The following is a 115,343-nucleotide window of genomic DNA, read 5'->3' as shown; positions in this document are numbered from 1 at the left end:
TCCGCTAAACTTTATCTGCTAGGTTATTTTGATGGTGGAGGCGGCGTTCGATAATTCGCAACAGGTATGGCCAATTGATATGTTGTCGATGCGTTTGGCTGGCTAAAGCTGTCTTCTTTATTGTTGGATTATTTTCATTATCGGGGCAATCCTGGTATCTCGTCCTTATCCAACAACGGTTTGTCACATCGCTTAACCGCTGGGCTGGCTACTGGTTATACAGTCCGGGAGGCCATTTCGTGGTGGGAGCGCTGAACCAACTCCTTCCGATCGTCTCCGTTTTAATTGGCATTTGGTTTTTACTGCGGGGTGCAAACTTGGATATTCCGTATCTGAGTCCGTTGATTTACCCGGAAGGAGCGATTGTATGCGGGTAATTTAAAATACCCTGTACAGGGTATTTTCTTGCTTTTTGCCAACCCATAAATTTGTCTTGCTGTTATATTAATACTTATCCGATGAAAATGAACAATTGGACTGCGCTGGTCGGCCGTGCTATGAAGACTGTGCTCTTGGTTGCTAGCCTTTCTATATACGGTTGTGAAAAGAAACCCAATGGATCTTTGGACGGTCCCGATGATGGTCCTTCCGGTGCCAGTAAGGGGTTGTTCGTTAGTTTCAAAACTCCTGATTGGAGTGAAAAGGTGGATTGTAGCCAACTCAGTTTTCGTCCCAACAGTTGTGATCCGCCACCGGATAACTCCGTATATTACGTCTATGCAACCTCTGCATCTACTAAGATGACTTTTCAGATATCCTACCCGGTAGACAGCGCGGCATTGGGTACACTTGCCACCAACCAGCGATTCCCGCTTCGGTTCAACGCCTGTGGGGCGAGGGAAGCTATGCAGAAAGCTATTTCGTTTATGGTGGTCATTCCGGCGTCTAAAGGCAATACTGATCGATGGATGCCTATACAGGAGTTGAATGAAGAAAGTTACGCCACAATCAAATCAATTACTTATGTGAAGTCGGACGAACACTACGCGTACTACCGTGTGGCCGGTTCTTACAATCAATTGTCGGCACTGGCTGATGCCGATAGGTTTCGCATATCCGATGAAGATAGGGTCATTAGCGGTGAATTTCAGTTGCTATTGCTCACCGACAGGTAATTACGCAAGGGACAGCGATGTAATTGCATAAGAATATGTCACCAAAGTTTCGTATACTTACATCATGATTACGCTGGCGGTTGATGTGTAGGGTGTCTACTTTCGTTACTTTTGTCGCGCGATGATGACTCGATTGATACAATTCCTGTTTCTGATGCTTCCTTACGTTTGTGTATACGCGCAGGAGCTTTCGGCGGAAGCCGCTGTTACACTAGCTGATAGCCTGATTGCCGCAGAGCGATCGCAATACCGCCAACAGGCAGAACGGCAGTGGATGCAAAAACAAATTATCCATCCGGGTGGGGCTGTCATGAAGTTCGAATATAAGGTGTTCGGGGAAAAGCCCGCCACTGGACGAAGCCTATTTATTTCGATGCATGGCGGAGGGAATGCTACACAAGAAATAAATGATAATCAGTGGGCCAACCAAATTGATCTTTATTCGCCCAAAGAAGGCGTGTATGTGGCGCCTAGAGCACCGACAAACAGTTGGATGCTCTGGCATGAGGATTTTATAGATGACCTGTTTGATGGGCTTATCAAAACGGCTGTCATTATGGAAGGTGTGGATCCCGCTAAAGTTTATCTGATGGGTTATTCTGCGGGTGGAGACGGCGTGTACCAGTTGGCTACCCGTATGGCCGACCGTTGGGCGGCAGCAGCCATGATGGCTGGGCACCCGAATGACGCGCGTGTTGATAACCTGAGGAACCTTCCGTTTGCGCTGTTCATGGGTGGGTTAGACTCGGCTTATCATCGTAATCGCGTAGCCGAGGGATGGGCAGGTAAATTGGATAGTCTGCAACAAGCTGACAATGGTGGTTATATCCACACATCCCATATTTACCCGCAATACGGGCACTGGATGGAACAGGCCGATACCATGGCGGTTGACTGGATGGCACGATATACTAATCAACCCAATCCGGATAAGATTGTGTGGATCCAAGACGACCGGCCGCATCAGCGTTTTTATTGGTTAGGCGTGCCGCCCGAAGAGGCCGAGCACGGGAAAGGGAAAAAAATCGTTGCAACCATTAGTGGCCAAACGATTTCCATACTGGAAAACGACTATAAGGCATTTTATATCTACTTCAACGACGCGTTGGTTGATCTTGACCAACCACTTACAGTCCTTTATAAAGGTATGCAAGTGATGCATGGCCGGTTTTACCGTGACAGGTTGGTTATCGAAGAAACCGTTGATCGCTGGGACAACCGGCAGGTTGCGTCGGTTCGCCTCAACATGTCTTCGGGAAATTAGCAACAGCGTATCGCTATTTCCACCCTCCACCCAACGCCTTATATAGCGTTACCTTCGCATTAAGCTGCTGTTGCTTGATGCTAACCAGATCTAACTCGCTATTCAAGGCATTACCTTGTGCCGTGATGACCTCCAGGTAAGTCGCTTCGCCGCTTTTGAACAACAGGTTGGCGTTTTTGACGCCGAGTTGCGCGGTAGCTACCCGTTGCTGGGCAATGGCAAGTTGTTCGTTGAGTTTTTCGATCATAACCAGCGCGTTGGTCACCTCATGCACAGCGTCCATCACGGTATGCTGGAAACCAATCTCGGCTTTGTCACGTTCCAGCTTGGCAACCTCATGCTGTGTTTTGAGCCGCCTGCCGCTGAATATCGGCTGCGTAACACCGCTGATGAGTCCGCCAAACAATGCCCCCGGTATGTTGAACCAATTTTGTGGCAGCATGGCATTGAGTCCGCCTTCGGCCTCGATGGTCAGTGTGGGGTAACGGTATGCCTGCGCCACGCCCACTTCGGCATTGGCGGCACGCAGCTCAAGCTCGGCTTCTCGCACGTCGGGACGGTTGGTGAGCAGTTGCAAAGGTACACCGGCATCGTAGATTTCCTGCATATGCCAGTCGGTTAATGCAGAGGAGCGGTATACACCGCCTGGCATGCGCCCTGTTAGTGCCATTAGTGCATTTTCCTGTATAGCAATCTGTTGCTCTAATTCGGGTATGAGCGAGGCGGCCACAAGCATCTGTGATTCCGTCTGCTGGATGGCCAGCGAGCTTACTTCACCTGCATCGCGTTGGAGCTTCACAATCTGGAGCGTACTGTCGTTGAGTCTCAGGTTACGCCGGGCTACCTCCAGCTGGGCATCCAGTGTGAGTAGGTTGTAATATCCTTCGGCAATGGCGGCCACCACACCCGTTTGGATGACCTTTTGAGCCTCGAATGTTTGCAGGTATTCGGCCAACGCGCCTTCCTTTTGTCGGCGTAGCTTACCCCAGATGTCCACTTCCCAGCTCATGCTGATCGAAGAGAAATATTGGGAGCTGAGCATGTAAAGGTCTTCCGGGGGCGTACCCTTGCCGCCACGCTCATACCAACCCGAAGAGGGAGAAGAATAATAATCGCTCGACCGCCACTGGTGGTTAGTGCCTGCCACCTCCGCACCGATTTGAGGGAAGAACGCCGCCCGGGATTGTCGTACCGATTGGTTGGCAATCTCGATGTTTTTCAGGGCGGTCTGCATATCGAAGTTGTTGGCAATAGCACTATCAATAAGCATGGTAAGCATGCTATCGGTAAAAAAGTCGGACCATGGAATGTCGGCGATGTTCATCGTATCGGCGATACTGTCAGGGCCACTAGCCCTACGGAATGTGTCGGTGAGGCCGGTTTCCGGACGGACGTAATCACGCCCCACTTTGCACGATGATATCAGCAACGAACAAATCGCCGCCACCAGACCGGGTTGCCAAGTTATTTTGTTCATTCTTCTTCTTCTTTCGTGGTCAACTTATTTTTAACAACTTCATCCAAGTGCTTGAAAACGATGTATAACACCGGGATGATGAAAATCCCCAGTGTCACGCCGAAGAACATCCCTCCCGCAGCACCGAAACTGATCGAATGGTTGCCCTGGGCAGATGGCCCTACCGTCCACATCAGCGGCACCAAGCCGGCTATAAACGCCAGCGAGGTCATCAGGATGGGGCGCAGGCGCATGCGCGAACCTTCTAGGGCCGACTCGATGATGCTCAACCCTGCCCGCCGTTGCTGCACCGCAAATTCAACGATGAGTATCGCATTTTTAGCTAGCAAGCCAATGAGCATGATCAATCCTACCTGTACATAGATGTTGTTTTCCAACCCCACTAAATTCACAACAGCAAAAACACCAATAAGTCCTACAGGTACCGAAAGCATAACGGCCAAGGGCAGGATGTAGCTTTCGTATTGCGCGGCTAAGAGGAAGTAGACGAAAACGATGCTGAGCGCAAAAATCAGGAAAGTCTCGTTGCCCGATTGCCTTTCTTCCAGGCTCATGCCCGTCCACTCATAGCCATAATTGCCGGGCAGGTACTCCGCGGCGGTTGCTTCCATGGCTTGCATGGCTTCGCCCGTACTGTAACCTTCGGCCGGGATGGCATTCACCGCGATGGCGTTGTAGAGGTTGTAGCGGTTTACGATTTCGGGCCCCATGGCTTTCCGTAGCTTGATGATCGTGTTGGCCGGGACCATTTCGCCGTTGTTGTTGCGTACGAAGATCGAATTGAACGATTCGGGATCGTTGCGGTAGGTGAAGTCCGCTTGCATATACAAGCGGTATTGCCGCCCGAAGCGGTTAAAATCGCTCACCCGCACGCGGCCGTAATACCCTTGTATGGTGCGCATCATACTGTTTATGCTCACGCCTAGGGCCTTGGCCTTTACCGGGTCGACCTCCAGGACGTACTGGGGGAAGTTGGCGTTGAATGTTGTATACGCCGACGCGATTTCGGGACGCTTTTCCAATTCCATGATGAAGGTATCGGCCACGGTACCAAAATCCCACATAGACCCTCCCATGCGATCCTGCAGCACGAACTCCAGTCCCGAGAAATCACCGAACCCTTGGATGGTCGGCCTAGGAAAGACACTGAACGATGCGTCAGTGACCTGCGCAAGGTCGCTGCGTATGGTGTCCATGATGGCATGGATATTCCGGACTTCACCGCGTTCGCCGGCAGGTTTAAGTTGGATGTAACCCACGGCGAAAGCCGAGCTGGCACTGGCGTCTATGGCATTATAGCCCGATACGGTGGTCATGCCGGCAATCGCTTCCCGTTTTGCCAATATGCTGTCTGCTTTTGTAAGCGCTTCGGTGGTACGGGCAAGCGATGCGCCGGGGGGCATAGACATGGAGTAAGTCACAAAGCTATCGTCTTCGGAAGGGATGAAGCTCGTGGGCGTCCGATTCATCAGCCATACGCCAATCGCGGTTACCACTGCGAGACCCGCCAGTGCCAGGACCTTGCGGCCGATGAGGAAACGTATAGCGTGTATGTATTTATGGGTCATCGTGTCAAATGCCGTATTGAAGGCACTGAAAAGTCGCGACGTGAAACCGCTGATTCCTTTTTTGCCTGCTGCCGGCGGATTGTGGTCCGCCGATACCGCCGATTCATGTTCGGGCGGTCTTTTGAGCAACAGTGCACACAGCGCAGGAGTGAGTGTTAATGCATTCAGTGCGGAAATCAGGATGGCGGTAGCCAAGGTGTAGGCAAACTGCTGGAAGAATACACCCGAAGGCCCCTGCATAAAGCCTACCGGAAAGAATACGGCTGCCATCACCAGGGTAATGGAAATGATGGCTCCCGTGATTTCGCCCATGGCAGCGTGTGTGGCTTTACGCGGACTTAATTTCGTGGCGTGCATTTTCTGGTGTACGGCTTCCACCACCACAATAGCATCGTCAACTACAATACCGATGGCCAGTACCAGCGCAAACATGGTCAGCACGTTGATCGAGAACCCGAATAGCTGCAGGAAAAAGAAGGTGCCGATGAGCGACACGGGGATAGCAATGGCCGGTATCAGTGTAGAACGGAGGTTTTGCAAGAAAATGAATACAATGATGAATACGAGGACAACGGCCTCGAATATGGTGTGCTTTACCTGGTCTATGGACTCGTCAATTTGGTCGCGTACGCTATAAGATACATTGTAATGGATGTTGTCGGGGAAGTCTTTGGCGAGTTGCTCCATTACCTCGCGGATATGGATGTCGATTTCCCGGGCGTTGGATCCGCTGGTCTGGAGGATGTTGAGCGTAAGGCCGGGGTATCCATTGACTTTATTGTCACTGCCGAGGTTGGTGGCCCCGAGTTCGATGCGGGCAATGTCTTTAAGGTACAGTACCGAGCCATCGGGATTGGTTTTGATAACGATCTGTTCGAACTCTTCCGGAAGCGTAAACCTCCCTTGGTGGCGGAGAATGGTTTCGAAGGCCTCGTTGGAGGTTTCGCCGAATTTGCCGGGGGCAATTTCAAAATTCTGGTCGCGGATCGCATCGCGGACGTCTTGGGGTACTAACCCATAGGCCGCCATTTTTTCGGGGTTCAGCCACGTCCGGATGGAGTAGTCGCGTGCCCCTACACGGCGTACCTCACCTACACCGTCTACACGGGATAACTCACGCATGAGGTTAATCTGCGCGTAAGCCTGCAGGAACGTTTCGTCATACAACGTATCGGGGTGGTCGCTGAAGATATCGATGGTCATGATGATACCGCTTTGCCGGGGTTCCACGGTAATACCCGACTCGATAACTTCCGCCGGGATGTTCGAGCTGGCTTTGGATACGCGCGTCTGCACGTTGACCGATGCCTGGTCCGGATTGGTGCCGGTTTTGAAAAATACCGTGATTTTTCCAGATCCCGAATTGGTGGCCGACGACCGGATGTACGTCATGTTGGGTACCCCGTTGATTGCCTCTTCAATGGGAAGGAGCACGGCCCCGGCCACGGTTTCAGCGTTTGCACCCGGGTAAGAGGTCGAAACGGTCACACTCGGCGGTGCGATTTCGGGGAACCGAGTGATGGGTAACTGCCACATGGATACCAATCCGAGGATGACAAGCAGCGTGGAGATGACGGTGGCCAATACAGGCCTGTTGATGAATGTTTTGAGCATTGCAGTTGTTCTGTAGATAGCACGCGGCAATCAGACGCAAAGCGCGCCCACCGTACGGTGCTATAAAGTCAAAGGATCGTATTGAATGGGATTTATTCCGCTGTGGCAGCCGTGGGAACATTCAATGGTCTGATCTCCATCCCGTCCGAGAGCTTATCTACCCCCGAAAGGACAATCCGGTCGCCCGCCGCGACCCCGCTTTTTACAATGTAGTTATTCCCACTTTTGCCCGATACCTCGATGGCCTGCTTCTTCACCTGGTTGTCTGCGGTAAGGGTATACACAAAAACCTTGTCTTGCAATTCGGTGGTGGCCACTTGGGGCACGGTAAGTACGCCGGGTTGGCGCTCCTCCATTTTAAGGGTGCCCGTATTGCCCGAGCGGAGTGCGTGATCCGGATTGGGGAAGGTAGCACGGAGACTGATGGCTCCCGTGGTGCGGTTTACCTGCCCATTGATGGCGTCTACCACCCCCTGTTCGGCATATACCGACCCATCGGCCATGACCAACGATACATTTGGGATGAGCTGTGTGGTATCGGCCGGTTGCTTGGTCGAGTCTTGCTTCCCGTATTTTTTACGGAAGTAAAGGAAATCAGATTCGCTCATCGCAAAGTAGACGTACACTTCGCTGATGTCGGACAGCTCGGTCAAAGGGTCGCTCTTGCTGACAAGGTTGCCGACGCGCCTGGGTATGAGGCCAATGAACCCGCTTACGGGTGCCTTGATGGTGGTAAATTCGAGATTAATGCGGGCACTGGCCACGGCTGCCGACGCTTGGTCGAGCGAGGCTTTCGCCACATCGTAATCTGACTTTGCAGTGCGTAGTCTTACTTCGGAGATTACATCGTTTTCAACCAACGGCTTTAGCCGCTCCACTTCCAGCTTGGCATTTTCCAGTTTGGCTTTCTCTACATTCTCGTTGGCCAGCGCATTGTTCAGCTCTTCTTGATAGGGCTGCGGATTGATCTTGAAAAGTTTTTGACCTTCTGTTACAAACGCACCTTCATCCACATATATTTCTTCCAGAATGCCCTCAACCTGTGGACGTATTTCTACATTGACCTTGCCTTCGATGGTGCCCAGATAGTCTTTTACCGTTACGGCGGTTGTGGTATCGATGGGTTGAACGGGGAGCGCAATCGCGTTGTTTTCGCCATTGGTTGTCTTGGACGAGCCCGTGGAACAGCTAAAAATAGCAAGTAGCGGCAACGCCATTAAAACGATGGCTATAAGTGTTTTAGTGTTTAATCTGATGGATGTGTTCATGTTTTCTTATTTTGTTGTCCTAGTATCTATTTCGTTACTTGTTTCTTGACAACGGCTGCCGCTTTCGTGGCGGTAGCCGTATATGCAATGAATTTCAGAATGCATGCCAAAAGTCGCATAACCGTGGGGCGCAAACATTTCATTGGATACTGGTGTTATTGATTTCGACATGGATTTGGTATATCACGTACATAAAGCGCGCAGCCCCATTATTGCGGCCGCTATCCACGATGGGCACCGGATGGACACGTCGTTGCTCAGTTATATGCATTTGCAAGAGCATGAGCGTTTCCGTGAAGAAGACCCCTATACCGCATACATGGCCAATCTACGGGTGAGCCGCATCGCCGTAGAGACCTCGAGATTCCAGACCGACCTAAATCGCAGGCGCGAAGAGGCGGTGTATCGGAAGCCCTCGGATGCGTGGGGACTGACAGTATGGGAGCCCATGCTGCCGGAGTTCGTAATAAACGAGCTATTGGTAGGGTACGATCGGTTCTATGCTGAGGTAGCACAGTTAATCCAACAGACAATTGACTTGTTCGGCAAGTTTGTGGTGCTGGATGTACATAGCTACAACCATCGCCGCGAAACCCCGTTGGCGACAGCTGGCATCGGGGAGAATCCGGAGGTCAATGTGGGGACGGGGCATAACCACGAGAAGTGGAAAAGCCTGGGACAACAACTCACCCGTTTCCTCGCACACCATCAGATTGACGGCTTATTCATCGATGTACGCGAGAACGTGAAATTCAAAGGCGGCGGTTTTTCGGAATGGATCAACCGTAACTATGGTGAGTATGGCTGTGTGCTTTCGCTGGAGTTCAAAAAGACCTTTATGGACGAATGGACGGGTAGGGTAGACATCGGGCATCTCCGCCAATTGAAGGCCATGCTTGCCGGGTGCATACCGTTCCTGTTGGATAAACTTGGAGACACCGTTAAACCTGGTTATCCGTATGGACGTTGATACCAAGAAACATATAAGCCGTATACGCGCAAGGCTAAAGAACGGACAACCTGTGCGGATGGCGCTTCCATGCGGCGGTGAACTCCATATCGACCGGCCGGTACCCTATCTATTGGTGTACCGCGTACCACCGAACGGCGAGGACACGTTTACCTCGACCTTGGGAAAGACCGAATCGGCCTACTTGGTGGCCCCGGATACCGAAGCATGCCCCACAACGACGATTGTACGCGAAATAGCCAGTACGCTGGCCGACCGGTTCGGAGGGTTCATGCTGCTGGAAGTCTGGCTTTCCGAACAGGCAGGTTCGCCTACCTTCACCATCCATCTGGGCCAAAAGAGCGCACTGGAGGTAGCCGAGAAACTCCGGTCGGAATTGCAGGGGATGCACCTAGGGCAATTGCCAGGTATGGAAGTGGAACTGGCAAAGGGCAAGAGGCTACCTGCACCGACCTATTATGGCCAGTTTTTCAATGCAGAGGAGGCGCGCAAAAGCGAAATTATCGTCATCGGCCTGGCTATTGCGCCCGTATATATCAATGAACAGACAGGCACACCCTACCCGTTGTTCCTAAGGGCGCTACGCGAAGGCTTCGGCAAGGCACTACGGAAGAGCTTCTTCGAATTTGTACGGATGAAAACGTCGTATAGCGCGGCGCATTTCGAAATGCTGGGCACCACGGAATTGCACCAAGGTGTATGGGATATCGATGAGAAGCTGGCCGAATACAGTAACCTGTTCGATTTCTTGCTATTGGTGACTCCTATCAATACACAGGATGCCTGGCATAGTTTTGCCAAAAGCAAATATCACAACAACCCCGTGTTCCACTACCGGCCGATGCCGATAGATCCGGAATTGATTAAGCGTAAATTGTATAACCTCCCCATCGAGGACATCGCCGACCCCACCATCGCCTATCTTTTCCGCGACAAACGGAAAGAGGTGGACCGCATGCTCAACATGTTGAATGACCGCGAAAAGCCTGACTTCGTTTATAGCAGCCAACAGCTTTTCGGCAATATCGAGGAAGATTTACTGGAGACCGCGCAGGCGATATTGGTGGCATCCGGACAAATGCCGCCGTCGGCCGAGGAACGCGATATGCTGGATGCCGATGCATTTGCGGAGTTGGCCAAGGTTGAGTTGAACTACCTCAAACAGCAGTACGATGCGGTATCAACGGCCGTGCGCGTGCGCGACGACGTGGAGGGGGTCATGGTCTCGCGCGGCACACTCAATATCAGTAGTCGTTACCGTATATCCAAGGCACGTGCCTTTGCCTTGCTCCAGCATGAAGTAGGAACGCACGTGGCTACCTACTACAATGGCAAGGCACAGCCGTTCAGGCTTTTCTACGTGGGTGTGCCGGGCTATGAACAGCTGCAGGAAGGACTGGCGGTACTCAGCGAATATATAACCGGGGGACTAACCAACCAACGCATGCGGATACTGGCAGCCCGGGTCGTAGCGGTACATCACATGGTCGCCGGAAACCCCTTTGCCGATACGTTTGATATGCTCACCGAAAAATACGGATTCAAGCATGAAGCTGCCTTCTATATAACCATGCGCGTATACCGTGGAGGTGGGTTAACAAAGGATGCGGTCTATCTCAAGGGGCTGTTGAATGTGATCGAGTACATCAAGCAAGGTAGGGACATCACCCAGTTGCTTGTCGGAAAGATCAGGCAGGACTACCTGCCTATCGTAGATGAGCTCATGCACAGGCAGTTGCTAAAGCCATCGCCTTTGCGGCCCAAGTACTTAGAAGAGCCGTACATCGCCAAAATCGCAGAAATTAAAAAGGAGGGGAGCGTGTTTAAAATGATTAGGTAACGCACTTTTGCTCCTCGCCTTTTGCACATCGCCGAGCTTCGGTTACGTGTGCGGAAAGCAAACAAGCAAATAGCGAACAAGCAAATAGCAAACAAGCAAAAATATGACCATCACATTCGTTGTCAATCAAGTAAGGAAGGAGCTGGCGGGGTACACCACCACGGCACTGGCGTATGAGGCCCATAAACGGGGGCATACTGTTTTTTATGCGGGTGTTGGGGATCTGGTATATTTGCCCAACGGTAAAATAGGTGCGCATTGCCGCCAAGTACCCGATCGGGAATTTCGTTCGCTGAATACATTCCTGGAAGCCGTGGTTGCTGAGGAAAAGGTATTGAAAAGTTCCAAGACTTGGGACGTGCTATGGCTGCGGAACGACCCTGCGGCCGATATGGAAAACCGCCCTTGGGCCCAGGATGCCGGCGTACTCTTTGGCCAGCTGGCCAGCCAGCAGGGCGTGTTGGTATTGAACAACCCGGAGGGGCTGATAAAAGCCTCCAATAAAATGTACCTGCAATATTTCCCGGAGTCCGTGCGCCCGTTGGCCCTGATTACCCGCAACATGGCCGATGTGGAAGCATTTTACCGCGACCAGCGCCACCGGATCATCCTCAAGCCACTCAAAGGATCCGGTGGTAAAAATGTGTTCCTTGTAGATAAAAAGGACGACAAAAACCGTAAGCAAATCGTAGAAGCGATATGCCGTGATGGATTTGTCATTGCACAGGAATACCTGCCAGCGGCAAAAAAGGGAGATATACGCCTCTTCTTGATGGACGGGGAGCCGATCGTAAAAGATGGCAAGGTAGCCGCGATCCACCGCGTTCAGCAGGCGGGGGAAATAAGAAGCAATATCCACCAGGGGGCCAAAGCGAAGCGCGCTTCCATGAATAAAGAGATGAAGGCCATTGTGGATACCGTGGGGCCCTTGTTGCGGAAAGATGGGATGTTTTTGGTGGGATTGGATATCGTGGGCTACAAACTAATGGAAATCAATGTGTTCAGCCCGGGTGGGCTGATTCATGCCAGCGAGTTCCACGGGGTGGATTTCATGGAAATGGTTATCACGGCGGTGGAGAAAAAAATCGCGGATATTGCCCGAAATGCCTAAATTTGGGTATGTTCGTATTGGGTAATGCCACCATCGATATACTTCACCAAATCGGCGCCTTCATCTATCAATGGTATTGGGTGCCGCTTTTGTTGGTGTACGTGGCCGTTATCCTAACCATCCTGATTGAGAACCGGAACCCGTCGAAGACGATTGCGTGGGTGCTGGTTATTGTTTTTATCCCCATCGTGGGAATTATCACCTATTACCTCTTTGGCCAGAAATTCCGGAAAGTCAAGGTATTCAGGGTGCAGGGTAGGGAGCGGTATACCCGGTTAATCCGTTTCTGGGAGCAGCTTAGCCCGTTGATGGATGATAACCTGGTTGTCATCAAACAGTCCGTTGGCCAGCTAAGCAGGGTGTTCACCTTCCTCAAAAACCAGCGGGTGGCACCTCCCACGCTCCACAACGAAGTAAGGCTACTGATAAACGGCGAGCAGAAATTTCCGGCACTGATGGAGGCCATTGCCTGCGCGCAGCACCACATCCACCTGGAGTACTACATTTTCGATACGGATGGTATCGGCAATCGGATTATTGACCTATTGGCTGAAAGAGTGTCTGCTGGCGTAACAGTACGGATCATAGCGGATGATTTTGGCTCTCCCGGACTCAACCGGCAACGGAAGCGCCTTGCTAAGGCCGGTATCGAGTTGGTCGCTTTTCTGCCCGTTACATTTACATCGCTGGCCAACAGCAATTACCGAAACCACCGCAAAATCGCCATTATTGATGGCCATACGGCCTTTGTGGGAGGTATCAACATCAGCGATCGGTATATCAACGATCAGCGGAAGGGGTTGTTTTGGCGGGATAGCGCTGTACGGATCCGCGGCGAGGCGGTGAATGTGTTGCAGACCCAATTTTGGATCAATTGGTACCTCGCCGAGGGGAGTTCCTTCAGTTTGCGCGATGGCTATTTTTACACCGCGCCCATGGTGCCGATGGGCAGAGCGGCAGTGAGTTTCGCCTTTTGCGATCCCGGCTCCGTTGCGCCGTTCAATATGGAGGCACTGTTGATCGGGATTGCCGAAGCGGAAAAATCGATCCAGTTGTGCACACCTTATTTTATCCCCAGCGATGAACTGAGCACGGCGCTCCAGTTGGCGGCGGGCTCGGGGGTGAACGTAGAATTGATGCTGCCGGCGCGATCCGACTCCTTTTTCGTGCAGCATGCCTCCTTTTCGTTCTTGAAACCGCTGTTGGCCCGCGGCGTATCGGTATACCTTTACGAGAAGGGGTTCCTGCATGCGAAGACGGCCTGCATCGATGGTAAGCTTGCCTACGTGGGTACGGTAAACTTGGACATCCGTAGCTTCTATATCAATTTCGAGGTGAGCGCTGTCATCCATGACGATGCATTGTGCCACCAACTGAACGGGCAGTTTGAACGCGACAAGCAGGATAGTACGCTCCTTACGATGGACGGCTGGCTCATGCGGCCACGATGGAAAAGAGGCCTGGATTCCGTATGCCGGCTACTGGCCCCTTTGCTTTGAACTCCGCGTTATTAAATGTTAAAATTGGCTGCCCATTTGGCATAAGCGCCCAAAAAAGATATCTTAGCGGCTTATTGACTCGAAATATGATGGGAATGAACCGTATTGCCAAACTACTGTGCTGCGCGCTTTTTATCTGTTGCCAATCCATCCAGCTACATGCTCAACAAGATACGATCAGTATCAATACCGTTGTTGAAAAAACACAAAAATTGCTGGAAGCGTATCCCATTGAGAAAGTACATGTGCATTTCGATAAGCCTTACTATGCCGTAGGCGACACGATGTGGTTTAAGGTCTACCTTACCAGCAACATGTACAACTACGAGCTGAGCAAAGTGGCGTACGTGGAAGTGATGAACGGCAAGGACTCGTTGATGCAAACCATGCGGATTCCGCTTACTGACCAAGGCGGCGATGGGCACCTCGTGCTCGACCAGGAATGGTATACCCAAGGGAATTACCGCTTCAGGGCATATACAAAATGGATGGTCAATTTCGATCCTGCGTATTTCTTCAATAAGATTGTTCCTATCGGCGATGTGCTCAACAATAACCTGCACTATACCGTTTCATTCAACGATGTGAGTAATGGGAAGAACGCCCGTACCCAAGCGGTCATCCAGTTCAAAGATCGGGAGGGCAAGCCGTTGGGCGACCGCAAACTTACTTGGGCGGCGGTGGCGGGCTGGGAACCGATTGACGATGGGAAGGGGAAGACCGATGCGGTGGGCAACGTGGTCATCAACATCAATGGAAAAGACAGGGATGTGCTCCGCGAAGGGAGCCTTCATGTTTCCTTGGAAACGACGGGAAGCGCACCGCCCATGTTAGGCCGTTTCCCACTGCGCAGCGCAGTGTGGGATGCTGACGTCCAGTTTTTCCCGGAGGGTGGCGATTTCATCGCGGGCGTGGCCAAGAAAGTGGCTTTCAAGGCTGTTGGAAGTGACGGGCGCGGGCTCCCCGTTACCGGAAATATTGTTGACCAAGGCGGTGCTGAAGTGGCATCGATCGCCGGGGCACACTTCGGTATGGGGTACTTCACGATGACCCCCGAACCGGGAAAGAACTATACAGCAAAGCTGACATTTGAAAGCGGTGAAAATCGGGAATACCCGCTGCCGCCGGTAGTTGACCAGGGAATCAATGTGACGGTGTTGAAGTCGGATACCGCCCAATTGCAGCTGGGTATCGTAGCCAACGACCAATACTACAGCGCCAATAGCGGCAGTGCCTATTACCTGGTGGCCCAAGCCAATGGCGTTCTCTGCTACGCGGCGCAGGCGGTGCTACGTAATGCAACCATAACGGTGAGTTTGCCGAAGGATCGCTTCCCAACAGGCGTCGCTCAAATTACCTTGTTCAACTCAGCGGGGAAGCCACTCAGCGAGCGGTTGGTTTTTGTAGAGAACATCCGGCCACTTGACATCGCCGTGACCAGCAACAAACCAGCGTATGCGGCGAAAGAGCTGGTGAACCTCGGGTTGACTGTCGACAATAACGGCACACCCACCGCCGGGAACTATTCGGTGTCGGTGGTTGACGAAACAAAAGTGCCGTTCGATGGAAATCGGGAAATTACCATCTTGAGCAATCTCTTGCTCACGTCCGACCTCAAAGGTTATGTGGAAGCACCCAATTACTATTTTACAGATCCGGATACCGAAAAGCGCAACGCGTTGGATGCGTTACTGCTTACACAAGGGTACCGCCGGTTTTCTTATGCCGATATTTTAGCGGACAAGTATCCCCCGGTGCATTTTTTTCCCGAGCAGGGTATCGAAATCGCCGGTATCTTGCGCCTCAATAACGGTAAGCCTGTGGTCAATGGCGGACTGCTGCTTTCTATCCCCGACAGGAGCTTTAGAAAGGATGTGTATACCGATGAACGGGGGCGCTTTGTATTTGAAGACCTACAGTTTACGGATTCGTCGCGGGTAACCATCAACGCACGGGGGAACGATAATTACCGTAACATGGTAATCAATGTGGACCCCACGCAGTTTCCGGGGATTGATACCACCGCCTACCGCGCCGATGATGTGTTGAATATAGACCAACAGTTTGTTAACTACCTCGACAATAGCCGTAATGAATACCGCACATCCATCCTGCTGGAAGAAGTGGAGGTTACCGCCTCCTCACGGCCGAGTTTTTCGCACAAAGATTATTCGGCGCTGTCGGGATTGGGTATGGCCGACCACCAAATCAATGCCGATCGGTTAAAGGGATGCAATAACCTCGTCATGTGTCTGCAAACGGCCCTTACGGGCGTTACCTACGATGCGCAAAGCCAGCTCTTTTTCATTACACGCGACTACAATGCGGGTGGGCGCATCCCCGTGCAGTTTTTTGTGAACGGGATGGCCATGGATGTAGCCGGGTTGCACGGCATCATGCCCACGGAAGTAGAAGGTATCGAGATTTTTCTCAAGGACGAGTTGGGTACCGTGAGCCGCATGTACCAAAATAACGGTGTGGTGTCTATCTATACCAAAAAGGTGGAAAAAGCGCCACGTATGTCGCTCAGCCAGATAGAAAGCCTACTGCCAAAAAGCAATATCATTGACCTCACCCCACTGGGGTACGTTAAAGAGCGTAAGTTCTATGTGCCCAAGTACGACACCCCCGAGCGCCGCGCCGTGAATGATATCCGTACGACCATTTACTGGAACCCTGACGTAAAGGCAGGGGAGGATGGCAAAGCGCAGCTGGAATATTACAATGCCGACGGAAAAGGAAGTTATCGGGTGGTGGTGGAAGGCGTCGATGCACATGGCAATATCGGGCGGGCGGTGTACCGGTATACCGTCAACTAATGTAGGAAAGGAACAAAGGATATGCGGAAAATCATCCATATTGATATGGATGCGTTTTATGCCTCGGTAGAACAACGTGATTTTCCGGAATATCGAGGTAAGCCGCTGGTGGTTGGGGGGGCGCCGACAAGCCGTGGCGTGGTGGCCACGGCGAGCTACGAAGCCCGTAGCTATGGCATCCATTCAGCAATGCCCTGCAGCAGGGCAGTTAAACTATGTCCCCACGCGCTGTTCGTGCCGCCCCGGTTTGACGCGTATAAAGCCGTTTCCGCGCAAATCCGCACCATTTTCAGGCGCTATACCGATCTGATTGAGCCGCTATCGCTCGATGAGGCTTATCTCGACGTGACCACCGATAAGCTGGGGATAGGGTCTGCCATCGATATTGCCACCTACATCAAGGACGCCATCAGCAACGAGCTCGGGCTTACCGCATCGGCCGGTGTGTCCATCAATAAGTTTGTTGCCAAAATCGCCTCCGATATGGACAAGCCGGATGGCCTCACGTTCATCGGCCCCTCGCGCGTAGAACGGTTTATGGAGCAACTGCCGGTTGAAAAGTTTTTCGGGGTAGGGAAGGTAACCGCTGCCAAGATGCGCCAGTTGCAATTATTCACGGGTGCGGACCTCAAACGGATGGCCGAAGCAGACTTGGTGCGGCTATTTGGAAAGAGTGGCCACTTCTATTACCGGATTGTGCGGGGCATAGACGACCGGGTGGTACAACCCAATCGCGAACTGAAATCGCTCGCGGTAGAAGACACCTTCTCCACCGACCTAGACCGTTTGGATAGCATGGAGGAGGAACTGGGTAAGATTGCTACGAAGCTGACCACGCGCTTGCAGGCACGTAGCCTGAAGGGGCGCACGTTTACGCTGAAAGTGAGGTTCGCCGATTTCCGGTTGATGACCCGGAGCCACTCCCTACCATATTATACTGATGCGTTTGAAGAGGTGCTAGGGCTGGCTTGCCAGTCGCTCCGTACAGTGGTGGCTGAAGATTCGATGCCCATACGGCTATTGGGAATCACAGCAAGCAATTTCGACCGGGTGAAGCTGGCGTCTGCTCAACTTTCGTTGTTTTGACTGTCGGATATCCGGAGAGGCTCGTCTTCTACCTCCTTTTCCGTCGTTACGATCTTCACGGCATACGACGAAGGCCAGACACCTTTGCCATATTTCAGCGCATAGACTTTCGTAAATTCAGCACCAAAATAAAGGATGGCTGCGGAATAGTATACCCATAACAGCAGCACGATGATGGCGCCGGCGGCGCCATAAGCAGATGCCGGCGCACTGAATTGCATGTAGAGGGCGATGAGATACCTGCCCAGCATAAACAGGGCGCCGGTAAACAATGCACCCCCCATCACGTCCCTGAATCGCATGCGCGCATCGGGGAGGAAACGGAAGATGAACGCAAAGAGCACCGTTATCACCACCAATGTGAGGGCAACGTTGGCCCATTCAACAACGAGAACCGAAATATCGGGAAAGTAATTAGTGATCTGCGAACTGAGTGCAACGACCAGGCCGTTCGCAATCAACGATACAATCAATAGGAATCCGAGGCCGAGCACCATGGAGAGCGACAAAACACGGTTGAGCAGCATTTTTAGCCACCCTTTTTTCGGTTTTGGCCGTACCCCCCAAATCCGGTTCAACGAGTCTTGTATTTCGACGAAGATGGTGGTCGATCCCACAACCAGTGTGCCGATACCGATGGCAATGCCCAAGCCCGATTTGTTCGATACGCTGATGTTGGCGATGATCTGCTGTATCTGGGCCGCCGTTTCCGGCCCGAAAATGTTGGCGAACTCATCGAAGACCTCGGTTTGTGCGTCTTCAGGCCCGGCTAATAATTCGCCGTAAAAGAAGCCAACGGTCCAGATAACGATAAGGAGCAATGGCGCGATCGAGAAGATGGTATAATATGCCAATGAGGCACTCATTTTCATTCCATTGTCATTTGAAAAGCCACTGGCGGTATCGCTAAGCAGTTTGAAAATGTCTTTGTAGAATTGGGTGCGGAAAAATTTCATGTCGTTAGCTGTAAGTCCAGTAAAGAAACCAATGAACGACCAATTAGTTTTCTTGGTACATGCTGTTTATCGCTTCTTCGTGCCGCTGGAGGATGACTTTACGCTTCAGGCTGAGCTTGGGGGTGAGTTCGCCGGCATCAATGGTCCACTGGTTGGGGAGCAGGACGAATTTCTTCACCTTTTCCCACTGGCCGAACCCCTGGTTGAGCCGATCGACTTCCCGTTGGTATTTCTCGATCACCGCCGGGTCTTTGACCGCCTCTTCGTTGGAGCGGAAGGGGATGCCCTTGATCTTGCACCATTGTGCCAACACGTCGAATGCGGGCACAATAAGGGCAGCGGGGAATTTCCGGTTTTCACCGATGACCATGACCTGTGCGACCAGGGTAGATTCCATGAATTTGTTTTCCAGCACTTGGGGTGCTACGTATTTGCCTCCCGCCGTTTTGAACATTTCCTTTTTGCGGTCCGTGATCCGCAAGAAGCCTTCGGTGTCCAGCTCGCCGATATCACCGGTATGCAGGTAACCTTCGTCATCGATCACTTCGGCCGTGGCAGCGTCGTTTTTATAGTAGCTGCGGAATATACTGGGGCCCTTGCACAATATTTCACCGTCGGTGGCAATTTTCACGTCCACATGCTTGAGCACCTTGCCCACTGTGCCGAACTTGACGCCGCCCTTTTCCAGTGTATTTACTGCAATCACCGGCGAGGTTTCGGTGAGACCATACCCCTCCATCACGGGTATATCGGCGGCCCAGAACACTCGCGCAAGGCGGGGCTGCAACGCGGCACCCCCGGAAACGATCAGCTTGATGTTGCCGCCAAGCGCCGCTTGCCATTTCTTGAATACCAATTTGCGGGCAATGCCTAGTTGGAAATCGACCCAGCTACCGTTCTTGCCCGGTTCTTTGTTGTTGAGTCCGAGGTTGAGTGCCCAGAAAAAGATGTGCTTCTTAATCCCTTTGAGTTCTTTGCCTTTGGAGACGATTTTGTCATATACTTTTTCCAAAACCCGCGGTACCGTGGTAAATCCATCGGGCTTCACGTCGTTGATGTCTGCTACGATGGTATCCAGGCTTTCGGCATAGTGTACCTCTACGCCCTTGGCAAAATAGAGATATACGACCATGCGTTCGAAAATATGGCATAGTGGCAGGAAACTCAGCGCTTTTTTAAAGTAATCCGGTAGGAGATTGAAACAATCGTATACGTTGGTCAATACATTTTTATGGGAAAGGCATACCCCTTTTGGCTTGCCGGTGGTGCCCGATGTGTAAATCAATGTAAGGAGGTCATCTTCACCAACGGCGTTGCGGTACGGGGCCAGGTCTACATCGTGCTGCTTGCCTTCATCCACCAGCGATTGCCACGAGGGTTTGGCCACTACCGGATCGAATGTGTAAATTGGGATATCAAGGTTGTTTTCCGCCAACGCGCCCGCAATCTTTTCACAGAGCTCGGCGTCGCTTAGGAAAATGATCTTTACTTCCGCGTCATGGATGATAAACGAGAGGTCCTGCTTGGAAAGCGTTGGGTATAGGGGCACTACGGCAGCACCCAGTTGATTGATGGCGAAGTCACAGAAATTCCACTCGGGCCGGTTGTGCGACATGAGTGCGATTTTATCGCCCTTGCCGATGCCCTTGGCCACTAACCCTTTGCTGAGGTTATCCACGGTCGACAAAAAGTCATCCGTGGAGTGATTCGTCCATTTGCCCGCTGTTTTTCCGGCCACCATGATCGGTTTGGCAAAATGGTTTTTGTAATACGTTAATATATCGAAAATACGGGTGGGTGTTTCCATAACCATTTATCTGACTGGTTTATAACATCGCCGGGAAATCCATGCCGACGCATCTAAAGTTAATAACAATTTCAAGGATATCATAGTTTTCAAAAAAATAGCCGGAATCGTCGCCGTCAAGTAGCATATTGGCATCTGTTTTGCGCGGATAGCCGCATGGAAACAAAACGATTGACCTTATTCATAGCCGTTATTTTTTTAGGGATTGGTAGTCACGGTGCTTTTGCCCAAGAAGCGGACGATAGCTATACGCGGGCGATAGGCGGTCGTTTTGGTGTAGCAAACGGGATTACCTATAAGCATTTCCTTAATGAGAGCCACGCCATCGACGGGATTGTGAACTTTCAGGGGAATAGGAGTTTTACTATTTTCAAGCTATTGGGCCTATACGAAATCCACCAGCCGATCAACTTTGTCGATGTGGAAGGGCTGCGTTGGTATTACGGGTTCGGCGGCGGCCTGGGCCACTATCGTTATAAAGATACCGATTCAAGCGGCTTGGCATGGAGTTTCGACGGCGTTGTGGGTGCCGACTACAAAATCCCCGAGGCTCCCATCAACCTGTCGCTTGATTGGAAGCCCACCATGGAACTGACGCCCGAGTCGGGCGTACGGTTCGACGGAATCGGGCTGTCTATACGGTTTGTTTTTTAATTGACAATTAACCATTGACCATTAATTCAACGACAGCCAAGTTTGTCCCAACCGTTTTTGCTGCTGCGAAGCATTCTGTAGCGGCACAATGCGGAAAGACCCTTTCGTGTCTTCGCTGAGGGTGATGGTTAGTTCCCTTATCTTTCCATCCCTTGCGATGAGGACGTCGAGTTGATCGCCGATAACGGACGATTGCACCAGCCGGTTCAATTCACGGCCATTGGCATCCAAGCGTTCACCATTGATGGCAAGTACCTCATCCTTCACATTGATGCCGCCGTTCCAGGCACCTGTGCCACGGGTTACGCCGGTAACCACCACACGGCCGTCGGTCATGGCCGTTGTGAATCCGAGATCCGGCCGTTCCTGCCCTTCATTGTAGTCGATCAATTCGTAGCCCACGGCGTTGAGGTAGCCGTTGTAGTCCAACGGGCCGATTGCATGGGCCGCATCGAAGATAGCTGCTACAGACGTGCCCGTGACCTCTTCGATCAGTGTTTGCAGCTCCTGCTCTCTAAATCCACGTCGCTCACGGACATAGAACTTTTCATAGGCAGCTTTTAATACATCGTCAAGCCTTTTTTCGCCCTGTGTAGCGGTCAGGATCTTAAGATCGAGTAGCATCGCCAACAACGCTCCTTTGTTGTAGTAGGATACACTCGTGTTGGCCGAGTTTTCGTCGGGCCGGTAGTATTTGATCCACGCATCGAAACTGGCGAGTGCGGCGGATTGCACCTTATTGCCGGGGCGGTTTTCAATCGTGTTTACATCGTTGGCGATGGCTTGCAGGTATCCGCTCTCATCAAGAAAGCCGCAACGGCGGAGCAACAGGTTGTCATAGTAGGCGGTGAAGCCTTCCATGATCCACAAGGCTGAGGTATAGTTTTCGTTGTCATAGTCGAACGGGCCAAGCTCGAAGGGGCGGAGCCGCTTCACATGCCATAGGTGGAAGTACTCGTGGGCTACCAGGCCGAGGAAACCCACGTACGAGCGTTCACTCTGGTAGCCGTTTCTGCTGGCACCCAATACGGTTGAATTGAGGTGTTCCAGGCCCCCGCCGCCCGACTGGTAGTTGTGCACAATGAATACGTACCGCTTGTTGGGGTTTACGCCGAATATGGCCGTTGCTTCTTCCACGATAGCGGCACAATCGGCCTTCAGCCGCTCTTTATCGTAGTTCCCACCGCCTACCATGGCGATTTCGTGGTGCACGCCCGCAGCATCGAAGGTGAATACGTCTTGATTTCCCACTTCGATCGGCGAGTCAAACAGGATGTCGAAGTCCGCTGCATGGAACGTGTTTGGTTTGCCCGCAACAGTCTCCAAGCCGGTGGATATGTTGGCCCAGTTGGCATGCGGGATAACGGTTACCTCCACCGGCTGGTCGAGCATCCCATCTACATACATGAACGTAGCCGCAGGTGAGAGGAACGCATGGCTATCATCGATAAAGTTGGTGCGTACCGATACTTCAAACCCATATATGCGATAGCTGAACGTCACTTTTTTTGCCTTGGCCGATTGGATGCGCCAGGTGTTTTTGTTAACCTTTTCCACCGCGAGGTAGGCACCGTCAGCATCGCACGCTTCTACACTTTCGACATGGCGCGCATATTCACGCACCAGATATGACCCCGGAGTCCATACAGGCATCTTCACATCGATATGGTCTTTGCGAAGGTCTGATATTTCCATTTTTATCTCGGCGTAATGTGCCTGCGGTTCCTTGAAGGATACTTCGAATCGGATGGATGGCGCAGCGAGTGCGGATGTGGTAACTACAGTCATAAGTGCAAGCAAATTGGTACGGATATATTTCATCACGGTGCAAATTAGGGAAATGCGAAAATACAAGTATCGGCCAAAGCGACAAAAGAATAATCGTTTTAATTGAAAAAGGTCACTCCCGGATAGCAATAGTGGCGGTGGCCTGCATGGTAGGCATGATCACCATGTCGTTCACATTGACATGTTTGGGCCGGGAGGCAGCAAACCAGGCAGCCTCGGCGATGTCCTCGGCCAAGAGTGGCGCAATGCGGTCGTACACGGCGGCTGCCCGTTCCGTGTCGCCCTTGAAGCGTACTTCCGAAAACTCGGTTTCAACCATGCCCGGGTGGATGGCGGTTACCTTAATATGTTTGTCGAGCAGGTCGATACGCATACCTTGGGTAAGTGCATCGACAGCGTGCTTGGTGGCGCAGTACACATTGCCTTTAGGGTACACCTCCTTGGCGGCAATGGAGCCGATATTGATGATATGTCCCTGCTTCCTTGCCACCATACCGGGGACCACCGTACGCGTAATGTACAGCAACCCCTTGATGTTAGTGTCTATCATCCGGTCCCAATCGCCAATGTCTCCCTCGTATATCGGGTCGAGCCCCTGGCTCAGGCCAGCGTTATTCACCAGCACGTCCACCTGCCGCCAGTGCTCAGGAATGTTGTTGAACGCCGTTGACACCTCATCTGCGTCGCGGACATCGAGCGCCAACGTATAGGCCGATGTGCCGAAATCATGCATTAGCTGTGCCGCCAATGCTTCCAAACGGTCGATGCGGCGGGCTGCCAACAGCAGGTCGTAACCTTCGCGGGCGAACGTCCGTGCGCACGCTTCGCCGATACCGGCACTGGCTCCCGTGATGAATACTGTTTTTTTAGACATTAGACATTAGATATTAGATATGAGACATTAGACATGAGACACTAGACATCAACTCCACAACCTCACAACCCTCACTCAAAATACAAGCTCACCTGGAAACTCCGCATATAAAGTCGATCCAGCGGCGAATCATTGGTGAACGTATGTTGGGGCCGGTCGTCCAGTAGGTTCCCGATACTTTGCACCCACCGGATTTCCGGCGACATTTTAAAAAATTCGAAATAGATGTCAAAACCGATCCCGGCGGTATACGCAAGGTAACTGCGATTGGTCATGATATCTACATTGCCGTCGTATCTTTTACTTGGGGAAACATTGAAAGCCACTTCCCCGCCACCGACCAGGTAGCCCCGCATATTCGTCTTCCGGTCAGACTTGAATTTCAACAACAAAGGGATACCGATGTCGGAACGGTGGATCGTATGCACCTCTTGGTCGAAGTTCACGTCAATATTCATGAACCGTAAATTGGGCTGGAGGCGGAGATTGAGGTTATCCGTTAGTTTCGCATCGGCCAGTAAGCCTAAGCCGATATTGTGTGAAAAAGGAGAAGTCACACTTGCGTAGCCCTTGTCTAGCCATGAATCCTTTAGGTCAAATTTATAGTCGGCATTGATATAGTGGAAACTGAAACCGAAATGCAGGCGCTCGTCGTCCACGCCACCACCCCACCGTTGGTACCGTTGCTGGGCGTTTGCGGCAAATGCGCCCATCAGCAGGCAGACCAAGCAGCAAAGGGCGATTTGGCTCCGCTGTTTCATTTCGTTGCGATATAGATAGTGCAAATGCCGAATGTCTGCGGGCGGGCCAACGCCTTGCCGAACCCCACACGTTGGAGGATGTCCGTGAATTGCTTGCCATCCGGGAATTGTGCAACGGATTCGGGGAGGTAGCTGTATGCACGGTAGTCTTTGGAGAAGACTTTGCCGATAAGGGGGGTAACATGGTTGAAGTAAAAGTGGTACAGCTGTTTGATTGGGAAGCCCTTGGGTTTCGAAAATTCAAGGATGACTGCCTTGCCGCCTGGCTTGAGTACCCGATGGATATCGGTGAGGCCTTTCTCGAGGTTTTCGAAATTGCGCACGCCGAACGCGACCGTCACGGCGTCGAATGTGCCGTCCATGAAAGGCAGGTTTTCCGAATCGGCAAGGGCAACCTCAAACTGGTCGCTGAGGCCTTTCTTGGTTATCTTTTCGCGGGCTATGGCGAGCATCCCTGCCGAGATATCAACCCCGATAACTTTTTGGGGTTGGAGTATCTTAATCGCTTCCAGCGCAAAATCACCTGTACCGGTAGCCACATCGAGGAGTCGCCGGGGCTTACTCGCTTTGAGTGCGCGGATGGCTTTTTTCCGCCAGATTATGTCGATACCCAACGACATGAAATGGTTGAGGAAGTCATAAGTGCCCGAGATGTTGTCGAACATATCGGCCACCTGCTGTTTTTTATCTGCGTCTGTATCTTTGTAAGGCTTTACCGTTTGCGATGCTGTCATGGTAGACAAAGATACGGTTTTACCGCGTACACAGGCCACACGCTTCAAACTTAATAACTTATTGTGTACCTTTGCATCGAGGCAAACCTGTTCTATCGCCCTGCTGCCACGGGCAGGAGGGAGGAAAGTCCGGACAACGCAGGGCACCCCGCTTCCTAACGGGAAGGGTCACGCTGAGAGGCGTGATACGGAAAGTGCCACAGAAAATAAACCGTCTCGCCTCAGGCGAGATAAGGGTGAAAACGTGGGGTAAGAGCCCACGGCTTTGCATGGCGACATGCATCGCGGTAAACCCCGGGGGTTGAAAGGTCAAATAGGTTGCGGATACCAGGAGGCTGCTCGTCTCCATTCTATCTCGTCTTAGACGAGATGGAGACCGCAACGGGTAGACCGCTTGAGCCTGCCAGTGATGGCAGGCCTAGATAAATGATAGAAGTCCCTCGCCTTGGGCGAGGGGTACAGAATCCGGCTTATAGGGTTTGCCTTTTTTACGTAGGAATAGAATATGACCAAAATACTAATTATCGACGACGAGCGTGCCATCCGGAGTACGCTGCGTGAAATTCTGGAGTACGAAGACTATAAGGTGCTCGATACCGACAATGGTACCGAGGGCTTGGCTATCATCAAGAAGGAAAACATAGACCTGGTACTTTGCGATATCAAAATGAGCAAGATGGACGGCATGGAAGTGCTTACTGAAGCGCTGGCCATCAAGCCGGATTTGCCCTTTATCATGATATCGGGGCATGGTACCATAGAAACAGCGGTCGAAGCCAGCAAAAAGGGCGCATATGACTTTATTTCCAAGCCGCCCGACCTGAATCGGTTGTTGATAACCGTACGCAACGCGCTCGAACGGGGTACGTTGGTTACGGAAACCAAGGTGCTGAAGCGTAAAGTTAGTAAAACACGCGATATATTGGGCGATTCGGAAGCCATCCAGCGCATCAAGGAGACCATCGAGCGGGTGGCGCCCACGGATGCCCGTGTACTGGTAACCGGGGCGAACGGTAGTGGCAAGGAGCTGGTGGCCCGGTGGCTCCATGAAAAGTCGTCGCGGGCGGATGCACCCCTCATCGAGGTAAACTGTGCCGCTATACCGTCCGAGTTGATCGAAAGTGAACTTTTCGGACATGAAAAAGGTTCTTTCACGTCGGCCATAAAACAACGCATCGGTAAGTTCGAACAGGCTGATAATGGTACATTGTTTCTGGACGAGATCGGTGATATGAGCCTTTCGGCGCAGGCCAAGGTGCTTCGGGCGCTGCAGGAAAATAAGGTGACCCGGGTGGGCGGAGAGAAGGAAATCAGTGTGAATGTCCGTGTCATCGCAGCGACCAATAAGGATTTGCTTAAGGAAATCGATGCCGGTAATTTCCGCATGGACCTCTACCACCGGTTGAGCGTGATCATCATCCATGTGCCACCATTGACTGAACGGAAAGAGGATATCCCTGTGTTGGCGGAGCAATTTTGCGACGAGGTTTGCGGGGAATACAATATGCCTGTGAAGAAAATCACAGCAGCGGCAATGGAGGCGTTGAAAGCATTGCCATGGACCGGTAATATCCGTGAATTGCGTAACATGGTGGAGCGATTGATTATCCTGAGCGATAAAGAAATAACCGATAAAGACGTGTGCGCTTTTGCCAACCCTAGTGCGGTAACGGCTATGGTGGAGCGTGTCGTAACAAACGAGGAGGATGCGGATTGCGTTGCACCCGAAAATAGCGCCATTAACTACGATGATTTTCCATCGTTCCAGGATTTCAAAGACCATACGGAAATGGAATTTATCAAGTATAAGTTGGAAAAGAACGGATGGAACGTGTCTAAAACGGCCGATGAAATCGATATCCAACGGAGCCATCTATACAGTAAAATCGAGAAGTTCGGTTTGAAAAGGGAGTCGTAACAACGCCAATCCGCCCGCCAAGGGCGGATTGGCTTACTCGTTGAATTTGCGGTGCTGTTTCTTGATGAGAACCGCCACGACAATAATCAACACAATCGCGGCCAATGCAATATAACCATAGGCCCGCCAAGGGCTCTCTGCGGCTGTCGTCTCGTGCTGCTGCTGCTGCACAAAGGCCGGAACGCCAAACAATGCAATAAAAGACACAACGGTGCTCTGCATGACGCAATATATTTTTAACGTGTTACAATCTGTACAAGATATTAATTAAAGTGCACAAACGTGTCTTATGTTTGGCGTACAGTCGTTTTGTTACAAACAAATGATTTATTAGTCGATTTCGGCGATAAATACACCGTCGCGATCGATGTCGGCCTTGTTTTCCAAAATCTGCCGTAAACTTATCCTGCCAATGACATATTTGAAATCTTGGGCATAATACCGTTCACTGATGGAGGTAAACCCGAGCTTTTCGACGAGTCGTTCATCTTCGTAACGGAGATACACCGAGATTTCCCAATCGGTGCTATACCGCAATCCACCGGCATCGATGTGTTTCTTGTATTCGTATCGGTAGCCATACCGTAAGGCGGCGATATCCGAAAGTACGGCCGATCCGGTAGGGTGGCCCCCGGCGCCTTTGCCATAGAAAAATTGCTCATCGGCAAAAGCGGCTTTGACCAATACGCCATTGTATTCATTTTCTACATTATAGAGGATATTATCGGGCCTAACCAACTTGGGTAACACGTATAGGATAACCGCTTTGTCATTGATTTCACGCGCCGTGGGCACGAGCTTTAGCCGAACGTTCTTCTCGTTCGCAAAGCGGATGTCGGCCGTACGCAGTTTATCGATGCCAATATTGAGGATGGTATCCGGGGAAATATAAAGCCCATATGCGTGCGAAGCGACAATGGCGAGTTTAAACTTGGGGTCAAAGCCCCCCACATCGAGCGTTGGGTCCGTCTCGGCAAACCCCAGCTCTTGTGCCTGCCGCAGCGCCGTGTCGTAGGCGAGGTTTTCATTGAATATCTTGGAGAGTATATAGTTGGACGAACCATTGAAGATGCCCGAGATGGAGTGCAGCAACTCATTGTCGTAATATTCTTCCAAGTTCCTGATGATGGGAATGCTTCCGCATACCGCACCTTCGTATAGCAAGCTCGTGCCGTGCTGGTTTTGGATTTCCACCAGTTCTTGGAGATGTGTGGCAATCATCTTCTTATTTGCCGATACCACATTCTTGCCCGATCGGAGTGCACGTGCCACAATGTCGAAGGCGGCATCGGCGTCGTCAATCAACTCCACGACCGTGTTGATTGCTGGATCGTCCAATACCAAGGCTGCATCGGTCGTAAATAATTCGGCCGGAAGGGTGCGTTCCTTTTCGGGGTGTTTGATAACAAATTTTTTGATGGCGAGGTTGAGGTGTTTGGTACTGATGATGTCGTATAGCCCTTGTCCCACCACACCGAATCCGAAAATACCCAGGGTTAGTTTGTTGTCCATGTTTGCAGTCAATGTTGTTGTTTTGATATAAAAGATAAAAATAGTTTAACCCACACGGCGGTAACTGGTCGTGATAGGTTGGTCTCCACCCATGTTTAAGAAGTCGGCAAGTACTTCGGCAATGCGCTTTGTCTCGATGAGAAATCCATCGTGCCCGTAGAAGGAATTGATTTCCGCGTATTTCGCGCCGGCAATATGCTTAGCCAGGAACTTCTGCTCTTCCACCGGAAACAATAGGTCTGTGTCAATGCCAATAACGAGCGTTTTCGCCTGTACCAGGCGAAGGGCATCGGGTACGCTTTGGCGTCCGCGGCCCACGTTATGTCCGTCCATCGCTTTGCTGAGGAGCCAATAGCTGTAGGCATTGAAACGTTTAACCAATTTCTCACCCTGGTAATTCTGGTACGAAGAGGCCCTGAAATCATCCTGCTTGTCGTCGGATGTTTCCAATTGCGTGGCACCATAGGTATCGTAGCCGCGGTAAGAGAGGAGCGCGATGCTACGGGCCGCTTTCAATCCCTTGGCGCCGCCATTGGGTATGTTTGCATAAAACGTCCGGTCGGTGCTGATGGCCAGTCGCTGGCTTTCGTTAAAGGCAATGCCCCAGGGAGAGTGTGCTGCGTTTGTCGCTACCAATACCAGGTTACGAATCCGATCGGGGTCGGCGATAGCCCATTCCAATGCTTGCTGGCCGCCCAACGACCCGCCGATGACCACAGCTATTTTTCCGATGCCGAGATGGTCGGCCAGCAACGCATGGGCGGCAGCCATGTCCCGGATCGAAAACTGCGGGAACGATAGGTAGTAAGGATAGCCAGTGACCGGGTTGGTACTCAGTGGGTTGGTGCTGCCGTACGGCGACCCGATGATATTGGCGCAGACGATGAAATGCTCCGCCGGGTTAAAAAAGTCCTTTTCACCGAACAATCCAGGCCACCATCCAAACACATCGGCATTTGCCGTAAGCGCATGGCAAACCCATATCACATTGTCCTTCCGTTCATTGAGTTGGCCATAGGTATGGTACCCAATGCTGAGGTTCCTGATTCGCTTCCCGTTTTCGAGTTTGAATGTTTTCGGATAGTTGAATGTCGATATGCCCATGGTTGGTTGGATTGCTCGGTGATGGGAAGCTATTTCACTTGGTCAAACGCCTGTTGCAGATCGCCCTTGATATCGTCGATGTGTTCGATACCCACGGCCAACCGCAGTTCGCCCGGATACACGCCCGCTTCTGCTTGTTCCTGTGCCGACAATTGCTGGTGCGTAGTGGCGGCCGGGTGGATGACAAGCGTCTTGGTGTCGCCCACGTTAGCCAAATGGCTGATGAGTTTCAAGTTATCTATGAATGCATTTGCTTTTTCAGCGCCGCCCTTGATGGTGAACGAAAGTACCGCGCCGAAGCCATTCTTGAGGTATTTCTGTGCATTGGCGTGGTTCGGGTCGCTTTTCAATCCGGGGTACTTCACTTTTTCTACCTGCGGATGCTGCTCCAACCACTTGGCCACTTCCAATGTGTTGTCTACGTGTCGTTGTACACGCAGCGAAAGCGTTTCCAGCCCCTGCAGTAATAGGAACGAGTTGAAAGGCGACAACGCCGGTCCGAAATCACGCAGTCCTTCTACCCGTGCGCGGATAGCGAACTGGATGTTGCCAAAAGGGCCGTCCACACCGAAAACATCGCTGAATACGAGCCCGTGGTAACCTTCGGAGGGTTCACTGAACTGCTTGAATTTACCATTTCCCCAATTGTAATTGCCGCCGTCTACAATGATGCCGGCGATGCTATTGCCATGCCCACCGATCCACTTTGTCGCCGCAGCTACCACCACATGCGCGCCGTGCTCCAATGGTTTGAATAGATAACCACCGCACCCGAACGTATTGTCGACAATGAGGGGGAGGTCATATTTTTTGGCTATTGCGGCGATGCGGTCGAAATCGGGGATGCTGAAACTGGGGTTGCCTATGGTTTCCACATAAATGGCCTTGGTTTTATCATCGATTGCAGCCTCGATGTTTTCCGGCTTTTCGTTTTTCGCAAACCGGGCCTCGATGCCCAATCGCTTGAACGATACCTTGAATTGGTTATACGTGCCGCCATACAGACTGGACCCCGTAACGAAATTGTCACCGCTTTCCAGAATATTGGTCAGAGCGATAAACTGTGCCGATTGGCCCGAAGCGACTGCGAGACCCGCTACACCGCCCTCGAGCGCTGCCATCCGTTTTTCAAACACATCGGTGGTCGGATTCATGATCCGGGTATAGATATTTCCAAACTCCTTCAACGCAAAGAGGTTTGCCCCATGTTCCGCGCTGTTGAATACGAAAGAAGTGGTTTGGTAAATCGGTACGGCACGTGAACCCGTGGTGGGGTCGGCCTCTTGTCCGGCGTGTACTTGCAGCGTTTCAAATTTCAGATTTTCATTAGCCATGATTCAACTTTTTTAATAAACTTACTTATGTTGGATTAACTTGTGTGCTCAATGGATAAGCGCTGTCCGGTACATACCCGCCTCGTTGGGCAGCGGCATGTATGGTGGACGGTGTGTGTGCGTGGGGTCAACAGCAGGTACGGCACCGCATCATCCCGCTGCACATTCGGGATGGCATAGCGGCAATAGGCTGAATGCGGCTTCCTCCGGGTTTTCCGGAAGTTGGGCTAAGGATACTACTTGTTGGGTACGTGTTCATTTGTCTTATCATTTATATGCTCCCAGCCAATCTTTGCAGGGACAGGAATTGGCACCTTTTCCACCGTTTGCGGATGGTTGCCAGTGGGTCATTGAGCCAGTCTCTCGCCACTTCTTTATAAACCAAGACCTACTTTTGAAGAGGAATTGATTTGTGCGTGTATCCACGCAACGGTTGCAAATATACGCGGTATGGTTGGGTTGTGCAACCCTTTTTTGATTTTTTTGAGCAGGTGCCTTAACAAATAACACGAGGCCTCCCGTATAAGGAGGCCTCGTGTTATTTGTGCGATATGGATTCGTATTACCTTACCGTACGAACAGGAGTTCGCGCAGTTTCGGCAACGGCCACTGCCGGTCGTCCACAATCTGCTCCAACTTATTCAGATGGTATCGGATTTTGTCGAAATACGGTTTCACCTTCGTGTCGTAAGCGATCGCTTTTTCGCGTGCATCTTCAAGGACGTTTGCTTTCTTGCGTTCCTGGCGCATCGCTTCGGCATCGACCAAGATGGTATTGATGTGGTTGGAAATACGTTCTACCAAATTGGCTTGCGATCCGTATGCTTCCGCTTTCAGTCCCAAATCCTTCAGTCCCTTTATATTCTCAATGAGAACGTTCTGGTAGTTGAATGCTGCGGGAGCCACCAGGCTGGTTACGATCTCTCCGATAACGCGGGCCTCGATCTGGATTTTCTTGAAGTAGTTTTCCAGTAGGATTTCATGGCGGGCTTCGCTCTCCCGCTTGGTGAATATGGCTAGGTTCTCGAACATATCCAACGACCGTTCACTCACATACACGTCCAGTGCTTTCGGTGTGGTCTTGATGTTCGACAGTCCACGTTTGTGGGCTTCCTCTTCCCATTCTTTGCTGTAGCCGTTGCCCTCAAACCGGATCGCTTTCGATTCTTTGATGTATTTGCGTACAACGTTGAGCAGAGCAAGATCTTTTTTCGTGCCTTTCTTGATCTGTTTGTCGACCTCCGTTTTAAACTCGATGAGTTGGTTGGCTACGATGGCGCTGAGTACGGTCATCGGACTGGCGCTGTTGGAGGCCGAACCTACCGCCCGGAACTCGAATTTATTGCCGGTGAAGGCAAAGGGGGATGTCCGGTTGCGATCGGTGTTATCGAGTTGCAATTGCGGGATTTTGGGGATGCCGTGCCATAGCAATGCCTCATTTTTCACCTTCTTGGCTACCCGGGCGGTTTCCACTTCATCGAGCACCGCATTGAGTTGACTGCCGAGGAAGATGGAAATAATGGCCGGAGGTGCCTCGTTGGCACCCAAGCGGTGGTCGTTGCCTGCGCTGGCGATCGATGCCCGCATCAGGTCCGCATGTTCATGGACGGCTTTGATTACGTTGACGAAAAACGTCAGGAACATCAGGTTGGTCTTCGGTGTTTTCCCCGGCGACAGCAAATTCACACCGGTATTGGTAATCATCGACCAGTTGTTGTGCTTGCCTGAGCCATTGATGTCTGCATACGGCTTCTCGTGGATCAGCACTTTGAATTTGTGCCGGAGCGCCACTTGCTCCATCAAATTGAGCAATAATTGATTATGGTCTATCGCCAAGTTGATTTCTTCGAACATGGGCGCACACTCAAATTGGGAAGGGGCCACTTCGTTATGGCGTGTTTTTAATGGGATGCCCAATTTGAGCGCTTCCTGCTCGAGGTCGACCATAAATGCCAGTACCCGCTCGGGGATGGCACCGAAATAGTGGTCTTCCAGCTGTTGCCCCTTGGCAGACATGTGGCCGAATAGCGTGCGGCCGGTGAGCTGCAAGTCAGGGCGTGCATTAAATAAGGCGAGGTCTACCAAAAAATATTCCTGCTCAATACCCAATGATGCTGTTATCTTGGTGATCGATTTATCGAAGAAATTGGCTACGTCTACCGCGGCTTTGTCGAGGGCATTGATGGCTTTCAGCAACGGGGCCTTGTAATCGAGCGCCTCGCCGGTATAGGAAACGAAAATCGTGGGGATGCAAAGCGTTTTGCTGCCACCGGTCTCATAAATAAAAGCCGGCGACGATGGGTCCCATCCGGTGTAACCGCGGGCCTCGAAGGTGTTGCGTATGCCGCCGTTGGGGAAGCTGGATGCGTCGGGTTCCTGCTGTACCAACGCGCTGGCGGTGAACTTGTCGATGGCCGAACCATCGGGCAGGGGTTCGAAGAACGCATCGTGTTTCTCTGCGGTGGCGCCGGTCAATGGCTGGAACCAGTGGGTGTAATGCGTTACACCATTGGTGATAGCCCAGCTTTTCATTGCCTGGGAGATATGCTCGGCAAGATCGTGGGTGATGGGCCTGCCGCTGTCTATGGTTTCCGTCAGTTCTTCATAGGCATTCTTAGGAAGGTATTCCTTCATCTTTGCTGTTGTGAACACATTCTTTCCGAAAAACAGGGAGGGTTTAGTTGTTTCGTGGGTATCGGTTCGATTTAATCGCGAAACCGCGGTCTCTACCGCCTTGAATCTTAATCCTGACATTGAATTTTTATTAGTTTTGCCTGTATGTTGTGTTGTTTTTTAATTTTCGGTTCAATATTCGAAAAAAAAAATGACATTTCATTGATTTCGTTGGAAAAATTTCAATATTATTTAAAAATAAATGCGAAATAATCGATTTTGTGGCGACTTGACTATGCTTTTGTGAAAAATAGACGGCAAGGGGGCAAATGCATACAGTTAATCCCTGTAGTTTAATCATTCGCCGAAGCCCCAGTCAATGCCTTTGAGCGTGGCGGGTACACCATGTTCAATCCATGGAGCTGCCGGTTTCCCTTTCAGAAAATGATCGAAAAACTCGAGTTCGCGACGCTGGATATCCTTTCGGTTTTGACGATGGACGAGGTTGTGTGCCTCGCCGTTGTAATTTAACAACCAAACAGGCTTTTGCAACCGGCGTAGCGCAGTGAACATTTCGATGCCTTGGTACCACGGCACCGCGCCATCCTCATCGTTGTGCATGATGACCACCGGGGTTGTTACATTGGGCAAATGGAATAACGGGGAGTTCTCAATGTATAACTCGGGTTTTTCCCATAGGGTGGCCCCGATGCGGCTTTGCGTCCGTTCATACTGGAATTGTCGGTTCATCCCGCTCTGCCATCGGATGCCACCGTACGCGGAGGTCATGTTTACCACGGGTGCCCCCGCCCATGCTGCTGCATACCTGTCGGTACGTGTAATCAGATGGGCTACCTGGTAACCACCCCAACTTTGGCCCTGGATGCCCATCCTATCGCCATCAACCCAAGGGTATTTTTGTAATTCCTCCATTCCCGAATTGACGTATTCCTCGGCCGACCGGCCGGGGTGCCCCGTTTCGTAGTGGATATCGGGAGCAAAAACAAGGTAACCGTTGCTCACAAAGAAACTGATGTTGAGCCGTGAAGGCGTTGGGGTAGGGGGAATGTAGTTGTACAGGCCATCCGACAGTTCTTCATAGAAATAGGCAATGATGGGGTATTTTTTATCAGGGTTGAAGTCTTGGGGCTTGTAGAGGATCCCCTCGGCCTCATGGCCCATCGGGGTGGTCCATTTAACCAGTTCGGCCGTACCCCAGTTATATTGCTGTTGCTGCGGGTTGATGCCGCTCAGTTTGGTTTCTTTCACAAAATCTGCCGATACGTAAACATCCGGCGAGGAAACGTAATTCTCCTTGGTGTAGATATAGGTGTCGGCATCCAGGGCACGTTTCGCCTGGTTGTAACGATAGGGGCCTACCGCCATTTCCTTCGGGTCCCGGTTATTGTCGCCGTTGGCCCGGTACCAACCGCTTTCTTTCGTGATATGGTTGAAAGCCGATAAAACCAATGGCTTCCTGGTGTCAATGACGGTTGCATCGGCCGTTGCACCCCGTCTTTGCCGATACCGATCCAAGCGGCTTTCTTCCATTTCATGGTATCGGAACGTTGTTTGGCTGCTCCTTCCAGCCCCATTGGTAACCAGCCTGCGCTTAGATCCGTCCGGGCGGAACGCCCATATATCGTATTTGTCGTAAATGAAGATTTCCTCGTCGTCCTTGCTCCAGCCCGCCACGCCGTAGTCGCTCGGGTCGTCGGGAACATCGTTGTCTTCATCTGCAAAGCTGACAGGCAAGTCTGTGTTTAGCTGTATCGTATTGCCCGCTTGGATGTCGTGGCTGTACCAATTTCCGTCTGACCGGTTGAACCAGGTGATGTAGTTGCCCGTCGGCGACATATGGATACGGCCACGGACGTGCTCCGCGATTTTTTTCCGGGCACCATCCACGGTGGAAACGGTGTATATATCTTCAAAGGCACCGGTGCGCCATTGGGTCTCGATGCGCCGACCTACATCGGTGGTGGCCAGGATGTACATATTGTCGGCATCGTCGGTCAGCCGGATGTCTGGAAGTTGCTCATCGGCCAAAGCTATCACCTTGCGCCCCTGTTTGGGGTAGGTGACGGCCAGGTAGCTCCTGTTTTGTTCGCGGCTCAGGTTGACCAGCTGCTGCGTTTGCAAATAATCGTCTTTCCAGTGCCAGATGTCGACGTTTGCATGTTCAAAGTCCACCAGCGTGGTGTCTTTCACCCGTGGGATAGGCGCGATGCCAAAGAAGAGCTTCTCGCCGTTTTTGCTGAACCGCACATCCCCCTCGCCGCTTACATACCATCCGTTGGGCATGCCATTGGCGGCGCGGGATGCGATGATGATGGCACTGTCTTGCCCGGGGGCGTAATAATAGAGATCGAATGCCTTTTGGAGCGATTTTTCAGGCGACTTGTCTGCTGTGAAGGCCAATTGTAGGGATGCATCGTCAAAGGTAATATTTTTGTAGCTGCCTTTCCCCCGACTGATATGCCGGGATTGCTTCGTTGCGAAATCGTAATAATATAGTCCGGCATCCGCGCCGATGCTATCTTTTTCTTCGGCCTTTCTAACATATACCAGCACCTTCCCGTCGATGCTAAATTCATAGGTCTCCACGCGGTCAATGGTGGTATCTGTACCATTGGAAAGGTGTCGTATATGTAATGTCGGTTGCGGTTTCTTGCGATCCGTTTTTTTGTTGCCGACGTTCTCGGCGTTCGTGGTGTCTTCCGGTACCAGCGGCCGTTCAGTGATGTAAGCAACATAATCACCCGGTTCCACGGGTAGCTTGTACGATTTTACGAAGGGTATCTTCTGTAGCGCTGCCGTTTCCAGGGAGAAGATGGCTAACGAATCTTTCGGCATTTCGTCCGCTTTTTTCTTTTTTATCTTGGCCGCCCGTGTTTCTTCGTAGAATGGCTCGATGTGCGCAAGGAGATAATTGCCGTTGGGAGAAAAATTGGCCTTGGAAGCCCGGTCGATACGGCCTACCTGTTGGTTGTGCGGATTGGTGATTACCAGCCTGCCATCGCCTGCCTGTGGGTTTACGATGTAATAGATAAAGTGCCCATCGTCAGTGATCGCGGATGAAGAGATGGTTTCCCAGCCATCGTAGGCATCGTGATCCAAAGGTTTATTTTGTGCCCATGCGGTATGTATGCCGCAAATAAGTGCTAAAAGGGCAAAGACTTGCTGTTTGATGGTCATCGTCTGGAAATTCATGGTGCGATATAGGGTGCAATATTGAAATAAAAATAGTGACTGCCCGAAGCTGTAATATTATTTTTACAATCATGTTCCCGTTTTACAGTCATGTTCCCGCTATTTCATCCAGCAGGCGTTTATGGTGTAACAAGACAGTCAGACCAAAGTCAAAACTACCTATTTATTGTTTTATTTGGTTGGTGGCTCCTTGTATGGGAGCCGAATAAATTTATTTTTACGGAAAAGGAGATAAATGGATACGATATTAAGTGTGCGGGAAGTCGGCAAGACTTATCAAAGCGCGGGCAAATCGCTCACGGTGCTCCACCAGATCAACTTTGAGGTGGCGGTAGCGTCGACGGTTTCGATCGTGGGTCCCTCGGGCAGTGGTAAGACTACGTTGTTGGGGCTCTGCGCCGGATTGGACCGGGCCAGTGTGGGCAGTATCGTGCTGAATGGGGTGTCGCTGGATACGCTCACCGAAGACGAGCGGGCGCGGGTACGCAACCAATATGTTGGTTTCGTTTTCCAGAATTTCCAATTATTGCCTACACTGACGGCATTGGAGAATGTAATGGTGCCGCTCGAACTGCGTGGCGCAGGCAACAGCCGGCAGGTAGCACTTGACCTACTGGATAAGGTAGGTTTGGCCGACCGTGGGCATCACTATCCATTGCAGTTGTCGGGGGGCGAACAGCAACGGGTATCCATCGCCCGGGCATTTTCCAATGCGCCGCGCATCCTCTTTGCCGACGAGCCCACGGGAAACCTCGATGCCGAAACGAGCGAGAACGTTGAAAAGCTACTATTTGATCTCAACCACGATATGGGTACCACATTGGTATTGGTAACCCATGATTTGGAGTTGGCGTCAAAGACACAGCGGATTATCCGCATGAAAGGCGGCCAAGTGGTGTCAGATTCGATGATAGACAAAACGAACCGATGATGCCCGATCGCGAAAAGACTGCATTCCGTTGGATAGCCCGCATGGCGTGGCGCGACAGCCGTCGCAACCGCTCCAGGCTGTTCCTCTTCATCTCATCCATCATCATCGGTATCGCGGCGTTGGTAGCCATCTTTTCCTTTGGAGACAATCTTGCAAAGGATATCGACAAGCAGGCTGCCGGCCTGATCGGAGCGGATTTGGTGCTCCATAGCAACCGCGAGCTTTCGGTAGAGGGGCAGGCTATCGTAGATTCGGTACAACGATTAAGCACAGGTTATTCTGCGGAGCAAAGTTTCGCATCGATGGTGCTTTTTGTCCATAATGGCGGTACCCGCTTGGTGGAGGTAAGGGCCCTGGGCGGTGAGTTCCCTTATTACGGGCAGTTGGAAACCGTGCCGGAAGCGGCCGGGGCCACGTTCAGGAGACAGCGGCAGGCATTGGTAGACAAGACGCTCATGCTCCAATTCGATGCCGAGGTAGGTGATTCGGTGAAAATCGGGGAGGTGACGTTCGAAATAGCCGGCCGTCTTGAACGGGCTCCCGGGCAAAGTGGCCTTTCCACTACGGTAGCCCCAGCGGTGTTCATCCCGCTGGAGTACCTGCCGGCGACGGGTTTGAACCAGAAGGGCAGCCGCATCAATTACAGTTACTATTTCCAGTTGGCGAAGGGTTCGGATGCCGATGCGCTTGCCAGTGGGCTCGATTCGTTGCTGGAAGTGCAGCGCATGGGGTATGATACCATTGCTTCGCGGAAGCGTGAAACGGGGCGGTCATTTGCCGACTTGAACAAGTTCCTGTCGTTAGTGGGATTTGTGGCGTTGCTGTTGGGATGCATCGGTGTATCGAGCGCCATACACATCTATATCAAAGAAAAACTCAATAGCATCGCCATATTACGTTGTTTGGGGGCGAGTTCGCGGCAGGCATTTTTGATTTTCCTTGTCCAAGTGTTGGGCGTCGGGTTGGCCGGTTCGGTCATCGGCGCGTTGTTGGGTACGTTCATCCAGCAACTGTTGCCGTTGGTGCTCCGCGATTTCGTGCCGGTAACCATCAGCAGTGATATCTCGTGGTGGGCCATTGCCCAAGGTATTGGGCTGGGGGTCTGTATATCGGCGCTATTCGCATTGCTGCCGCTGATCGGCATCCGCAATATTGCTCCATTGAACACCTTGCGGCTGTCGCTGGATGCGCCAAGCCCGGTGAGGGACCGTTGGAGTTGGCTGATATATGGTCTCATCGGACTGTTTGTTTTCGGCTACGCCTATCTGCAATTGGATGGCGTGGGGCAGACACTGGCATTTACAGTGGGTGTGGCACTGTCATTCCTGGTGCTGTATGCCGCGGCGAGCCTCCTCGTATGGCTGGTTAAGCGTTTTTTCCCGTCGTCATGGAGTTACCTATGGCGGCAGGGACTCTCCAACCTATTCAGGCCCAATAACCAGACCGTCATCTTGATTGTCGCGATTGGACTGGGTACGGCATTTATTGCGACCTTATTTTCCGTACAGGGGATGCTGATAACCCGCGTCTCCCTGTCGTCTAGCGAGAACCAGCCCAATATGGTATTGTTTGATATCCAATCGTCGCAGAAAGCCGAAGTGGCCCAATTGGTTGCCGCCCAAGGTTTGCCCGTATTGGATGAGGTACCGATCGTAACGGTGCAATTGGAAGCCATCAACGGCATTACTGCCGACGCCGCCAGACGCGATAGTACCCTTGATGTTTCCCGCCGCGCGCTGGGGGGTGAGTTGCGGTCGACATACCGGTCGGAACTGACAGATTCGGAAAAGATTACCGCGGGTAAATGGCTGGGGGAAACGATCGGGGGAGATACCGCAAGGGTATCGCTTGAAGAAGGGTATGCCCGCCGTATCCGGGTAGAAATCGGAGACGAGTTGCTATTCAATGTGCAAGGTGTCCGCATACCCACGATTGTCGGTAGCTTCAGGGAGGTCGATTGGAACAGGGTGCAGACCAATTTCCGGCTGATTTTTCCGGAGGGTGTCATTAACGATGCTCCACAATTCCATGTATTGATGACCCGTGTGCCCGACGAGGCGACCTCAGCCCGTATGCAGCAGGCAATGGTGCAGCAGTTCCCCAATGTTTCCATTATTGACTTGGGGCTGATCTTGTCAGTGCTGGATGCCATACTTGACAAGATCGGTTTCGTGATCCGGTTTATGGGTGGGTTCAGCATCCTTACCGGCTTTGTCGTATTGATAGCATCGGTTATGATCAGCAAGTACCAACGCATCAGGGAAGGTGTATTGTTGCGTACCATGGGAGCTACGAGGAAGCAGATTTTGGTAATTACGGCCCTTGAGTATTTCTTTTTAGGGCTTATCGCTTCGTTTACCGGGGTGCTGCTGGGGATGGGGGGCAGTTGGGCATTGGCCGTATTCAGCTTTGAAATCCCATTCACACCCGATATCCCAGTGTTGTTGCTGCTGATGCTGGTTGTCGCATCGCTGACCGTACTGATCGGGCTGGTGAATAGCCGGGGCGTAACCTCACGGCCACCGTTGGAGATTCTGCGGAAGGAAATTTAGTGGTCACTTACTTGCCAAGATGGAGTTTAAAATCGCACTGCCGACGCTATCGACGGGCTCGGCGGTATTCGATAGCACAATAACCGCCATCTTCCGGTCGGGCGAAAAAGCCATATAGCTGCTGCTTCCGAACGTGCCGCCGTTGTGCCAGTAGATAAGTTCGTCGCCCATCAAGTTCATATGCCACGCCAGTCCAATGTCAGTGTCTGGCGGATTGAAAAAAGTAAATTGGCGGGTGCCGGCCAAGGCGTGCTCAAGGTCCGTTTCGGGCATCTTGAAATGGGCCTTTGCGTAGGTTAGCAAATCTTTTACCGTAGATTTAAGCGATCCATGCGCCGTGAACGCATCAAATGTCCACAAAGGCGTTTCTTTGCCGTCCTTGTTATACACTTTGGCCACATATTGCGAATCTGGAGCGGGAAACTCCGTGGTGTTTTTCAGGCCGAGCGGGTGGCAGATGATTTCCTGTACCATCTCATTGTACGGTTTACCATATACGGTCGAGAGGATATCGCCCAATAACCCGTATCCCAGGTTGCTGTACACGTAGCTATCATCGGGGGGGGTAGTCGCTTTATACGTTGCCAAGAAGCCATACAACGCTGCTTGGGTATAGCCTTTATAGGGATCGAGTGGATGGGATGCGGCCGTGGCGTCGATGTTTGCAGGCATGCGTGGTAAGCCCGATGTATGGTTGGCCAAGTGTTTCAGCGTGATTTGCTGTAGATCCGGATTGGTAGCCACCGAATCAGGCAAGTAGTCGGTAATCGGATCGTCGAGGTTGAGCTGACCGGTTTGTACCAGGTAAGCGAGCAGCGTCGCTGTAAATGTCTTGCTGATTGATCCGATTTCAAACAGCGTGTTTTCATCGGGCAGTTGCTTGTTTCCCTTTTCGGTCTCCCCATAGTAATAACTGCTTGTTTTGCCATCGTTGACCACGCCAATGGCCAACGCGTGTGTATGGCCCTTGCGGCTATAGGAAAGTGCGATGGAGTCGATATAGCCATCGAGTTTAGAGGTGGCGGGACTGCGCGAGGTAAGAACTTCGGTCTTTTCGGGAACAGGGTCGCCGGCAAACGGTTGGAAGAGGAATGTCTCGATCCGATTCGAGCTGTCCAGCGCCAGCACAACCTGCAGCGGCGTGCTGAGGAAATTGAGCTTGTAGATGCCCGTTCCCTTATCATAGCTCTTCAATTCGGCCGATTGAATTTGCCCGAGCGGATATAATTGCTGGGCCATTACGGTTTGGAATGCCTGTAGCGAAAGGGACTGCTTGAATTTAGGGCCAGCCAATGCATAGATCGAGTCTGTCTCTTGCAGGTTGAAATGGTACTCTATTTTGTTGAATACCGCTTGGTTGATTTGTTGGTCGCGGTTTTCCTCTTGCGCAAAGGCGGGAAATATAGGTAGCAATAAAATGATGCAGATAATCCTGTTCATGGTTTCAAACATAACACAAAATTACGCGAAACCTGTCTACATTCCTAATGTTTGTTTGAGGCGGGTATAGCCGCTTTTACTTACGCTTACTTGTTTTCCGTCTGCCAGTACAGCTACATAGCTATCTTTTTCGTGGGGCTCCAGTCGGGCGATATGGTCAACTTTGACGATGAATGATCGGTGTACGCGTACAAATTGGGCGGGATCGAGCTGCTCTTCGAACGAAGCCATCGTTTTGTTTTTCATGAATACGCCCTCTTGGGTATGGATTTTCACATAGTCGTCGTCGGCTTCTAGGTAAATGATGCTGCTAACGGGGATAATCTTGATTTTTGCCCCTGTCTTTACGACCACGCGCTCCAGCCTGCCGTCTGTCTGGTGTATTTTATCCAGTAGGCTCCGGGTATTTCTCTTGCCTACATCCGCTTGTTGGCTATCGAGGAATTTGTCCATGGCACGGTCAAACCGGGTTTTCGTTATCGGTTTGAGCAAGTAGTCCACGGCGTGCCGTTCAAATGCCTGTATCGCATACTCATCAAACGCAGTGGTAAAGATCACGGCCGGCTGGCTATCGATGATCTCCAACATTTCGAAGCCGTTGATTTTAGGCATCTGGATATCGAGGAAAACGAGGTCGGGCTGATATTGCATGATGGCTTTTGCACCTTCAAACCCGTCGTTGCACTCAGCGACGACCTCTACTTGCGGGTATCCTTCGAGGTACTCGGCAACCATGCTTCGCGCCAATGGTTCATCATCTACCAGTACAGCCTTGATCATAATTGGGGGATCCTGATTATGCTGGTAAAGATATGGGTTGTTGCCCGGGTTTCCAACAGGTCCGTGCGGCCGAACAGTAAAAATAGCCTCCGTTGGATTCCCCGCAACCCGAATCCGGTGCCCCGGCGTGGTTTATTGCTCTGGTTGTCATACGGGTTCTCGATCTGTATTTCCAGGAGGCGGTCATTGCAAGTGCATGCCACACTGATGGTTACCTTTTCGGTGGTGTCATACAATCCGTACTTGATGGCATTTTCGACCAGTGGCTGCATGATCATGGCGGGCAGCGTCATGGCCAGGCACTCGTCGTCGTAGCTAACCTGTGTTTCCAACCGGTGGCCAAACCGGACCTTCTCGATTTCCAAGTACAGTTGCAGATGCTCCAGTTCATCCCTAAGGGCAATCAATTGCTGGTCGTCTTTGCGTAAGGTGCCTCGAAGGAAGTCCGAGAGCTGGAACGTCATGTTCCGTGCCTCGTCCGGTTTCCTACCTATGAGCGCAATGATGGAGTTGAGGCTGTTGAAAAGAAAATGTGGTTGTAGCTGTTGCCGCAGGTTATACAGTTCCGCCTCGCGGGCAAGCCGCTCGGCATCGGCCTTATGCTGTTCGTTTTCTTTGTATTCCTGCTGGATATTCCATAGGATATTGATGATGGCTATCCAGGCGATCAGCAGTGCATTGACGAAAAAACGCAGTGGTAAGGAGACGTCGATGTGATCGAGGTAAGTTTCATTTTGGATTACATACTGGAGAATCCACCGATCGGCAGAAATACTGATGGCGGCCAACACGAGCCCCCAAATGACAATATAAAAATAGCCTTTCCTCCGGGGCAGATAATGGTTCAACGCATTTGCAATCACAAAGCAGCATAAGGTGATGACCGTAGCGCTGATCAAGCTATCGTTCAGCGCCAAATTGAAGTCGACATCAAACCACCAAAGCAAGGCCGTTTGGATAAGTGCATAAGCCATCCAGATGATAAAGCAGCTAATGTTGATGAGCCGCTGCTTAGATGATGTATAGGTGGTGGTGCTCAACCGATTAAATGTTTTTGATGGTAATGCCCCCGAAAAGGGAGGTGCCCTTGATGTAAACTACCTTTTGTTCATCGTAGGGTAACCCCTGCGTAAAGCGTTTGTCGTCTACCTCCCCAAATACCGACACGACGTCTGACTGCACTTTCCAATGTGATGGCACGATGATCTTCATGCCCGCAAATAGTTGGAATACATCGATGACGATGGGGTGGTGGATTTCTGCTTGGATAAGGTTCACGTCTGTACCGCCGCAGATATTGACAACTTCCCCCCCTTGGAAGCGCTTGGATATGACGATCTTTTTAACATCGCTGAATACAGCGGTCGATTTGAGGTAATCTTCGCTGGTGAAGCCGCTTGCTTCGTCGCGATCCGCATCGTCGGGGGAGCGGTCTTCATCGAACCCGGCGGTTTCACTAAAAGCGGTAGCCCCGCTGTTTGCGGGGCCATTCGGTTCATCTTTTACGCGCTTGTCCCACTCATAATCTCCGTATCGTTCGCGGAATCGCCGGCGTCTATCCGGTCCCGGCGCAAAGGGGCCGCCTTTGCCTTTCCCCATGAGTAGCCAAAGGCCGATACCGATGATGACTGCTGGCCATATAAATGCACCGATGTCAAAATCGGTCAGGTTCTTCAGTAGGAAGAACGAACCCAAACCCAACAGGATGTAGGAAGCCGGGTTGCGGAAATTGGAGTTTCCACCGATGATCAAGCCCACCACGATGAGTACCATGGGCCACATATTATGCCAATTGAATATCCAATCGGGAAAGAACCAATCGAATCCTAATCTACCAGCGAGCAGTATTGATCCGATACCGACAATGATGATTCCTGCCCACATGCGGCCTGTGCTGGAATACGATTTTGCTGGTTGGCGTTGTCTGTTCATTATCTTGTTATTTTTATTAAAGTCGCTAACTGAATCAGCGTAGCTATTGTTAACTATAGAGCCAAAGATATAGGGAATTAGCCCCTTCTGCAATACGGATTAGGCAACAATAGCTATTTTCTCGGTAAATGGCTGTTTTATTTCGGTAAATCGCGGCGGCTGATGTGCAAACAGCGTTATTTAACGGGGTGCCATAATTTTGACAATTTGGGTCAAACCTGCCCTATCAGCGCCTGATACAAAAGGCGATGGAAGGCGGGTTCCATGGGGCCGTTAAGAATAAATTATTCGAGTAAAATACTTGTATTAATCGACTAAATTGCTTTATATTTATCCCGATTCTGAGAATGAGGAAAATAAAAAAACTTAACAATGGGAGATTTTGACAACAAAGAGCGTGAAGAGGTTTTTTCAAAAAAGGTAAGGGCTGGTAAGCGCACTTATTTTTTCGATGTAAAGGCAACCCGTTCCAATGACTACTACGTTACCATCACGGAGAGCAAGAAGCGATTTGAAGACGGTGTGTTCATCAAGCATAAGATTTTCCTGTATAAAGAGGATTTCGAGAAATTTGCGGAAGGGCTTGGCGAAGTGGTAGACTATATCAAATCCCATCAGGAAGTTGTCGAGAAGCGTTACGAACCCGGGTATGAAGGCAACGGGGTAGGGGTAGCTGACGATGCAGAATCAAAAGACGATTTTTCGTTTTAAACTGACAGCCATCATGTGTTGATAATAAACTGAGCCTTGCATCGATGTGAGGCTTTTTTAATGCACGTATATTATGGAATGGAAAGGTAAAAGACGGAGCACCAACGTAGAAGATAGGCGGGGTATGTCATCCGGAGGCAAATTAGCGTTGGGAGGGGTAGGTGGTATTGTGGTCTTGATCATTGGCCTCTTAATGGGGGGCGACCCGGAGCAATTGCTGCAACAGATGCAGACCACCGGCGTACAGCAGACCGATGGGCCTGTGGAAATCAGCGCGGAGGAGCAGGAACTCACCGAAATGGTGGAAGTTGTTTTTGCGAGCACCGAAGATGTTTGGGCCAGCATTTTTTCGGGTGCGGGCAGCAGTTACCAACCGACCACTTTAGTATTCTACCGGGACCAGACCCCCACGGACGGTTGCGGGATGGGCGCATCGGCCTATGGCCCCTTTTACTGTCCGGCCGATAAGAAAGTCTATATAGACCTGAGCTTCAATGACCAGCTACGCGAGCAATTTGGCGCCACGGGCGATTTTGCCATGGCCTATGTGGTTGCCCATGAGGTGGGGCACCATATCCAAAACCTACTGGGTACGATGGATAAGACCGCCAAACTGCGGTCGCAGTTGAGCGAGCGTGAATATAATAAGGTAAGCGTAATGACCGAACTGCAAGCTGATTTCTATGCCGGGGTGTGGGCACACCATGCGAATCGGTCGTCCGAACTGCGCCTCGATCTGCAGGATATCCTGGAAGGTATGAAAGCGGCTGAGGCAGTGGGCGATGACCGCTTGCAGCAGCAGAGTCAAGGGCGCGTAGCGCCCGAAGCGTTCACCCACGGTACATCGGAACAACGGGCATACTGGTTTAAAAAGGGCTATGATACGGGCGACATCCGGCAGGGTGACACGTTCAGCGATCGGGGCTTGCGCTAAGGACAACCCCCTATTGCACCAGCAGGTTGCAACCCCGGATGTCGCTTTGGTCGAAGCGACCTAGTACCTCGAAGCTGCCGTCGGCATGCTTCTTCCCCAGATCTTGCGTAGCGATGAAGGCGCACGAATGGATGTTCGCCAAGTCGATAATATTGATGGCTCCGGTGCGGCCTATGGGCGATAGGGAGAAGGGGTCGTTGATATCGCGGATATGGATTTCCATCCACGGTGGGCACCGGAACCTGCCGCCTCCGGCCGAGTAAGCCTGAGACAACAGTTCGGTCATCCCATATTCGGAATGGATATCTGCAACGTTGAACCCCCCGCGCAGCCGTTCATGCACCTCCTCCCGGATCATCTCCCGCCGCCGCCCTTTCATGCCGCCGGTTTCCATAACGATAAGCTGGGGGAAATCCACCGCGTGCTCCTCAACAAAATCAAGCAATGCATAGGTAACACCGATAAGGAGGGTTTTCGTTCCTGCTGTTTTCAGGTGGAGCAGTGCCTTATGCAAGTCATCGTGGTTATACAGGAAGTATCCGCTTAACGGATGCCCGCTTTGGCGGATCAGGTCGTCTACCATATAAATAAGCGAAGACCCCTCACGCTCGGAATAGGCAGGAAGTAACGCTAATATGGCCATGTTGGCGGGTGCGCCATAAAATTGTTCAAATGCTGTACGGAAACTGTGCTCATAAATGGCGGCGTCGGCGACATCATGCCTGCTTTGTACGCTGCCTGTGGTGCCCGAGCTGGTGAAAACGAGTTGTGGTTGGGCCAGGCCTGTGACAATGCGGTGGTTCTTGAAGAAGTCAATGGGCAGGAAGGGGATATCTTCGGGTTGCTGTATGGTTGCAGGGTCTATACGGATGAACGATAGGTACTTCCGGTAAACTGCACAATGCCGGGCCTGGTGGTGGAATATCCGCATGCACGCGTCGTCAAATGCTTGGCGTGTCCGTATGGAGAAGATTTCCTTATTCATCCCTGCAAAGGTAGTGTTTTAGGGGTATTCAAAAAGAGTGGGATTGTCAACGTCATTATCTTCCAGGATTTTGTCTCTTTTCTTCATGGTTGCATAATTTATGGTTTATACGAGGGTGTCTAAATGTAGCGATCATCTTTGGAATCAGATGCGCCTTGCCGGTTTTCCGGTCGAGATTTAAATGCTGTTTTGCCAAACACCGCCGCAAACTGGCGAAAATACAAACCTTTTTTTTGTTTGTTTTTTGGTGATTTATTGTGGATAAATGAGGTTTGAAGTGTCTATATGGCTGTTTTTTGGCTAAATAAATAAGCAATATTGGAAAACGCGATAGCTAGCAGTTTTTACCAAAGTGCTTGCACTTCGGACGGAACAGTTAGCAGTTTTTGCCAAAGTGCTTGCACTTCGGACGGAACAGTTAGCAGTTTTCACCAAAGTACTTACACTTCGGACGGAACAGTTAACAGTTTTCACCAAAGTGCTTACACTTCGGACGGAACAGTTAGCAGTTTTTACCAATGTGCTTACACTTCGGACTGAACAGTTAACACTTTCAACGGAACGGTTGGGCCTCCGGTGAAAATATTCACTTCATCCCTTTCCGTTCTTCGCTGGGCGTGCACCTGAAATGTTTTTTGAACTGCGTGGCGAAGTGCTTGGCATTGCGGAAATGAACCATCGCGGCTATCCGCGCTATCGGGAGGTGGCGTTTCCGGCGCAGCAGTTCCCGACTCTTATATAGACGCATCAATCGGAGGGCAGCGTTGAGGGTAAGAGACCGCCCCTCAAATGCCCGGCTAAGCTTGCCGGGTGGAGCACCCCAGTGCTGCAGCAATCGTTATCCGATCTATCCGTTCATCCATAAAGTGCTGCCGGATGTGTGAAATAGCCCGATCGTAAAGCTGTAAGAGGTTTTGGGAAGACATGGGGTGTGATGATTCAAAATATAGCCCATTTTTCTTTGGTTAATTCAGGAACGAAAGCGTCACCAAATTCATTCGACAACGTTTCGACTATCCGATTTTTATCAAAATCTTTGAGTCCAAACAAATCCAAATCGATGGAAATTCGGTGACCGTATTTTAACGCAAGTGCCGTACCTCCAACCAAATGAAAATCATTGAGTACCGGCAAGCCAAGTAATTTTTCTAATAAGGCGAAAGTCCGGGGTTCGATTGTCTCAAGATGTAGCATCGAAATGATTCTATAGGGGCGTTTATCACCGCGCTCGCTAAATGCAGTCTGTGATCCGGTAAAAATTTTGCAGCTAACAAGACAGTCGTAATTCGCTCATCTCCATAATACCGTCTACAATTTCGAATGTCTTGCACATCGCCCCGTTCAAATACCCGCTCGATAACAAAAGTCGCACGCTTATCGAAATCCAAGCGGTCCACATCAACGTCCCAAAAGATACGCTTGTCAAACTGTGGTTTTGTTTTTCCTTCGACCATACGCGAAGTTAAACGAAATTTACGTAATTATTCCCCCCAACACCCCAATTTTTAAAGCATGCCCCCGCAGACCGACAGCACCTGCCCATTGATGTAGGCCGATAGGTCCGATGCGAGGAACAAGCACGCGTTGGCCACGTCTTCCGTTTCGCCAGCACGTTTCAGGGGGATATCTTTTTCCCAGCCTTCTACCACCTTGGGGTCCAGTACGTCGGTCATTTCTGTGCGGATAAACCCCGGAGCGATCACGTTGGTGCGGATATTCCGCGACCCGAGCTCTTTGGCTACCGATTTGGAAAATCCGATAATACCCGCCTTGGAAGCCGCATAGTTCGCCTGCCCGGCATTGCCCTGTACACCCACCACCGAACTCATGTTGATGAACACCCCCTTGCGGTTTTTCATCATGATCCGCGACGCGGCTTTGGTCACGTTGAATATCGACTTGAGGTTTACTTCCAACACATCATCCCATTGGTCCTCCGTCATGCGGAGCAGCAAGCCGTCTTTGGTGATACCCGCGTTGTTCACCACGATGTCGAGCGTTCCGAACTCTGATACGATGTCATTGACCAGTTGCTCGGCCGCCTCGAATTGGGAAGCATCCGACCGGTATCCCTTCACTTTGGTGCCGTGGGCCTGCAATTCCTGTTCCAGGGCTTGGCCCTTTTCTACGGAAGATAGATAGGTGAACGCCACGTTTGCGCCCTGTTCGGCAAATTTTTCGGCTATGGTGCGGCCGATGCCTTTCGAGGCCCCGGTGATGAGTGCGGTCTTTCCTTCAAGTAATTTCATAATTCGCTGTTTCTATGCGTTTGGATTTCCGGTGCAAACTTAGCTAAATTCGCACAAAAATGCGAATGTAGCGATCTCTCTGCTGCCATTGAAAACAAAGGAGCAGCAGAAACTTAGCTAAATTCGCACAAAAATGCGAATGTAGCGATCTCTCTGCTGCCATTGAAAACAAAGGAGCAGCAGAAACTTAGCTAAATTCGCACAAAAATGCGAATGTAGCGATCTCTCTGCTGCCATTGAAAACAAAGGAGCAGCAGAAACTTAGCTAAAATGCGCGGTATTCGCGAAAGCGCCAGGTACAAAGATTTTAGCTAAATACTTTTAGCATTTTCGTTTTCCGATATTTTTGCCATATTAGCGGACGATAACGTATTTACACAGTATAAATCCTATAAACAAGCACGTACGTAAATGAAATCACCATTGACCTTTTTGCTCGCGCTGTTCACACTGATCGCTTCAGCGCAAGATGTGAGCCGCGTTGATAACCCGCTGGATTATGTAAACACCTTGATGGGTACGCAATCCGTGCATTTGCTTTCAAACGGCAATACGTATCCGGCCATTGCCCGGCCATGGGGCATGAATTTCTGGTCGCCCCAAACCGGAAAGATGGGCGACGGGTGGATGTATACCTACACCGCCGATAAGATCCGTGGGTTTAAGCAGACGCACCAGCCCTCCCCATGGATGAACGACTACGGGCAGTTTTCCATCATGCCCACCACGGGTAAAAAGACATTCGATCAGGATGAGCGCGCAAGCTGGTTTTCGCACAAAGCAGAAATAGCCAAGCCCCATTATTATAGCGTGTACCTTGCGGACCATGACGTGACGACGGAAATTACGCCAACCGAGCGGGCGGCACGGTTCCGTTTTACCTTTCCTAAGACCGATAGCGCGTTCGTTGTGATCGATGCGTTTGACAAAGGTTCGTACGTGAAAATCATCCCGGAAGAGAATGCCATCATCGGCTACACGACGCGCAACAGCGGCGGCGTGCCCGATAACTTCAAGAATTATTTCATAATCGTATTTGATCAGCCATTTGCCAATACGGGGATCTTCGCCGATTCGGTATTGGTGAGCGATCAGTTGGAAATACAGGCGAACCATGCGGGCGCCATCGTGGGCTTCCGGATAGCCAACCGGGGCGATCAGGTGCAGGCCAAGGTTGCATCGTCGTTCATCAGCCATGAACAGGCCTGGTTGAACCTCCGTGAGATCGGAAGCAAAGATTTCGAGACCATCAGACAGGAAGGGGCCGACCAATGGAATGCAGAATTGGGCAAAGTCCGCGTAGGTGGGGGCACCATCGATCAGGTACGCACCTTCTATTCGTGCCTGTACCGGACCATCCTCTTCCCCCGGATGTTCTACGAATATGATGCCCATGGCAACGTGATGCACTACAGCCCCTACAACGGCAAGGTGCTTCCGGGCTACATGTTTACCGATACGGGTTTCTGGGATACGTTCCGGGCATTGTTCCCCTTCCTGAACCTCGTTTATCCGGAGGTCAACCAAAAGATGCAGGAAGGCTTGGCAAACACCTATAAGGAAGGCGGGTGGCTACCGGAATGGGCTAGCCCCGGATACCGCAATATCATGGTGGGCAATAACTCAGCCTCCGTGGTTGCTGACGCATATATCAAAGGGCTGCGGGGCTATGATATCGAGAAACTGTACGAAGGCCTACTGAAAGGGGCCAACAATGCGGGGCCTATTACCGCAGTGGGCAGAGCGGGTGCTGAACATTATACAACACTCGGCTATGTTCCCTATGATGTGGGCATCAACGAGAACGCTGCACGGACCCTGGAATATGCGTATGACGACTTTGCGATTTACCAGCTGGCAAAGGCGCTGAAGCGGCCCGCGGATGAAGTAGCTTTGTACCGCGAGCGGAGCTTCAATTACAAAAAACTTTTCGATAAGGAGACGGGGCTGATGCGCGGGAAGAATAAGGACGGTAGTTTCCAAACGCCGTTCAACCCGTTCAAGTGGGGCGATTCATTCACCGAAGGCAACAGCTGGCACTATTCGTGGTCGGTTTTCCAGGATGTGGAAGGGCTTGCACAGTTGATGGGCGGGCATGACGCGTTCGTAACCAAACTCGATTCCGTATTTTCCCTGCCGCCGGTGTTCGACCACAGTTATTACGGCTTCACCATCCACGAGATCCGGGAAATGCAGATAGCCAACATGGGGCAATACGCCCACGGCAACCAGCCCATACAGCACATGATTTACCTCTATAACTATGCAGGTGCACCGTGGAAGACGCAGTACTGGGTGCGCGAGACGATGGACCGGATGTACCTGCCCACTCCGGATGGATATTGTGGCGATGAAGACAACGGGCAGACCTCAGCATGGTATGTGTTTTCTGCACTGGGCTTCTATCCGGTTACGCCGGCTACCGACGAGTATGTGGTGGGAGCGCCCCTATTCAAGGAGGTGACCATCCAACTGCCCAATGGTAAAACCATTGATATCCAAGCACCCAACAACAGCCAAGAGAATCGCTATATCCAGTCGGCAACGGTTAATGGCAAGGCTTACGGCCGCAATTACCTCAAACACAGCGATCTGGTCAATGGGGCCGTACTGCATTTCGATATGACCGATAAACCCAATAAGCAGCGGGGAACCGATAAAGTTGATTTTCCGTTTTCACTCAGTTCGGAAGAACAATAGTTCTTGACAACTTATTTCAGGTAAGCCCGCCGATAATTCAGCGGGCTTTTTCCTGTTATCTGCTTGAAATATTTGTGGAAACCCGCGAAATTATAGAACCCGGTCTCAAAACAGATCTCTTTGACACTCAGGTTGTTTTCAATGAGTAATTTGCACGCGTGGCCAACACGTATTTCGATGAGGAACTGTGAAAATGTTTTGCCCGTACGCGATTTGAAATACCGGCAAAATGCATTGCTGCTCATACCTGCCACATCGGCGATTTCATCCAATGCGATCCGTTGCCTGAAGTGCTGCAGCGCGAAATCATAGATGTTGTTGATGCGGTCGTTTTCATCGCCTTGGAAATGGGGAGTGAACCCCACCGATGACAGGGGCTTGCGGTCCTTGGTGTGTGCGATGGTGGTGAGCGCCTCGATGAGGAGGATGATCCGCTTCGTGCCCTCAGTATCCAGCAATTCGGCCAGTAGCTTTTGCACCCGCTTACCAGCACTGCCATACACGGCAACGCCTTGTTTGGCCTGTTGGAGCAATTGTTTCATCGGGGTATTTTCGGGAAGGTCGAGGAAGTCCGCACCCCAAAAATCGTCGTTGAAATGGGCCACGCGTACATCGGCGGTTTTTGCCGCCCTGGTATCCAAATAATTGCTGTCGAAACTCCAGTAATGGGGTAGGTTGGAGCCGATCAATATGACGTCTCCCGAGGAAAAATTGTGGATGCTGTCGCCGATGAACTGCGTACCGCTGCCCTTTTCAATATGGATCAGCTCCACTTCCCGGTGGTAGTGCCAGCGGTTGTTGGCATACGGTACCGTATCCCGCCGAACGCTGAATGAATGGGCAGGCCCCTTGCTTACCTTTAATAATTGGGGTTTCATGCTGTTTAGTCAGTCAAAAAAACACAATATTTAGCAATAATAGGAAAAACAAGCTAATATAGCTTAATATATCGCTAATATGTTGGCAGCTATTGTATGCGTTGTTTAGTTATTTTGTGTTGTCTGAAAATATGCTGACCGATTAACTAAATATGATATGGCAAAGCGATATGCAATGATTCCGGTGATACTGATCACCTCGTTGTTTTTCTTATGGGGTCTGGCCAATAACATGACCGATACCTTATTGGCCGCATTTAAGAAAATCATGTCAATGACAGACGCGCAGACGTCGTTGATACAAATGGCTTTTTATGGGGCGTATTTCGTGCTGGCATTGCCGGCCGCACTGTATATCCGACGGTTTTCTTACAAATCGGGCATATTGCTGGGGTTGGGTTTATTCATCCTGGGAGCAATGTTGTTTTATCCGGCAAGTCAAACCATGGTGTATGGGCACTTTTTGGCGGCGTTGTTTGTTCTGGCGGGTGGGCTTTCTATTCTGGAAACGTCGGCAAACCCGTTTATTTTGAGTTTGGGCCCACCCGAAACGGCGACGCGACGGCTGAACCTGGCGCAGTCATTCAATCCGATCGGTTCGATAACGGGCGTGATCTTGAGCAAATATGTCATCCTGTCGGCACTTCACCAGGCCGGCGATGAAGAACGTATCCGGATGGACCATTCGGCGTTGGAGCAGATCCAGCGGGCGGAGCTGTCTGCCGTCATGCAAGCATACGTCGGACTGGCGATGTTGTTGATCGTGGTTTGGTTGTTGATTAAAATGGTACGGATGCCGCAAGACATCGATACCGACCGCGGCAACGTATGGGCTGCATTTGGCCGCCTGAGCAGAAACAGAAATTACGTGTACGGTGTCATCGCGCAATTCTTTTATGTGGGGGCCCAGATTGGTGTGTGGTCTTTCACCATTCGCTATGTCATGCAAGAGTTGCAGGTAAATGAAGAATCGGCATCCAACTATTACATCCTGTCGCTGGTATTTTTCATGCTTTCCCGCTTTATCACCACGGGTCTGATGAAATTTGTTAAGCCAACGCGGCTGCTGTTGGCCCTGGCCCTCGCCGCGGTCGTGCTGTGTTTGGTGGTGTCGCTTACCGGTGGCCAAACAGGAGTTTACGCGCTGGTCGCTGTTTCGGCCTGTATGAGCCTGATGTTCCCCACGATTTATGGTTTGGCAAGCGAAGGGCTTTCCGACGACCGGAAGATCGGCGGTTCGGGGCTCATCATGGCCATCCTCGGCGGAGCTGTCCTCACCTATCTTCAAGGGCTGGTTTCAGACGGCCTCGGAAACATCAACATTTCCTTTTTGGTGCCTGCGCTGTGTTTTGCCGCCGTAGCGGGTTATGGATGGTATCGGGAAAATAAAAAAAATAGTAGTATATGAAACGATATGCATTGGCATTGGACTTACACAATGATGCGCAACTGATTGCCGAATATGAGGAGTTGCACCGGAACGTCGCACCCGAAATCGAGCAGTCCATCACCGGTTCGGGGATTACCCGAATGGATATCTATCGGTTCGCTGATCGCCTGTTTATGATCATGGAGGCAAATGACGATTTTTCATTTACCGATAAGGCGGCGGCGGATGCGGCGAACCCCCACGTAAAAGTATGGGAACAGCTCACCTGGAGATTTCAAAAAGCCATACCCGGTGCCAAACCTGGGGAAAAATGGGTAGTAATGGATAAAATTTTCGAACTTAGCAGCGATGAACGATCAGATGGATAACAATCGGTTTTTTTTGCAGATACACCCCGATGACAATGTACTGGTTGCGTTGCGCGACCTGCCCCCCGGCACGGAGGTTGACTTTCGTGGCGAGCGTTTTTCGGTGGTTGACGGCGTCAAGGCGAAACATAAGTTTACCATCGGACCCCTTGCAGCTGGTGCCGACGTGCGCATGTATGGTGTGCTGGTAGGCAAGACCAATACGGCGCTGGAGCGGGGGCAGACCCTCACCACGCAGAACATCCACCACGCAGCGGGTACCTTTGAGTTGGGCGAGCGACGTACCGATTGGCAGCGGCCGGATGTATCGATGTTTGATGGCGAAACGTTCTTGGGCTACCATCGGTCAAACGGTACGGTAGGTACCGCCAATTATTGGTTGGTCATCCCGTTGGTATTCTGTGAAAACCGCAACGTGCTGGTCATGAAGCGTGCCCTCGAAGACCAGCTGGGCTACGGTAAGCGCTCACGCGACTATAGGCCCGAAGTCGAGCAGCTTATCGGCCTGTACCAATCCGGTGTGGCCGTAGAGGATATCCTGAATGCAGATATCGCAACCGATCGCGAGCAGGGTGCCGGCAAGCGGCTATTTGAGCACGTAGATGGTGTCAAATTCCTCAACCATGAGATGGGATGCGGCGGTACGCGCATCGATTCGGATGCGCTGTGCGGCTTGCTTGCCGGATACATCACCCATCCCAACGTAGCGGGAGCAACCGTGTTGAGTTTGGGGTGCCAGCACGCGCAGGCATCTATACTCCGCGACGAAATCGCCAAGCGCGATCCGCATTTCGACAGGCCACTTTATATTTTCGAACAACAGCTGGTGGGTACGGAAACCGAACTGCTTCAGCAGGCGTTGAAACACACTTTCGCCGGTTTGATGCAGGCCAATGGACAACGGCGGCAACCTGCACCGCTCAGTAAGCTGTGCATCGGTTTGGAGTGTGGCGGGTCCGATGGGTTTTCAGGCATATCTGCCAATCCGGCACTGGGCTACGTCTCCGATATGCTAGTGGCTATGGGCGGGTCGGTTATCTTATCCGAATTTCCGGAGTTGTGTGGTGTGGAGCAAGAGTTGAGCGACCGGTGCGTGGATGAGGAAACGGCTTTGCGGTTTATGGAACTGATGCGGACGTACAATGCGCGGGCGGAAGCGGATGGTTCGGGCTTCTACGCCAACCCCTCGCCGGGGAATATCCGGGATGGTCTGATTACCGACGCCATCAAATCGGCCGGAGCGGCAAAAAAGGGAGGAACCTCTCCGGTGACGGCTGTCGTGGATTATCCGGGTGTGGCAAATAAGCCGGGGTTGAACCTGTTGTGTACGCCGGGCAACGATGTGGAAAGTACGACCGCTGAGGTGGCCGGCGGGGCCAATGTAGTGTTATTTACCACGGGGCTGGGTACGCCTACCGGGAACCCAATCGCACCCGTTGTCAAATTGGCTACCAATACGAAGCTCTATGAGCGGATGCCTGACATTATCGACATCAATTGCGGTACGATCATAGAAGGGGAGGAAACGATTGAGCAGGTAGCACACACGATCCTCCGTTATGTGATCGATGTGGCAAGTGGGAAGGTGCAACCCAAGGCCGTGCAATTGGGACAGGATGATTTCATCCCCTGGCGGCGGGGGGTGTCGTTGTGAGACTTTAGATGTGAGATGTGAGACATTAGGCAATCAACATCAGTATAAATCATTAAGCAAATAGCAAATAGCAAAAAAGCAAAAAAAATGACCAAAAGACTAGCTGGCAAGAAAGCTATTATTACAGGAGGAGGCAGCGGTATTGGCCGTGCGATCAGTTGGCGGTTTGCCGAAGAAGGCGCTTCCGTCCATATCCTTGAACTGAACACGGCGGCAGCGGAGGAATTGGCTGTAGCCATCCGCGATTCCGGTGGGCAGGCCCACGTGCATCCATGCGATGTAAGTGCGCAGCGCGACGTTCAACACGTGATTGCCGCCATCGGCCCGGTCGATATCCTTGTCAATAACGCAGGTATTGCCCATGTAGGGAACCTCGAGAACACGTCGGAAGACGATTTTGATCGTATCATTCGGGTCAATGTCAAGGGTGCATATAACGTGCTGCATGCGGTGGTGCCGATGATGAAAGAACAGGACGGTGGCGTTATCCTCAACATGGCTTCCATAGCCACCCTCGTTGGCATTACCGATCGTTTTGCCTATTCCACGAGCAAAGGGGCGGTGCTGGCCATGACCTTATCGGTAGCCCGCGATTACCTGCATGCAGGCATCCGGTGCAACAGCATTTCGCCGGCACGTGTGCACACACCGTTTGTGGATGGGTTTATTGCCAAGAATTACCCTGGCAAGGAGACGGAAATGTTCGAAAAGCTTTCTAAAAGCCAGCCCATCGGCCGGATGGCACAGCCCGAAGAAATCGCGTCCCTGGCATTGTACCTGTGCTCGGACGAGGCGGCTTTCATCACGGGGAATGACTACCCGATTGACGGTGGGTTCGTAACGTTGAATAATTGATTAGACAACAGACATTAGTCAGCTAAGTCAACGTACGGTAGGCGCAAACAGAAAAAAAAAGCAAAAAGCAAACAGCAAAAAAAATGAAATTAATCCGATACGGCGACTCCGGCCGTGAAAATATAGGAGTACAGCAAGAGGGCATAAATTACGATGTTTCCGCTTTCGGCGGCGATTATGATGAGGCGTTTTTCGAGAACGACGGCCTTGCTCGCTTGGAAGAATTTGTAAAGGCCAATGAAGGTAAGCTCATTGCGGTCCCTGAAGGTGCACGGCTTGGCAGCCCCATAGCACGCCCTTCGAAGATACTTTGTATCGGGCTGAATTACCGGGACCATGCCAAGGAAACAGGAGCAACGATTCCCAAGGAACCCATCATCTTCATGAAGTCTACCACATCGCTGAGCGGACCCTATGATGATATTGTCATTCCGAAAAATTCAACGAAGACCGACTGGGAAGTGGAGTTTGGCATTGTTATCGGCAAACGGGCTTCCTATGTGTCTGAAGCCGATGCGCCTAACCACATAGCGGGCTACGTGTTGCACAACGATGTGTCCGAACGCGAGTTCCAATTGGAGCGGGGCGGTACATGGGATAAAGGGAAGGGATGTGATACCTTTGCGCCGATTGGCCCTTTTCTGGCAACGAAAGATGAAATCAAGGATATCAATGATGTGCGCCTATGGCTTACGGTGAACGGGACGACTTATCAGGATGGTAGCACGAGCGACCTTATTTTCAACGTACCATTCATCATCAGTTACGTAAGCCAGTTTATGACCTTGCTGCCCGGTGATGTAATCTCTACGGGCACACCGGCGGGGGTGGGGTTGGGTTTCAACCCGCCGATTTTTCTAAAGCCCGGCGATGTGGTTGAGTTAGGTGCCGATGGGCTAGGCACGTCAAGGCAAGTGGTAAAAGCTTACCAAGGGGAATAAGCTAGTACGGCATACATGATTCGCGTCGATAGCCACCAACATTTCTGGCACTACGATTCGGTAAGGGATGCTTGGATGACCGATGACATGGAGGCCATCCGACGCGATTTTTTGCCCGCCGACTTGGAGCCGTTGCTAGCTGCCAACGGCGTGTCGGGGTGCGTGGCCGTGCAAGCCGACCAATCGGAAGCGGAGACGGCATTTTTACTGGAGCTGGCCGACCGGCACGCGTTTGTGCGTGGCGTGGTGGGATGGGTTGACCTACAGGCAACCGACGTGGCGGATCGGCTCGCTTATTTCAGCCGCTACCAGAAGCTCAAAGGCTTTCGCCATATTGTGCAGGGCGAAGAGGACCCCCGGTTTTTGCTGCGCCCAGGGTTCCTGGCGGGTATTGAAGCATTGGCGACGCATGGATATACATACGATATCCTCGTGAAACCGCACCAGCTCGATGCGACGGCCGAATTCGTCGCTTGTTTCCCTGAGCAGCCTTTTGTGATCGACCATTTAGCGAAACCGTACATCAAAGCGGGGGTACAAGAGCCGTGGGCTACCCAGCTCGCGTCCATTGCCAAGCACGACCATGTGTATTGCAAGCTATCCGGAATGGTAACCGAGGCCGATTGGGCCGCATGGAGACCCGCGGATTTCGTGTTTTACGTCCGGCATATCCTCGATGCCTTCGGACCACAGCGAGTGATGTTTGGATCCGATTGGCCGGTATGTAACGTGGCGGGGGCATACCATGAGATCGTGGAGTTGCTCGGGCAAACGATTGGCCATCTGCGGCCCGACGAACAGGAACTGATTTGGCATAAAAATGCCGTGGATTTTTACCATTTGTGATATCATGGATTTAAAACTACGAGAGAAAGTTATTGTGGTAACCGGTGGAGCGAAAGGCATCGGCAAGGGCATCGTGCTGGCATTGGCCGCAGAGGGTGCCATCCCGGTTATCGTGGGGCGCAAGCAAGCCGATAACGACAAGGTGCGCCAGGAAGTGGAGGCGATAGGCGGCCACGCGTTTTGCGTGGAAGCCGAATTGACGCGCCCCGAAGACTGCAAACGCGCCGTTAACGATACATTAGCCCGGTTTGGCCGAATAGACGGCCTCGTGAACAACGCGGGAGTAAACGATGGTGTTGGATTGGAAAACGGCAGTTACCAGCAATTTGTGGATAGCCTGCATAAGTCGCTGATTCATTATTACCTCATGGCGCACCACGCCCTTCCGGCATTGAAGGAAAGCAAGGGGAGCATCATCAATGTAGGTTCCAAAACAGCCGAAACGGGCCAAGGGAATACGTCGGCATATGCCGCCGCCAATGGTGGCCGTAATGCATTGACGCGCGAATGGGCGGTGGAACTATTGAAATATGGCATCCGCGTAAATGCGGTGATCGTAGCCGAATGTTACACCCCTTTATACGACAAGTGGATTAAAACACTTCCCGACCCGGACGAAACGTTGCGTAAAATCACCGATCGTATCCCGTTGGGGCAACGGATGACCACCACGGAGGAAATTGCCGCCACCGTTGTGTTCCTGTTGTCCGGCCGGTCAAGCCATACCACCGGGCAGTTGATTCACGTAGATGGGGGATATGTGCATCTAGACCGTGCGATCGATTAGGCGGTTACTCAACCACGACACCCATTTTGCTGAATTTGTTGATGCGGTCACTGACCAATTGCGCCGTCGTCTTCTTTTGAAGGACAGCTAAATCGCTAAGCAACTGTTGTTTTACCGTTTCGGCTATCTCTTGCGGATTGTGATGGGCGCCACCGAGCGGTTCTTTGATGATGCCATCAATGAGTCCATTTTTTGACATATCCGCGGCAGTCAATTTCAACGCCTCGGCAGCCCGTTCCTTATAGTCCCAGCTACGCCAGAGGATGGAAGAACATGACTCGGGCGAAATAACGGAGTACCATGTGTGTTCCAGCATATACACCCGGTCGCCGACACCGATGCCGAGCGCACCGCCCGACGCACCTTCGCCGATAATGATACAGATAATGGGTACCTTCAATACGGCCATCTCCATGAGATTACGTGCGATGGCCTCTCCCTGTCCGCGCTCCTCGGCTTCTATTCCTGGATAGGCACCCATCGTATCGATGAGCGTAACGACCGGCTTGCCGAATTTTTCGGCTAGTTTCATCAGCCGCAATGCTTTCCGGTACCCCTCCGGATTTGCCATCCCGAAGTTGCGGAATTGGCGTTCCTTGGTGTTCTTACCCTTCTGGTGGCCAATGACCATCATCGATTGGCCGCCGATGGTCGCAAAACCCCCAACAAGGGCTTTGTCATCCCGCACATTCCGGTCGCCGTGTAGTTCAATGAAGTCATCGCAGATCAGGCTTACGTAATCGAGGGTTTGGGGCCGGTCGGGATGACGCGACATCTGTACCTTTTGCCAACCCGTCATATTACTGTATATCTCGTGTTTGGTCTTTTCCAGTTTGTCTTGCAATTCCGCCAACGTAGCGCTCATGTCTACCTTTGTCTTGTCGGCTACCTGGTTTACCTTTTCAATCTGCATCAGCAGATCGGCAATGGGCTTTTCAAAATCAAATGTTGTTTCCATACATGCGGTATTGCGAAAATCGGCAGCTAAGGTAGGGAATTGTCGCGACTATTTAAAAAATGTGGATTGCACGCACTGGCTTGGTTTTTGCAGCAAGTTACCTTATTCAGTAAAATCAACACGTTTCGATTGAGTCTATGATCAGATCTATTACCTTATCCCTTCTGTTCTCGTTTATGCTCATCGGTTCTGTCAAAGCAGATACCTATCCCGGTGTATTATTTGAAAATAGTATACTAAAGGGGAATTACATGTATAGCCAAGTTTATCACGACGACCGCAGTTGGGTAGAAAATGTAGCTGGGAGGCTTCCGGTGTCAGACACCATCTTTTTTACCCCCGGCAATTCCCTGTCGTTGAAATACCTATCTGCCGAAGATGGCAGTTGGCAGACGCAAATCATGTTTCCGAAAGCTGCCAATGACTACTTGCCCAATACGGCAGACGTGCTGACATTTAAACTGTATGTCGTCTCCAACATGCAAAGCGCCACATTGCCGCGGTTAGCTGTACGCCAACGCGATACGATAAGCCAGGTGCTTGAGCTATCGAACTATATCGACGATTTCCGTACAAACATGTGGCTGGACGTTCGTGTGCCAGTAAAGTCGATTGGCGGACTGCTGGCGGATGAGGCCATTGAAGGCATTCAATTATCGCAGGGGCAGGCAGATACGGCCATCCAATGGTTGTATCTCGATCAAATCGAGTTTGTTTCTGCAAACCCGCCACGGGTGAAACTTTCGTCACCGGCTGTATTAGCTTCGGCGACAGCCTTTGACCGCCATATTGATCTCACATGGCAGTTGCCACTTACGCCAAGCATCCGGTATATCAAAATTTACCGTGCGGAAGACAACGAACATTTTGAGCCGGTAGCTGTCCGGCCGGTGTTCGTGCAGAAATACACTGATTTTGTGCCCTACCCCGAGAAAACCTATTCCTACAAAATCGCATGGGTGGATTACGACTACCTCGAATCGCCATTTTCTGATGTGGTCGAAGCGACCACCCATACCGTCAGCGATAGCACACTGTTGGAATTCGTACAGGCCGCACATTTCAATTATTTTGTTGAACGTGCGGAAATAAACAGTGGTATGCACGCCATCCACTTTGGTGTAGACGATGCAACGGTATCGGTCATGGAAACCGGCCTGAGCATATTGTCGCATGTAGTCGGTGTAGAACACGGATTCATATCCCGCAAGGCAGCAGTAGACCGATTGAAGCGCATGGTTGACTTCCTGGCGAAAGTGGAACGCTATCACGGGGCTTTCCCTGCCAAGATCGATGGCCGCACAGGGCGGGGTATTTTCGCTGTAGACAGTGTTCCCGAAGCCGATTTGACGGCAACCGCCTTCCTCATGCAGGGTTTGCTCGTTGCCAAGCAATATTTCGGCGCGGACAGCGGTGCTTTTTCTGAGCTCGCAACCAAGATCGATACGCTTTGGCATGGCGTTGAGTGGAACAAGTTTGTGTTGGCAGGCCAAGAAGATATCCTCCTGGATCGTTGGTCGCCCGTTTCGGGATTCAAAAGTGCACGTCCGATGGGTGGATTCGGTAAAGATTTCGTCGGCTATATCCTGGCATTGGCCTCACCAAGCTATGCCCTGCAACCCGATGCATATGCCAAGGGACTGGGTACGCCCAAAGAGTTGGCTGATTCGGTTTACGTGATGGAATTGGCAGACAACGCCTCTTTCGCTGTGGATGTAGGGGACGGACCCCAGGGAACGCTACCGCGGTATCGCGAACTTCCCTACACGACCGATACCACGCTGTACGGTACATCTGTGGTAGTAGGGTCGATAGACACCACCTTGCTGGAAGCTTATACACCATTCTTAGCCTTCGATCCACGTGGCAAACGTGACACGTTCACAAACTATTTCACCAACAACGTAAATTTGACAAAGGCTGCCCAACGGAGAGATAACGAGCGGGGCTACGGAAGTTTTTCGGCGGCTATTTGGGGAAGTACGGAAATCGATGCCGACTCGCTGGGCACGATATACGGTATTAATCCGGCGATACCGAGCGCAAGTTATGCCTATTTGCCCGCCGCCGCACTGCGGTCTATCCGGGAACTGTATGAGGGGTATGGCCCTGTGCTTTTTACCGAGTACGGATTCCGCAAGTGGATTGCCCCCGAACGGAATGCCGTGGCAAGTGGGTACGACGCGCTTAACCAAGCTGCCGTGGTCGTTATGATCGAGAACGGACGCACCGGCTTGATATGGAATCTTTTCGCAAGCCACCCCGATATTCAGAAGGTCATTGCAGATCATTTTAATAGGGAATAGTTTAGTTTATATCATCCGTTACAATATGAAGAAAATTATTATTTTTCCACTCTTGGTTGTTTTCTCAACCACTATTTTCTCTTGCAAAGACAAGCAGATGGCAGTCAATCCCGGAGCACGGGTATCCATCGATGGCACGAAGGACGGCTTGCAGCATGTGCAGCGCGACTTTGAGGATGCTGCCATGACCGATCGTGGTATCATGGTCACGTTTGATTCGGATGTATTATTCCCACTCAACTCATCGTATCTGACCGATCAAGCCAAAAGTGAAATCGATAAGCTAATAGATCTACTGGCCGATTATCCGAATGCTTCGCTGATTGTTGACGGCCATACGGATGCTACCGGTACGGAAGAATACAACCAATGGTTGTCTGAAAAAAGGGCCGAATCTGTTAAGAAATATATTGCCGACCATGGCATCAGCGGCAGTCGGATTACCACCAATGGTCATGGCCAGGCAAAGCCGATCGCGCCGAATAATACCAAAGAAGGCCGGCAGCAAAACCGTCGCGTGGAGGTGACCATCGCGACTCCCAAGAAGTAAACTAGGTCAGTAGCGCCGTCACTTCCCCCGCTTGGATTGGTTGGCCATAAAAGATGCCTGCTCTTTCCTCGAAACCCGCGGCGTTATCCGTTGTGTAGAAGCGCGTGCTACCACCGGTTGTGCATAGCTTTTGTACTTCGGGATGCCGCTCGAGGTAGTCAGCCAGGCTAGCGGCTACGAGCTCGCCCTGCGAAAGCAGGCCGATATGTTCGGGCAGGAATTGCCTGATTAGTGGATACAGTAGGGGGTAGTGGGTGCATGCCAGCACGACGGTATCGATGCGTGGCGATTGCTGGAGGAGCCTGTTGACTTCCCGCTCTACGAAATACGCCGTGCCTGGCGTGTCTAGTTCGCCATTTTCGACCAACGGCACCCAAAGGGGGCATGCCTGTTGAAACACGGATATATCGGGATAGAATTTCCGGATCTCTATGGGGTACGACATCGACTTCACTGTGCCTGGCGTGGCCAAGATGCCGACATGCCGCGTCTCGGTGTAGTGGCCGATTACTTCGGTGGTGGGCCGGATCACACCCAATACTTTACGCAATTCGGCTTGCTTGGGCAAGTCCCGTTGCTGGATGGTGCGCAATGCCTTGGCTGACGCGGTATTGCAGGCCAGAACCACTAGGTGGCAGTCCATAGCGAACAGCTTTTCCACACATTCCTTGGTGTAGGCATAAACCGTGTCAAACGACCGTGTACCATAAGGCACACGGGCATTGTCTCCCAAATATACGTAATCATACTGGGGTAGTTTGCGCATAATTTCGCGGAAGACCGTCAGCCCACCATAACCCGAATCGAATATGCCTATTGGACCCATTTTTTTAGATTTTAGATTTTAGATATGAGACGCTAGATATTTTTATCAAATCACAAATCACAAATCACAAATCTCACATCTCACATCTCACATCTACTTCAGCAAATACGGCTTTTCCTTGTATGTTTTCCACAAAAATTCACCAAATAATGTGTTTGCCCAAGCAAACCATTTGCGTGTAAATTTCGTAGGGTCGTCTTTGTGGAAAGATTCATGCATAAATCCGGTGCCGCCGTGCGTGCTTCTGAGTAAATCAATGCATGCCTTGATTTCGTTGTCATTGATAGAGGTCAGTCCACGCATGGTGATTCCCATAGGCCAGATCATGTCCCTGCCAATGTGCGGTCCGCCGATCCCCTCGGCTGCCGACCCCTTAAAGAAGAACGGATTGTTCAATGACAACACATATGCGCGTGTACGCTGGTATATCGGGTCGTTTACCTCCACCGCGCCGAGGTAGGGGAGCGATAGGAGGCTCGGGATATTGGCATCGTCCATCATCATGTAGCTGCCGAAACCGTCAACTTCGTAAGCGTATACACGGCCGTGCATGGGATGGTCCACGATGCCGTATTCCTTCACCGCCTGCTCCACCTCGTTGGCAAGCTCAAGGAACTCCAGGGCCAGTGCCTGCTCATTGGCGATATTGGCAAGCATTTCCGCCGATTGACGAAGGCTCGCTACGGCAAACAGGTTGGAAGGGATGAGGAAAGAAAAGACCGTTGCATCGTCACTCGGCCGGAAGCTGGAACAGATAAGTCCTACGGGGTTCACCGGATAGCCGTATCCATCTACCTGTAGGGTGTCGGAGCCGCGTGCCGTGGTACGTTCAAACCGGTAGGGGCCGAGGCTGTCTTTCCGTTGTTGTTCTTTGAATGTTTTTAGGATGTTGCGTTGCGCGTTGACCCAATCACTGCCAAAAGGTGCCGTATCATCGGTCGCCTTCCAATAGGCATAACCCAACCGTACGGTGTAGCAGAGCGAGTCGATTTCCCATTTACGTTCGTGGATACCCGGTTTCATATCGGTATGGTCGCTGCCCCATTCACCTACTTTGGTCGGGTCGTTGTAAAATGCGTTGGCGTAAGGGTCTATATTGATGCATTCACTTTGCTTATTGACCAATCCGGCAATGAGCCGTTGCAATTGGCTGTCTGCAGCCATGAAGGGAAGGTAAGGCCATACCTGCGCACAGCTATCGCGCAACCACATGGCGTCGATATCGCCGGTTATGACATAGGTATAAGGTTTCCCGCCCTTTTCTTCCAGATATACGGTGGTGTCCAATGTGTTGGGAAAGCAATTTCCAAAAAGCCAACCCAGCTCTTTGTTGGCGGTGAACTGCTGGAACTCCCGGATGGCCCCTTCGATGGCATCGCTTGAAAAATGCCGTTGACCTTGTGGAACACGTACGGTCGGGAATTCCTGCGATGACGCAGCCAGGGAGAATTTACCAGCCAGCAGGCCAGCGCCGAGCAAAGAGGAATTTTGGATGAATGTTCTTCGTTTCATGAGCTATCGTGTTTGGTTTGTCTTGTACGTATAAGATATATCTGTTAATCGCTTTGTGCGTTGCAATATGCAAAAAAAAGCAGCAAATAGGAAGGGTGTAAATCCGCGATTGATTGTGGCTCAATTCTTGGTGGGCAAATGTTATCTTTGCTGATTGACTTATACACGATGAGTAGATATTTATATTCTCCTAGCTTCCGGCTGTCGTTGGTTATTGCTGTGCTATGTGCCTTTGCACAGCGTGGAGCTGCACAGGCAACTTACCAACCTTATTCCTACCATTTTTACCAAAAGCTGAATAGTACACTATACCATACCGATACACGCTTGCATACCGCCGTGAAGCCGATGATTATCGGGGATGCGTTGCAGCCGCGGTACGATTCGCTGATGCAATTGGGTGTGCAGGAGCGGCACTCGTGGGGCGGGCGCAAATTATACAATGAGCATTTGATTGAAGCGAGCGACGACGACTACACCTTTTATGCCGATTTCCTGCCCGATTTCCAGGTCGGTCGCGATTTCGCCGGGGGCGGGCGTACCACTTGGCTGAACACACGGGGTGCGCAGGCGGGCGTAACTGTGCAGGATAAGTTTTCGCTATATGTAAATTTCTTTGAAAACCAGGGCGTATTCCCCGATTACCTCGATCGTTATATCTTCACACATACCATCACCCCGGGCCAGGGGTACGGAAAAACAATGCAGGACAATCCCCGCAAAAAGGATTGGATGTACGGGTCGGCCGTGCTGTCCTACACGGTAAACGATTACCTGAACGTTACATTGGCTTATGACAAAAACTTCATCGGCGATGGCTATCGGTCGGTATTGCTGTCGGATGTGTCTTCTAACTACACGGGCCTGAAACTGACGGGTAAGATAGGCAACGTGCAATACATGAGCATGTGGGCCTATATGCTAGACCCGATGCATCCACGTTCGCTCGACTCGGTAAGCCGTGCCGGCGACAATTGGAAGTGGGGGGCATTCCAGTATTTGGATTGGAACGTGAACAATCGGTTTTCCGTAGGGCTTTTCCAATCGGTGGTATGGGGTTCGCGCAATGCAGCCGGCCGACGCGGTTTTGATTTCAATTACCTCAATCCGATCATTTTCATGCGGCCGGTGGAACTGACAAACACGTCGTCGCCGGATAAGATGCACCTCGGGCTCAATACCAAATACAAGGCATTGCGGAACCTTACGGTGTATGGGCAGTTCCTGTTGGGTGAGTTTACAGCCAAGGAGTTTTTCTCGGGCAACGGCCACGTAAACAATAAGTGGGCTGCACAGCTTGGTTTCCGTGGGTTCGACGCATTCGGTATCAAAGACTTGAATTTCCTCGGGGAGTACAATACCGCCCGTCCCTATACCTATACCCACTTCGATCCGGTAAGCAACTACAGTAATTATGGCCAGCCACTGGCCCACCCATGGGGGGCCAACTTCCGGGAATTGGTGGGTATACTGAACTACACCTACAGACGGTTCGATTTTTCTTTCCAGGGTACATGGGGGCAGTACGGTACCGACCCCGATTCGACCACCAACTGGGGTGGTGATATCTTCAAATCGTACGCTAGCCACCAACAGGTGTATGATAACCGCATCGCCCAGGGCGTACGCAACAACCTGTTATATGCAGATGGACGGATATCGTACCTGTTCAACCCCAAGTACAACCTGCGGATAGAGGCGGGTGCGGTGTATCGGCGGCACGGGGTACCCGAGCAGGGCAGGCACCATCAAACCGGCATGCTTACGCTCGGTTTACGCGCTTCATTCCGCAATCAGTATTACGATTTTTGAGCAGGCCGCTAAGTTATCTCCGATTTTTTTTGGATATTGTGCGGCTATGAGCAGGATCATCATCATCAATGGCCCCAATCTGAATTTGTTGGGTGTGCGTGAAAAAGGTATTTATGGCGAAGAGCGCTTCGAAGACTATTTGGAGACGTTGAAGCAGCGATACCCCGGGGTGGAGCTGTCTTATTTCCAGAGCAACCATGAAGGTGCGCTTATCGATAAAATCCACGCGGAGGGGTTTTCGGCCGACGGTATTGTGCTCAACGCAGGGGCCTATACCCATACGTCGCTAGCCCTTGGCGACGCCATTGCTGCGGTGACCACGCCGGTAGTGGAAGTGCATATTTCAAACGTGTACGCGCGGGAGCCATACCGCCACCATTCCTATCTTGCCAAAAACTGCTATGGGGTTATTTGCGGTTTCGGCCTTGATGGCTACCGTTTGGCCATAGCGAGCCTGCTGCAAAATAAGCAGGGTTAATTGGTTATCCCGTTTATTTTAGGTGCCGTGCCGCAAAGACGATAAAGTTAATTCATTATTTCAGTGTTTTCTTATTTTTAGCCGGTAAATAGCCGGTAAACTGGATATGTATCGATCTTACAGAAAGAAATATGGTTATCCGATATTGTCGCTGTGTGCGCTGGCCGTTTTTTTAACATTGTCCTGCGGTGATTCAGATTACGATACTACACTAAATGGGGGAGACTACAGTGCACTTTATGATTCCCTGAGCGTTGAAGTGACGTATATGGATTCGTTGATGGAGGCCGACAACCTGTTGGCGCTGGAAAACCAACTCCAGCAATTAACGGAAAGCGAGGAATTGTGGCTTCGGCACATGGATGCTCCCGAGTATGCTTGGATGTCTTTCTGGATGGCGATTTTTCACACACGTTTGGGTGACCTGCACGAGGCGAAGCACTACAGTGAGCAGGCTGTGGCCAGGTTGGACAGCCTGCGGATGACACCTTACAATCTGACGTTTACAACTACGGTGCTGAACAATGCAGCGGGTATTGAGGCGGAAATGGGCAATTTCGGAGGGTCGGTGGAACTATTGTTCCGTGCCATGGAATACTATAAAGGCGATACCATCAATGAGGATGTGTTAAGTCTATACAACAACATCGGACATAACTATAACATCATCGGAGATTATGACCTGGCCGCCCAATACTTTGAACGGCATCGTGCGCTGACTTGGCAACTGGGTGCCGAAAAGGAATACGGCCGCTATCATCGCAACATGGGCGAGCTATATTACCATACGGGCCGATACGAAGCGGGCGTGGACCATATGAAGCAAGCGGCGGATTATTTCCGTCGGTTTGAACAGTCGGACGAGGAGCTTTACGTCAATACCATGCTTGCCCAGCATTACATCGCGCTGGATCGGTTGGATGAGGCGGAAAAACGGCTTCAGGGAAACCTACAGCAGGCTGAGCACCTACAGCTTTGGGAAACTTATGTGGAGGCGGCTATCAGTCTTTTTGAGCTTCACCTGGCAAGGGGGAATGAAGCAGCGGCATTTGCAGCGATTGAGCAAGGCTTGTCGCGGATCCACATGAACAATACGGCGCGGATGCAGCTGAAGATCTATGACCGACTGATTCGGTATTACGAGGAAAAAGGTGCCTTCCAAAAGGCCTTCAATTACTTGACCGAACGCAATTCGATTCAGGATAGTGCATTCAACGCAGAAAAGGGCGACTTTATGCGCGAAATGACCGTAAAGTATGAAACCGACCGCAAGAACGACCAAATTAGTCAGTTGGAGCTCGAAAACCAACGAGAACGGCGGGTCAAGACGGCCTATTTGGCCGGGTTGGTGCTACTCGTATTAATCGTCTTGCTGGTCATTGTTTTGCTACGGCGGATTTCAACGCAGAAGAAAGCACTGGAAGAAGTAAATGCGACCAAGGATCGGTTGTTTTCAATCATTGCTCACGACCTCCGCAGTCCGATGATTGCACTGCAGGGAATGGGCAATCTCATCGGCCATTACTTAAAGAACGGCAATCGCGAAAAGCTGTTGCAAATGGGCAATAAGACCGGCGAGACACTTGCCCGTATCAACCATTTGCTCGATAACCTGCTGAATTGGGCAGTGACCAACAGCAACCGGATAACCTATAATCCCATGGAGCAGAAGGTGTCAAAATTGGTGGAAGAGGCTTTGGCGGTTCATAAAGCGGCTGCCGAAGCGAAGGATATCAGCTTGACGGTCGACGTGGACGCTGTAAGCGTATGGGTTGACATGAATATGGCGGCAACGGTGTTGCGCAACTTGATTTCCAATGCCATCAAGTATGCTCCCGAAGGAAGTGCCGTGACGATAGGTGGTGCGTTTGACCCCGATTATTATGTGGTGCGAATTCAGGACGAAGGCGGTGGGATACCCCAGGAAGTAATTGACGCCCTTCAACAACCAGCGGGTGCGCTAGTGTCCGGTGGAAGCCGGCAGGGATTTGGGTTGGGACTGCGATTGGCCATGTATTTCGCGAAGAAGAACTATGGTCAACTCATGATAAGGAATGAAATGAAAGGAGCAGTCGCGGAAATCTACTTGCCGCTGGCTGTTCACAACTAGCGGATGTTTGAACGGAAAGACATTAAACGGCTATGAAGCAAGCTAAAGAACGCGCACTGCCCGGTAGCTTAGGGTTAGGGGTGTTGATCGTGCTCTTGGTCACCGGTTGTTTTTCGGGTGCTAACAAACGCGGGCTTGGTGCCTCGGCCGATACCACGCTCGAATATGGGGCTTCGATGGCCTTGCTTAGGGAAGAAATCCAAACCTTGGACTCGTTGTATGAAGCAGGAAGCATGGTGTCGATGGAAAACGGTATCCAACGACTGCTGCAACGCGAACAGGAGGGGGCAGGAGGGCTGGGGGCCGACGAACATGTATGGTTATATGAATCGATTGGTGAGTTCCATTATCGCCTTGGGAACCTGACCGAAGCGCAGCATTACAATGCAGTGGCGATTTCGCGGCTGGATTCCGTTAAAGACAGTGATTTAAAGATAAAGGTGTGGAACAACCGCGCGCTTATCGAGAGCGATTTGGGTAACTATGAAACCGCGCTTGAATATCTATTTGAATCGATGTATAGTTACGGAAGCGATACCGTGAATCACGCGTTTATCGATTTATATAATAATATTGGGACCGTATACGGGGCCAGCGGAGAGTATGAACTCGCCATCCATTATTTCGATAAGCATTTTAAACTGGCAAATACGCTTGGATTAGAAGAGGAGTTCGGGTATTACCATGGCAATGTGGGGCACGTGTATTACATCATGGGTCAGATCGAGCGGAGCGTATCCCATTTGAAGGAATCGAAGGCTACTTTTGCCAAACACGGCCAATTCAAAGAAGAATTGCACATCAATACCTTATTGGCTTCCAATTATATAGCATTAGGGAGTTTGGATGATGCCGGGCGTTTGCTCCAAGGAAACCTTGAAACGGCGGAAAGCAGGCAACTGTGGGAGATTTATATGGAGACGGCCATCAGCCTGTTTGAATTCTATATTGCCAAAGGCGACGAGCCGGCCGCTTTTGCAGCGATGAGACGCGGGTTGGCAAAAGTACACGTCACCAACACCACCCGTTTGCAGCTGAAAATGTACGACAGGATGGTCGATTATTACAGAGATGTAGGCGACTTTGCGAATGCATTCGCTTGTCTACGGCGTAGAATCAATGTCCAGGACAGCCTGCTCGAAGTCTCTCAAACGGAGCTGATGCGTGAATTTTCGGTGAAATACGAAGCCGATCGCAAGAGCGACCAGATCGCGCGCCTGAACACGATGAATGCAGCGGAGAGACGTGCCAAGGCGGCTTACTTTATCGGTTTGATGTGCGTGATTGGCGTGTTGCTGGTCATTTTCTTCTTGCTGCGGCGAATTTCAATGCAAAAACGTACCCTAGAGGAAGCAAACCGGACAAAGGATCGGCTGTTTTCCATCATTGCGCACGACCTTCGCAGCCCGATGATTGCACTTCGAGGCATGGGCGATCTACTAAACCATTACATCGATAAGGAAAACGAACAAAAGCTATCGGAACTCGGTGAAAAAACGCAGAAAACACTTACGCATATCAATCACCTGCTGGATAACCTACTCAACTGGGCCGTTGCCAACAGTGACTGGATAGGCTATCGCCCGGTTGAACAAGAGGTCCGGTCGCTGGTGGAGGAGGCATTGTCCGTACACAGGGCTGGTGCAGATGCCAAGTCGCTACGATTGGAGACCAAACTCAGTCCGGCACACGTTTTCGTTGACCTGAATATGGCAGCTTCCGTCTTACGGAACGTCGTTTCGAACGCGGTTAAGTATTCACCTGACGGTGGCAAGGTGACCGTGGTTGGTTCGTGCGTGGATGACTTTTACGTGGTCCGTATTGGTGATGAAGGCCCAGGAATCCCTGAGGAGATTATCCAACGGCTTCAGCAACACGGGCGAACGTCGGTTGCCGGCGGCGGCAACGAAGGTGTCGGGTTGGGGTTGCAGCTGGCCATGCAATTTGCCGCAGCGAATCGTGGAAAAGTGGTCGTCGGCAATGGGAAAAAAGGCGCATTAGTGGAAATTTGGTTACCTTTGAAGCAACTAACGGCGCTTACAAGATGAATGTATTCATAGTTGAAGACGAAGACCTATATGCCGACCAACTGGTGATGTTGGTTGAGCGTGCCGGCCATACCGTTTGCGGGATAGCGACCAACGCGGAAGAAGCCCTGCGGTTATTCGAAAAAAGCGATGCGGATATGGCACTCATCGATATCAATCTTGCGGGCGAGATGGATGGCTTGGAACTGGGAAAATGGTTGAAGCGGTTTAAGGACGATATACTCATTATCTTTATCACTGCCCATTACGCAGATGTTGAATACTTCGAAAGGGCCAAACAGCTTTCGGCTTACGCATTTTTGAAAAAGCCTATTGACGTGACGGATTTGTTGCGTACCATCGAACTGGCCTTCCAGTACAACACCACGCAGGCCGACATCGGCACCCAGGGTCATATGCACGACCATCACACCTTGCTGGTGAAAATTAAAGCAAAGTACATCAAGATTGACCAAAACGACATTACCCATATCGCTGCCGAGGACAAGTACTGCTCCATCCACCTCAAAGACGGAACGGTGTACCTGGAACGGATTTCACTCAACGAGTTGAACAAAAAGCTGTCCCCGCGACTATTTGCCCGGACCCACCGGAGCTACATTGTTAACCTAAACAATGTACAGGAAACCGATACGGCCGAATTTACCATCAAAGTCAGCGGCCACCGTGTCCCGCTTGGAGATACCTACAAAACATATTTTTTGAAGAAGTTCGGAGCCTAGCGGTGAGAATCTTACCGGTTCGCGCCGTTATTCATCCCGTTCACGACATTTTTCCCCGCCCATTTTATTTTTTCATTTCATTTGTTGCCTATAAGGAAACCGATAGCCGGTTTCCGAGCCGTATCTACCATTATGGGCGTTATGAAAAGAAAAGTACTACCTCGCCACTTCTATTGTTCCTCGTTGCTGCCACGTGCGGCAAAGCGGATTACCGGCTTTATCGGTTTGCTGCTATTGATGAGCGCGAACGTGTTTGGGCAGCCTTTTCCATACCCATACCCTACGGTAGACTTTACAAATACGATTGAACCCATAACGAGGGTGTCGGTCGGCAGCATAGATAATAGAACAGACGGGCATACCTACGGTGCTCCCGGGCTGGAGGATTTTACACATTTATCTACAAACGTCCAACCGGGAGAAACGATCGGTATCGAGCTGGAAGGTAATACCGACGGGGAATGGACGAATTATTTTACCGTCTTCATCGACTGGAACCAAAATGGCCACCTCGATAATTTCGGTGAAATCTATGAAATCGGGTCTATCAGAAATTCAACCGGCAACGATAACAAACGGGCTACAGGAGACATTTCGGTGCCGCTAGGAGCACTAGAAGGCTATACCCGTATGCGGGTCATAAAAAACTACAACAGTTCTCCGAGCGATCCAGGAGGTACATATAGTTACGGACAAGCCGAGGATTATACACTTGTCGTGGGTGCGCCTTCAGCATGCCAGCGCCCCAATGGCTTTTCCGTCGTGGATATCAGCCCATCTTCCGTTAATCTTTCATGGGTAGGCGACGGTGGTACTTTTGAAATCAAGTGGGGAGCTGCCGGTTTTGATGTCGATAATGAAGGCTTACTGGTGACCGATATTACTGCGACAACTCAACGAATATCCGGATTGACGGCCGGTACTGGTTACCATGCTTACGTTCGTCGCAATTGCGATACGGAAGGATATAGCGATTGGGTCGGGCCTGTTGTGTGTTTGCCCGGCTATTATTATACCGCCGGTGACATTCCAACCCGGCATACGTATAGCCCCGGTGTTGGAAGTGATTTCTGTGCCCCCGAACCTACGCTGACCATCGAAGTGCCCATAGGCTATCAACTCTCGGGGCTTACTGTCAAATACGACATGGTAGCCCGAAACAGCGCCTGGAAAAGCGAGCAAGCATCGATACTCTACTCGACAACATTGGGTGTAGGCGAAGAAAGTGTGACGTTTGGCACCGATGAGTCGGCAGGGATGCAAAGTTATAGCCGTTCGGTCAGCTTTGCCGATGGGGCTACCGGTGACGTTACGTTTGCACTCCGGACTTGGCGGACCTGGGACGGAGGGGAAGGTAGCGGCCCATGCAATACCTATTACAATTATGTTCCCAGCGGCTCGTGGCAGTTGATTCCCGAATTCGAGCCATTGCCGTCTTGTTTGTTTACTTCCGGTTTGGTGGTTGGTAGCATTTCGCGGCACGGGGCGACGGTTTCCTGGGAAGCCGCTGGCCTATCGACGGAAGTGTACGAATATTACTACGCCACGACAAACACCCCGCCGGATGCCGCAACACGACCAAGTGGCGAAGCCGACAATAGCTTCGTGGATCTGTCTGATCTTGATATGGGCACCACGTATTACTTCTGGGTGCGTGCCAGCTGCGGAGATGGCGACTACAGTAACTGGGTGGGTACGTCGTTTACCACATCAGCACCTTGGTCAGAGCGGTTCGATACGGCATATTATTACGAATTGCCCGCAGGATGGCAGTCGCCTAGCGAGGATTGGACCGTCGACCGAAGAGAATCACTGCTTGATGCAGAAACTTATTTTGTCAACACCTATTTCTCTAACGGGGAATCGAGGTTTATGATTACGAATACCATCGGGCCGGTAGAAACGGGGGATGTATTCACGTTTATCTATCGAAATGCGTATTATAATTTACCCTACGCGGCAGCCCCGGCTGGTTCGTTCGAGGTTACCGTTGCCATATCGACGGATGGGGGGGAGACATTCCACGAAGAGGACCGCATTATAACCGACGGTGCGCGCGGTTGGCAGCCGTTCATGCTCAACATGAATGCCTATGCCGGAGAGGCGGTTCAACTCCGTATCGGCGTGGAAGCAATTGGCGAGATCTACTCGTATTCTTTTGGACTCGACAATTTTTACGTTGGTCCGCCCCAATGCCCGCAGCCATTGAACCCATCGGTTTCGGCAGTTACCCCAACCAGTGCCGTGATTTCATGGAGCGAACCCCTCAACATACCGGAAGGGGGCTATCAATACTATTATGCGGAAACGGCTATACCGCCTACGGCCGCAACCGATGTTTCCGGAACGGCCACATCCACTTCGGCCAGCCTATCCGATTTATCGCCCGGCGAACGGTACTACTTTTGGGTACGCGCAGTATGCGGCGAAGGCGTATACGGTGCGTGGAGCATTGCCGGTACATTTGGCACCGAATTGGAACTATCCAGCCCATGGGCTGAAGACTTCGATGCATCGACCGCAGCCCCGCCGGGTTGGGAGACGGCCCATTGGCAGGTGAATGCCGGAAGCGACATCCTCAATTCGGATGGAAATATCGTTTATTCGTCGTTGTCGAACAGTGCGGGTAACTGGAATAAAACGCTTACGACTCCCAATATCCGTGTGGAAGCGGGGGATGTACTCTCCTTCCTGTACGCAACCAAGGATGATTTCTTCAGCGGAAATCCAGCCGAAGGCCGCTTCACCGTCAGTATTTCTGAAGACTATGGCGCGCATTATACGGATATCAAAACGGTTACGCTCAATAGTACAGAAACCTGGCGGTTGTTTAGCTATGCGCTGGGCGATTATGAAGGAAAGCACGTTAAGGTACGCATCGTTGCCGAGTATAGGGCTTGGAGTTATCAAGTCGGATTTGACCAATTCCGTGTGGGCCCGTCGTCGGACTGCCCCGTGGTGGGTGCCGTGTCGGCTACAACCGTGGGGTATACGGGCGCGATGGTGGAGTGGGAGGATACGGGTACCGACTACGAATACTACCTTGTGGATAGCAATACGCCCCCCAATGTGTACACGGGTAGCTATGAACGTGCGTCGGATACACAGGTGCGTTTTGATGATTTAGAAGAAAGTAAAACCTATTATTTCTGGATCCGGACATATTGCGATGACGATAGCCATGGCGAATGGGGACCGTTGGCGATATTTACCACACCAACGCGGGTAAGCACACCGTGGACTGAAGACTTCCTGACCGAGGGTGCGCCGCAAGGATGGGAGATAACCGGATGGCAGGTTGGAATGAATCCATATTTTTCCGAACTGGACGGAAATGCGATATATAAAGAACTGTATTACAATTTCGATGTTGGCCAACGCACGTTTACCACGTTACATGTGGGAGAGGTGCAGCCGGACAACCAATTGTCTTTCCGTTATCAACTGACCACATACATCAACACACCCCCCGAAGCCGGATCGGGGAATTTTACCGTCGCCATTGCTACCGATATCGGAGGCCCTTACACCGATATTGGAACGGTTGAAAATAACGGAATCGGCGGCTGGCAGGAATTCTCCTATCCATTGGATGATTATGTGGGCGAGACCATCCAGGTGCGCATTGTCGCGACGTGGTCCGTTGGCACTTACCTCATCGCTTTCGACGATTTCTGGGTGGGTTCGGGGACCGACTGCGCCACCCTAACTGGATTGGTAGCGTCGGATATCACGGCGAATAGCGCAACGCTCACTTGGAACGAACCTGCTGTCGTGCCAGCGGGATATGATTATTACCTGGCTACCGACGAAACAATACCCGATGCCGCCGCCGAACCATCGGGGAGCATTTCACTGCCCGAGGTGGAATTGACCGACCTGGCTCCTGGGCAAACGTATTATTGGTGGGTGCGGGCCGTCTGTGCAGAAGATGCGCCGGGCGCTTGGAGTGCGCAGCAATCGTTCACCACGGTGCAGGTTACACCGACTCCATGGCTGGAAGGGTTTTCATCCGCGGCCACACCGGCAGATTGGGAAATTAATGGATGGTACATCGGCAATCACGATGACATCGACGGAGGTGCAGGGTACCTGCTTTATTATAATTTGTATTCCAGTGACCCCAGTGCCCAGTTCACGACATCGGACGTGGGCATTATCCAAACAGGGGATGAATTGTCGTTCCGGTTTAAGCTGGTTAATTATTCTGCGCCAGAAAGCGCCCCCGGACCAAGAACAGGCGATTTTGAACTTAAGATATCGACGGATTTCGGCGACAGCTATGCAAGTTTGTTGGCCGTACCGAACGACGGTACGACGGGATGGCAATACCTGCGGTTGGATTTGTCCGACTATGCAGGAGAAGCCATACGTATCCAGGTGGATGCCGCGCAAGAAGGGACGGCAGATTACTACCTGGCCTTTGACGATTTCTATGTCGGGCCACCGCCTTCTTGCCCGCCTGTTGTCGGTATAGCCGTTTCCGAGCAGACGACCACATCCGCCAGGATTTCGTGGGATGAACCGGGCGATATCCCGGCCAATGGTTATAGCTACTACATATCCACATGGAGTACAGCGCCGACGGAAAGCACAGTTGGTCAAAACATCGAACAGCCGGTTGTGGTGTTAGGAGATTTGATCCCTGCAACAACGTACTACGTTTGGGTGCGGGCGGAGTGTGCAGATGACGATTCAGGCAGTTGGGGCGCATCCGCTTCCTTTACCACTGGCCGGATATATTATGTACGGGAAGGGGCACCGGGGACCGGTGATTCTTGGGCCGATGCATCTGGCGTTTTGCAAGAAGTGATCGATGTCGCCAGCCCCGGAAGCGAGGTCTGGGTGGCCGGCGGCACCTATCGCCCAGAAACAGATACGGGGATGCCGCCGAGGGGTTTTGAAATGAAAAGTGGTGTAGCCGTTTATGGTGGTTTCCCTGCCGGTGGCGGGGATTGGACCCAGCGTGACTGGCGGGAAAACCAGACGGTCCTCAAAAAGCATCTCACGGAAGAACTTCCCATTGTGAGTGGTTATAGCGTTGACAACACCGCTATACTTGACGGTTTTATCATCACGGAAGGGAATACGTCCCGAGGTGGTGGGATTTACAATTGGAGTGCCTCGCCAACCTTCCGGGACCTGGAGATTAACGGCAATAAGGCGCTTTGGGGCGGCGGCGTATATAATAGCGATGGAAGTGCACCCCGGTTTATCAACGTCGCGATTACCCACAACGAAAGTAGCTATGCGGGGGCAGGAATGAGCAATATGGACACCGGCGACCCCATCATCCTTACCAATGTGGTAATCAGTAACAATAAAACCGGCAATGGCTATAACGGTGGCGCCATGGAAAATACAGACGCTTCCCTGATCTTAACCAATGTCACGATTGCCGGCAACACATCGGGAAACAGCGCAGTTTACAATGACAATTCGACCCTGGTTGTCAGGAATACAATCGCGTGGGGCAATAGCAACGGGAATGCTCCTATTAACGGCATCCGTCAGGGCGGAGCCGGAAATGTGGTGACCGTTGATTACAGTCTCGTGGAAGGCCTGACTACCGCCGGAAGCAGGGGTAACATTGACGGAGATACCGACCCCGGTTTCCTCAGCGCCGGAGCCGGAGATTACAGACTGCGGGAATCCAGCCCGGTCATCGATGCGGGTAATGACGGTTATTTTGCACCCGATGCCGAGCCGGACTTGTCGGACATCGACGTCGATGTGGCAGGTAATCCACGGTTTTACGAAGGCAGCACCATAGATTTAGGTGCTTACGAATACAACGAAAATCAACCACCCTTGCCTATCACTATCCGTTACGTCAAAACGGTTACAAATGGCGGTGCGTCGGGAAATAATGGCTTGGATTGGGAAACGGCTTCCAGCAACCTTCAAGCAATGATTGATGCATCTATGGAGGGAGATGAAGTCTGGGTAGCGGCTGGAGATTATCATGCGGTTTACTATGATAGGCCACATATCACGTTTGTGCTGAAAGAAGGCGTAGCCGTGTATGGCGGATTTCCAGCCAATGGTGGTGATGAGAATCAGCGCGATTGGAAGGCGAACGAAACTGCCCTCATCGGGTATGGCGGGGGCGGGTATCCGGTCATATCCAACGATAACCTCACTGCCCGGACGATACTGGATGGTTTTATTATCCAGGGAGGTGATACAGATCGGGGCGGTGGAATTTATAATTGGAACGCATCACCCACGCTTAGGAATTTGTGGATTAAGGATAACCTGGCTACCTGGGGTGGCGGAATCTACAACACGGACGCATCCTCACCGGAAATCACGGATGTGGAAATCAGCGATAATACCGTTGAATATTCGGGTGGTGGAATGCTCAATGGTGAAGGTTCCAGCCCGATACTTACCCGGGTCGTTATCCGGGATAATACCGTGACCGACTTGCCTACGGAAGACGGGGTAGCCGGTGGCGGTGGAATTTTTCATCAGAGCAGCGGAACGTTGAAACTCACGGAAGTAACCGTCACCGACAATACATCGAATAGCGACGCCGGCGGGATTTATCTGGCCGATGAAGCACCAGCGTTGTACTTGGAAAATTGCCATATCCTTGGAAACACCGCTCAGCGATATGGAGGGGGGCTTTACATACACCAAGCCAGCACAGCCGCAACCCTGGTCAATACGGTTATCGGGGATAACCAAGCACTGCGAGGCGGCGGTATCTACAATGATGGCAACCTGATTCTCCTTAATGCAACGCTAGGCGCCAACAAAGCGACCAATGGCGGTGGCTTGTACCACGCGCGCGAAGCGGCAGCGGCGGAAATTGGAAATAGCATCGTTAGCGGTAACTACAAAGCTGATGGGGTAACCGCAGACAATGTGTATAACGCTGAATCAGGGGAATCTACGCGCAAATACACGAACAGTTTGATCACCGGGAGCGGCGGTAGCGGGTCGGGGACATGGAACGAAACCTATGGTGCCGATGGTGGTGGCAACGTGGAAGGGGATGCAGACTTTGTGAGTACGGACAGGACATCCGTAGATTACCTCTGGCTCAGCGCTTGCAGCCCGGCGCTTGATAGCGGAAGCGACGAGCTTTACGAAAATGGTGACCATAATTTAGCGCTCGATTCGGATGCAGCAGGTAACCCGCGATGGTATGGCGGTAGCATTGATATGGGCGCATTCGAACGACAGCTACCACCGAGCAATACAGTGGCTTTTCCTACTGCCGGCACGTATGGAATCGGACAGACACTCACCTTTGAAGTGACTTTCAGTGCACCGGTTTCCGTAACCGGAACGCCGTATATCCCACTCATCGTGGGCGGGCAAAACAGGAAAGCTAGCTTTGAATCTGGTTCAGCGTCCAATAAGTTGAAGTTCCAATATCAAATAGTAGAAGAGGATGAAGATACCGAAGGTATTGGCATGGCATCCGCCATTGCATTAGATGGGGGAGAAATAATATACACCGATAGTGAGGAGGATGCCGACCTTATCCTATGCGGCAACGTAGAAGTGGGGACGCTAATCGATGGCGTTAAACCTGAATTGACCGTCGTTTCCATCGCTTCCGACAATACAGCCGACGTCACTTTGGCCAAGCCCGGCGACGAAATCACATTGACGTTTATCGCCGATGAAGCCATCGGTTTGCCCACAGTTACTATTGCGGGAAATCCGGCGACAGTCAGCGCGTTGGATGATGATGACGAGGTACCCCACAGTTGGCAAGCCAACTATACCATGACGGCCGATGATGAAGAAGGGAGCATTGCATTTACCATCAATTATGAAGATATGGCGGGTAACGGGGGCGAAATTGTTGCGGCGACAACGGATGAAAGCACGGTAATCTTTGATAAAACCCCACCCCAGACACCGTCGTTGCTGGCTGTTGAACGCGGGGACGGGAAGCTGGTCCTTAGCTGGGATGCCAATACGGAACCAGACTTTGCGCTATATCGGCTTTACATGGGTACGGCCGCAGATGACTTAAGCGAAACCGTAGCGATCACAGATATAGTCACCACCAGCTACGCGCATGACGATTTAGCTAACGGCACGGAATATCATTACCGCATCGCGGCGGTCGATCAAGCGGGAAATGAAAGCGAATGGAGTGACATTTTAAGTGAAATACCGATGGCGTCCCAGACCATTTCCTTCGACGTGTTGGACGATAAGGTTTATGGTGATGAGCCTTTCGCATTATCAGCTACCGCCACATCCGGGCTAGCGGTGCAGTTTGAAAGTAGTGATAATAGGGTTGCATCGATTGGTGACGACGGTGTGACCGTAACGATTCGAAGTGCAGGAACGGTTACGATTACCGCTACCCAACCGGGGAACACAGCGTTTGAACCGGCGATAGCCGTACCACAAGAACTGGTCATTACAAAAGCCAAGCCGGTGATCGCGTGGGCCAGCCCTGCGGCCATCACCTATGGCACGGCCTTAGACGATACGCAACTGAACGCGACAGCCGATGTAGCCGGTCTGTTTACCTATTCCCCCGAAGCGGGCACGGTGCTGGAAGCCGGCACCGGCCACCCGCTTACGGTCACATTCACACCAGAAGATACGGATAACTACGAGGCAGCGACGGCGGAAGTGACAATCGATGTACGGAAAGCCACGCCGGTGCTCACGTGGGCAGCACCCGCGGCCATCACGTACGGTACGGCACTGGACGAAACCCAACTGAACGCGACAGCCGATGTAGCCGGGCTGTTTACCTATTCCCCCGCGGCGGGCACGGTACTGGAAGCCGGCACCAGCCACCCGATTACGGTCACATTCGCACCAGAAGATACGGATAACTACGAGGCAGCGACGGCGGAAGTGACAATCGATGTACGGAAAGCCACGCCGGTGCTCACGTGGGCAGCACCCGCGGCCATCACCTACGGTACGGCTTTGGATGATACCCAATTGAATGCAACAGCCGATGTAGCTGGGCTGTTTACCTATTCCCCCGCGGCGGGCACGGTGCTGGAATCCGGCATCGGCCACCCGCTTGCGGTTACATTCACACCGGAAGATACGGACAACTACGAATCGGCAACGGCGGAAGTAACAATCGATGTACGGAAGGCCCCGCCGTTGATCACGTGGCCCGACCCCGTCGCCATCACGTACGGTACGGCCTTAGACGATACGCAACTGAACGCGACAGCCGATGTAGCCGGGCTGTTTACCTATTCCCCCGCGGCGGGCACGGTGCTGGAATCCGGCACCGGCCACCCGCTTGCGGTTACATTCACACCGGAAGATACGGACAACTACGAATCGGCAACGGCGGAAGTAACAATCGATGTACGGAAGGCCCCGCCGTTGATCACGTGGCCCGACCCCGTCGCCATCACGTACGGTACGGCCTTAGACGATACGCAACTGAACGCGACAGCCGATGTAGCCGGGCTGTTTACCTATTCCCCCGCGGCGGGCACGGTGCTGGAATCCGGCACCGGCCACCCGCTTGCGGTCACCTTCACACCGGATGATACGGACAACTACGAGCCGGTGACAGCCGAAGTAACGATAGACGTAAAGAAAGCCACGCCTGTGGTTACGTGGGCGGTCCCAGCGGCCATCACGTACGGCACGGCCCTGGACGAAACCCAACTGAATGCGGCAGCCGATGTAGCCGGGCTGTTTACCTATTCCCCTGCGGCGGGCACGGTGCTGGAAGCTGGCACCGGCCACCCGCTCACAGTCACCTTCATACCGGCCGATACGGACAATTATGAATCGGTCACTGCCGAAGCGACGATTGACGTACTTAAGGCGACGCCGATCATCACGTGGGCCAGCCCCGCCGCCATCACGTACGGTACGGCCTTGGACGATACGCAACTGAACGCGGAAGCTGACGTTGATGGGCTGTTTACCTATTCCCCCGCGGCGGGCACGGTGCTGGAATCCGGCACCGGCCACCGGCTTACGGTCACATTCACACCGGCCGATACGGACAATTACGAGCCGGTGACAGCCGAGGTAACGATAGACGTAAAGAAAGCCACACCTGTGGTTACGTGGGTGGTCCCAGCGGCCATCACGTATGGCATGGCCCTGGACAAAAAGCAACTGAACGCGACAGCCGATGTAGCCGGGCTGTTTACCTATTCCCCCGCGGCGGGCACGGTACTGGAAGCTGGCACCAGCCACCCGCTCACGGCTATGTTCGTGCCGGATGACACAAATAACTACGAGCCGGTGACGGCAGACCAAATAGTAGCGGTACACCCACGTTCCATCACATTGATTGCGGAGGCACAGGAAAAGGTCTACGGTGACGACGATCCCGAGGACTATGCATATATGCTTGGTGACGGGTCAACGCTGGCCGTGACTGATAACCTCGGCGACATCGTTTCAAGTACCACCCGTGAAGCCGGTGAAGGTGTGGGGAGTTACTCGTTCTTTCTTGAACTCAATGGCGCCAAAGCAGCGAATTATGATATTATCGTTGATGCCAATAACAACACGTTTACAATCACACCCAAGTCGCTCACTATTTCGTTGAGCGCGACCCCGGAAGTCAAGAAAACATACGACGGCACGCTCCATGCCGAACTTTCAGCCGGAAACTACCGGGTGCATGGCGTATTGGGGGATGATGACGTATACGTTTCCGGTTCTGCAAGTTATGAGCAAACGGAGGCTGGCGAAAATATTCCCGTATGGGTTAGGGACTTCGTGTTGCATGGCGCGGATGCTATTCATTACGTAGTAGAAACAGCAAGCGCTGAGACCGTTGGTCGTATTGTCTGGGGAGCGGTAGGAGAACCGACCAACCTTTCCGCCTCAGCGGGCGATAAACAGGTCGCCCTAAGTTGGCAGTCACCGCCCGACAATGGGCAGCCGGTAATGCAGTACGTCATCCAATTTTCGCCCGACAATGGCGAGACCTGGGTAGTGGCTGATCGGATACCCGCTGCCCTCACCCAAGCGATTATCGTCGGCCTGCAGAACAATCGTCCCTATGATTTTCGCGTAGCTGCGGCAAATGATACGGGGACTGGACCATTCGGTGAACGTATCGCGGGAGTCGTACCCAAAGCACCTGTTCTCAATGAAGGGAAACTACCTGACCCACCATTCAGCGAAGCCAATGTTATCACCAATGGTGAGGTAGAGACGGTAACACTCGAGGTTGTGGATTCGGAATATTTGAGGTTAAGCAGTGGAGATTTTGAGTTTAAGTTGGCCACAATGGGTGTCAACGGCAACCGGATACCCATTTCGGAAATAGATGCCATCATTCGCATGGTTCGTGGGACAAATACAAGTGTGTACGTCAGCGGCAGCGGTTTCGAACCGGGGACGGTAATTACGGTATATGTGTTTTCCGATCCCCAGCTGCTGGGGTATATCGATGTGCGCCCGGATGGATCTTTCGAAGGCAGCTTGTTACTTCCAAACAACCTGGCGATCGGTAGGCACACTATCCAGGCAAACGGAATTGTTGCCGGCGGCGGGGTTGAGCGTTCCGTGTCACTAGGTATGCTGGTGGTAGCTAATAGGCCTCAAGACATTTATTTCGATACCTTGGGTGACGTGTCTTACGGGCAAAATCCGATTTTATTGAATGCCACGAGCAGCAGCGGATTGGAGGTTACCTATACCGTTACTGACCCCGAAGGGAAACCTACAGCACGCGCAACCATCGAGCATGGCAACGAACTGCATATCCGCGGGGCAGGCGATGTATTGATCACGGCAACGCAATCCGGTAACGGGGAATACGCGGCGGCAACTCCGGTTGCTCGTCCGCTCCACGTTTCGCGGGCGATGCTGGATGTTTCCGTTGCCGACGCGAGCCGTGTCTATGGCGAGGACGACCCCGTGTTTGAGTTACGGTATAGCGGTTTTGTAAACAACGACGATGTCTCATCATTGGCACGCCAGCCTGAAGCGAGGAGTGAAGCTACATCGGCAAGCGCGCCGGGAACGTACGCTGTTTCAATGGCAGGCGGCATATCGGATAATTACCTGTTCAGGTACCATGCAGCTACCTTGACCATTACGAAGGCCCATCAGGTCATAAACTTCAACGCGCCGGCCGCGGAAATAGACCGTGCCGCCGGTAGTATTCCGTTGGACGTACATGCAACCAGCGGACTCCCGGTTACCTTAGCGGTGGATAATATGCTGGCCGCCACGTTGACGGGAACCACCCTGCATGTCCATCGCTTGGGCACGGTCCAAATCACTGCGACACAGGCGGGCGATTCGAATTACCTGCCGGCTGACCCGGTTACGGTAACGGTGCGCATTATCGACCCATCGGCAAATCTCCCCATTCGTGTCCACCAAGCGGTGTCGCCAAATGGCGATGGGATCAACGAATGGTTAATCATAGAGGGTATCCGCGATTACCCGGAGAACCGGGTTACCGTAGTGAGTCGCAATGGTACCGTATTGTGGGAGGCTAGCGGTTATGACAACGACAAAGTCGCATTCCGCGGCGTCAGTACCGGTCAGTTGAAACTACCTGCCGGTACCTATTTTTACATCATCGAAGTGAAAGTCCATGGGAAATGGGAACATCAAAAGGGATATTTCGTCTTGCGGTATTAGCGAACAAGAGAGGGGCTAATATGAAACATAATCTATTGGTAACGGCGGTGGCAATACTAGGAGTATCCACTACCGCATCCGGTCAACACGCGTTGACCCATACTCAGCATGGCGCGTTGCGTACGGTGATGAACCCTGCATCGAGTTTGATGCACTTGGATGGTGAAGTGAATGTGGTGGGTAGGCACCAATGGCTGGGTATGGAGGGCGCCCCACAGGTTTTCTGGGGCAGCGGGCATCTGGGGCTCCGGCACTTCGGTGCCACAGCAGGACTCCATGTGCGGCATGAAAGCCTCGCCCTGGAGCGCCTCACGGAAGCAAGTGCATTCTTCGCAAAGCGCGTCCGCATCTCAGCGACAGAATACGTAGGGTTGTCGCTGAATGCCGGTATCGGTTACCTCGATGGACGCTTTTCACAATTGGATCCGATGGACCCCGCATTCAGGGAGGATGTTAAGGAGACAGACGCACTGATCGGTTTTGGTGTGATGCTTTATCGGCCGAGCCGCTATTATGTTGGACTTTCGCTCCCGAGGTTGATGCTGGGTAGTTTGGGGGTCGGTAGCGAGCACCGCTATAATTTCCGCAATCAGTACCATTTGACCGCCGGAGCGCTATTCGCGTTGAGTTCGGATTTTCATTTCCGTCCTTCGTTATTGGTAACTTATGCAGACAATTTGAGACCACAGGTAGATATCTCGGCACTGGTTTTCATCAAAGAAGTATTCGGAATCGGAACGAACCTACGGAGCTATGGTGACATCGCAGCTATGGCACAAGTCAACTTCAGTGGGGTAGGCGTCGGTTATTCCTACCAGTTCAATCCGAGAAACGAGCCACTGAACCGGCGTATCGGAAACAACACGCACGAGATTGGAATCAACTACCGTTTTGGAGGTGTCTCCGATTTATTATAACTCCCTTTGTTTGGCCTGAATAGCAGGTATACGCCCAAAGCTACAAAAGGTAGGCTGAGCAGTTGTCCCATGTTAAAGTTCATCCCTTCTTCAAAGGCCTCCTGGTTCTCTTTAAGAAACTCCAAAGCGAAGCGTGCACCGAAAAGAAGTATCAAGAACAAGCCGAAAAGGAAGCCGGGTTTCAACTGCGGTCTGCGGTGGTATATATTCCATAGCAGGATAAAGATCAGCACGTAGCAGATAGCCTCGTACAGCTGGCCTGGGTGGCGCGGTATCGCATCGACACGTTCGAACACGACAGCCCACGGGAGGTCCGAAGGTAATCCGATGATTTCCGAATTGAAAAAGTTCCCGATGCGTACGAAGGCACCGGCCAGTGGAATGACGATGATAAGCCTGTCGGTAAGCCAAAGGAAGCCGGTTTTCGTTTTGCGGCAGAAGAGAAAAATACCGGCCAATATGCCGAGTGCGCCGCCGTGGCTGGCCAACCCATGGAATCCCGTGAGCATGAAGTTGCCGTTGGCATCAAAGGTATATGGCAATATCATTTCCAAAGGGTGGTCTTTATAGTAGTCAAATTCGTAGAACAGACAGTGACCCAGCCGAGCACCAAGCAATGTACCCACGAAAATGTAGATGCTCAGCTGGTCGAGCAGCTCCTGCGATTTATGCTCACGCTTGAAGATGTGTAACATCAGCACATAGCTGCTGATGAAAGCAAGGAGGAAGCACAACGTGTAATACCGTACCTCAAAACTACCGATACTGAATATTTCCGGACTTATATTCCAATGGATTGCGCCTAATATGCTGTCTATCATGGTTATGATATGTTTAGGCCGGTAAATATAGGGTTATATATGGATAATCGGCAAACCAACATCGAAATTATGGGCCAAAGGAGGGTCGTTAAACCACCAAGTCAATCCCCGGATGTTCGATAAGTGTTAAGCCATCACTGATTAATTTGCGGAGCGCCGGGTTGCTTTCGGCTTTTTGCAGGAGCCACACTTCGATCTCATGGGCCACATGTGGCGCGTAGGCGCGATGCTTAAGCACCTCCAGCAGTTCCAGTGCACATAGCCAGCCACCGTCGTGGTTGCGTTTTAGATGTGACCAGATGGGCAAGAGTGTTTCATGATTCCGATCAGATTCGCGCACCTGGCGTACGGCTGCGTAAAGCCGATGAAGCTGTTTCGTATGGTCCGGGTGTTCGCCTGCCGGGGTGTATTCCTTTGACACCAATGCGGCCTGTTCGTACGCGTCTTTGTCTGCAGCACCACAAAAGACGGAAACGATACGGTCGCCGACGGCCATATCGTAGTTACCCCACTCGGGCTTGAAGTAAACATCGCCCGTGTGTGTGTCCGCTACCGTGCAATCGCGGAATGTGATCAAAATGATTTTGCCGTGCGTACGGGTGATGCCGGCCACTTCGCCTGATACGGTGATGCCGGTATCGAATACCAGCGACACATTTGCCCCTTGGCGTATCCCTATAGTATCCAGTTCCATAACTGAAAAATCTTCCAGGGGATTGCTATGCCCCACTAGGCAGCCTACGGGGGATCCGAAGCCGTGTGCATGTTCCGTTTTGCCATGGCCCTCCAATTCCCGATGATCAACCGCCAAGGCGGTGGCTCCCGTCGTTTGCAAATAGTCACCGCGGCCGCTTTCAGTGAATACACCCGATACTTGCAATCCCGAGCTGTAAACCGCCGTACATACATTTTGGCATTCGATGGCTTTCTCGAGGCTCGCTGCACCACCAACCCGGAATGCCATCGTACCGGCAAACTGTTCAAGCACGTCGAGCAGGTGTTCGAAGGTAGGTGTTACAAACAATTGGGGCTGGGGTTTGGTAATGTCGTAGGGATAGTTGAGGGTTTCGAGCGAATAAGGAAGTTTTGGTATGTCGGGCTTCATACAGGAGGCACTCTCGCCAATAGACGATAGTAGGCCTGCCCCGTAGATTTTCGGGTCGTTGAGGGAGCCGATCAGGCCATATTCGACGGTCCACCAATGGAGTCTGCTGAGCAGGGCCATTTCGGATGGCTCGCCCATATCTGCCTGTATCCGGTTGAGCCTTGCCTCCGCTTCCCGCAACTCGTCGGCCGGCACGTCGTGGCTCTCTTTTAGGATAGACAGTTTGCGGATGGCCTCATATTGTTCGAAATCCCGGTACGAAAACATGGCCTTGCTGCCTATTTCACCAAAATAGCTTAAGTACCGGGCATAGTCGGGTTCGGCGATGATGGGCGCGTGTCCGCTCGACTCGTGGATAATATCGGGGGCAGGCGTGTATTCGATATGCGCTAGCTGACGGATGTCTGCCGCGACGACGAGTACGTGGTGTGCTTGGAATTCCATAAAAGCTACCGGAGGGATAAATCCATCGACGGTAGCCGCACCCCACCCGATTTTCTGAAGACAATCGTTCATCGCTTGCAAGTCGGGGATATGTTCGATGCTCAGTCCGGCGGCGCGCAGGCCGGGGATGTAGGGGTAGTATGCCACATCCTTGAGGTAACTGTAATTCTGCCGCATCACGTAGCGCCATACGGCTTGGTCTACCGGGGTATACCGCTCGTAATGTTGCTCCACGATGTATCGCTTCAGGTGGAGCGGAAGCCGTTCGAGGATAGGGTTTCCGTAGGTGTTCATCATGTCATTCTGTGTGCACCGTAAAGGTAGGAATTTATGGCGAGAAGTGAATTTTTCTAAAGCTTTTGCCCGCCTTTCACCTTTCGTTCTTTCCTCGCTTGCTGTTTGAGGATGTATTGTTTTTCGAGGAAAGCAATGATCTCACTGGCGATGTCTTTGTTGGTTGCTTTTTCGATGCCCTCCAATCCGGGTGACGAATTTACTTCGAGCACCAACGGGCCGCGGTCTGACGGCAGCATATCGACGCCACAGACGGTAAGCCCGAGTTCTTTCGCTGCCCGTATGGCGGTCTCCCGCTCGGTTTTATTCAGTTTGATGAGTTCGGCGGTGCCGCCACGGTGTAAGTTGGACCTGAATTCGCCCTCTTTGGCTGTCCGCTTCATCGCACCCACCACTTTACCATCCACGACGAATGCTCGGATATCAGTGCCCCGGGATTCCTTGATGTATTCCTGTATCAGTATGTTATTGCCTAAGCCGTAGAATGCTTCGATAACCGACGAGGCTGCTTTCTTGGTCTCGGCCAGCACGACACCGATTCCTTGGGTACCTTCTAGTAGCTTGATGACCAATGGTGGGCCGCCGACCATTTTGATGAGGTCGTCCACGTCGTGCGTGCGGCGGGCGAAACCGGTGATGGGTAAGCCGAGGCCAGCTCCGGATAGGATTTGCATGCAGCGTAGCTTGTCGCGCGAACGGGTGATGGCCTGGCTGGGGTTTGCCGAGATAACACCCATCACTTCAAACTGCCGTACGATGGCCGATCCGTAGAAGGTGACGGAAGCCCCGATGCGCGGAATGATGGCATCGATGTCGGATAGGTGCTGCCCCTTGTAGTGTATACTGGGCTGTCCTTGGCGGATACCTACGTAGCATTGGCCATGGTCGATCACTACGCATTCGTGGCCCCGCAACTGGGCGGCTTCCACAAGCCTGCGCGTAGAATACAGGCTTTTGATTGTCGATAATACTGCTATCTTCACGTGTGCTATATGATTTGCTTCCCCTATCGTTTGTTGCTGACTGATTTGGCGGATAGGTTCGACCGCGATACATCGACGATGAATTTCTTACGGAGAAAACTACGGCCTAACAGCATCGGGAACTCCATGCCCGAGCGGTCACGCAGCGAGATTTCAATCGGGCGCGGCTCACCGAATAGGGAAACGGTGGTGTTGATGATGTACCGGTTTTCCTCCTGTCCGAATGAATTCTTGATCTTCCGTTCGCTATGGAATGGGAGGATGTATGTTTCGTTAGGGGGGTGGCGAAGGTCGTCCAATGGCCGGAATTCGACAAATTGCTTACGCCCTTTTTTAATCAGCTGGATGTGGCTGCAATGCAACACGGATGTCCGGGCACCGGTGTCTACCTTCGCAGGTATGCCGTGGATACCCAAATCCGGTAAGTCAACGACTTCTTTCCAACCGATGGTTTTGGGTTTGTGCGCCATCAATAATAGTGAAATTCACCAACCTGCGATTTCACGGTGACGTGCTTTGCTTTGGCAGCTTCCACACGGCCGATGATTTGCGCGGCAATACCGAACCTACCCGCGATGCGGACGATGTCGGCCGCGATGGTTTCCGGCACGTACAGCTCCATGCGGTGGCCCATGTTGAATACTTTATACATTTCCTGCCAATCGGTGCCCGATTCTTCTTGGATGAGCTTGAATAACGGCGGGATATCGAACAGGTTATCTTTGATTACATGGAGGTTACCGATAAAGTGCAACACCTTGGTTTGCGCCCCACCGCTGCAATGCACCATGCCGTGTATCTGCTGGCGGTGGTTATCAAGTACCTCCTTGATGACGGGAGCGTATGTCCGGGTGGGGGAGAGCACTAATTTCCCTATGGTGGTAACCCCATGGCCGGGGATTTCCATGGTATCCGTGAGCCCTTTGTTGCCAGCGAACACCAATTCGTAAGGTACCGCTGGGTCGTAGCTTTCTGGGAATCGTTCCGCAACGGACTTGTTGAACACGTCGTGCCGTGCGGAGGTTAACCCGTTGGAGCCCATACCGCCATTGTATGCCTGCTCATAGTTGGCTTGGCCGTACGACGCGAGTCCGACGATGACGTCGCCGGCCTGTATGCGGTGGTTTGAGATAACGTCGTCACGTTTCATCCGGCAAGTGACAGTGCTGTCTACAATAACCGTGCGCACGAGGTCGCCGACATCGGCGGTCTCGCCGCCGGTGGCATGGATGCCGATACCCAAATCACGGAGCTCGTCCAGAATCGCTTCCGTACCGTTGATGATGGCGGCGATAACTTCGCCGGGGATGAGGTTTTTGTTGCGGCCGATGGTGGAGGATAGCAGGATATTATCCGTGGCACCTACACATAGTAAATCGTCGAGGTTCATCACAATCGCATCCTGGGCAATGCCCCGCCACACGGATACATCACCCGTTTCCTTCCAGTATACGTAGGCGAGCGATGATTTGGTGCCGGCGCCATCTGCGTGCATGATGTTGCACCAAGCATCGTCTCCACCCAGTATATCGGGAATGATTTTACAGAATGCCTGCGGGAATAATCCCTTGTCGAGGTTTTTTATGGCATTATGGACGTCCTCCTTGCCAGCCGATACACCACGCTGGTTATACTTCAGGTCCGCCATGCCCTCAATTCACGTGCTTGATTTCCACCCGTCGGTTCCGTGCCCTTCCGGTTTCCGTATCATTCGATGCGGTTGGCCGGGTAGCACCATAGCCTTTTACCGTCAGGTTGTCTGCCGGGATACCCGAGTTGACCAAGTAGAGCTTTACGGCGTTGGCACGATCGATGGATAGTTCCATGTTATATTCGGGAGTGCCTTCGATAGAGGCGTGGCCGTCTACAATGAACTTCGCATCTGTATCTTTGCGCATTTCCCGTGATATGTGGTCGAGAATTGCATAAGAATCGGTTTTCAATACGTGCGAATCGTATTCGAATTGGATATTCTTGAAATCATAGTTTGGTGGTGCGGTGGCCACCGGCTTAACGGTTGTTGGTGCCTCTTTGGGTGCCTCCTTTGGGGTCTGTGAGACCACCCGCTCTGCGGGGGCCTCCCGCTCGACTACCTCTGCTGCTGGTTGCAGCACTACCTGTTTTGGCTTGCAGCTTTGGGTCGAGACAGCTAATGCACCTACGCATACTGCTATTATACAGCTATTTATGGTTTTCATATTCAATAATTTTTCTGGTGTAAACATAGGAAATATCTATCAATTAAAACATATTGTATGGATGCATCAAGTGGTTTTTTCACGCAATGATGGTGCCAACGCAATTCGGTTGGCTGTTTTAGCTTATTCAATATGGCTCTTCAATAAGGTATCGCACCACTTTTGATAGCGTTCGGGCGTAAAGTGCGACTGAGGGATGGCCAGTTCAACAGTGTGCAGTGCCGTGGAGCCTTCTGCTACATACGTGATCAGGTTCACGGATCCACATTCGCCATCATCGGGCGTCTTCGTTGATTTAATGGCATAAAGGATGGCAGTGCGGCCGTCCACTACCTTTTTGTCGATCACCTCTAATGTAGCCTCTGGGCAGCCGGATTTCTCGTACAGCCACTTTTCCTCGGGCGAGCCTTCGGCTTTCATGGGGTAGTACCTTCGGTCTATGGTGGTAACCGTGACCTGTTTTACCGCAGCATCGTTGGCCGCGCTACCCCGTATGGTGTATGCTGTGCCACGTATGCCTTTGGTGTCTTTCGGTATCTTCGTACTTTTCCAACGGTACTCGGAAGGAAGGTCCACCACGATTTTTTCCTCGCCGGGCTTAATCTGGGCGTGGGCCCATGGCATTAGAAAGTATCCTACGATTATGCAAATCACTATCCGTGTCATCTTTTATTCCTTATGCGTTTTGGAAGCGGGTCGATTACATTATATAATCGGATCGAACCGCATGGCAAATTTATCCCGGTAGGCTTTCGGGGTCATGCCGGTATTGTCTTTAAATAGCTGCCTGAAATTTTTCATATCGTTGTATCCGGCCGACAACATGATTTCGAGTAGCCCTTTTTCGGTGTTTTCCAGCAATTTCTTTGCCGCCTCTATTTTGGTGCGCTGGAGGTACCGTATGGGGGTCATCCCCGTTGCTTGTTTGAATCGCCTTACCAGGTTGCGCCGGCTCGCGGGGATATCCACGATGGCTTCTTCCACACTCTTAAGGGCATTGAATTCGGCTTTTATCTTTTTTTGCAGCCGCATCACCAATTCGTCGTCATGGGCCTCGGTGGGTGCGAAATGCCCGAAATAGGATTGGCTTTCGCGGTCCATGTCGATGGAAAACAACTTGGCCATGCGGACGGCCATTTCCCGGTCGCAATGCTTTTGTATCAATGCAAGCATGAGGTGGAAGCCGCTTGTGGCACCGCCACTCGTATAGATATTGGCATCGTGTGTCACCACGGCGTCCCGCATGAGTTTGATATGGGGGAAACAAGCAGCCAACTTATCTGCGGCATCGACGTGGGTAGTCGCCCGTTTTCCGTTGAGCAGTCCTGATGCCCCCAGCAGGAAGGCGCCGGTGCAATTGCTGGCCAAGGTGGCACCATGGGCATATTGTTCGCGGAGCCAGGGAAAATAACAACTGTTTTCCATAACGGTATGCGCCAGGTCTACCGAGCCGAAGGCAGGTACGAAAACCAGGTCGTAGCATTGCCTGTTGGTGAAGGGCTCATAGGGAATATGGCTGATGCCGTCCGGCAGTACCTTGGTTTCCGATGCACCAACAAAGGTGATCCGGTATTGTGCGGGCCTCCCGATCTCCCCGAGGAGGCGGTTGGCGGTTTCGAAGACATCAACGATCGCCGCGAGGCTCAGCAGTCGGTATTTGCTCGTTAAAATAATAGCCAGTTGCATGGTGTCTGCATTGTTACTATCTCAAAGGTAATAGATTTTTGTTGTACGCTTTTCCTTTTTTACCAAACAAATTTTCTCATTCCAAAGGGTGTGGGGTTATTTCACGCAAAGAGCGCGGAGTTATTTCACGCAACGCCAAGGTTACTCCTTTTCGCCAAGCGATCTGCTTTTGCGAACTTTGTGTCTATCGATGTCTGCTTCAGTCATCGGTTTTTTACTGTCATTGCGTAATGACGACATTTTAACAGGGGTTTTTACGACACGAAGTAGCTGCAAATCCTCCAGTTCATGCCTTTATATGTTTGTGCTTGTTTCCGCCAAAGTAGGCTAGCGCTTTATAGCAGGCGGAGAGACCGATAAATTTTCTTTATGTGCATAAAGGAAATTTATCTAAGTTTGCCGCTTGAAGTAGATTTGTATGCAGCACATCCGCAATTTCTGTATTATTGCGCACATAGACCACGGAAAGAGTACCTTGGCCGATCGGTTGTTGGAGTACACGAACACCATTACGCAACGGGAGGCGCAAGCCCAGCTGTTGGACAACATGGATTTGGAGCGCGAGCGGGGTATCACGATCAAGAGCCACGCCATCCAGATGAATTACACCCGTGACGGCCAGGATTATGTGCTGAATCTTATCGATACACCAGGGCACGTGGATTTCTCATATGAGGTGTCGCGGTCTATCGCTGCCTGTGAAGGGGCGCTGCTTATCGTAGATGCTTCACAGGGTATCCAGGCACAAACCATATCGAATCTCTATTTGGCTATCGAGCACGATCTGGAGATTATTCCCGTGTTGAATAAGATGGACCTACCCGGGGCCATGCCCGAAGAGGTAAAGGACCAGATCGTGGACCTGATCGGGGGTAAACGGGAAGACATCATTCCGGCATCGGGCAAGACCGGGCTGGGTGTGCTGGACATCCTCAACGCGATCGTGGAGCGCGTTCCGGCCCCAGTAGGTGATCCCGAAGCACCCTTGCAGGCGTTGATTTTTGATTCTGTATTCAATTCGTTCCGGGGAATCATGGCCTATTTCAAAGTAGAGAATGGTGAAATCCGGAAAGGCGACAAAGTAAAGTTTATCGCTACCGGTAAAGAATACATCGCCGATGAAATCGGCACGCTGAAGCTCCACCAAGTATCCAAGGAAGTTGTCCGCACGGGCGACGTGGGATATATTATTTCCGGCATCAAGGAGGCGCGCGAGGTCAAAGTGGGCGACACCATTACCCATACGGCCAGGCCGAGTAAGGACGCCATCAAGGGGTTTGAAGAAGTGAAGCCGATGGTGTTTGCCGGTATCTACCCGGTAGACACGGAAGATTTTGAAGAGCTGCGGGAGAGTATGCACCGCCTACAGCTAAACGATGCTTCGCTGGTGTTTGAGCCGGAGTCATCTGCCGCGCTCGGGTTCGGCTTCCGTTGCGGCTTCTTGGGGATGCTGCACATGGAGATTATCCAGGAACGATTGGAACGGGAGTTTGATATGACGGTGATTACCACCGTGCCAAACGTATCTTACAGGGCTTACTTGACCAAGAACAATGAGGAGGTCATCGTGCACAACCCTTCGGACCTACCCGACCCGAGTAAGCTGGAGTTTGTGGAGGAGCCGTATATCAAGGCAAATATCATCACAAAAGCTGAGTTTGTGGGGCCGGTGATGTCTTTGTGCATACAGAAGCGGGGTGTGATCATTAACCAATCGTACCTTACGGCCGATCGGGTGGAGCTGGTATTTGAGATGCCCATGGGCGAAATCGTATTTGATTTCTATGATAAGCTGAAAACGATATCCAAAGGGTACGCGTCATTTGATTACCACCAGATTGGCTATCGCCAGTCCGATTTGGTTAAATTGGATATCCGCCTGAACGGTGAGCCCGTTGACGCCCTGTCGTCGCTGATCCACCGGAGTAATTCGTACGACTTCGGGAAGAAAATCTGCGAGAAACTCAAAGAACTCTTACCCCGCCAGCAATTTGAAATCGCCATCCAAGCATCGATCGGAGCGAAGATCATTGCCCGAGAGAACATCCGTGCGTTGAGGAAAGATGTTACCGCCAAATGTTATGGTGGTGATATCTCCCGTAAGCGCAAACTGCTGGAAAAGCAGAAGAAAGGGAAGAAGCGCATGCGCCAGGTTGGTAACGTGGAAATCCCGCAGTCGGCGTTCATGGCGGTACTGAAATTGGATTGATTGTTTAGACATCAGATATGAGACGTGAGAAATGAGCGCCCTTGCAAGTCTCAAATCTGATATCGAAAATCTCAAATAATATGCAATTACTCGACGGAAAGCTGGTATCAGCGAAAATTAAAGAAGACATCAAACGGGGGGCATCGGAATTTCTGGCGTCGTCCGGGCGTCGTCCGCATTTGGTGGCCATTCTGGTTGGCAATGACGGCGCGAGTGAAACGTACGTAGCCAGCAAGATGCGCAATTGCGAATTGGTTGGCTTCGAATCGACCAATATCCACTACGAGGAAACCGTTACGGAAGCCGAGCTGATCTCCAAAATAGAAGAACTCAATGCAGACGGTGGAGTAGACGGGCTTATCGTGCAGCTTCCATTGCCGAAGCACATCGACCCCGATCGCATTACCGAGGCCATCGACTACCGCAAGGATGTGGATGGTTTCCATCCCGTCAACCTGGGCCGGATGCAGCGTAACCTGCCGTGCTTTATCCCTGCCACCCCTTACGGTGTTTTATTAATGTTGGCGCATTATGGTATCGACACCACAGGCAAACATGCGGTGGTAGTAGGGCGGAGCAACATCGTGGGGAGCCCGATGAGCATCTTGTTGGCGCGGAATACTACACCGGGAAACTGCACGGTAACGCTTACCCACAGTCGTACGAAAAATATCAAGGAAGAAGTACTTCGGGCGGATATCGTGGTGGCAGCCATCGGAAAAAAGCACTTCATCACTGCTGATATGGTCAAAGACGGTGCTATTGTTATCGATGTCGGGATCAACCGTGAAGCCAGTGACCAGACCAAATCGGGCTATAAATTATATGGCGACGTTGATTTTGACCAAGTCGCCCCTAAATCGTCGTGGATTACACCCGTGCCGGGTGGTGTGGGGCTGATGACGATTGTGGGCCTGTTGAAGAATACACTGGAGGCAGCAAAAGGGACGGTTTATGGTGATTGGTCTTAAGTCTTAAGTCGTAAGTCATGAGTCATGAGTCATGAGTCTTGAGTCTTGAGTCATAAGTGTAGTACACCGACTAGCGACCTATGACTTACTTACGACTAAAAATTGGTATAACCTTTGCTTTTAATTGCATACGAAAAAATAAGATAGATGAACAAATTAGCACAGATAGCATTGTTTGCCGGTGCGTTGACGTTTGCAGCTTGCAACAACCAAACGGGTGGGGATAACGCCCACAACCATGACCATGCGGAACACGACCACAGCCACGACGGACATGAACACACCGTCGGTGAGCAGATAGATACGGCGTTAGATAGCATCGAAAAGGCTGGTGACCATATCGGCGCGAAAGCGGAAGAGCTAGGGGAAGAGACCAAGTCGACGTTCCAGGAGGCCAAAGAAGGCGTTAAAGCCGGTGTTAGGAATGCGAAGGAAGAAGTGAAGGAAGCATCGAAAGCAGTGGCCCAGGATGTGAAGAAAGCCGCCAAGAAAGTAGGCGAAGAGGTGAGCGAAGCTGCCAAAGACGTGAAGGCCGACCTGAAAAAGAAGGACTGACGGTAACTCTGGTTACCAGAAGCCCATGGGATAATGTCTTATGGGCTTTTTTTGTGGTTCAGCTTTTTTACAGATTTTCACGGTATCTTTGTTTTTTCACAAATCACCTGGAAATGAAGTTGCTTATTGTAGAAGACGAAAAGGGATTACGCGACAACATGGCCCAATTCCTGAATAAGGAACAATACATCGTGGAGCTGGCCCCCGATTTCCAAACAGCCACGGAGAAGGTATCGCTTTATGACTATGACTGCATCCTGCTCGATGTCGGATTGCCCGATGGAAATGGGCTTAATCTCCTGCGGATATTGAAATCCAAGCAGAAACGGGATAACGTCATCATTATTTCAGCCAAGGATTCGTTGGATGACAAGCTTGAGGGCTTGGAACTTGGCGCGGATGACTACCTGACGAAGCCGTTCCACTTAGCCGAACTCAATGCGCGGATCAAGGCCGTGATACGCCGCAAGGCGTTGGGTGGGGGCAACGTTGTCCGGCTGAATAACATGGAGCTCGATTTCGACGCGCGGACGCTGGGTGTTGCCGGTACGGAAGTTCACCTCAACCGCAAAGAGTTCGATATCCTTGCCTTCTTTGTGGTTAATAAAAATCGGCTCATCTATAAATCGGCATTGGCCGAACATGTGTGGGGCGACCATATGGACAATGCGGATAATTTCGACTTTATTTACTCCCAGATAAAAAACCTCCGGAAGAAGCTAAAAAGCCATGGTGCCAACCTGGAGATCCAGGCCATATACGGAGTGGGCTATAAGCTGACCGTTTAGATGAAACTGCTCAACCATACGTTGCTGTACCTTTCTGCCTCCCTGGTCTTCATTCTCAGTATCTGGGCGGTGGTCTTTTATTTCAGCATGATGGATGAAGTGTATGACAGCATTGATGATGGGCTTGAAAACTACAAGATGCTTATTATCAAAAAGGCAAGCCGGGATTCGACGCTGCTTCACAAAAACCGCTTTGATGAGAGCAACTACGCCATACGACCCATCCCCCGAGAATTGGCGTTGCAGGCTACCGAGGATTTCCGAGATACCGCCATGTATATGGAGTACGAGGAAGACTATGAAGTGGTACGCATGCTCACTACCTACTTCTCTACCGCAGACGAGCAGTACTACGAATTGAAGATCATCACGTCCATGGTGGAGGGCGAAGACCTCGTGGGCGATCTTCTGCATGCCTTGTTGTGGTTGTATGTGGCGGTGATTGCCAGCGCCTTTATCATCAACAATCGGGTGCTCCGCAAAATCTGGCGGCCGTTTTACCAGCTGCAGCACGAACTGCGGGGATTTAAGCTGGGCGAGGACAAGTCGTTTAATCCGCCGCAGACAAAGGTAACGGAGTTTAAGGACATGAACGATACCGTTGCCGAGCTGCTTAAGGCCAACATCGCTGTTTTCCAACAGCAGAAGCAATTCATCGAAAATGCTTCCCATGAGTTGCAGACGCCGTTGGCGATAGCAATCAACAAACTCGAACTGCTGCTGGAGCAATCGCGGAGCGATGATGCCCGGCAATTGGCAAATGCCATCCATTACCTGGAGCGGATGGCCCGCCTTAATAAGTCACTGTTGTTACTTTCAAAAATTGAAAATCGGCAATTTGCCGCGGGCGAGCGGATTGATTTCAACGCCCGGTTGCGGCAACAGGTTGATGACTTTTCTGAACTGCTCCATTACAGGAACGTCCAAGTGGAGGTTGTAGAGGAAGCCACGCTAACACGGTCTTTCAATGCCGATTTGGCCGATGTGTTGATAACCAATCTGTTGAAAAATGCCATCGTCCATAACCACGAAGGGGGGCGTATCCGAATGGTGGTGAAAGACGATAGTTTCGAAATAGCGAATACCGGGTCGGCGCAGCCATTGGATACGGAGAAGATGTTTGCGCGTTTTTACCGATCGTCCGAGAACTCCACTTCTACGGGGCTGGGCTTGGCGGTGGCAAAGGCAATCGCCCAACTGCACCGTGCCGAATTGACCTATCGGCATGAGGGCGGATGGCATCGCTTTGTGTTTCGGCTGCCTAGTTGATGTAGTCGTTGTCGTTTTGGTCTAGGGGATTTTTTACCTCAAAGGAAGGGTCATTGGTTTCGGATCCCTCATCGTGATATTTCTTTTTTGGCCGACCTACCAAAAAACCCACTACGGCACCTATAAAGAACATGGTGCCCAACACGGCGAGTTTGGGGACCGACCGCGTGCCAAATATCCAGAAATCGACCTCGTCCATGTTTTTCATTAGGACAACCGTAACCAGTACGGTCAAAACGATGATGGAAATGGTTTTTGCACTCATGGCTTTCTTTAAAAAATTTATAACCAAAGTAACAAAATCTTTATCGAATACCGCCTGATAATATTAACATTTTTTAACTTTTTTGTAGCTGATAATTTGGTTATATGGCTAAACATTGTACTTTTGCAGGAGCGATAGAATTAGACACACATAAAGCACTTTTTTAAGCACACATTGTTGGTACTCCTTCCCCTTGATTTACATATGGGTCATTTATCTGATAAATCATATTTGATTTAAGTAAGGGTGTTAGTGGTATATCATACCAACAGTGCGGTTAAAATTGTCATTGCATCTTAGGTTAACGTGAAGACGATGTTCGGAAAGAAACTAGCGGCCATTGTATCATCAACAGCAGTTGTAACTGCACTGTTTCAGTTAAGGTTTTATTCACTTGTTATTAAACCAGGCGAGTAAGTCGTTTTGGTTTTATTATACCAGGTCCGGTAGCAAATGGGGCCTGGTATAATCACTATTCTCAATTTTTATTTTTTTAACCAAATTCACAAACGCATGAAACAAAAATTACTATGTTTCTTTATGTTGGGGATACTGCTGATCGGATCGGCGTATGCCCAAGACAGAAGGATCAGCGGTAGGGTGACGTCTTCCGAAGATGGAACTCCTATTGTTGGGGTTTCTGTACTGGCTGTGGGAGCCAGCGTGGCCACTCAAACCGATAATCTAGGTACGTTTTCGGTCAATGTGCCCGGGACCGTAACGGCATTAGAATTTCGTTTTCTTGGTTATGTTTCTCAGACAATAGCCATTACTTCTAGTGACCACATGAATGTTGAGCTGGCAGTAGATGCCACGTCTCTGGAGGAAGTTGTGGTGACCGGTGTTGGTGTCGCAACCGAACGTAAGCGGGTGGCGATAGCGGTCGAATCATTGGACGCCTCGGATTTGCCACAAGCACCCCAAGGTTCGCTAGACCAGGCACTCGTAGGCAAGATAGCAGGAGCACAAATATCGGCTACTTCCGGTCAGCCGGGACAGCAAGCCTCTATTTTGCTGCGCGGGATTAATACATTACAGGGAACGCAACCCATGATTTTGGTGGACGGTGTGCAGATCAATGCTGCTGGTTCCAATATTGGGTCTGACCAGAATGTTTCTTCGCGCCTTTCGGATTTGGATTTAGCTAACGTTGAACGTGTGGAAGTGATCCAAGGTGCGGCAGCGGGAACGATTTATGGAGCTCAGGGCGCCAATGGGGTTATCCAAATTTTCACCAAACGGGGTAAAAGGGGGCAACGTCCATCAATTACTATTAGCTCAAGGGCTTCATTTGACAATGCGCTCCGTGGCAATCTGGATTTCGCCAAAAACCACCGGTACAATGTAGACCCTCAGGGTTACATTTTAGATGCAAATGGGAATCGTATCACAAGAAACGATAACGGTGGCTGGTCGATACCGGGTAATCCCACCGTCAATGGGGAATTATTGAACGATAAGCCTTACATGGAGCAAACGTACGATCATTTTGATCAACTGTTTATATCTAATGCATTGACACACAACACGAACGTCAGTATAGCTGGAGGTGGGGATGCAATCGATTATGCCGTCACATTGTCCCATTTAAACCAAGAAAGTATCGTCTTTGGGAAAAACAAACGATACAATGTTTCTACCAATCTTGGCGCCGAACTATTCAAAAACTTCACCGTGCGAAGCATTACCCAACTGGTACATGCCAATAACACGACCGGCGGGATCACTGGTGCGAACAATATTTACAGTGGGATCGGGGCTGCCTCGTTGGCAAAGCCATTTTGGGACTTGACCTTCCAGAATGCGGATGGACACTATGTTGCCGATCCTGAAAATGGCAACTCCGTGAATCCGTTTTATACCCAGCAGTTTAATCCAATGACCGGCGTTACCAACCGGATTGTGCAGAATTTCAACATCAATTATAAGTTTGACCGTTTTGTAGAATTGGATTATAAATACGGTATCGACAACACTAGGTTTGATTATACGGATTTTGTTAGGTATCAAGAGAATGTACTGACTCCGGGAGCCAAAATTCCGTCGACAAGCGGCGTACTTACTCATCGGAACGACAATGATACCTACCAAAACTCGCTCCTGAGCGCTTTTATCAGAACTGATTTTCAAGAGGATTTTGGCTCTAACCTACCGATCGAGACCAGTACACACCTTGCTTTTGATTGGAGAAGAACCAATGAAAGCAGGATAACTGCCGAGGCGTCAGGGTTTGCGGCATTCCCGCCATATACCTTGCGCTCGGGTGATGAGCAGTATGTTGATGAACTGCTTGGTGAGTTCATTACGTATGGCTATTTAGTCAATCAACGTATTGACTACGGTTCGTTGTTCGGTGTGTCTGGAGGCGTGCGTGTCGATTATGCATCCACATTCGGTGGTGCCGACTTCAAGCCATTCGTATTCCCCCGGGCAGATGCATACTTTAATGTCGGTGATTTGATCAACTCTTCGTTACTGTACGAATTGAAACTGCGGGGTGCCTACGGCGCGGCGGGCACACAACCAGATTTTTATGCTCGGCAGATTACATTGGGACAAGGTAACATCGGAACGTCGGGATACTTATCCCTTGAATCTACGGCTAGGAACCCGAACTTGCAAGTTCAATCGTCCCATGAAACGGAGTTTGGAATCGATTTGGGCGCGATGTTAAGTAATGGTGACTGGTTTAAGCGTCTGACAGTCAATGCGACCTATTGGTATAGAGCCAGCGAAAATGTAATCAGAACGATAGACCTACCCCCGTCTTCTGGTGCAACTGGTGTTTATGATAATGCACTTACGTTAAAGAGCGATGGTTTACAGTTTGCGCTCGACGTAGATGTGCTGACGAAACCGAATATAAACTGGACGTTTGGAACGCGTTTTGGTACCAGTAAAACAGTCGTAGATCGGATTTCCAACGGTAAAGACATCATCTTAGGATCTGGCGGTTCGGGACAATTTGTGCTACGTCAAGGAGCTGAGGTATCTACGTTCTTTGGTTACAAGCCATTGAGTAGGCTAGACGAATTAGATGCAAATGGCAACCGGTATATTTCTGAATCACAAGCCGGAGATTTCGAGGTTGTTAACGGCATGGTTGTCAATAAAACCACCAAGGCTGTCCGATTTACTACGGAAAATGTCGAAATCGGAAATCCTACGCCATTGTTCACTGCTACATTTCTCAATAATCTGACGATATACAAAAACTTGAATGTTGCGTTCCAGTTGGATTGGTATTATGGAAATGATATTTATAACCAAACCAGGCAATGGCTGTATCGGGATTATTTACATGCCGACTTAGATAATCCCATTACCGTGAATGGCCAAACAGGTGCATACGTCAACTATTACAACAGTCTGTATAACACGAATCAAAACAATGCCTATTTCGTAGAAGATGGTAGTTTCTTGAGGCTGCGTGATTTGACGATATCTTACAATTTCACCAATTTATTGGCGAATACGAATTTCATTAAGAACCTTCAATTATCGGTAACCGGAAGAAATTTGTTTACTATCACCGATTATACCGGTATTGATCCGGAGGCATCTGCATCGTTTAACAGCGCCACAAGAAGGGGATTGGATTTACATTCATTCCCGAACGTGAGGAGTTTTCAGTTTGGTGTAATGCTTGGGCTGTAACATGTATAATTTGACAACAGAAGACGTTATGAAAAAATTGAAATATTTGCTGCTTGCTTTTGCCGTGATTGCTGGAGTAAGCGCATGTAACAAAGATAGTTTGGACTTGGTAAACCCTAATAGTCCGGGCTTAGCATCCTTGCAAACAGAGGAAGGTATACGACGTGCAGCATTGGGTATTTATGATAAATTTGGATTGGAATATTGGTGGCTTACCTTGCAAAACCACGATTTAATGGGCGATGCTTATTTTGCGTCTGTCGGTAATTATGGTTGGCGATGGGTAAATCAACCAACTTCCATGACATTGAGTGATGGTACGGTACTTACACCGCCTCAAGGTGGCTCGCAAGTCGATGAATTGCTTAATCGGAATGGGAGGAGTTTTGGAGAAGACAACGCCCTTCAATATGAATGGCAGTCTATGTATTTGGTGAATAATCAAGCCAACCTGATTCTAACTGCATTAGATGATCCTGATTTGAGTTTCGGTACGAATGGAGAGTTAAAAGCTGACATCCTGCGTGCGTGGGCCTATTGGTGGAAGGGATTTGCCTATTCAAGGATTGGTTCCATTTACATCGCGGGTATTATCGCAAATACACTCAATGAAACGAATAGCGATTTTGTGACTCATAATGATATAATCATTGAGGCGAACCGGAATTTTGATCAAGCAATCGATATTCTTAACGGTTTGCAGACGGGTGATGTTTACGGTGATTTTTTTGGATCGATTATCCCTTCCTTCACTAATACGGGCAAAGGCGGTGTGATTTCTCCGCAAGAATGGATTAGGAACATCAACACTTATAAAGCGCGTAACCTTTTGGTAAACAAAGAGGTTAGCGAAATGACCGCGGCAGATTGGCAGCAGCTGTTGACGCTCACCCAAGATGGTATGCAGGCTAATGATAAGACGTTTACGATGCGTTCATCCTTACAGAATGATTTGGTGTCCGAAACCGCGTGGCAACCGTTTCGTTCAACTGTTGATTTGTGGTCACACGCCAGTGAACGTCTGATTCAAGATTACAAACCCGGAGACGATAGGTTCGAACGTAATTTTACGACGGAATATTCCACATACCCTATTATCAATGCACAAGCGAGAGGGTTTAATTACAGCACCCGATTTGGTTTTATTCGTATAGAAGATGGAGGCGACTATTCGACGCAGGTAGCCGGATTGGCTGAAATAACCATTGCGGGCGCGTATGAAGAAAACCAATTGATGCGTGCTGAAGCATTGATCATGACCGGCGAGATTGACGCTGGTCTTGCATTGATCGATGAGGTGCGAGTATATCAAAATGCGCAATTGCCGGCAGTTGCTGGTACGGGGCTAAACGAAGCGCAAGCTTTAGAAGAATTACGTAGAGAGAGACGGGTAGGCTTGTTAAACAAAAATGTCGCTTTCTATGATGCGAGAAGGTGGGGCATACTCAAACCCGTTTCGCAAGGCGGAGGCCGGACCGGTGCGGTGGTTTTGTATATTCCCGCTGGTACAAATTCTTATGTGGTAGACGAGAATGCAACAATCGATTACAACTACTTGAGTTGGTGGCCGGTACCGGATAACGAGATCGACCTGAATGCGCCATCGGCTACTTCAGCTCCAGTGACGGTCAGATAGGAATGATAGTCACATTTGGTCGAAGCGGATGAGCTGACGATGTACGTGAATAATAACAGAACGGGTGCCCATGATATATGGGTGCCCGTTTTTCGTATACGCCGGCATGGACGATAATTTTAGGGTGTCCGAACACGCTTAGTAGTAGGAGGTGTTAGCCAATAGGGCGGGTGCCCATTGCGAAATGGAACCCCGAAATGTTCGTCGAAGATAGGTCAGAGGAAGGAGGGCGTAGTTCTATCAATTGTTCAATAAAATTAGAAGAGACGTCGATAAGTTTCCCTTTTTTTAGTAGTTGTGAGGTGCTTTTTTTCCTGTTGTCACTGGCCGTTAATAAACCGCTCCATATCCAGGTACCGTGGTCGACGCCGCCACGGACCAACCCATTGTTGGCGCGATTGTACGTGTAGCGGACACCGAAATCTACGTCCGAACCAATGAGCAGGACGGTTTGCTGGCTACTACCGAAATCAGAGAGGCGTGTAGTCACATCAAGCGTTGGTAGGTCCGGAGGGCTCGTAACCGAAAAATGAAGGTTTTAGCGCTTTCCCAGGCTTCCTTACCCCATCTCCTTCAGCTGGCCCACTACCTCCGTGATTGTCGCTTTTGCATCGCCGAATAACATCAGGCAGTTGGGGTAGCCGAACAATTCATTTTCAATGCCTGCGTAGCCGGCGCTCATCCCGCGCTTGCACACGATAATCGTCTGCGCATTCTCTACATGGAGTACGGGCATCCCGAAAATAGGGCTGTTGGCGTTCGTCTTGGCTGCTGGGTTGACTACGTCGTTGGCGCCGATGATCAGCGCGATGTCCGTGGCGGCAAACTCGTCGTTGATACGCTCCATTTCCGCCAATTTGTCATAAGGGATGTTGGCTTCGGCGAGCAACACGTTCATATGGCCCGGCATACGGCCCGCAACCGGGTGGATCGCGAATTTGACCGAAATCTCCCGCGCTTCGAGCAGCTCGGAAAGTTCGCGCACGGCATGCTGCGCTTGGGCTACGGCCATGCCATAACCCGGTACGATAATAACGGAAGAGACCGAATCAAAGAGCATGGCGCTTTCTTCCACGCCGATTTCCTTCACCACGATGTCACTGGCCTCCGTTTCGGCCGTGCCTGTAGTTTGCCCGAAGCCGCCTAACACTACGTTGATGAGCGATCGGTTCATGGCTTTGCACATGATCTGCGTAAGGATGAGCCCTGCGGTGCCGACTAGCGCCCCGGTGATGATGAGCATGTGGTTATTCAACACAAATCCGGTGGCCGCTGCGGCGATGCCTGTGTATGAATTGAGCAGGGCGATGACGACGGGCATATCGGCCCCGCCGATGGGGATGACGGCCAATATACCCAATACCAAGGCGATAGCAAGCAGGCCGATTGTCCAGCCGTGGGTTTGCAGTTGGAGCACCAATAGGACCGAGCAGGCAATGGCCGCGCACAGCAGCGCGGCATTCAGCACGTGCTGCCCACCGAAGGTAACAGACTTGCCGCTAACGACACCCCTGAGCTTACCGAAGGCGATCATCGAACCGGAAAAGGTAATCGCCCCGATGACGATGCTAAGCGCCATACTGATGCCAATAGCCGAATGGATGGCTTCAAAGTTGCCCTCTTGGGTCATGCGCCAGTATTCCGAAGTGGATACCAGTGCGGAGGCCAGACCGCCGAATCCGTTGAGCAACGCAATCATTTCGGGCATGGCCGTCATGGCTACCTTGCGCGCTGCATAGACGCCGAGTGTGGAGGCAATGAGGATGGTCACCGCAATTTCGGTGTAGCTAAGTACCTGCTGGTCCAGCAGCGTCGCGGCGATGGCAATAAGCATGGCGGCGGCGGAGAGCGAATTGCCCGTACGGGCCGTGCTGGGCTTGCCCAGCAATTTAATACCAACAATGAAGAGCACAGCGGCGATGAGGTAGGATATGCGTATCAGCAAGGAGGCTTCCATGTCATTTCTTCCGTTTAAACATCCGTAACATCCGATCGGTAACCACGTAGCCGCTCACCACGTTGAGGGTTGCCAAGAACAGGGCCGCTATACCGAGCAGCTTGCTGGTAGACCAGCCCAGTGTGCCTGCAGCTAAAAGGGCACCTACGATGGTAATACCGGCGACGGCATTGGTGGCCGAAAGCAAGGGTGTGTGCAGGGTAGGGGGTACTTTGGATATGAGCTCGAAGCCCACAAAACCCGCCAATACAAAAATATACAGTAAGATGAGTAACGTGTCCGTTGTCATGCGGTTGTGTTTAGTAGTTCTTTCGTGAATGCATGCACCAACTCGCCTTGATGGGTAATTAGTGATCCTTTGGTGATTTCTTCATCCAGGTCCCATTTGAACCCGTCGCTGTCGACGAGGTGGAATAATAAGGTGCTGATATTGCGGGCATACAATTCGCTTGCGTTGACGGGCAGCAACGCAGGGAGGTTTGTTTCGCCTAGGATACTCACTCCGTGTTTAATGACGGTCCTTCCGGGTTCGCTGAGTTCGCAGTTGCCCCCCGATTCAACGGCCATGTCGACGATGACTGACCCGCGTTTCATGGTTTTTACCATCTCCTGCGTAAGGAGTATGGGGGCTTTTTTGCCGATGACCAATGCGGTGGTGATGACCAGGTCAGCGTCGGCAACGTGCTTGGTCACCAGTTCTTTTTGTTTTTTCAGGTATTCGGCGGATACTTCCCGTGCGTAGCCGCCGGTGGTCTCTACACCGTTGCCTGCGACCTGCAGGAATCGCCCGCCGAGTGATTCCACCTGTTCTTTGGTTTCGGCCCGTACGTCGGTAACTTCTACCACAGCCCCCAGCCGTTTGGCGGTGGCAATGGCCTGTAGTCCGGCTACGCCCGCGCCGAATATGAGTACTTTGGCGGGCCGGATGGTGCCCGCGGCGGTCATCATCAATGGGAAGATTTTCCCCAGCGCGTTGGCTCCTAGGAGCACAGCCTTATAGCCGGCCAGGTTAGCTTGTGAACTCAGCGCATCCATCTTTTGCGCACGCGATATGCGGGGTATCGCGTCCATGGCGAATGCCGACATCCGCTTGTTGATATAGATGTCGAGCAGTTCAGGGACCGTGTGCGCGTAAAGGAACGAAAGGGTAGCACTCCCTTCGCGGAGCATTTCGAGTTCCGCTGCCGTGGGCGCATTTACTTTAAGTAATACATCGGTGCGCCCCAGGATCGTTTCCTTGCCCGGCAATACCTCTACGCCGGCCGCCTCGTAATCGGTATCCTCAAATCCCGATGCCGTTCCTGCCCCAGCTTCCACCGTACAGGTGAAACCGGCTTTTACCAGTGTCTTGGCCGTATCGGGGGTAAGGGCTACCCGGCGTTCGGATGTCTTGGTTTCTTTGACGACAGCTAAAATCAAAACCGTAGGTGTATAAGGTCGCAATGGCACAATGCCGGGACGATTTAAATATGCTGTTTTTTCCCGTAATATTCAAGTAAATCTACAAATTGGACAAAAAAAAAGAGGATGCCGACTAAGACATCCTCTCTTTATTGCAATGGTAACCGGATGTTATTCCGCTACAACCTCAAAAGGCACCTGTACTTTTACTTCCTTGTGCAGGTTGAGGTTTGCTACATATTCGCCCAGTACTTTGGGGTCTTCCTCGAACGTAATGCGGCGGCGGTCCACGTCAATGCCCTGCTTTTTGAGGGCATCGGCCACTTGGATGCTGTTGACCGATCCGAAAATCTTGCCACTTTCGCCAGCTTTGGCGCCGATGGTCAGTTTCAAGCCTTCAAGCTTAGCCGCTAATTCGGTAGCGTCTTTCTTGATTTTGTCTTGCTTGAACTGGGCTTGGCGGATATTTTCTGCCAATACCTTCTTTGCCGATGAGGTTGCCAATTCAGCAAACCCTTGCGGGATGAGGTAATTGCGTCCGTAACCGGGTTTTACGGTTACGACATCGTCCTTTTCGCCCAGTTTCTTGATATCTTGCTTTAAAATTACTTCCATGACGTTTACCTCCCTATTTTAATGAATCAGCAACATAAGGCAACAGGCCGATATGGCGTGCGCGTTTGACCGCCTGGGCAACCTTGCGTTGGAATTTCAACGACGTACCGGTAAGCCGGCGGGGTAATACTTTGCCTTGATCATTGACAAACTTCAACAGGAAGTTCGCATCTTTATAATCGATGTATTTGATGCCGTTTTTCTTGAAACGGCAATATTTTTTGCGTGTGTCCTCCACCTTGGGAGCGGTCACGTATTGGATCTGTTCTTTTGCCATTAGTTTGCTACCTCCTCAGTTTTGGGCGCTTCGGCCTTTTTGTTGAAAGCACCGCTACGCTTCTTCTCGTTGTAAGCAAGGGCGTGCTTATCCAATCGGATGGTTAGGAAACGCATTACCCGCTCATCGCGCTTGTATTCAATTTCCAGTTTACTGATTAATTCACCGGGAGCCTTGAATTCGATGAGGTGATAGAATCCGGTTGTTTTTTTCTCAATCGGATACGCTAATTTTTTCAAACCCCAATTGTCTTCGTGGACAATTTCGGCTCCGCCTTCGGTGAGGATGTTACGGAATTTGGCAATGGCCTCCTTCGATACTTCCTCAGAAAGCAACGGGGTAAGAATGATAACGGTTTCGTACTGTTGCATACTTTCCTTTAAAAATCTAAAATTTATTAACACTGTTCCGTTTCAAAACGGGTTGCAAATTTATGTATAAAGTTTTTGATATCAAAACAAAAGTCCTATCTTTGCGCTTCGAATTTTAAGAGATAGTTTATTTATTAATTCATTAACAATGTACGCAATAGTAAATATAGCCGGACAGCAATTCAAAGTTGCAAAAGACCAGCAGCTCTTTGTACATCGTCTGCAAGGAGATGAGGGCGCTAGTATTGAATTTGACAATGTATTGTTAGCAGAAGATGGCGGTAAGTTTACCGTGGGCACGCCTACGGTAAAGGGTGCCAAGGTTTCGGCTAAGATTTTGTCGCATTTAAAAGGTGATAAGGTAATCGTTTTCAAGAAAAAACGCCGCAAGGGTTACAAGAAGAAAAACGGGCACCGCCAGCAATTCACCAAAATCGAAATCACTGGCATCGCATTATAAACTGAATTGTTTAACTGGGCAGCGGCCCACTATAAATAAGAGATAAGACATGGCACATAAAAAAGGTGCAGGTAGTTCGAAGAACGGCCGTGAGTCACATAGCAAACGTTTAGGGGTGAAAATATTCGGGGGCCAGCGTGCCATCGCCGGAAATATCATCGTTCGCCAACGGGGTACACAACATCACCCTGACGTGAACGTGGGAATGGGCAAAGACCATACACTGTTCGCGCTGATCGATGGTAAGGTGGTATTCCGTAAGAAAGCCAACAACAAATCGTTCGTTTCGGTATTGCCGTTTGAAGAGGAGACGGTGGCTGTTGCCGAACCAAAGGCTAAAGTAGCTGTAAAGGAAGAGAAGCCGGTAGCCAAAAAGGCTGCAAAAGCTGAGGCCGAAGCGACTCCTGCCGCCGCTGACGACAGCAAGGAGGTGGAAAAGAAGGAAAAGGCAGCACCTAAAAAGACGGCTAAAGTGAAAGCGGATGACCTGACCGTTATTGAAGGTATAGGCCCTAAGATTGCCGAGGTACTGACTGCCGCAGGGATTGCTGATTTTGCCAGTGTGGCTGCCAAATCTGCTGAGGAGTTGAAAGCGACGTTGGCAGATGCCGGCGACCAATTCAATACAGCTGTAACCGATACGTGGCCCGAACAAGCCAAGCTGGCCGCCGAAGGCAAGTTTGAGGAGTTGAAGAAGTGGCAAGACGAGCTTGACGGCGGTAAGGAAGCCTGAGCTTTAATCCATAAAAATTAAAGAAACCACCGTCGGATTCCGGCCGGTGGTTTTTTTATGCCTCCTCTTCCAGCAGTTGCTTCTCGTACAGTTCGTGGTAGCTGCCCTGCATCGCCAGCAACTCCTCGTGGCTGCCCTGTTCGATCACGCGGCCTTCATCCAATACCAGGATATGGTCGGCATTTTTGATGGTTGAAACCCGGTGGGCGATGAAGATGGTACTTTTGCCGTCCATGGCTACACTGAGGTTACGCAGGATTTCTTCCTCGGTCTTGGTATCCACAGCCGATAGGCAATCGTCAAAAATAAGCATCTGCGGTTTTTTGATCAAGGCCCGGGCAATGGAAACCCGTTGTTTCTGGCCACCGGAGAGTGTGATGCCCCGTTCGCCAATAGTGGTTTCAAAGCCGTTTTCGAATGCAGCAATATTTTGGTATACCGCGGCTTGTTTCGCCGCATTTTCCACCTCGCCCATGTCCGCCGTGTCAACTCCAAAGGCGATGTTGTTGGCGATAGAGTCAGAAAACAGGAATACATCTTGCGGTACAAAGCCGATCTGGCTACGATACGCCTGCAATGGCAACATCCGGATATCATGACCATCAACGCGGATCGTTCCAGCCTGTACATCGTACATCCGCAGGAGGAGGTTGGCCAAGGTAGATTTTCCCGAGCCTGTTTTGCCTACGATGGCGAGCACTTCGCCTGGTTTTACTTCGAACGATACATCATGGAGGCCCTGTATGCCGGTGTCGGGATAAGTGAAGCTGACGTGTTCAAATTGGATGTGGCCGGCAGCTTGGAACGATGCCCCGGTTGCGGCCGACGTGATTTCGGGCTGTGTGCGAAGGAATTCATTGATGCGCTTCTGTGAGGCGGCGGCCCGTTGGATGAGTGACGTGACCCACGCCAGCGCCATCGCTGGGAATGTCAGTTGGTTTACGTAGATGATAAACTCGGCAATATTCCCCGATGTGATAGTGCCCTTGGCCACTTCCAGTCCGCCCACGTATACCGTAATGACGGTGCTCAGCCCAATCAAAAGGAGGATGAGGGGGAAGAAGATGGCTTCCGTTTTCACCAGTGCCAGCGAGGCATGTCGGTAGGTATTGCTCTCCTCGGTAAATCGGTCCATTTTATCGGTTTCCCGGTTGTAGGTCTTTATTACGCGGATGCCCGAGAAGGTCTCCTGTACAAACGACGAAAGCGTAGATAGTTGCTGCTGGATGCGTTCACTGCGCCGGTTGATGATTTTGTTGACTACCAGCAGGATGGCCGACAGTACCGGGATGGGCATCAGCGCATACAGTGCCAGCGTGGGGTTGACGCTGATCATCGCCGCAATTACCATGATGGAAAGCACCACCGTATTGATGGAATACATCACAGCTGGGCCGAGGTACGAGCGCACGCGATTTACGTCCTCCGTTACCCGGTTCATCAGGTCGCCCGTATTGTTGCGGCGGTAAAACGCCATATCCAGTTGCTGGTAATGGCTGTATATCTCGTTTTTGAGGTCGTACTCGATGTGCCTGGAAGTAAGGATGATGGTTTGCCGCATCAAAAAAAGGAAAATACCGCGGATGAGCGCTAGGAGCAACACAAGGGCCCCGAACAACAGCAGGCAGTAGCCGAAAATCTCATAGACCAGCTGCTGGCGGTCAAATCCATCGAAAAGCCGGTACATGCTGATGTTCTCTTTGACCAGATCAAAGGCGATACGGATCACCTGTGCAGGCAACACACCGAAATAATTGGATAAGATGACGAAGATAATGCCGGGAATCATCCGCCAACGGTATTTGTAAAAGTACTTATTGAGGTGCGCGAGGTGTTTCATATCGAAAGTTGACAAAAATACGAAATGTTTCGCGCGGTTGATTATATGCATAATTTTTTTGCTAAGTTTGCCCCGATATTGCAGATTACGTAACGGCTTATCGTTGTTTTTATGTCCGTACCTACCAAAGACAATTCATCCTTTAAATTGATGGCACAGTTCGGCCACCAGAAACTTGTTTTCTGTAATGACGAGGCTGTGGGATTGCAGGCGGTCATTGCGGTCCACGATACCACGCTGGGGCCTGCAATAGGAGGGGTACGGATGTTGCCCTACCAACATACGGACGAAGCCATCGATGATGTGTTGCGCCTATCCAGGGGGATGACCTATAAGGCTGCGGTAGCCGGTGTGAACCTTGGCGGTGGGAACGCCGCGATTATCGGCGACCACCGCACCCAAAAGAATGAGGCGTTGCTCCGGCGGTTCGGGCAATTTGTGGAAGAGTTGGGCGGCACATTCATCGCATCCCTTGATATTGGGACAACCCCACGCGATATGGAATTTATACGGATGGAAACCGAGCACGTCGCCGGTTTGCCCAAATCCCTCGGGGGAAGCGGCGATTCGGCGCCGTTTACGGCGAAGGGCGTCTATTATGGCATAAAGGCATCATTGAAAGAACGCTTCGGCAACGATAGCCTGGCGGGCCGTACCGTGGCTGTACAAGGAGCGGGCAATGTAGGCGAACAGTTGATTGCCTTGCTGCGCGAAGAGAATGCAAAAGTGTATGTGAGTGACATTGTGGAAGAACGCATGGTAGAAGTGGCAAATAAGTATAAAGCGGTGCCCGTGGCCAATAACAATATCTACGAACTGGATGTGGATGTGTATGCGCCGTGTGCATTCGGCGGAACGGTCAATAAAGAAACGATTGCCAAAATGCGGTGCCGTATTATTGCTGGGTCTGCAAACAATCAATTGCGGAATGAAGCGGAAGATGCGCAGTTGTTGATGGATAAAGACATCCTCTATGCGCCCGACTACTTGATCAATGCCGGAGGACTGATCAGCTGTTATTCCGAAATTGCAGGTTACGGCGTATCGCGCACAGCAGCGCTTACCGAGACTATCTACGAAACCACCCGTTCCGTGTTGCGTAAATCGATAAGCGGCAACGTGGCTCCCAATCAAGCCGCAAATCAGCTGGCCGAAGCACGGATAGCCGATATACGTAAAATTAAGCGATAAAATAAAACAAGATATCGGTATTTTTTATCGAGTCGTTCTTTATATCAATATGTTAAATAGAAGGCACCTGCGGGTAAAAGTATTACAGACGCTGTACGCGTACCAACTATCGGAGGATAAGCGGGTCACTACGTTTGAGAAAGCACTGCTCAAGAGCGTGGATCAGGTGTATGAAATGTATATATGGGCTCTGAACCTCTTGGATGAGGTGTCTGACTACGTACGGGTCGATGCGGACGAACGGGCCAACAAATTCCTTCCATCGGCGGCCGACCTGTCGCCCAATACGCGATTGTATACGAATACGTTTATCGAACTCCTCCGGCACAACGATCGGTACAGGGATGATGTGAAACGATATAAAGTGTCGTGGAATTTCGATCCTGAGATTGTCCGTTCGGTGTTTCTCCAGTTGAAAGATACCGAGGCGTATGCGGCCTATCTGGAGCAAGAAGACCGATCCTTGGCGGCAGAAAAGGATATTATCAAATATATCTTCCGGAAGATTATCCTGAAGGCACCATCGATTGAGCAGGCGTTTGAGGAAAAGTTTATCAACTGGCAGGTAGATAAAGAGGTGTTGCAGGCAATGGTGGCAAAAACGCTCAAGAACTTTGATAGTGAAGTGCCGGGCCAAAGCAGCCTGGCAGATTTGACGCCCAACTGGGACGAGGATCGTCCGTTCATTATCGACTTGCTAACCCATTCCATCCGGTATGCCGAGGAATACCAACAATTGATTGCTTCGAAGACAAAAAATTGGGAATCCGACCGGATTGCACTGCTGGATAACCTGTTGATGCGCATGGCGATTTGTGAATTGCTCAATTTCCCGACCATTCCCGTAAAGGTGACCATCAACGAATATATTGAAATATCGAAAGTATTCAGTACAGCCAGGAGCAACACATTTATCAACGGCGTGCTGGACAAGATATTGAATGAACTGCAAACGGCGGGG

Annotated in this window: 88 protein-coding genes, 1 other RNA gene and 1 riboswitch (1 of these 90 only partly in view); of the genes, 44 read left to right on the top strand and 45 right to left on the bottom strand. The window is 51.2% G+C overall.

The window, feature by feature from the left end; all coding sequences use genetic code 11:
• The first annotated feature begins 464 nt into the window (after window positions 1–464).
• Both ACEVG1_RS13815 and ACEVG1_RS13810 read left to right on the top strand, forming a co-directional pair.
• Complete coding sequence (locus tag ACEVG1_RS13815) at window positions 465–1,115, top strand: hypothetical protein (protein WP_374744330.1); 651 nt, start codon at window positions 465–467, stop codon at window positions 1,113–1,115.
• Window positions 1,116–1,236: 121 nt separating this feature from the next.
• Window positions 1,237–2,379: a hypothetical protein gene (locus ACEVG1_RS13810; RefSeq protein WP_374744329.1), complete on the top strand. Its 1,143-nt coding sequence runs from the start codon at window positions 1,237–1,239 to the stop codon at window positions 2,377–2,379.
• A gap of 13 nt (window positions 2,380–2,392) precedes the next feature.
• Here ACEVG1_RS13810 and ACEVG1_RS13805 read toward each other — a convergent pair whose 3' ends face one another.
• The 3 genes from ACEVG1_RS13805 to ACEVG1_RS13795 form a co-directional block, all read right to left on the bottom strand.
• Window positions 2,393–3,856, bottom strand: coding sequence for an efflux transporter outer membrane subunit (locus tag ACEVG1_RS13805; RefSeq protein ID WP_374744328.1), 1,464 nt, complete (start codon window positions 3,854–3,856; stop codon window positions 2,393–2,395).
• Complete coding sequence (locus tag ACEVG1_RS13800; protein WP_374744327.1) at window positions 3,853–7,038, bottom strand: efflux RND transporter permease subunit; 3,186 nt, start codon at window positions 7,036–7,038, stop codon at window positions 3,853–3,855. Before ACEVG1_RS13800 ends, ACEVG1_RS13805 begins: the two co-directional genes overlap by 4 nt.
• 92 nt (window positions 7,039–7,130) lie before the next feature.
• A complete protein-coding gene (locus ACEVG1_RS13795; protein ID WP_374744326.1) occupies window positions 7,131–8,306 on the bottom strand; it encodes an efflux RND transporter periplasmic adaptor subunit in 1,176 nt (391 codons plus the stop codon).
• Window positions 8,307–8,475: 169 nt separating this feature from the next.
• Here ACEVG1_RS13795 and ACEVG1_RS13790 point away from each other — a divergent pair, with 169 nt between their 5' ends.
• The 6 genes from ACEVG1_RS13790 to dinB all read left to right on the top strand — a co-directional run bounded on the left by ACEVG1_RS13790 (window position 8,476) and on the right by dinB (window position 17,631).
• On the top strand, window positions 8,476–9,276 hold the full coding sequence (locus tag ACEVG1_RS13790) for an N-formylglutamate amidohydrolase (protein ID WP_374744325.1): 801 nt from the start codon (window positions 8,476–8,478) through the stop codon (window positions 9,274–9,276).
• Window positions 9,266–11,116, top strand: a complete 1,851-nt coding sequence (locus tag ACEVG1_RS13785; RefSeq protein WP_374744324.1) for a flavohemoglobin expression-modulating QEGLA motif protein — start codon at window positions 9,266–9,268, stop codon at window positions 11,114–11,116. Before ACEVG1_RS13790 ends, ACEVG1_RS13785 begins: the two co-directional genes overlap by 11 nt.
• A gap of 103 nt (window positions 11,117–11,219) precedes the next feature.
• Window positions 11,220–12,227: a glutathione synthase gene (locus ACEVG1_RS13780; RefSeq protein WP_374744323.1), complete on the top strand. Its 1,008-nt coding sequence runs from the start codon at window positions 11,220–11,222 to the stop codon at window positions 12,225–12,227.
• Between the two features lie 8 nt (window positions 12,228–12,235).
• Window positions 12,236–13,726, top strand: a complete 1,491-nt coding sequence (gene cls, locus ACEVG1_RS13775; RefSeq protein ID WP_374744322.1) for a cardiolipin synthase — start codon at window positions 12,236–12,238, stop codon at window positions 13,724–13,726.
• Window positions 13,727–13,821: 95 nt separating this feature from the next.
• The gene (locus ACEVG1_RS13770; protein ID WP_374744321.1) at window positions 13,822–16,545 is read left to right on the top strand and encodes a carboxypeptidase regulatory-like domain-containing protein; all 2,724 of its coding nucleotides are present in this window, start codon (window positions 13,822–13,824) and stop codon (window positions 16,543–16,545) included.
• Window positions 16,546–16,566: 21 nt separating this feature from the next.
• Complete coding sequence (gene dinB / locus ACEVG1_RS13765) at window positions 16,567–17,631, top strand: DNA polymerase IV (RefSeq protein ID WP_374744320.1); 1,065 nt, start codon at window positions 16,567–16,569, stop codon at window positions 17,629–17,631.
• On the opposite strand, the gene ACEVG1_RS13760 is transcribed toward dinB, so the two are convergent.
• Together ACEVG1_RS13760 and ACEVG1_RS13755 are read right to left on the bottom strand one after the other, a co-directional pair.
• A complete protein-coding gene (locus ACEVG1_RS13760) occupies window positions 17,613–18,587 on the bottom strand; it encodes a YihY/virulence factor BrkB family protein (RefSeq protein WP_374744319.1) in 975 nt (324 codons plus the stop codon). The two genes, dinB and ACEVG1_RS13760, sit on opposite strands and share 19 nt — an antisense overlap.
• A 43-nt stretch (window positions 18,588–18,630) precedes the next feature.
• The gene (locus tag ACEVG1_RS13755) at window positions 18,631–20,394 is read right to left on the bottom strand and encodes a long-chain fatty acid--CoA ligase (protein WP_374744318.1); all 1,764 of its coding nucleotides are present in this window, start codon (window positions 20,392–20,394) and stop codon (window positions 18,631–18,633) included.
• 156 nt (window positions 20,395–20,550) lie between these two features.
• On the opposite strand from ACEVG1_RS13755, the gene ACEVG1_RS13750 reads away from it, so the two are divergent.
• On the top strand, window positions 20,551–21,048 hold the full coding sequence (locus ACEVG1_RS13750; RefSeq protein WP_374744317.1) for a hypothetical protein: 498 nt from the start codon (window positions 20,551–20,553) through the stop codon (window positions 21,046–21,048).
• A 21-nt stretch (window positions 21,049–21,069) separates the two neighbouring features.
• Here the strand turns inward: ACEVG1_RS13750 and ACEVG1_RS13745 are convergent, their stop codons facing one another.
• From ACEVG1_RS13745 to ubiE, 4 genes are all read right to left on the bottom strand, one after another.
• Complete coding sequence (locus tag ACEVG1_RS13745) at window positions 21,070–22,836, bottom strand: M61 family metallopeptidase (protein ID WP_374744316.1); 1,767 nt, start codon at window positions 22,834–22,836, stop codon at window positions 21,070–21,072.
• 112 nt (window positions 22,837–22,948) lie between these two features.
• Window positions 22,949–23,710 carry an SDR family oxidoreductase gene (locus ACEVG1_RS13740; protein ID WP_374744315.1) on the bottom strand — a complete coding sequence of 254 codons (762 nt, stop codon included), beginning with the start codon at window positions 23,708–23,710 and terminating at the stop codon, window positions 22,949–22,951.
• Window positions 23,711–23,781: 71 nt separating this feature from the next.
• The gene (locus ACEVG1_RS13735; protein WP_374744314.1) at window positions 23,782–24,471 is read right to left on the bottom strand and encodes an outer membrane beta-barrel protein; all 690 of its coding nucleotides are present in this window, start codon (window positions 24,469–24,471) and stop codon (window positions 23,782–23,784) included.
• Window positions 24,468–25,205, bottom strand: a complete 738-nt coding sequence (ubiE, locus tag ACEVG1_RS13730; RefSeq protein ID WP_374744313.1) for a bifunctional demethylmenaquinone methyltransferase/2-methoxy-6-polyprenyl-1,4-benzoquinol methylase UbiE — start codon at window positions 25,203–25,205, stop codon at window positions 24,468–24,470. The genes ACEVG1_RS13735 and ubiE overlap by 4 nt, the downstream gene beginning before the upstream one ends.
• Window positions 25,206–25,284: 79 nt before the next feature.
• Between ubiE and rnpB the strand changes: the two genes are divergently transcribed.
• An RNA gene (gene rnpB, locus ACEVG1_RS13725) (RNase P RNA component class A) lies at window positions 25,285–25,694 on the top strand.
• A gap of 16 nt (window positions 25,695–25,710) precedes the next feature.
• Window positions 25,711–27,123, top strand: coding sequence for a sigma-54-dependent transcriptional regulator (locus tag ACEVG1_RS13720; protein WP_374744312.1), 1,413 nt, complete (start codon window positions 25,711–25,713; stop codon window positions 27,121–27,123).
• Window positions 27,124–27,156: 33 nt separating this feature from the next.
• Here ACEVG1_RS13720 and ACEVG1_RS13715 read toward each other — a convergent pair whose 3' ends face one another.
• The 4 genes from ACEVG1_RS13715 to ACEVG1_RS13700 all read right to left on the bottom strand — a co-directional run bounded on the left by ACEVG1_RS13715 (window position 27,157) and on the right by ACEVG1_RS13700 (window position 31,073).
• Window positions 27,157–27,345 carry a hypothetical protein gene (locus ACEVG1_RS13715; protein ID WP_374744311.1) on the bottom strand — a complete coding sequence of 63 codons (189 nt, stop codon included), beginning with the start codon at window positions 27,343–27,345 and terminating at the stop codon, window positions 27,157–27,159.
• Between the two features lie 108 nt (window positions 27,346–27,453).
• Window positions 27,454–28,635 carry a homoserine dehydrogenase gene (locus ACEVG1_RS13710; protein ID WP_374744310.1) on the bottom strand — a complete coding sequence of 394 codons (1,182 nt, stop codon included), beginning with the start codon at window positions 28,633–28,635 and terminating at the stop codon, window positions 27,454–27,456.
• A gap of 45 nt (window positions 28,636–28,680) precedes the next feature.
• Entirely contained in the window at window positions 28,681–29,739 is a 1,059-nt protein-coding gene (gene metX, locus ACEVG1_RS13705; protein WP_374744309.1) for a homoserine O-acetyltransferase, read from the bottom strand.
• Window positions 29,740–29,768: 29 nt separating this feature from the next.
• Complete coding sequence (locus ACEVG1_RS13700; protein WP_374744308.1) at window positions 29,769–31,073, bottom strand: O-acetylhomoserine aminocarboxypropyltransferase/cysteine synthase family protein; 1,305 nt, start codon at window positions 31,071–31,073, stop codon at window positions 29,769–29,771.
• Window positions 31,074–31,124: 51 nt separating this feature from the next.
• On the opposite strand from ACEVG1_RS13700, the gene ACEVG1_RS13695 reads away from it, so the two are divergent.
• On the top strand, window positions 31,125–31,253 hold the full coding sequence (locus ACEVG1_RS13695) for a hypothetical protein (protein ID WP_374744307.1): 129 nt from the start codon (window positions 31,125–31,127) through the stop codon (window positions 31,251–31,253).
• Window positions 31,254–31,341: 88 nt separating this feature from the next.
• Window positions 31,342–31,456: riboswitch (SAM riboswitch) on the bottom strand.
• 184 nt (window positions 31,457–31,640) lie between these two features.
• Here the strand turns inward: ACEVG1_RS13695 and ACEVG1_RS13690 are convergent.
• On the bottom strand, window positions 31,641–33,827 hold the full coding sequence (locus tag ACEVG1_RS13690; RefSeq protein ID WP_374744306.1) for a glutamine synthetase III: 2,187 nt from the start codon (window positions 33,825–33,827) through the stop codon (window positions 31,641–31,643).
• 216 nt (window positions 33,828–34,043) lie between these two features.
• Window positions 34,044–36,899 (bottom strand): prolyl oligopeptidase family serine peptidase, encoded by a 2,856-nt coding sequence (locus tag ACEVG1_RS13685; protein ID WP_374744305.1) that lies wholly within the window; start codon window positions 36,897–36,899, stop codon window positions 34,044–34,046.
• Window positions 36,900–37,134: 235 nt separating this feature from the next.
• On the opposite strand from ACEVG1_RS13685, the gene ACEVG1_RS13680 reads away from it, so the two are divergent.
• Entirely contained in the window at window positions 37,135–37,830 is a 696-nt protein-coding gene (locus ACEVG1_RS13680) for an ABC transporter ATP-binding protein (RefSeq protein ID WP_374744304.1), read from the top strand.
• Entirely contained in the window at window positions 37,827–40,382 is a 2,556-nt protein-coding gene (locus ACEVG1_RS13675) for an ABC transporter permease (RefSeq protein ID WP_374744303.1), read from the top strand. Before ACEVG1_RS13680 ends, ACEVG1_RS13675 begins: the two co-directional genes overlap by 4 nt.
• A gap of 3 nt (window positions 40,383–40,385) precedes the next feature.
• On the opposite strand, the gene ACEVG1_RS13670 is transcribed toward ACEVG1_RS13675, so the two are convergent.
• From ACEVG1_RS13670 to ACEVG1_RS13655, 4 genes are read right to left on the bottom strand one after another with little or no spacing between them, the layout of a single operon-like run.
• Entirely contained in the window at window positions 40,386–41,822 is a 1,437-nt protein-coding gene (locus tag ACEVG1_RS13670; RefSeq protein WP_374744302.1) for a serine hydrolase domain-containing protein, read from the bottom strand.
• 36 nt (window positions 41,823–41,858) lie between these two features.
• On the bottom strand, window positions 41,859–42,602 hold the full coding sequence (locus ACEVG1_RS13665) for a LytR/AlgR family response regulator transcription factor (RefSeq protein WP_374744301.1): 744 nt from the start codon (window positions 42,600–42,602) through the stop codon (window positions 41,859–41,861).
• Window positions 42,599–43,642: a sensor histidine kinase gene (locus ACEVG1_RS13660; protein WP_374744300.1), complete on the bottom strand. Its 1,044-nt coding sequence runs from the start codon at window positions 43,640–43,642 to the stop codon at window positions 42,599–42,601. The genes ACEVG1_RS13665 and ACEVG1_RS13660 overlap by 4 nt, the downstream gene beginning before the upstream one ends.
• A gap of 4 nt (window positions 43,643–43,646) precedes the next feature.
• Window positions 43,647–44,534, bottom strand: a complete 888-nt coding sequence (locus ACEVG1_RS13655) for a LiaI-LiaF-like domain-containing protein (protein WP_374744299.1) — start codon at window positions 44,532–44,534, stop codon at window positions 43,647–43,649.
• 372 nt (window positions 44,535–44,906) lie between these two features.
• Between ACEVG1_RS13655 and ACEVG1_RS13650 the strand changes: the two genes are divergently transcribed.
• Together ACEVG1_RS13650 and ACEVG1_RS13645 are read left to right on the top strand one after the other, a co-directional pair.
• Window positions 44,907–45,245, top strand: coding sequence for a DUF3276 family protein (locus ACEVG1_RS13650; RefSeq protein WP_374744298.1), 339 nt, complete (start codon window positions 44,907–44,909; stop codon window positions 45,243–45,245).
• Window positions 45,246–45,318: 73 nt separating this feature from the next.
• Window positions 45,319–46,179, top strand: coding sequence for a neutral zinc metallopeptidase (locus ACEVG1_RS13645; RefSeq protein ID WP_374744297.1), 861 nt, complete (start codon window positions 45,319–45,321; stop codon window positions 46,177–46,179).
• A 10-nt stretch (window positions 46,180–46,189) separates the two neighbouring features.
• Here the strand turns inward: ACEVG1_RS13645 and ACEVG1_RS13640 are convergent, their stop codons facing one another.
• The 5 genes from ACEVG1_RS13640 to fabG all read right to left on the bottom strand — a co-directional run bounded on the left by ACEVG1_RS13640 (window position 46,190) and on the right by fabG (window position 49,413).
• Complete coding sequence (locus tag ACEVG1_RS13640; RefSeq protein ID WP_374744296.1) at window positions 46,190–47,164, bottom strand: acyl transferase; 975 nt, start codon at window positions 47,162–47,164, stop codon at window positions 46,190–46,192.
• A gap of 586 nt (window positions 47,165–47,750) precedes the next feature.
• The gene (locus ACEVG1_RS13635; RefSeq protein ID WP_374744295.1) at window positions 47,751–47,999 is read right to left on the bottom strand and encodes a helix-turn-helix domain-containing protein; all 249 of its coding nucleotides are present in this window, start codon (window positions 47,997–47,999) and stop codon (window positions 47,751–47,753) included.
• A gap of 104 nt (window positions 48,000–48,103) precedes the next feature.
• Entirely contained in the window at window positions 48,104–48,358 is a 255-nt protein-coding gene (locus tag ACEVG1_RS13630) for a nucleotidyl transferase AbiEii/AbiGii toxin family protein (protein WP_374744294.1), read from the bottom strand.
• Window positions 48,313–48,618, bottom strand: a complete 306-nt coding sequence (locus ACEVG1_RS13625) for a hypothetical protein (protein ID WP_374744293.1) — start codon at window positions 48,616–48,618, stop codon at window positions 48,313–48,315. The genes ACEVG1_RS13630 and ACEVG1_RS13625 overlap by 46 nt, the downstream gene beginning before the upstream one ends.
• 51 nt (window positions 48,619–48,669) lie before the next feature.
• Window positions 48,670–49,413 (bottom strand): 3-oxoacyl-[acyl-carrier-protein] reductase, encoded by a 744-nt coding sequence (gene fabG, locus ACEVG1_RS13620; protein ID WP_374744292.1) that lies wholly within the window; start codon window positions 49,411–49,413, stop codon window positions 48,670–48,672.
• 411 nt (window positions 49,414–49,824) lie between these two features.
• Between fabG and ACEVG1_RS13615 the strand changes: the two genes are divergently transcribed.
• Window positions 49,825–52,113 carry a GH92 family glycosyl hydrolase gene (locus ACEVG1_RS13615; protein WP_374744291.1) on the top strand — a complete coding sequence of 763 codons (2,289 nt, stop codon included), beginning with the start codon at window positions 49,825–49,827 and terminating at the stop codon, window positions 52,111–52,113.
• 11 nt (window positions 52,114–52,124) lie between these two features.
• On the opposite strand, the gene ACEVG1_RS13610 is transcribed toward ACEVG1_RS13615, so the two are convergent.
• Window positions 52,125–52,991: an AraC family transcriptional regulator gene (locus ACEVG1_RS13610; protein ID WP_374744290.1), complete on the bottom strand. Its 867-nt coding sequence runs from the start codon at window positions 52,989–52,991 to the stop codon at window positions 52,125–52,127.
• Between the two features lie 157 nt (window positions 52,992–53,148).
• Here ACEVG1_RS13610 and fucP point away from each other — a divergent pair, with 157 nt between their 5' ends.
• The 7 genes from fucP (at window position 53,149) to ACEVG1_RS13575 (ending at window position 59,832) form a co-directional block, all read left to right on the top strand.
• Window positions 53,149–54,399 (top strand): L-fucose:H+ symporter permease, encoded by a 1,251-nt coding sequence (gene fucP, locus ACEVG1_RS13605; protein ID WP_374744289.1) that lies wholly within the window; start codon window positions 53,149–53,151, stop codon window positions 54,397–54,399.
• Window positions 54,396–54,749: an L-rhamnose mutarotase gene (locus ACEVG1_RS13600; RefSeq protein WP_374744288.1), complete on the top strand. Its 354-nt coding sequence runs from the start codon at window positions 54,396–54,398 to the stop codon at window positions 54,747–54,749. Before fucP ends, ACEVG1_RS13600 begins: the two co-directional genes overlap by 4 nt.
• A complete protein-coding gene (locus ACEVG1_RS13595) occupies window positions 54,730–56,403 on the top strand; it encodes a UxaA family hydrolase (protein ID WP_374744287.1) in 1,674 nt (557 codons plus the stop codon). Before ACEVG1_RS13600 ends, ACEVG1_RS13595 begins: the two co-directional genes overlap by 20 nt.
• Before the next feature lie 87 nt (window positions 56,404–56,490).
• The gene (locus ACEVG1_RS13590) at window positions 56,491–57,258 is read left to right on the top strand and encodes an SDR family NAD(P)-dependent oxidoreductase (protein ID WP_374744286.1); all 768 of its coding nucleotides are present in this window, start codon (window positions 56,491–56,493) and stop codon (window positions 57,256–57,258) included.
• 83 nt (window positions 57,259–57,341) lie between these two features.
• The gene (locus tag ACEVG1_RS13585) at window positions 57,342–58,199 is read left to right on the top strand and encodes a fumarylacetoacetate hydrolase family protein (RefSeq protein ID WP_374744285.1); all 858 of its coding nucleotides are present in this window, start codon (window positions 57,342–57,344) and stop codon (window positions 58,197–58,199) included.
• A gap of 15 nt (window positions 58,200–58,214) precedes the next feature.
• Window positions 58,215–59,045: an amidohydrolase gene (locus ACEVG1_RS13580; protein WP_374744284.1), complete on the top strand. Its 831-nt coding sequence runs from the start codon at window positions 58,215–58,217 to the stop codon at window positions 59,043–59,045.
• Between the two features lie 4 nt (window positions 59,046–59,049).
• The gene (locus tag ACEVG1_RS13575; RefSeq protein ID WP_374744283.1) at window positions 59,050–59,832 is read left to right on the top strand and encodes an SDR family oxidoreductase; all 783 of its coding nucleotides are present in this window, start codon (window positions 59,050–59,052) and stop codon (window positions 59,830–59,832) included.
• A gap of 4 nt (window positions 59,833–59,836) precedes the next feature.
• Here ACEVG1_RS13575 and ACEVG1_RS13570 read toward each other — a convergent pair whose 3' ends face one another.
• Complete coding sequence (locus ACEVG1_RS13570) at window positions 59,837–60,790, bottom strand: acetyl-CoA carboxylase carboxyltransferase subunit alpha (RefSeq protein WP_374744282.1); 954 nt, start codon at window positions 60,788–60,790, stop codon at window positions 59,837–59,839.
• A gap of 137 nt (window positions 60,791–60,927) precedes the next feature.
• On the opposite strand from ACEVG1_RS13570, the gene ACEVG1_RS13565 reads away from it, so the two are divergent.
• Both ACEVG1_RS13565 and ACEVG1_RS13560 read left to right on the top strand, forming a co-directional pair.
• Window positions 60,928–63,096: a glucoamylase family protein gene (locus ACEVG1_RS13565; RefSeq protein ID WP_374744281.1), complete on the top strand. Its 2,169-nt coding sequence runs from the start codon at window positions 60,928–60,930 to the stop codon at window positions 63,094–63,096.
• Window positions 63,097–63,121: 25 nt separating this feature from the next.
• Window positions 63,122–63,646 carry an OmpA family protein gene (locus ACEVG1_RS13560; RefSeq protein WP_374744280.1) on the top strand — a complete coding sequence of 175 codons (525 nt, stop codon included), beginning with the start codon at window positions 63,122–63,124 and terminating at the stop codon, window positions 63,644–63,646.
• A gap of 1 nt (window position 63,647) precedes the next feature.
• Here the strand turns inward: ACEVG1_RS13560 and murI are convergent, their stop codons facing one another.
• Window positions 63,648–64,472: a glutamate racemase gene (murI, locus tag ACEVG1_RS13555; RefSeq protein WP_374744279.1), complete on the bottom strand. Its 825-nt coding sequence runs from the start codon at window positions 64,470–64,472 to the stop codon at window positions 63,648–63,650.
• A gap of 93 nt (window positions 64,473–64,565) precedes the next feature.
• Window positions 64,566–65,984 (bottom strand): glycoside hydrolase family 125 protein, encoded by a 1,419-nt coding sequence (locus ACEVG1_RS13550; RefSeq protein WP_374744278.1) that lies wholly within the window; start codon window positions 65,982–65,984, stop codon window positions 64,566–64,568.
• Window positions 65,985–66,152: 168 nt separating this feature from the next.
• Between ACEVG1_RS13550 and ACEVG1_RS13545 the strand changes: the two genes are divergently transcribed.
• The 7 genes from ACEVG1_RS13545 to ACEVG1_RS13515 all read left to right on the top strand — a co-directional run bounded on the left by ACEVG1_RS13545 (window position 66,153) and on the right by ACEVG1_RS13515 (window position 86,656).
• Window positions 66,153–67,796 (top strand): gliding motility protein RemB, encoded by a 1,644-nt coding sequence (locus ACEVG1_RS13545; protein WP_374744277.1) that lies wholly within the window; start codon window positions 66,153–66,155, stop codon window positions 67,794–67,796.
• Between the two features lie 46 nt (window positions 67,797–67,842).
• Window positions 67,843–68,274, top strand: a complete 432-nt coding sequence (aroQ, locus tag ACEVG1_RS13540) for a type II 3-dehydroquinate dehydratase (RefSeq protein ID WP_374744276.1) — start codon at window positions 67,843–67,845, stop codon at window positions 68,272–68,274.
• A gap of 106 nt (window positions 68,275–68,380) precedes the next feature.
• The gene (locus ACEVG1_RS13535; protein ID WP_374744275.1) at window positions 68,381–70,384 is read left to right on the top strand and encodes an ATP-binding protein; all 2,004 of its coding nucleotides are present in this window, start codon (window positions 68,381–68,383) and stop codon (window positions 70,382–70,384) included.
• Between the two features lie 32 nt (window positions 70,385–70,416).
• Complete coding sequence (locus tag ACEVG1_RS13530; protein ID WP_374744274.1) at window positions 70,417–72,432, top strand: ATP-binding protein; 2,016 nt, start codon at window positions 70,417–70,419, stop codon at window positions 72,430–72,432.
• Window positions 72,429–73,154: a LytR/AlgR family response regulator transcription factor gene (locus ACEVG1_RS13525; protein ID WP_374744273.1), complete on the top strand. Its 726-nt coding sequence runs from the start codon at window positions 72,429–72,431 to the stop codon at window positions 73,152–73,154. Before ACEVG1_RS13530 ends, ACEVG1_RS13525 begins: the two co-directional genes overlap by 4 nt.
• Before the next feature lie 141 nt (window positions 73,155–73,295).
• On the top strand, window positions 73,296–85,739 hold the full coding sequence (locus ACEVG1_RS13520) for a fibronectin type III domain-containing protein (protein WP_374744272.1): 12,444 nt from the start codon (window positions 73,296–73,298) through the stop codon (window positions 85,737–85,739).
• 20 nt (window positions 85,740–85,759) lie between these two features.
• Entirely contained in the window at window positions 85,760–86,656 is an 897-nt protein-coding gene (locus ACEVG1_RS13515; RefSeq protein WP_374744271.1) for a PorP/SprF family type IX secretion system membrane protein, read from the top strand.
• Here the strand turns inward: ACEVG1_RS13515 and lgt are convergent.
• From lgt to ACEVG1_RS13475, 8 genes are all read right to left on the bottom strand, one after another.
• Window positions 86,623–87,477 carry a prolipoprotein diacylglyceryl transferase gene (lgt, locus tag ACEVG1_RS13510; protein WP_374744270.1) on the bottom strand — a complete coding sequence of 285 codons (855 nt, stop codon included), beginning with the start codon at window positions 87,475–87,477 and terminating at the stop codon, window positions 86,623–86,625. The genes ACEVG1_RS13515 and lgt overlap by 34 nt on opposite strands.
• A gap of 88 nt (window positions 87,478–87,565) precedes the next feature.
• Window positions 87,566–89,323 (bottom strand): aromatic amino acid hydroxylase, encoded by a 1,758-nt coding sequence (locus ACEVG1_RS13505; protein WP_374744269.1) that lies wholly within the window; start codon window positions 89,321–89,323, stop codon window positions 87,566–87,568.
• Between the two features lie 53 nt (window positions 89,324–89,376).
• A complete protein-coding gene (rimK, locus tag ACEVG1_RS13500; protein ID WP_374744268.1) occupies window positions 89,377–90,303 on the bottom strand; it encodes a 30S ribosomal protein S6--L-glutamate ligase in 927 nt (308 codons plus the stop codon).
• 23 nt (window positions 90,304–90,326) lie between these two features.
• The gene (locus tag ACEVG1_RS13495) at window positions 90,327–90,773 is read right to left on the bottom strand and encodes an ATP-dependent zinc protease (protein ID WP_374744266.1); all 447 of its coding nucleotides are present in this window, start codon (window positions 90,771–90,773) and stop codon (window positions 90,327–90,329) included.
• Window positions 90,773–91,951, bottom strand: a complete 1,179-nt coding sequence (locus tag ACEVG1_RS13490) for an AIR synthase related protein (protein ID WP_374744265.1) — start codon at window positions 91,949–91,951, stop codon at window positions 90,773–90,775. The genes ACEVG1_RS13495 and ACEVG1_RS13490 overlap by 1 nt, the downstream gene beginning before the upstream one ends.
• Before the next feature lie 4 nt (window positions 91,952–91,955).
• On the bottom strand, window positions 91,956–92,501 hold the full coding sequence (locus ACEVG1_RS13485; RefSeq protein ID WP_374744264.1) for an OmpA family protein: 546 nt from the start codon (window positions 92,499–92,501) through the stop codon (window positions 91,956–91,958).
• Window positions 92,502–92,624: 123 nt separating this feature from the next.
• On the bottom strand, window positions 92,625–93,125 hold the full coding sequence (locus tag ACEVG1_RS13480; RefSeq protein ID WP_374744262.1) for a hypothetical protein: 501 nt from the start codon (window positions 93,123–93,125) through the stop codon (window positions 92,625–92,627).
• Between the two features lie 81 nt (window positions 93,126–93,206).
• Window positions 93,207–94,187 carry a GlxA family transcriptional regulator gene (locus ACEVG1_RS13475; protein ID WP_374744261.1) on the bottom strand — a complete coding sequence of 327 codons (981 nt, stop codon included), beginning with the start codon at window positions 94,185–94,187 and terminating at the stop codon, window positions 93,207–93,209.
• A 418-nt stretch (window positions 94,188–94,605) separates the two neighbouring features.
• Between ACEVG1_RS13475 and lepA the strand changes: the two genes are divergently transcribed.
• The 5 genes from lepA (at window position 94,606) to ACEVG1_RS13450 (ending at window position 99,979) form a co-directional block, all read left to right on the top strand.
• Complete coding sequence (gene lepA / locus ACEVG1_RS13470; protein WP_374744260.1) at window positions 94,606–96,396, top strand: translation elongation factor 4; 1,791 nt, start codon at window positions 94,606–94,608, stop codon at window positions 96,394–96,396.
• A gap of 80 nt (window positions 96,397–96,476) precedes the next feature.
• Window positions 96,477–97,367, top strand: a complete 891-nt coding sequence (locus tag ACEVG1_RS13465; RefSeq protein ID WP_374744258.1) for a bifunctional 5,10-methylenetetrahydrofolate dehydrogenase/5,10-methenyltetrahydrofolate cyclohydrolase — start codon at window positions 96,477–96,479, stop codon at window positions 97,365–97,367.
• A gap of 147 nt (window positions 97,368–97,514) precedes the next feature.
• Entirely contained in the window at window positions 97,515–97,922 is a 408-nt protein-coding gene (locus tag ACEVG1_RS13460; protein ID WP_374744257.1) for a hypothetical protein, read from the top strand.
• Window positions 97,923–98,035: 113 nt separating this feature from the next.
• A complete protein-coding gene (locus ACEVG1_RS13455) occupies window positions 98,036–98,710 on the top strand; it encodes a response regulator transcription factor (protein ID WP_374744256.1) in 675 nt (224 codons plus the stop codon).
• The gene (locus ACEVG1_RS13450) at window positions 98,711–99,979 is read left to right on the top strand and encodes a sensor histidine kinase (protein WP_374744254.1); all 1,269 of its coding nucleotides are present in this window, start codon (window positions 98,711–98,713) and stop codon (window positions 99,977–99,979) included.
• Here ACEVG1_RS13450 and ACEVG1_RS13445 read toward each other — a convergent pair.
• The gene (locus ACEVG1_RS13445; protein ID WP_374744253.1) at window positions 99,972–100,244 is read right to left on the bottom strand and encodes a hypothetical protein; all 273 of its coding nucleotides are present in this window, start codon (window positions 100,242–100,244) and stop codon (window positions 99,972–99,974) included. The two genes, ACEVG1_RS13450 and ACEVG1_RS13445, sit on opposite strands and share 8 nt — an antisense overlap.
• A gap of 453 nt (window positions 100,245–100,697) precedes the next feature.
• Between ACEVG1_RS13445 and ACEVG1_RS13440 the strand changes: the two genes are divergently transcribed.
• Together ACEVG1_RS13440 and ACEVG1_RS13435 are read left to right on the top strand one after the other, a co-directional pair.
• Window positions 100,698–103,901 carry a SusC/RagA family TonB-linked outer membrane protein gene (locus tag ACEVG1_RS13440; RefSeq protein WP_374744251.1) on the top strand — a complete coding sequence of 1,068 codons (3,204 nt, stop codon included), beginning with the start codon at window positions 100,698–100,700 and terminating at the stop codon, window positions 103,899–103,901.
• A 28-nt stretch (window positions 103,902–103,929) separates the two neighbouring features.
• A complete protein-coding gene (locus ACEVG1_RS13435; protein ID WP_374744250.1) occupies window positions 103,930–105,537 on the top strand; it encodes a RagB/SusD family nutrient uptake outer membrane protein in 1,608 nt (535 codons plus the stop codon).
• A 154-nt stretch (window positions 105,538–105,691) separates the two neighbouring features.
• On the opposite strand, the gene ACEVG1_RS13430 is transcribed toward ACEVG1_RS13435, so the two are convergent.
• The 7 genes from ACEVG1_RS13430 to rpsF form a co-directional block, all read right to left on the bottom strand.
• Window positions 105,692–106,027, bottom strand: a complete 336-nt coding sequence (locus ACEVG1_RS13430) for a hypothetical protein (protein WP_374744249.1) — start codon at window positions 106,025–106,027, stop codon at window positions 105,692–105,694.
• Between the two features lie 69 nt (window positions 106,028–106,096).
• Window positions 106,097–107,494 (bottom strand): NAD(P)(+) transhydrogenase (Re/Si-specific) subunit beta, encoded by a 1,398-nt coding sequence (locus ACEVG1_RS13425; RefSeq protein ID WP_374744247.1) that lies wholly within the window; start codon window positions 107,492–107,494, stop codon window positions 106,097–106,099.
• A 1-nt stretch (window position 107,495) separates the two neighbouring features.
• Window positions 107,496–107,783, bottom strand: coding sequence for an NAD(P) transhydrogenase subunit alpha (locus ACEVG1_RS13420; RefSeq protein ID WP_374744245.1), 288 nt, complete (start codon window positions 107,781–107,783; stop codon window positions 107,496–107,498).
• Window positions 107,780–108,913 (bottom strand): Re/Si-specific NAD(P)(+) transhydrogenase subunit alpha, encoded by a 1,134-nt coding sequence (locus ACEVG1_RS13415; RefSeq protein WP_374744244.1) that lies wholly within the window; start codon window positions 108,911–108,913, stop codon window positions 107,780–107,782. Before ACEVG1_RS13415 ends, ACEVG1_RS13420 begins: the two co-directional genes overlap by 4 nt.
• Before the next feature lie 153 nt (window positions 108,914–109,066).
• Complete coding sequence (gene rplI, locus ACEVG1_RS13410; RefSeq protein WP_374744242.1) at window positions 109,067–109,510, bottom strand: 50S ribosomal protein L9; 444 nt, start codon at window positions 109,508–109,510, stop codon at window positions 109,067–109,069.
• Between the two features lie 13 nt (window positions 109,511–109,523).
• Complete coding sequence (gene rpsR, locus ACEVG1_RS13405) at window positions 109,524–109,787, bottom strand: 30S ribosomal protein S18 (RefSeq protein WP_262246340.1); 264 nt, start codon at window positions 109,785–109,787, stop codon at window positions 109,524–109,526.
• The gene (gene rpsF, locus ACEVG1_RS13400) at window positions 109,787–110,158 is read right to left on the bottom strand and encodes a 30S ribosomal protein S6 (RefSeq protein ID WP_374744240.1); all 372 of its coding nucleotides are present in this window, start codon (window positions 110,156–110,158) and stop codon (window positions 109,787–109,789) included. The genes rpsR and rpsF overlap by 1 nt, the downstream gene beginning before the upstream one ends.
• A 148-nt stretch (window positions 110,159–110,306) precedes the next feature.
• On the opposite strand from rpsF, the gene rplU reads away from it, so the two are divergent.
• Together rplU and rpmA are read left to right on the top strand one after the other, a co-directional pair.
• Window positions 110,307–110,618, top strand: coding sequence for a 50S ribosomal protein L21 (rplU, locus tag ACEVG1_RS13395; protein WP_262246337.1), 312 nt, complete (start codon window positions 110,307–110,309; stop codon window positions 110,616–110,618).
• A 49-nt stretch (window positions 110,619–110,667) separates the two neighbouring features.
• Window positions 110,668–111,351 carry a 50S ribosomal protein L27 gene (gene rpmA / locus ACEVG1_RS13390; protein WP_374744238.1) on the top strand — a complete coding sequence of 228 codons (684 nt, stop codon included), beginning with the start codon at window positions 110,668–110,670 and terminating at the stop codon, window positions 111,349–111,351.
• A gap of 55 nt (window positions 111,352–111,406) precedes the next feature.
• Here rpmA and ACEVG1_RS13385 read toward each other — a convergent pair whose 3' ends face one another.
• The gene (locus tag ACEVG1_RS13385; RefSeq protein WP_374744236.1) at window positions 111,407–113,191 is read right to left on the bottom strand and encodes an ABC transporter ATP-binding protein; all 1,785 of its coding nucleotides are present in this window, start codon (window positions 113,189–113,191) and stop codon (window positions 111,407–111,409) included.
• A 111-nt stretch (window positions 113,192–113,302) separates the two neighbouring features.
• Between ACEVG1_RS13385 and ACEVG1_RS13380 the strand changes: the two genes are divergently transcribed.
• On the top strand, window positions 113,303–114,382 hold the full coding sequence (locus ACEVG1_RS13380) for a Glu/Leu/Phe/Val dehydrogenase (protein WP_374744235.1): 1,080 nt from the start codon (window positions 113,303–113,305) through the stop codon (window positions 114,380–114,382).
• 49 nt (window positions 114,383–114,431) lie between these two features.
• Window positions 114,432–115,343 carry the 5' portion of a transcription antitermination factor NusB gene (gene nusB / locus ACEVG1_RS13375; RefSeq protein ID WP_374744234.1) on the top strand. It continues 36 nt past the right edge of the window, so 912 of the gene's 948 nt are visible here — the first part of the coding sequence; it begins with the start codon at window positions 114,432–114,434; its stop codon lies off the right edge, out of view.

The sequence above is a fragment of the Parapedobacter sp. 2B3 genome (assembly GCF_041925275.1).
GTDB lineage: Bacteria > Bacteroidota > Bacteroidia > Sphingobacteriales > Sphingobacteriaceae > Parapedobacter > Parapedobacter pyrenivorans_A.
Note: the sequence above shows the minus strand (reverse complement) of the source record. Positions and strands in the feature narration are given on the sequence as shown.

What these genes read in the sequence shown, in the direction of transcription:
- ACEVG1_RS13815 (WP_374744330.1), top strand. Translation starts at nt 465, where the DNA reads ATGAACAATTGGACTGCGCTGGTCGGCCGTGCTATGAAGACTGTGCTC.
- ACEVG1_RS13810 (WP_374744329.1), top strand. Translation starts at nt 1,237, where the DNA reads ATGATGACTCGATTGATACAATTCCTGTTTCTGATGCTTCCTTACGTT.
- ACEVG1_RS13805 (WP_374744328.1), bottom strand. Translation starts at nt 3,856, where the DNA reads ATGAACAAAATAACTTGGCAACCCGGTCTGGTGGCGGCGATTTGTTCG.
- ACEVG1_RS13800 (WP_374744327.1), bottom strand. Translation starts at nt 7,038, where the DNA reads ATGCTCAAAACATTCATCAACAGGCCTGTATTGGCCACCGTCATCTCC.
- ACEVG1_RS13795 (WP_374744326.1), bottom strand. Translation starts at nt 8,306, where the DNA reads ATGAACACATCCATCAGATTAAACACTAAAACACTTATAGCCATCGTT.
- ACEVG1_RS13790 (WP_374744325.1), top strand. Translation starts at nt 8,476, where the DNA reads ATGGATTTGGTATATCACGTACATAAAGCGCGCAGCCCCATTATTGCG.
- ACEVG1_RS13785 (WP_374744324.1), top strand. Translation starts at nt 9,266, where the DNA reads ATGGACGTTGATACCAAGAAACATATAAGCCGTATACGCGCAAGGCTA.
- ACEVG1_RS13780 (WP_374744323.1), top strand. Translation starts at nt 11,220, where the DNA reads ATGACCATCACATTCGTTGTCAATCAAGTAAGGAAGGAGCTGGCGGGG.
- cls (WP_374744322.1), top strand. Translation starts at nt 12,236, where the DNA reads ATGTTCGTATTGGGTAATGCCACCATCGATATACTTCACCAAATCGGC.
- ACEVG1_RS13770 (WP_374744321.1), top strand. Translation starts at nt 13,822, where the DNA reads ATGAACCGTATTGCCAAACTACTGTGCTGCGCGCTTTTTATCTGTTGC.
- dinB (WP_374744320.1), top strand. Translation starts at nt 16,567, where the DNA reads ATGCGGAAAATCATCCATATTGATATGGATGCGTTTTATGCCTCGGTA.
- ACEVG1_RS13760 (WP_374744319.1), bottom strand. Translation starts at nt 18,587, where the DNA reads ATGAAATTTTTCCGCACCCAATTCTACAAAGACATTTTCAAACTGCTT.
- ACEVG1_RS13755 (WP_374744318.1), bottom strand. Translation starts at nt 20,394, where the DNA reads ATGGAAACACCCACCCGTATTTTCGATATATTAACGTATTACAAAAAC.
- ACEVG1_RS13750 (WP_374744317.1), top strand. Translation starts at nt 20,551, where the DNA reads ATGGAAACAAAACGATTGACCTTATTCATAGCCGTTATTTTTTTAGGG.
- ACEVG1_RS13745 (WP_374744316.1), bottom strand. Translation starts at nt 22,836, where the DNA reads ATGACTGTAGTTACCACATCCGCACTCGCTGCGCCATCCATCCGATTC.
- ACEVG1_RS13740 (WP_374744315.1), bottom strand. Translation starts at nt 23,710, where the DNA reads ATGTCTAAAAAAACAGTATTCATCACGGGAGCCAGTGCCGGTATCGGC.
- ACEVG1_RS13735 (WP_374744314.1), bottom strand. Translation starts at nt 24,471, where the DNA reads ATGAAACAGCGGAGCCAAATCGCCCTTTGCTGCTTGGTCTGCCTGCTG.
- ubiE (WP_374744313.1), bottom strand. Translation starts at nt 25,205, where the DNA reads ATGACAGCATCGCAAACGGTAAAGCCTTACAAAGATACAGACGCAGAT.
- ACEVG1_RS13720 (WP_374744312.1), top strand. Translation starts at nt 25,711, where the DNA reads ATGACCAAAATACTAATTATCGACGACGAGCGTGCCATCCGGAGTACG.
- ACEVG1_RS13715 (WP_374744311.1), bottom strand. Translation starts at nt 27,345, where the DNA reads ATGCAGAGCACCGTTGTGTCTTTTATTGCATTGTTTGGCGTTCCGGCC.
- ACEVG1_RS13710 (WP_374744310.1), bottom strand. Translation starts at nt 28,635, where the DNA reads ATGGACAACAAACTAACCCTGGGTATTTTCGGATTCGGTGTGGTGGGA.
- metX (WP_374744309.1), bottom strand. Translation starts at nt 29,739, where the DNA reads ATGGGCATATCGACATTCAACTATCCGAAAACATTCAAACTCGAAAAC.
- ACEVG1_RS13700 (WP_374744308.1), bottom strand. Translation starts at nt 31,073, where the DNA reads ATGGCTAATGAAAATCTGAAATTTGAAACGCTGCAAGTACACGCCGGA.
- ACEVG1_RS13695 (WP_374744307.1), top strand. Translation starts at nt 31,125, where the DNA reads ATGGATAAGCGCTGTCCGGTACATACCCGCCTCGTTGGGCAGCGGCAT.
- ACEVG1_RS13690 (WP_374744306.1), bottom strand. Translation starts at nt 33,827, where the DNA reads ATGTCAGGATTAAGATTCAAGGCGGTAGAGACCGCGGTTTCGCGATTA.
- ACEVG1_RS13685 (WP_374744305.1), bottom strand. Translation starts at nt 36,899, where the DNA reads ATGAATTTCCAGACGATGACCATCAAACAGCAAGTCTTTGCCCTTTTA.
- ACEVG1_RS13680 (WP_374744304.1), top strand. Translation starts at nt 37,135, where the DNA reads ATGGATACGATATTAAGTGTGCGGGAAGTCGGCAAGACTTATCAAAGC.
- ACEVG1_RS13675 (WP_374744303.1), top strand. Translation starts at nt 37,827, where the DNA reads ATGATGCCCGATCGCGAAAAGACTGCATTCCGTTGGATAGCCCGCATG.
- ACEVG1_RS13670 (WP_374744302.1), bottom strand. Translation starts at nt 41,822, where the DNA reads ATGAACAGGATTATCTGCATCATTTTATTGCTACCTATATTTCCCGCC.
- ACEVG1_RS13665 (WP_374744301.1), bottom strand. Translation starts at nt 42,602, where the DNA reads ATGATCAAGGCTGTACTGGTAGATGATGAACCATTGGCGCGAAGCATG.
- ACEVG1_RS13655 (WP_374744299.1), bottom strand. Translation starts at nt 44,534, where the DNA reads ATGAACAGACAACGCCAACCAGCAAAATCGTATTCCAGCACAGGCCGC.
- ACEVG1_RS13650 (WP_374744298.1), top strand. Translation starts at nt 44,907, where the DNA reads ATGGGAGATTTTGACAACAAAGAGCGTGAAGAGGTTTTTTCAAAAAAG.
- ACEVG1_RS13645 (WP_374744297.1), top strand. Translation starts at nt 45,319, where the DNA reads ATGGAATGGAAAGGTAAAAGACGGAGCACCAACGTAGAAGATAGGCGG.
- ACEVG1_RS13640 (WP_374744296.1), bottom strand. Translation starts at nt 47,164, where the DNA reads ATGAATAAGGAAATCTTCTCCATACGGACACGCCAAGCATTTGACGAC.
- ACEVG1_RS13630 (WP_374744294.1), bottom strand. Translation starts at nt 48,358, where the DNA reads ATGCTACATCTTGAGACAATCGAACCCCGGACTTTCGCCTTATTAGAA.
- ACEVG1_RS13625 (WP_374744293.1), bottom strand. Translation starts at nt 48,618, where the DNA reads ATGGTCGAAGGAAAAACAAAACCACAGTTTGACAAGCGTATCTTTTGG.
- fabG (WP_374744292.1), bottom strand. Translation starts at nt 49,413, where the DNA reads ATGAAATTACTTGAAGGAAAGACCGCACTCATCACCGGGGCCTCGAAA.
- ACEVG1_RS13615 (WP_374744291.1), top strand. Translation starts at nt 49,825, where the DNA reads ATGAAATCACCATTGACCTTTTTGCTCGCGCTGTTCACACTGATCGCT.
- ACEVG1_RS13610 (WP_374744290.1), bottom strand. Translation starts at nt 52,991, where the DNA reads ATGAAACCCCAATTATTAAAGGTAAGCAAGGGGCCTGCCCATTCATTC.
- fucP (WP_374744289.1), top strand. Translation starts at nt 53,149, where the DNA reads ATGGCAAAGCGATATGCAATGATTCCGGTGATACTGATCACCTCGTTG.
- ACEVG1_RS13600 (WP_374744288.1), top strand. Translation starts at nt 54,396, where the DNA reads ATGAAACGATATGCATTGGCATTGGACTTACACAATGATGCGCAACTG.
- ACEVG1_RS13595 (WP_374744287.1), top strand. Translation starts at nt 54,730, where the DNA reads ATGAACGATCAGATGGATAACAATCGGTTTTTTTTGCAGATACACCCC.
- ACEVG1_RS13590 (WP_374744286.1), top strand. Translation starts at nt 56,491, where the DNA reads ATGACCAAAAGACTAGCTGGCAAGAAAGCTATTATTACAGGAGGAGGC.
- ACEVG1_RS13585 (WP_374744285.1), top strand. Translation starts at nt 57,342, where the DNA reads ATGAAATTAATCCGATACGGCGACTCCGGCCGTGAAAATATAGGAGTA.
- ACEVG1_RS13580 (WP_374744284.1), top strand. Translation starts at nt 58,215, where the DNA reads ATGATTCGCGTCGATAGCCACCAACATTTCTGGCACTACGATTCGGTA.
- ACEVG1_RS13575 (WP_374744283.1), top strand. Translation starts at nt 59,050, where the DNA reads ATGGATTTAAAACTACGAGAGAAAGTTATTGTGGTAACCGGTGGAGCG.
- ACEVG1_RS13570 (WP_374744282.1), bottom strand. Translation starts at nt 60,790, where the DNA reads ATGGAAACAACATTTGATTTTGAAAAGCCCATTGCCGATCTGCTGATG.
- ACEVG1_RS13565 (WP_374744281.1), top strand. Translation starts at nt 60,928, where the DNA reads ATGATCAGATCTATTACCTTATCCCTTCTGTTCTCGTTTATGCTCATC.
- ACEVG1_RS13560 (WP_374744280.1), top strand. Translation starts at nt 63,122, where the DNA reads ATGAAGAAAATTATTATTTTTCCACTCTTGGTTGTTTTCTCAACCACT.
- murI (WP_374744279.1), bottom strand. Translation starts at nt 64,472, where the DNA reads ATGGGTCCAATAGGCATATTCGATTCGGGTTATGGTGGGCTGACGGTC.
- ACEVG1_RS13550 (WP_374744278.1), bottom strand. Translation starts at nt 65,984, where the DNA reads ATGAAACGAAGAACATTCATCCAAAATTCCTCTTTGCTCGGCGCTGGC.
- ACEVG1_RS13545 (WP_374744277.1), top strand. Translation starts at nt 66,153, where the DNA reads ATGAGTAGATATTTATATTCTCCTAGCTTCCGGCTGTCGTTGGTTATT.
- aroQ (WP_374744276.1), top strand. Translation starts at nt 67,843, where the DNA reads ATGAGCAGGATCATCATCATCAATGGCCCCAATCTGAATTTGTTGGGT.
- ACEVG1_RS13535 (WP_374744275.1), top strand. Translation starts at nt 68,381, where the DNA reads ATGTATCGATCTTACAGAAAGAAATATGGTTATCCGATATTGTCGCTG.
- ACEVG1_RS13530 (WP_374744274.1), top strand. Translation starts at nt 70,417, where the DNA reads ATGAAGCAAGCTAAAGAACGCGCACTGCCCGGTAGCTTAGGGTTAGGG.
- ACEVG1_RS13525 (WP_374744273.1), top strand. Translation starts at nt 72,429, where the DNA reads ATGAATGTATTCATAGTTGAAGACGAAGACCTATATGCCGACCAACTG.
- ACEVG1_RS13520 (WP_374744272.1), top strand. Translation starts at nt 73,296, where the DNA reads ATGAAAAGAAAAGTACTACCTCGCCACTTCTATTGTTCCTCGTTGCTG.
- ACEVG1_RS13515 (WP_374744271.1), top strand. Translation starts at nt 85,760, where the DNA reads ATGAAACATAATCTATTGGTAACGGCGGTGGCAATACTAGGAGTATCC.
- lgt (WP_374744270.1), bottom strand. Translation starts at nt 87,477, where the DNA reads ATGATAGACAGCATATTAGGCGCAATCCATTGGAATATAAGTCCGGAA.
- ACEVG1_RS13505 (WP_374744269.1), bottom strand. Translation starts at nt 89,323, where the DNA reads ATGATGAACACCTACGGAAACCCTATCCTCGAACGGCTTCCGCTCCAC.
- ACEVG1_RS13495 (WP_374744266.1), bottom strand. Translation starts at nt 90,773, where the DNA reads ATGGCGCACAAACCCAAAACCATCGGTTGGAAAGAAGTCGTTGACTTA.
- ACEVG1_RS13490 (WP_374744265.1), bottom strand. Translation starts at nt 91,951, where the DNA reads ATGGCGGACCTGAAGTATAACCAGCGTGGTGTATCGGCTGGCAAGGAG.
- ACEVG1_RS13485 (WP_374744264.1), bottom strand. Translation starts at nt 92,501, where the DNA reads ATGAAAACCATAAATAGCTGTATAATAGCAGTATGCGTAGGTGCATTA.
- ACEVG1_RS13480 (WP_374744262.1), bottom strand. Translation starts at nt 93,125, where the DNA reads ATGCCATGGGCCCACGCCCAGATTAAGCCCGGCGAGGAAAAAATCGTG.
- ACEVG1_RS13475 (WP_374744261.1), bottom strand. Translation starts at nt 94,187, where the DNA reads ATGCAACTGGCTATTATTTTAACGAGCAAATACCGACTGCTGAGCCTC.
- lepA (WP_374744260.1), top strand. Translation starts at nt 94,606, where the DNA reads ATGCAGCACATCCGCAATTTCTGTATTATTGCGCACATAGACCACGGA.
- ACEVG1_RS13465 (WP_374744258.1), top strand. Translation starts at nt 96,477, where the DNA reads ATGCAATTACTCGACGGAAAGCTGGTATCAGCGAAAATTAAAGAAGAC.
- ACEVG1_RS13460 (WP_374744257.1), top strand. Translation starts at nt 97,515, where the DNA reads ATGAACAAATTAGCACAGATAGCATTGTTTGCCGGTGCGTTGACGTTT.
- ACEVG1_RS13455 (WP_374744256.1), top strand. Translation starts at nt 98,036, where the DNA reads ATGAAGTTGCTTATTGTAGAAGACGAAAAGGGATTACGCGACAACATG.
- ACEVG1_RS13450 (WP_374744254.1), top strand. Translation starts at nt 98,711, where the DNA reads ATGAAACTGCTCAACCATACGTTGCTGTACCTTTCTGCCTCCCTGGTC.
- ACEVG1_RS13445 (WP_374744253.1), bottom strand. Translation starts at nt 100,244, where the DNA reads ATGAGTGCAAAAACCATTTCCATCATCGTTTTGACCGTACTGGTTACG.
- ACEVG1_RS13440 (WP_374744251.1), top strand. Translation starts at nt 100,698, where the DNA reads ATGGGGCCTGGTATAATCACTATTCTCAATTTTTATTTTTTTAACCAA.
- ACEVG1_RS13435 (WP_374744250.1), top strand. Translation starts at nt 103,930, where the DNA reads ATGAAAAAATTGAAATATTTGCTGCTTGCTTTTGCCGTGATTGCTGGA.
- ACEVG1_RS13425 (WP_374744247.1), bottom strand. Translation starts at nt 107,494, where the DNA reads ATGGAAGCCTCCTTGCTGATACGCATATCCTACCTCATCGCCGCTGTG.
- ACEVG1_RS13420 (WP_374744245.1), bottom strand. Translation starts at nt 107,783, where the DNA reads ATGACAACGGACACGTTACTCATCTTACTGTATATTTTTGTATTGGCG.
- rplI (WP_374744242.1), bottom strand. Translation starts at nt 109,510, where the DNA reads ATGGAAGTAATTTTAAAGCAAGATATCAAGAAACTGGGCGAAAAGGAC.
- rpsR (WP_262246340.1), bottom strand. Translation starts at nt 109,787, where the DNA reads ATGGCAAAAGAACAGATCCAATACGTGACCGCTCCCAAGGTGGAGGAC.
- rpsF (WP_374744240.1), bottom strand. Translation starts at nt 110,158, where the DNA reads ATGCAACAGTACGAAACCGTTATCATTCTTACCCCGTTGCTTTCTGAG.
- rplU (WP_262246337.1), top strand. Translation starts at nt 110,307, where the DNA reads ATGTACGCAATAGTAAATATAGCCGGACAGCAATTCAAAGTTGCAAAA.
- rpmA (WP_374744238.1), top strand. Translation starts at nt 110,668, where the DNA reads ATGGCACATAAAAAAGGTGCAGGTAGTTCGAAGAACGGCCGTGAGTCA.
- ACEVG1_RS13385 (WP_374744236.1), bottom strand. Translation starts at nt 113,191, where the DNA reads ATGAAACACCTCGCGCACCTCAATAAGTACTTTTACAAATACCGTTGG.
- ACEVG1_RS13380 (WP_374744235.1), top strand. Translation starts at nt 113,303, where the DNA reads ATGTCCGTACCTACCAAAGACAATTCATCCTTTAAATTGATGGCACAG.